The organism is Paenibacillus glacialis (assembly GCF_001637205.1).
GTDB lineage: Bacteria > Bacillota > Bacilli > Paenibacillales > Paenibacillaceae > Paenibacillus_AQ > Paenibacillus_AQ glacialis.
Genome location: NZ_LVJH01000025.1, coordinates 1 through 115,343, shown reverse-complemented (window position 1 = coordinate 115,343; position 115,343 = coordinate 1). Strand labels below are relative to the sequence as shown.

Annotated in this window: 102 protein-coding genes and 7 pseudogenes (1 of these 109 running past the window's edge); 62 read left to right on the top strand and 47 right to left on the bottom strand. The window is 41.0% G+C overall.

What is annotated here, in order from left to right:
* On the top strand, positions 1–175 hold the 3' portion of the coding sequence (locus tag PGLA_RS14435; RefSeq protein WP_026010820.1) for a cupin domain-containing protein. 191 nt of this gene lie to the left of the window's left edge; only the last 175 of its 366 coding nucleotides appear in the window; its start codon lies off the left edge, out of view; the stop codon is at positions 173–175.
* Between the two features lie 188 nt (positions 176–363).
* On the opposite strand, the pseudogene PGLA_RS14430 reads toward PGLA_RS14435, so the two are convergent.
* Together PGLA_RS14430 and PGLA_RS14425 are read right to left on the bottom strand one after the other, a co-directional pair.
* Positions 364–981 (bottom strand): annotated as a pseudogene (locus PGLA_RS14430) (RNA-guided endonuclease TnpB family protein); the annotation flags it as partial.
* Between the two features lie 465 nt (positions 982–1,446).
* On the bottom strand, positions 1,447–2,283 hold the full coding sequence (locus tag PGLA_RS14425; RefSeq protein WP_068533873.1) for a hypothetical protein: 837 nt from the start codon (positions 2,281–2,283) through the stop codon (positions 1,447–1,449).
* 571 nt (positions 2,284–2,854) lie between these two features.
* Between PGLA_RS14425 and PGLA_RS29750 the strand changes: the two genes are divergently transcribed.
* The 6 genes from PGLA_RS29750 (at position 2,855) to PGLA_RS14395 (ending at position 9,954) form a co-directional block, all read left to right on the top strand.
* Positions 2,855–3,064, top strand: a complete 210-nt coding sequence (locus PGLA_RS29750; RefSeq protein ID WP_245699910.1) for a 23S rRNA (pseudouridine(1915)-N(3))-methyltransferase RlmH — start codon at positions 2,855–2,857, stop codon at positions 3,062–3,064.
* A gap of 257 nt (positions 3,065–3,321) precedes the next feature.
* Positions 3,322–4,659, top strand: a complete 1,338-nt coding sequence (locus PGLA_RS14415; RefSeq protein WP_068533871.1) for a hypothetical protein — start codon at positions 3,322–3,324, stop codon at positions 4,657–4,659.
* Complete coding sequence (locus PGLA_RS14410) at positions 4,652–6,676, top strand: McrB family protein (protein ID WP_068533869.1); 2,025 nt, start codon at positions 4,652–4,654, stop codon at positions 6,674–6,676. The genes PGLA_RS14415 and PGLA_RS14410 overlap by 8 nt, the downstream gene beginning before the upstream one ends.
* On the top strand, positions 6,660–8,510 hold the full coding sequence (locus PGLA_RS14405; RefSeq protein ID WP_068533867.1) for a DUF2357 domain-containing protein: 1,851 nt from the start codon (positions 6,660–6,662) through the stop codon (positions 8,508–8,510). Before PGLA_RS14410 ends, PGLA_RS14405 begins: the two co-directional genes overlap by 17 nt.
* A 335-nt stretch (positions 8,511–8,845) precedes the next feature.
* Positions 8,846–9,397 (top strand): hypothetical protein, encoded by a 552-nt coding sequence (locus PGLA_RS14400; RefSeq protein WP_068533865.1) that lies wholly within the window; start codon positions 8,846–8,848, stop codon positions 9,395–9,397.
* Between the two features lie 5 nt (positions 9,398–9,402).
* Entirely contained in the window at positions 9,403–9,954 is a 552-nt protein-coding gene (locus PGLA_RS14395) for a hypothetical protein (protein WP_068533863.1), read from the top strand.
* Between the two features lie 923 nt (positions 9,955–10,877).
* Here the strand turns inward: PGLA_RS14395 and PGLA_RS14385 are convergent.
* Both PGLA_RS14385 and PGLA_RS14380 read right to left on the bottom strand, forming a co-directional pair.
* Positions 10,878–11,099 (bottom strand): hypothetical protein, encoded by a 222-nt coding sequence (locus tag PGLA_RS14385; protein ID WP_068533859.1) that lies wholly within the window; start codon positions 11,097–11,099, stop codon positions 10,878–10,880.
* A gap of 75 nt (positions 11,100–11,174) precedes the next feature.
* Positions 11,175–12,125 carry a DsbA family protein gene (locus PGLA_RS14380; RefSeq protein ID WP_084411098.1) on the bottom strand — a complete coding sequence of 317 codons (951 nt, stop codon included), beginning with the start codon at positions 12,123–12,125 and terminating at the stop codon, positions 11,175–11,177.
* A 136-nt stretch (positions 12,126–12,261) separates the two neighbouring features.
* Between PGLA_RS14380 and PGLA_RS14375 the strand changes: the two genes are divergently transcribed.
* From PGLA_RS14375 to PGLA_RS14310, 14 genes and pseudogenes are all read left to right on the top strand, one after another.
* Positions 12,262–12,822: a TetR/AcrR family transcriptional regulator gene (locus PGLA_RS14375; protein WP_068533857.1), complete on the top strand. Its 561-nt coding sequence runs from the start codon at positions 12,262–12,264 to the stop codon at positions 12,820–12,822.
* A gap of 66 nt (positions 12,823–12,888) precedes the next feature.
* Positions 12,889–13,572 (top strand): response regulator transcription factor, encoded by a 684-nt coding sequence (locus PGLA_RS14370; protein ID WP_068533855.1) that lies wholly within the window; start codon positions 12,889–12,891, stop codon positions 13,570–13,572.
* A complete protein-coding gene (locus PGLA_RS14365; RefSeq protein WP_068533853.1) occupies positions 13,573–14,574 on the top strand; it encodes a sensor histidine kinase in 1,002 nt (333 codons plus the stop codon).
* Positions 14,575–14,675: 101 nt separating this feature from the next.
* A pseudogene (locus tag PGLA_RS14360) lies at positions 14,676–15,614 on the top strand (VanZ family protein).
* Between the two features lie 24 nt (positions 15,615–15,638).
* Positions 15,639–16,322, top strand: a complete 684-nt coding sequence (locus PGLA_RS14355) for an ABC transporter ATP-binding protein (protein ID WP_068533851.1) — start codon at positions 15,639–15,641, stop codon at positions 16,320–16,322.
* Positions 16,319–18,910, top strand: a complete 2,592-nt coding sequence (locus tag PGLA_RS14350; protein ID WP_068533849.1) for an ABC transporter permease — start codon at positions 16,319–16,321, stop codon at positions 18,908–18,910. Before PGLA_RS14355 ends, PGLA_RS14350 begins: the two co-directional genes overlap by 4 nt.
* 79 nt (positions 18,911–18,989) lie before the next feature.
* On the top strand, positions 18,990–20,426 hold the full coding sequence (locus PGLA_RS14345) for a VanZ family protein (RefSeq protein WP_068533847.1): 1,437 nt from the start codon (positions 18,990–18,992) through the stop codon (positions 20,424–20,426).
* A 138-nt stretch (positions 20,427–20,564) separates the two neighbouring features.
* Positions 20,565–21,083 (top strand): hypothetical protein, encoded by a 519-nt coding sequence (locus PGLA_RS14340; RefSeq protein ID WP_068533845.1) that lies wholly within the window; start codon positions 20,565–20,567, stop codon positions 21,081–21,083.
* Between the two features lie 265 nt (positions 21,084–21,348).
* Positions 21,349–21,809: pseudogene (locus tag PGLA_RS14335) on the top strand (pyridoxal-phosphate dependent enzyme); the annotation flags it as partial.
* Positions 21,810–22,055: 246 nt separating this feature from the next.
* Positions 22,056–22,562, top strand: a complete 507-nt coding sequence (locus PGLA_RS14330) for a MerR family transcriptional regulator (RefSeq protein WP_068533843.1) — start codon at positions 22,056–22,058, stop codon at positions 22,560–22,562.
* Entirely contained in the window at positions 22,559–23,002 is a 444-nt protein-coding gene (locus PGLA_RS28590; RefSeq protein WP_068533841.1) for an SRPBCC family protein, read from the top strand. The genes PGLA_RS14330 and PGLA_RS28590 overlap by 4 nt, the downstream gene beginning before the upstream one ends.
* A 3-nt stretch (positions 23,003–23,005) precedes the next feature.
* The gene (locus PGLA_RS28585; RefSeq protein ID WP_068533839.1) at positions 23,006–23,446 is read left to right on the top strand and encodes an SRPBCC family protein; all 441 of its coding nucleotides are present in this window, start codon (positions 23,006–23,008) and stop codon (positions 23,444–23,446) included.
* 304 nt (positions 23,447–23,750) lie between these two features.
* A complete protein-coding gene (locus PGLA_RS28580; RefSeq protein WP_068533837.1) occupies positions 23,751–23,981 on the top strand; it encodes a hypothetical protein in 231 nt (76 codons plus the stop codon).
* 31 nt (positions 23,982–24,012) lie between these two features.
* Positions 24,013–24,510 carry a hypothetical protein gene (locus PGLA_RS14310; protein WP_211269550.1) on the top strand — a complete coding sequence of 166 codons (498 nt, stop codon included), beginning with the start codon at positions 24,013–24,015 and terminating at the stop codon, positions 24,508–24,510.
* A gap of 326 nt (positions 24,511–24,836) precedes the next feature.
* On the opposite strand, the gene PGLA_RS14305 is transcribed toward PGLA_RS14310, so the two are convergent.
* From PGLA_RS14305 to PGLA_RS14290, 4 genes are all read right to left on the bottom strand, one after another.
* Entirely contained in the window at positions 24,837–26,801 is a 1,965-nt protein-coding gene (locus PGLA_RS14305; protein WP_068533831.1) for an ABC transporter permease, read from the bottom strand.
* Positions 26,791–27,558 carry an ABC transporter ATP-binding protein gene (locus PGLA_RS14300; protein ID WP_068533829.1) on the bottom strand — a complete coding sequence of 256 codons (768 nt, stop codon included), beginning with the start codon at positions 27,556–27,558 and terminating at the stop codon, positions 26,791–26,793. The genes PGLA_RS14305 and PGLA_RS14300 overlap by 11 nt, the downstream gene beginning before the upstream one ends.
* A gap of 117 nt (positions 27,559–27,675) precedes the next feature.
* The gene (locus PGLA_RS14295; RefSeq protein ID WP_068533827.1) at positions 27,676–28,692 is read right to left on the bottom strand and encodes a sensor histidine kinase; all 1,017 of its coding nucleotides are present in this window, start codon (positions 28,690–28,692) and stop codon (positions 27,676–27,678) included.
* Positions 28,689–29,354, bottom strand: coding sequence for a response regulator transcription factor (locus tag PGLA_RS14290; RefSeq protein ID WP_068533825.1), 666 nt, complete (start codon positions 29,352–29,354; stop codon positions 28,689–28,691). The genes PGLA_RS14295 and PGLA_RS14290 overlap by 4 nt, the downstream gene beginning before the upstream one ends.
* 596 nt (positions 29,355–29,950) lie before the next feature.
* Between PGLA_RS14290 and PGLA_RS14285 the strand changes: the two genes are divergently transcribed.
* The 3 genes from PGLA_RS14285 (at position 29,951) to PGLA_RS28030 (ending at position 33,183) form a co-directional block, all read left to right on the top strand.
* The gene (locus PGLA_RS14285; RefSeq protein ID WP_084411096.1) at positions 29,951–30,838 is read left to right on the top strand and encodes a helix-turn-helix domain-containing protein; all 888 of its coding nucleotides are present in this window, start codon (positions 29,951–29,953) and stop codon (positions 30,836–30,838) included.
* Between the two features lie 157 nt (positions 30,839–30,995).
* Positions 30,996–32,009: a phosphotransferase enzyme family protein gene (locus tag PGLA_RS14280; RefSeq protein WP_245699907.1), complete on the top strand. Its 1,014-nt coding sequence runs from the start codon at positions 30,996–30,998 to the stop codon at positions 32,007–32,009.
* 1,012 nt (positions 32,010–33,021) lie between these two features.
* Positions 33,022–33,183 (top strand): hypothetical protein, encoded by a 162-nt coding sequence (locus PGLA_RS28030; RefSeq protein ID WP_161487907.1) that lies wholly within the window; start codon positions 33,022–33,024, stop codon positions 33,181–33,183.
* A 348-nt stretch (positions 33,184–33,531) separates the two neighbouring features.
* Here PGLA_RS28030 and PGLA_RS14275 read toward each other — a convergent pair whose 3' ends face one another.
* Positions 33,532–33,894: a hypothetical protein gene (locus PGLA_RS14275; protein ID WP_068533819.1), complete on the bottom strand. Its 363-nt coding sequence runs from the start codon at positions 33,892–33,894 to the stop codon at positions 33,532–33,534.
* Between the two features lie 218 nt (positions 33,895–34,112).
* On the opposite strand from PGLA_RS14275, the pseudogene PGLA_RS14270 reads away from it, so the two are divergent.
* Positions 34,113–34,274: pseudogene (locus tag PGLA_RS14270) on the top strand (aspartate 1-decarboxylase); the annotation flags it as partial.
* Between the two features lie 218 nt (positions 34,275–34,492).
* Here PGLA_RS14270 and PGLA_RS14265 read toward each other — a convergent pair.
* Positions 34,493–35,296 carry a hypothetical protein gene (locus tag PGLA_RS14265; protein WP_068533816.1) on the bottom strand — a complete coding sequence of 268 codons (804 nt, stop codon included), beginning with the start codon at positions 35,294–35,296 and terminating at the stop codon, positions 34,493–34,495.
* Positions 35,297–35,531: 235 nt separating this feature from the next.
* Here PGLA_RS14265 and PGLA_RS14260 point away from each other — a divergent pair, with 235 nt between their 5' ends.
* The 3 genes and pseudogenes from PGLA_RS14260 to PGLA_RS29745 form a co-directional block, all read left to right on the top strand.
* Positions 35,532–36,179 (top strand): response regulator transcription factor, encoded by a 648-nt coding sequence (locus tag PGLA_RS14260; protein ID WP_068533815.1) that lies wholly within the window; start codon positions 35,532–35,534, stop codon positions 36,177–36,179.
* Positions 36,180–36,330: 151 nt separating this feature from the next.
* Positions 36,331–37,578 carry a sensor histidine kinase gene (locus PGLA_RS14255; RefSeq protein WP_211269549.1) on the top strand — a complete coding sequence of 416 codons (1,248 nt, stop codon included), beginning with the start codon at positions 36,331–36,333 and terminating at the stop codon, positions 37,576–37,578.
* 251 nt (positions 37,579–37,829) lie between these two features.
* Positions 37,830–37,982, top strand: a pseudogene (locus PGLA_RS29745) (amino acid permease); the annotation flags it as partial.
* A 124-nt stretch (positions 37,983–38,106) separates the two neighbouring features.
* Here the strand turns inward: PGLA_RS29745 and PGLA_RS14250 are convergent.
* Together PGLA_RS14250 and PGLA_RS14245 are read right to left on the bottom strand one after the other, a co-directional pair.
* Positions 38,107–38,979 carry an AraC family transcriptional regulator gene (locus PGLA_RS14250; protein WP_068533811.1) on the bottom strand — a complete coding sequence of 291 codons (873 nt, stop codon included), beginning with the start codon at positions 38,977–38,979 and terminating at the stop codon, positions 38,107–38,109.
* A gap of 286 nt (positions 38,980–39,265) precedes the next feature.
* Positions 39,266–40,090, bottom strand: a complete 825-nt coding sequence (locus PGLA_RS14245; protein WP_068533809.1) for a CPBP family intramembrane glutamic endopeptidase — start codon at positions 40,088–40,090, stop codon at positions 39,266–39,268.
* 125 nt (positions 40,091–40,215) lie between these two features.
* Between PGLA_RS14245 and PGLA_RS14240 the strand changes: the two genes are divergently transcribed.
* The 4 genes from PGLA_RS14240 (at position 40,216) to PGLA_RS14225 (ending at position 45,522) form a co-directional block, all read left to right on the top strand.
* Positions 40,216–42,090, top strand: coding sequence for a helix-turn-helix transcriptional regulator (locus tag PGLA_RS14240; RefSeq protein ID WP_084411092.1), 1,875 nt, complete (start codon positions 40,216–40,218; stop codon positions 42,088–42,090).
* 337 nt (positions 42,091–42,427) lie between these two features.
* Positions 42,428–43,021, top strand: a complete 594-nt coding sequence (locus PGLA_RS14235; protein ID WP_068533807.1) for a YdeI/OmpD-associated family protein — start codon at positions 42,428–42,430, stop codon at positions 43,019–43,021.
* Between the two features lie 519 nt (positions 43,022–43,540).
* Positions 43,541–44,758, top strand: coding sequence for a sensor histidine kinase (locus PGLA_RS14230; RefSeq protein ID WP_068533806.1), 1,218 nt, complete (start codon positions 43,541–43,543; stop codon positions 44,756–44,758).
* 185 nt (positions 44,759–44,943) lie between these two features.
* Positions 44,944–45,522, top strand: coding sequence for a Crp/Fnr family transcriptional regulator (locus PGLA_RS14225; RefSeq protein ID WP_068533805.1), 579 nt, complete (start codon positions 44,944–44,946; stop codon positions 45,520–45,522).
* A gap of 21 nt (positions 45,523–45,543) precedes the next feature.
* On the opposite strand, the gene PGLA_RS14220 is transcribed toward PGLA_RS14225, so the two are convergent.
* On the bottom strand, positions 45,544–46,263 hold the full coding sequence (locus PGLA_RS14220) for a DUF4386 domain-containing protein (RefSeq protein WP_068533803.1): 720 nt from the start codon (positions 46,261–46,263) through the stop codon (positions 45,544–45,546).
* A 93-nt stretch (positions 46,264–46,356) separates the two neighbouring features.
* Between PGLA_RS14220 and PGLA_RS27455 the strand changes: the two genes are divergently transcribed.
* Entirely contained in the window at positions 46,357–46,701 is a 345-nt protein-coding gene (locus PGLA_RS27455) for a hypothetical protein (protein ID WP_068533801.1), read from the top strand.
* Positions 46,702–46,721: 20 nt separating this feature from the next.
* Positions 46,722–47,531 (top strand): SMI1/KNR4 family protein, encoded by an 810-nt coding sequence (locus PGLA_RS14210; RefSeq protein WP_068533799.1) that lies wholly within the window; start codon positions 46,722–46,724, stop codon positions 47,529–47,531.
* A 118-nt stretch (positions 47,532–47,649) separates the two neighbouring features.
* Here the strand turns inward: PGLA_RS14210 and PGLA_RS14205 are convergent, their stop codons facing one another.
* From PGLA_RS14205 to PGLA_RS14185, 5 genes are all read right to left on the bottom strand, one after another.
* Entirely contained in the window at positions 47,650–49,038 is a 1,389-nt protein-coding gene (locus PGLA_RS14205) for an MFS transporter (protein WP_068533797.1), read from the bottom strand.
* A gap of 294 nt (positions 49,039–49,332) precedes the next feature.
* Complete coding sequence (locus PGLA_RS14200) at positions 49,333–50,073, bottom strand: GntR family transcriptional regulator (RefSeq protein WP_068533795.1); 741 nt, start codon at positions 50,071–50,073, stop codon at positions 49,333–49,335.
* 362 nt (positions 50,074–50,435) lie between these two features.
* Complete coding sequence (locus PGLA_RS14195; protein WP_068533794.1) at positions 50,436–50,750, bottom strand: DMT family transporter; 315 nt, start codon at positions 50,748–50,750, stop codon at positions 50,436–50,438.
* 2 nt (positions 50,751–50,752) lie between these two features.
* The gene (locus tag PGLA_RS14190) at positions 50,753–51,091 is read right to left on the bottom strand and encodes a DMT family transporter (protein ID WP_068533792.1); all 339 of its coding nucleotides are present in this window, start codon (positions 51,089–51,091) and stop codon (positions 50,753–50,755) included.
* 270 nt (positions 51,092–51,361) lie between these two features.
* Positions 51,362–52,411: an LLM class oxidoreductase gene (locus tag PGLA_RS14185; RefSeq protein ID WP_245699927.1), complete on the bottom strand. Its 1,050-nt coding sequence runs from the start codon at positions 52,409–52,411 to the stop codon at positions 51,362–51,364.
* 291 nt (positions 52,412–52,702) lie between these two features.
* On the opposite strand from PGLA_RS14185, the gene pdxR reads away from it, so the two are divergent.
* Together pdxR and PGLA_RS14175 are read left to right on the top strand one after the other, a co-directional pair.
* Positions 52,703–54,115 (top strand): MocR-like pyridoxine biosynthesis transcription factor PdxR, encoded by a 1,413-nt coding sequence (gene pdxR / locus PGLA_RS14180; protein WP_068533790.1) that lies wholly within the window; start codon positions 52,703–52,705, stop codon positions 54,113–54,115.
* A 364-nt stretch (positions 54,116–54,479) separates the two neighbouring features.
* A pseudogene (locus PGLA_RS14175) lies at positions 54,480–54,671 on the top strand (DNA alkylation repair protein); the annotation flags it as partial.
* 216 nt (positions 54,672–54,887) lie between these two features.
* On the opposite strand, the gene gnd reads toward PGLA_RS14175, so the two are convergent.
* The 5 genes from gnd to PGLA_RS14150 all read right to left on the bottom strand — a co-directional run bounded on the left by gnd (position 54,888) and on the right by PGLA_RS14150 (position 60,795).
* Positions 54,888–56,291 carry a decarboxylating NADP(+)-dependent phosphogluconate dehydrogenase gene (gene gnd / locus PGLA_RS14170; protein WP_068533786.1) on the bottom strand — a complete coding sequence of 468 codons (1,404 nt, stop codon included), beginning with the start codon at positions 56,289–56,291 and terminating at the stop codon, positions 54,888–54,890.
* Between the two features lie 108 nt (positions 56,292–56,399).
* Complete coding sequence (locus tag PGLA_RS14165; RefSeq protein WP_068533784.1) at positions 56,400–57,746, bottom strand: GntP family permease; 1,347 nt, start codon at positions 57,744–57,746, stop codon at positions 56,400–56,402.
* A 26-nt stretch (positions 57,747–57,772) separates the two neighbouring features.
* On the bottom strand, positions 57,773–59,311 hold the full coding sequence (gene gntK, locus PGLA_RS14160) for a gluconokinase (RefSeq protein WP_068533782.1): 1,539 nt from the start codon (positions 59,309–59,311) through the stop codon (positions 57,773–57,775).
* Positions 59,304–60,035 carry a GntR family transcriptional regulator gene (locus PGLA_RS14155; RefSeq protein ID WP_068533780.1) on the bottom strand — a complete coding sequence of 244 codons (732 nt, stop codon included), beginning with the start codon at positions 60,033–60,035 and terminating at the stop codon, positions 59,304–59,306. Before PGLA_RS14155 ends, gntK begins: the two co-directional genes overlap by 8 nt.
* 289 nt (positions 60,036–60,324) lie before the next feature.
* Positions 60,325–60,795, bottom strand: a complete 471-nt coding sequence (locus PGLA_RS14150) for an ankyrin repeat domain-containing protein (RefSeq protein ID WP_068533777.1) — start codon at positions 60,793–60,795, stop codon at positions 60,325–60,327.
* Positions 60,796–61,474: 679 nt separating this feature from the next.
* Here PGLA_RS14150 and PGLA_RS14140 point away from each other — a divergent pair.
* The gene (locus tag PGLA_RS14140) at positions 61,475–63,226 is read left to right on the top strand and encodes a methyl-accepting chemotaxis protein (RefSeq protein WP_068533773.1); all 1,752 of its coding nucleotides are present in this window, start codon (positions 61,475–61,477) and stop codon (positions 63,224–63,226) included.
* 88 nt (positions 63,227–63,314) lie between these two features.
* Here the strand turns inward: PGLA_RS14140 and PGLA_RS14135 are convergent, their stop codons facing one another.
* Positions 63,315–63,779, bottom strand: coding sequence for a VOC family protein (locus PGLA_RS14135; RefSeq protein WP_068533771.1), 465 nt, complete (start codon positions 63,777–63,779; stop codon positions 63,315–63,317).
* Between the two features lie 159 nt (positions 63,780–63,938).
* Here PGLA_RS14135 and PGLA_RS14130 point away from each other — a divergent pair, with 159 nt between their 5' ends.
* Complete coding sequence (locus tag PGLA_RS14130) at positions 63,939–64,373, top strand: Lrp/AsnC family transcriptional regulator (RefSeq protein ID WP_068533769.1); 435 nt, start codon at positions 63,939–63,941, stop codon at positions 64,371–64,373.
* Positions 64,374–64,609: 236 nt separating this feature from the next.
* On the opposite strand, the gene PGLA_RS14125 is transcribed toward PGLA_RS14130, so the two are convergent.
* Positions 64,610–65,011: a RidA family protein gene (locus PGLA_RS14125; RefSeq protein ID WP_068533767.1), complete on the bottom strand. Its 402-nt coding sequence runs from the start codon at positions 65,009–65,011 to the stop codon at positions 64,610–64,612.
* 320 nt (positions 65,012–65,331) lie between these two features.
* A pseudogene (locus PGLA_RS26845) lies at positions 65,332–65,548 on the bottom strand (GntR family transcriptional regulator); the annotation flags it as partial.
* Positions 65,549–65,766: 218 nt separating this feature from the next.
* Between PGLA_RS26845 and PGLA_RS14120 the strand changes: the two are divergent.
* From PGLA_RS14120 to PGLA_RS14110, 3 genes are all read left to right on the top strand, one after another.
* A complete protein-coding gene (locus PGLA_RS14120) occupies positions 65,767–66,315 on the top strand; it encodes a pyridoxamine 5'-phosphate oxidase family protein (RefSeq protein ID WP_068533765.1) in 549 nt (182 codons plus the stop codon).
* Positions 66,316–66,872: 557 nt separating this feature from the next.
* A complete protein-coding gene (locus tag PGLA_RS14115; RefSeq protein WP_068533761.1) occupies positions 66,873–67,685 on the top strand; it encodes an alpha/beta fold hydrolase in 813 nt (270 codons plus the stop codon).
* A 7-nt stretch (positions 67,686–67,692) separates the two neighbouring features.
* A complete protein-coding gene (locus tag PGLA_RS14110; RefSeq protein WP_068533760.1) occupies positions 67,693–68,193 on the top strand; it encodes a DinB family protein in 501 nt (166 codons plus the stop codon).
* A 208-nt stretch (positions 68,194–68,401) separates the two neighbouring features.
* On the opposite strand, the gene PGLA_RS28025 is transcribed toward PGLA_RS14110, so the two are convergent.
* Positions 68,402–68,695: a hypothetical protein gene (locus PGLA_RS28025; protein WP_068533758.1), complete on the bottom strand. Its 294-nt coding sequence runs from the start codon at positions 68,693–68,695 to the stop codon at positions 68,402–68,404.
* Positions 68,696–68,802: 107 nt separating this feature from the next.
* On the opposite strand from PGLA_RS28025, the gene PGLA_RS14100 reads away from it, so the two are divergent.
* Positions 68,803–69,744 carry a helix-turn-helix transcriptional regulator gene (locus PGLA_RS14100; RefSeq protein WP_068533756.1) on the top strand — a complete coding sequence of 314 codons (942 nt, stop codon included), beginning with the start codon at positions 68,803–68,805 and terminating at the stop codon, positions 69,742–69,744.
* Between the two features lie 13 nt (positions 69,745–69,757).
* Here the strand turns inward: PGLA_RS14100 and PGLA_RS14095 are convergent, their stop codons facing one another.
* The 5 genes from PGLA_RS14095 to PGLA_RS14075 form a co-directional block, all read right to left on the bottom strand.
* Entirely contained in the window at positions 69,758–70,480 is a 723-nt protein-coding gene (locus PGLA_RS14095; protein WP_068533754.1) for a hypothetical protein, read from the bottom strand.
* A gap of 179 nt (positions 70,481–70,659) precedes the next feature.
* Positions 70,660–71,979 (bottom strand): alpha/beta hydrolase family protein, encoded by a 1,320-nt coding sequence (locus PGLA_RS14090; protein WP_068533752.1) that lies wholly within the window; start codon positions 71,977–71,979, stop codon positions 70,660–70,662.
* Positions 71,980–72,176: 197 nt separating this feature from the next.
* Positions 72,177–72,605, bottom strand: a complete 429-nt coding sequence (locus PGLA_RS14085; RefSeq protein ID WP_068533750.1) for a DUF3021 family protein — start codon at positions 72,603–72,605, stop codon at positions 72,177–72,179.
* 14 nt (positions 72,606–72,619) lie between these two features.
* Positions 72,620–73,093: a LytTR family DNA-binding domain-containing protein gene (locus PGLA_RS14080; protein ID WP_211269548.1), complete on the bottom strand. Its 474-nt coding sequence runs from the start codon at positions 73,091–73,093 to the stop codon at positions 72,620–72,622.
* A 74-nt stretch (positions 73,094–73,167) separates the two neighbouring features.
* A complete protein-coding gene (locus PGLA_RS14075) occupies positions 73,168–74,019 on the bottom strand; it encodes a leucine-rich repeat domain-containing protein (RefSeq protein WP_068533748.1) in 852 nt (283 codons plus the stop codon).
* Between the two features lie 310 nt (positions 74,020–74,329).
* Here PGLA_RS14075 and PGLA_RS14070 point away from each other — a divergent pair, with 310 nt between their 5' ends.
* The 8 genes from PGLA_RS14070 (at position 74,330) to PGLA_RS14035 (ending at position 83,817) form a co-directional block, all read left to right on the top strand.
* A complete protein-coding gene (locus PGLA_RS14070) occupies positions 74,330–75,805 on the top strand; it encodes a protein adenylyltransferase SelO (RefSeq protein WP_068533745.1) in 1,476 nt (491 codons plus the stop codon).
* 176 nt (positions 75,806–75,981) lie between these two features.
* Positions 75,982–76,695 carry a response regulator transcription factor gene (locus tag PGLA_RS14065; protein WP_068533743.1) on the top strand — a complete coding sequence of 238 codons (714 nt, stop codon included), beginning with the start codon at positions 75,982–75,984 and terminating at the stop codon, positions 76,693–76,695.
* Positions 76,692–77,705: a sensor histidine kinase gene (locus tag PGLA_RS14060; RefSeq protein WP_068533741.1), complete on the top strand. Its 1,014-nt coding sequence runs from the start codon at positions 76,692–76,694 to the stop codon at positions 77,703–77,705. The genes PGLA_RS14065 and PGLA_RS14060 overlap by 4 nt, the downstream gene beginning before the upstream one ends.
* Before the next feature lie 93 nt (positions 77,706–77,798).
* Positions 77,799–78,569, top strand: coding sequence for an ABC transporter ATP-binding protein (locus PGLA_RS14055; RefSeq protein WP_161487906.1), 771 nt, complete (start codon positions 77,799–77,801; stop codon positions 78,567–78,569).
* Positions 78,544–80,409 carry an FtsX-like permease family protein gene (locus PGLA_RS14050; RefSeq protein WP_068533739.1) on the top strand — a complete coding sequence of 622 codons (1,866 nt, stop codon included), beginning with the start codon at positions 78,544–78,546 and terminating at the stop codon, positions 80,407–80,409. Before PGLA_RS14055 ends, PGLA_RS14050 begins: the two co-directional genes overlap by 26 nt.
* Before the next feature lie 398 nt (positions 80,410–80,807).
* Complete coding sequence (locus PGLA_RS14045) at positions 80,808–81,263, top strand: MarR family winged helix-turn-helix transcriptional regulator (protein WP_068533737.1); 456 nt, start codon at positions 80,808–80,810, stop codon at positions 81,261–81,263.
* A gap of 56 nt (positions 81,264–81,319) precedes the next feature.
* Positions 81,320–82,729, top strand: a complete 1,410-nt coding sequence (locus PGLA_RS14040) for an MFS transporter (RefSeq protein WP_068533735.1) — start codon at positions 81,320–81,322, stop codon at positions 82,727–82,729.
* Complete coding sequence (locus PGLA_RS14035) at positions 82,726–83,817, top strand: saccharopine dehydrogenase family protein (RefSeq protein ID WP_068533733.1); 1,092 nt, start codon at positions 82,726–82,728, stop codon at positions 83,815–83,817. Before PGLA_RS14040 ends, PGLA_RS14035 begins: the two co-directional genes overlap by 4 nt.
* A 236-nt stretch (positions 83,818–84,053) precedes the next feature.
* On the opposite strand, the gene PGLA_RS14030 is transcribed toward PGLA_RS14035, so the two are convergent.
* The gene (locus PGLA_RS14030; RefSeq protein WP_068533731.1) at positions 84,054–84,833 is read right to left on the bottom strand and encodes a sporulation protein; all 780 of its coding nucleotides are present in this window, start codon (positions 84,831–84,833) and stop codon (positions 84,054–84,056) included.
* Between the two features lie 365 nt (positions 84,834–85,198).
* Between PGLA_RS14030 and PGLA_RS14025 the strand changes: the two genes are divergently transcribed.
* The gene (locus PGLA_RS14025; RefSeq protein ID WP_068533729.1) at positions 85,199–87,985 is read left to right on the top strand and encodes a glycoside hydrolase family 3 C-terminal domain-containing protein; all 2,787 of its coding nucleotides are present in this window, start codon (positions 85,199–85,201) and stop codon (positions 87,983–87,985) included.
* A gap of 47 nt (positions 87,986–88,032) precedes the next feature.
* Here PGLA_RS14025 and PGLA_RS14020 read toward each other — a convergent pair whose 3' ends face one another.
* Both PGLA_RS14020 and PGLA_RS14015 read right to left on the bottom strand, forming a co-directional pair.
* Entirely contained in the window at positions 88,033–88,740 is a 708-nt protein-coding gene (locus PGLA_RS14020) for a YhfC family glutamic-type intramembrane protease (protein WP_068533727.1), read from the bottom strand.
* 98 nt (positions 88,741–88,838) lie between these two features.
* Positions 88,839–89,648, bottom strand: a complete 810-nt coding sequence (locus PGLA_RS14015; protein ID WP_068533725.1) for a MerR family transcriptional regulator — start codon at positions 89,646–89,648, stop codon at positions 88,839–88,841.
* 115 nt (positions 89,649–89,763) lie between these two features.
* Here PGLA_RS14015 and PGLA_RS14010 point away from each other — a divergent pair, with 115 nt between their 5' ends.
* The gene (locus tag PGLA_RS14010) at positions 89,764–91,092 is read left to right on the top strand and encodes an MATE family efflux transporter (protein WP_068533724.1); all 1,329 of its coding nucleotides are present in this window, start codon (positions 89,764–89,766) and stop codon (positions 91,090–91,092) included.
* A gap of 181 nt (positions 91,093–91,273) precedes the next feature.
* Here PGLA_RS14010 and PGLA_RS14005 read toward each other — a convergent pair whose 3' ends face one another.
* From PGLA_RS14005 to PGLA_RS13985, 5 genes are all read right to left on the bottom strand, one after another.
* Positions 91,274–91,984: a Dph6-related ATP pyrophosphatase gene (locus PGLA_RS14005; RefSeq protein WP_068533722.1), complete on the bottom strand. Its 711-nt coding sequence runs from the start codon at positions 91,982–91,984 to the stop codon at positions 91,274–91,276.
* Positions 91,985–92,033: 49 nt separating this feature from the next.
* Positions 92,034–92,936 carry a sensor histidine kinase gene (locus PGLA_RS14000; RefSeq protein WP_245699905.1) on the bottom strand — a complete coding sequence of 301 codons (903 nt, stop codon included), beginning with the start codon at positions 92,934–92,936 and terminating at the stop codon, positions 92,034–92,036.
* 17 nt (positions 92,937–92,953) lie between these two features.
* Positions 92,954–93,742, bottom strand: coding sequence for a hypothetical protein (locus tag PGLA_RS13995; RefSeq protein WP_068533720.1), 789 nt, complete (start codon positions 93,740–93,742; stop codon positions 92,954–92,956).
* Positions 93,735–94,658 (bottom strand): ABC transporter ATP-binding protein, encoded by a 924-nt coding sequence (locus tag PGLA_RS13990; protein ID WP_068533719.1) that lies wholly within the window; start codon positions 94,656–94,658, stop codon positions 93,735–93,737. Before PGLA_RS13990 ends, PGLA_RS13995 begins: the two co-directional genes overlap by 8 nt.
* Before the next feature lie 93 nt (positions 94,659–94,751).
* On the bottom strand, positions 94,752–95,432 hold the full coding sequence (locus PGLA_RS13985; protein WP_068533717.1) for a response regulator transcription factor: 681 nt from the start codon (positions 95,430–95,432) through the stop codon (positions 94,752–94,754).
* A gap of 202 nt (positions 95,433–95,634) precedes the next feature.
* On the opposite strand from PGLA_RS13985, the gene PGLA_RS13980 reads away from it, so the two are divergent.
* On the top strand, positions 95,635–96,126 hold the full coding sequence (locus tag PGLA_RS13980) for a CAP domain-containing protein (RefSeq protein ID WP_068533715.1): 492 nt from the start codon (positions 95,635–95,637) through the stop codon (positions 96,124–96,126).
* A 77-nt stretch (positions 96,127–96,203) separates the two neighbouring features.
* Here the strand turns inward: PGLA_RS13980 and PGLA_RS13975 are convergent, their stop codons facing one another.
* The 5 genes from PGLA_RS13975 to PGLA_RS13955 all read right to left on the bottom strand — a co-directional run bounded on the left by PGLA_RS13975 (position 96,204) and on the right by PGLA_RS13955 (position 104,072).
* Positions 96,204–97,778 carry an L-lactate permease gene (locus PGLA_RS13975; RefSeq protein WP_068533713.1) on the bottom strand — a complete coding sequence of 525 codons (1,575 nt, stop codon included), beginning with the start codon at positions 97,776–97,778 and terminating at the stop codon, positions 96,204–96,206.
* Positions 97,759–98,733: an L-lactate dehydrogenase gene (locus PGLA_RS13970; protein WP_068533711.1), complete on the bottom strand. Its 975-nt coding sequence runs from the start codon at positions 98,731–98,733 to the stop codon at positions 97,759–97,761. The genes PGLA_RS13975 and PGLA_RS13970 overlap by 20 nt, the downstream gene beginning before the upstream one ends.
* A 224-nt stretch (positions 98,734–98,957) precedes the next feature.
* Positions 98,958–99,866: a Gfo/Idh/MocA family protein gene (locus PGLA_RS13965; protein ID WP_068533709.1), complete on the bottom strand. Its 909-nt coding sequence runs from the start codon at positions 99,864–99,866 to the stop codon at positions 98,958–98,960.
* A gap of 63 nt (positions 99,867–99,929) precedes the next feature.
* Complete coding sequence (locus tag PGLA_RS13960; protein WP_145939560.1) at positions 99,930–103,094, bottom strand: hybrid sensor histidine kinase/response regulator; 3,165 nt, start codon at positions 103,092–103,094, stop codon at positions 99,930–99,932.
* 63 nt (positions 103,095–103,157) lie between these two features.
* On the bottom strand, positions 103,158–104,072 hold the full coding sequence (locus PGLA_RS13955) for a phosphatidate cytidylyltransferase (RefSeq protein ID WP_068533705.1): 915 nt from the start codon (positions 104,070–104,072) through the stop codon (positions 103,158–103,160).
* A gap of 97 nt (positions 104,073–104,169) precedes the next feature.
* Between PGLA_RS13955 and PGLA_RS13950 the strand changes: the two genes are divergently transcribed.
* On the top strand, positions 104,170–104,724 hold the full coding sequence (locus tag PGLA_RS13950) for a hypothetical protein (protein WP_068533703.1): 555 nt from the start codon (positions 104,170–104,172) through the stop codon (positions 104,722–104,724).
* A gap of 104 nt (positions 104,725–104,828) precedes the next feature.
* On the opposite strand, the gene PGLA_RS13945 is transcribed toward PGLA_RS13950, so the two are convergent.
* Entirely contained in the window at positions 104,829–106,541 is a 1,713-nt protein-coding gene (locus PGLA_RS13945; RefSeq protein ID WP_068534000.1) for an ABC transporter ATP-binding protein, read from the bottom strand.
* Positions 106,542–107,175: 634 nt separating this feature from the next.
* Positions 107,176–107,529: a hypothetical protein gene (locus PGLA_RS13940; RefSeq protein WP_068533701.1), complete on the bottom strand. Its 354-nt coding sequence runs from the start codon at positions 107,527–107,529 to the stop codon at positions 107,176–107,178.
* A gap of 484 nt (positions 107,530–108,013) precedes the next feature.
* Between PGLA_RS13940 and PGLA_RS13935 the strand changes: the two genes are divergently transcribed.
* The 8 genes from PGLA_RS13935 to PGLA_RS13900 all read left to right on the top strand — a co-directional run.
* Positions 108,014–108,880: a carbohydrate ABC transporter permease gene (locus tag PGLA_RS13935; RefSeq protein WP_068533699.1), complete on the top strand. Its 867-nt coding sequence runs from the start codon at positions 108,014–108,016 to the stop codon at positions 108,878–108,880.
* A gap of 16 nt (positions 108,881–108,896) precedes the next feature.
* Positions 108,897–109,772: a carbohydrate ABC transporter permease gene (locus tag PGLA_RS13930; RefSeq protein WP_068533697.1), complete on the top strand. Its 876-nt coding sequence runs from the start codon at positions 108,897–108,899 to the stop codon at positions 109,770–109,772.
* Positions 109,773–109,905: 133 nt separating this feature from the next.
* Positions 109,906–111,066, top strand: a complete 1,161-nt coding sequence (locus PGLA_RS13925) for an efflux RND transporter periplasmic adaptor subunit (protein WP_068533695.1) — start codon at positions 109,906–109,908, stop codon at positions 111,064–111,066.
* 42 nt (positions 111,067–111,108) lie between these two features.
* Positions 111,109–112,419: an ABC transporter substrate-binding protein gene (locus PGLA_RS13920; protein ID WP_068533693.1), complete on the top strand. Its 1,311-nt coding sequence runs from the start codon at positions 111,109–111,111 to the stop codon at positions 112,417–112,419.
* A gap of 142 nt (positions 112,420–112,561) precedes the next feature.
* The gene (locus PGLA_RS13915; RefSeq protein WP_068533691.1) at positions 112,562–113,257 is read left to right on the top strand and encodes a response regulator transcription factor; all 696 of its coding nucleotides are present in this window, start codon (positions 112,562–112,564) and stop codon (positions 113,255–113,257) included.
* The gene (locus tag PGLA_RS13910) at positions 113,250–114,356 is read left to right on the top strand and encodes a sensor histidine kinase (RefSeq protein ID WP_068533689.1); all 1,107 of its coding nucleotides are present in this window, start codon (positions 113,250–113,252) and stop codon (positions 114,354–114,356) included. Before PGLA_RS13915 ends, PGLA_RS13910 begins: the two co-directional genes overlap by 8 nt.
* Before the next feature lie 149 nt (positions 114,357–114,505).
* Positions 114,506–115,036, top strand: a complete 531-nt coding sequence (locus PGLA_RS13905; RefSeq protein WP_084411086.1) for a VanZ family protein — start codon at positions 114,506–114,508, stop codon at positions 115,034–115,036.
* Between the two features lie 98 nt (positions 115,037–115,134).
* Positions 115,135–115,343, top strand: a 209-nt coding sequence (locus PGLA_RS13900) for a hypothetical protein (RefSeq protein WP_145939554.1), incomplete at its 3' end; no start/stop codon positions are given.

Genomic DNA, 115,343 nt, shown 5'->3' with positions numbered 1-115,343 from the left:
TCGTGATGGTCAGGTTAAAATCTCCAAGGGTGAGATGATTGTTCTCCCGAAGGGGATCGAGATGAAGCCTTCCGCCGAAAAGGAATGCCATATCATGTTGGTGGAGCCTAGAAGCATAGTAAACAATGACGGTACTGAGTCCGAATTAACTGCAGCCAATGATACTTGGATCTAGTGTTTGTTACTAGTACGAACTCAATGTATGAGAAAATGGTTCACTTGACATTCCCACGGCTAAAGCCGCAAGGTCACTAACGTGACTGGGATTCTTGAGTAGTTAACGTCCTCAATCCATTTCTGCTTTGGACAACTCTCAAGATTAGGGCGTGTCATCGCCCCTCCTAAGACAGTGTATGTTGCATCTTAGGCTGACAGACTGTTACCATCTGCCACAGGTGTGTAGCGAATGTTCATCGCTCCCACAATATCACGATGTTTCTCGAATCCACATTGGCACTTGTATGTTCTATCGTGCGCCTTGTTCTTTTCTGAACATTTCGGGCATGATTGACTCGTATAGGCAGGATTAACATACTCTACTTTGATCCCAACTATGTTCGCTTTGTACTCGATGAAAGTAGATAGACGATAGAAAGACCATTTATGTAGATTCTTTTCGTTTTTACAACTTGTTCTTGTCGTCTGCCTGATATTCGTTAGTTGCTCTAAGCGAATGACAGAAATCTGATTCTCAACTGCAAAACTGACGATTTTACGACTAACCTTGTGGTCTTTGTCTTTCATCCATCTTTGTTCTTTATCATCTAATTTACGAAACTTCCGTTTCATGTATTTATTTTCTCGTCCATTCCCAAAAAAGCGAACCTTATCATCGTCTGTGATGGCTACCGCAGGAACTTTTAGCCCTAAGTCAACGCCTAAAATCCTTTTATCTGTTTTGTCAGTTGTTGGAATCGTGACAGAAAATTGGGCTATCCACTTACCTGAATGTTTTGTGATACGTAGTGTACGGAGTCTGTGCTAGCTCGACCTCACTATCCATGACCGCTTCGGCCACCCTGTACGGCCGCAAGAATGGTTCCTTGTGCCAATTCATGTGATTGATGAAGCGGTAAAACGTATTCGGGATGGCTCGATTACCAATGTGGTTTACGATCCTAAGACGGCCAGATTGGTCGATCTTGCTCAGTAGAAATGCCGTTTTTAACCCTTGTCTCTACAATGAAGGACACCCAATCAGGGTGTCCTTCATTTCGCTCTATAGATGTTACGGTGAACCTTATCATAAGTAACGGCATATTTTTTTTGAAAAACCTCGTGGAAGCTCTGGAAAAGCGCCTTGATTACCCTAGGTTTGGTAACCTAAACTGAGTCTGAAGGACAGCGAAAACGGGTCTTTGCTTGTTTTTTGAGGCTACAGAACCTGTAGCTATAGCTGGCGGTTTTTAAAATTATAAGAATTAATATGCTGCTTGTGGAGCATCATTATCTTTTTTGCAAAAAGATCCACCATTGCTGGTCAAAGCCGGGAATGAAAATCTCTTCGCAACCCTGAATCCCGGTCAGCCAGCGTCTGGTCAGGGGGATGATATTCTCAAACAAATCTGCCGGGTAGCCCCAGTCAAGGTCCAGCTGGAACATATAATGATTCAAAGCGATAATGCCATCTGTCCGCAGAGATTTCAATAAAGTGTGGATCAAGGTGATAAAAGGCTGCATGACATGAACATCGAGTGTATCTGAGGCAACCTCCTGCTGAAGAAGTTTGATCATGTCCGGCAAAGTTTCCATCCAATCCGTATGGATGGTGTCGATTCCAGCCTGTCCGCATAAAATCGCCTGGATGATATCATTGACCGCATGCTGAAAAACGATAAGATCCACTGACCCGGGAGCCAGATGCTTTTCGAGATAAGCTGCATCATCCTCTATGATTTTCATATGCAGGGGAAGGCACAGCGTTTTCTGTAGCAAACTGCTGGTGAGGCTTTTATTCATATTGGCCGTTATGTATGTACTGTTCGGATGGGTTCGTGCCATGACCTGGGGAACCATATCTGCATCGCCGGAAGCCACCTCTAATAATGTCAGGTCATCTCCCAACTGCAGTGCTTCAAAAACCTCAGCCCAACGCGCTCTGAAGTAGACTTCATTTACAACGGTAAAGTGGGCAATCGGACTTTCCAGCAACAGCTTAAGCTGGTGTTCAACCTCGTTTTGTGGGAGGGAGCGATATTGCTTCAGTTCTGGCTCGCTCAAAAAACGTTGTGCATGCTCATTTATTAATGGGTAGCATTTGTCTACGTCGTCTAACGGAATCATATTAAACTTCCCCTTTCTGGTAAAACCATATTTGCTACTAGTATAGATATTAATAGATTTGTAACAATATGCATTATTAAAGGTTTAGTGTACAAAAAACGGTTAAGGAAGAGTATCAAGTGGAATGATCAATCACGAATTCTTACAGCACTATGGGGTAATTCCACTACGTATACATTGAAGGCGGATTATTCGGCAATAAGGCTTACTGGGAGCCTGCTCTGCAAGCAGCTATAATCAATCTGCCAAATAAGAAAAGCAAGGCCGAGTCAAGCAAAGACTTGGTTGCAGCGGTTCAAGTTGCTAATATATGTAGAGCTTGTGCTGGAGCTGCAGGAGTTGATGGCAAAGGAAGGACTTCAAGTGGATGAACAGGGTATATAAGTAGGTTCGACGCAATAATGTAAACTTAACATGGATAAGTGTATAGTTCAATTACTTCCTACCTCAAATTCCAGATTATAGAGGTAGTAGATGAAAAAGCACCCGACTCTCTGAGCGAAGCAGAGGTGGTGCAGGCCAAGGGCGCGAGGGCGCGCGTATCCTCGCGCATGTGAAGAGAGCGAGGCGCATGTCATTGCGATCGCGATTTGACGGCAAGCTCTGGAGCTCGGAAGAGCTTGCCGCAGAGTTGGACCGGCTCGGCCCCTACGGGACGAGCCATGTCGCCTTCCTCATCGGAGGGAGCCACGGGCTCTCCGATGAGGTCATGCTCCTGGTCCTCACCGAGCAGATTTATCGCGTGGTGAAGATAAATCGGGGTGAACCGTATCATAAGTAGGGCGAATAGGTATAAATATGTCTGATGTACCTTTTTATGTTTTAAATGGATCGTAGAATAATGAAGGTGGGGGTAGGAATGATCTTGACCCTGATCAAATTGGTACCTATCAATGCGTCAATCACATCTGGGGTATTAATTCTTATAGTTAATATTACCCATAAAAGAGGTATAATAATATAAAGGGAGTGGTTAATTTGAGTGGGTATTATTGACAGAAGATAAAATACTAAATGAAATTAAGAGGAGGGTATTCGTTGTCAGAAGCAATAGATTTCTATGTCAGTCTCTTGGATGATAAAAGTGCGAATGAAATCCTTAATAAATTTAAGGAGACAGTTCCGGGGTTTCTAAAGCAGCCTCCATTAAAGTTGAAAAAGAATTATATTAACCAGATATTTAGACGTCAAACACCTAAAATGAGAAGGAAGAAAGCTGATCCATTTTTTCAACACTTTCATAGTGGTCACGATCTTAATGATTTATCGGAAGCGACATCAAAGGAAGAGTTTTTAGCACGTATATCTTCTAAAGACATAGCGGATCATTTGAAGGTTGCTTTGGCTATTAAATATGATATTAAACTTGTTGAAGAGATATTGCCCGAGTTGCAAAGGAAATTAGAAAACAGTGAAAAATTATTTGATTATACCTTAGAGATTAAGACAGATGAGCAAGCACTCAAGTTATTAAGCCAAAACCTCTATCTTAATGATCATCAAAAAGAATCCTATTTTAAGTCAGCTTTATTATTACTATCGAGTGAACAAACTAAACAATTTAAGGTAGAACTGAATAAAGTGAAAGAAATGTCCCTCAAGGAATTCTACGCTTACTATCAGAATGTCCAGGACCACGGTTTATTATCATTTGCTTATGCAATTCAACATGACAGTTTGGAATATAGTATTCGTTATGGTTTAGTCTCAAATTTCTTATATGATATAGCTAGAAAGGGAAAAGAAGCGGTTGACGAATTAGAACAATCACAGATTCACAAGACTAAGCTTCAGGAGGAGGAAAATTCATTAAACGAACTGAAGGAGAAACTTAAAGTAGCAGAAGAAAGTAAAAAAGATATTGTTGTTGCGAAAAAGTCAGTTAATAACCTTCAGAAAGAACTTGAAAAAGTGAAGGTTAGGCTTGCTGATAAGGAACTAGAAATTGTGCAGTTAGATGACATTAATATGTCTAAAATGGAAGAACAAAAAGAGCTTTATCAGTCTATGATTCAAGAAAAGGATCAAGAAAATCTTAATCTTCGTCGTCAATTAGAGAGTTGGAAGGTAGATGTAACAGAAAGAATAAATGGATTTTGTATACTTTATGAGTCATCAGATGTATCACTAGCGAGATGTTTATTTCCAGAAGTGATCTTTGTTACCTTTAAGGATTGGGAAAAACAAAAAGATTCTCTTATTAAGAATGGTCTCACTCAAGTATATATTCAACAAAACGGAATATCCTCCAAAAAGCTGTTTTCTTTACAGAAGTCGATGAATGGAATGCACTATTCCACTTTTGTTATACATGATCATAAATCTTTAATCGAACTATTATCCATTTGGAAGCGAGGGGAAGAATCGAATGTTTAGACTTGATCCGGAAGAGAAAAAGCGGTATGCAGATATATCCCAATGTCTAATGCTCGGTACGTTGACAAGTAAAGACAACTTGAATGGTCCCACAGATGAACCAGTCATGCCACGAGGACATTCCAACAATCCGCAGTTTTTTATTAAACCAGTATCTCCAGAACCAGTCCCATTACTCGAGTTAAATGATATGTTACTTGAACGTAGCTTAAGTCCACTGTATATTGGTTTAACTGATAATAACCTTAGGTTTCCACGCAACTTCTATCCAGCAGGATATACCTATACGCATGACCTTGACAAACGTATTGAGTCTTTAAGAAATAGATTAGAAAACAAACTAATTGTATTCCGCCCCCAGGTTAATTATATGACAGCCGCGGATGGGTACTCAGAGAAAATATTCAAGAATTTGGAGATAAAAAATATAGATGATGGATATAAAGAGGAGGCCGAATATGTATCTGTTCCAAAACTGACGATGGGTATTAGCTCATGGGAATCATCTCTTCAGTCCGGTAAGGCTCTTCGCTTTCAGGATTATTATTATCATGCGGAAGGACCAAAGTATGTAATATGTGGAGAGTACCTATATAAGCTGGACGGTGAATGGAAGGACTCAGTTGATCAAGGATGGGCTTACGAATCATCACTTGAGACCGTAGAAAGAGTTAAAATTGATCCGGATGCAATCTCGGATTTCCAAATTTATGGTAGCGATAATTTAATTTTCCTTGATAGAAAGTATTTATATGAAACAACCTCTGCGTTTATACAGGTTGGAAATTCGGAAAAAGAACGGTTAGAAGTAATACAAGATATCACAACTGGTACTTCTTCTAAACAGAATAATGAGGATGAGGTTGATCAAGATGAAATTAATTATGATGATTTAGAAAGCCAGTTCCTGGAGCACTTAAAGACACTTGGGGAGTCAAAAGGACTATTCTATGATATGAACGACCTTGTAAATTTCCACGTGAGTGTGAAGACTAATCCTATAACCGTCCTTGCTGGCATGTCGGGTACAGGGAAATCTCAACTAGCTTTACTATATGCAGAGGCCATGGGACTTAAACAAGAGAAAAATACACTTCTTGTATTACCTATTAGTCCAAGTTATACAGAACCAAGTGACTTACTGGGATATCTTAATGCTTCTACAGGTCTTTACGTACCTTCAGATACAGGATTTGTAGAGTTTTTAAAACATGCTAAAGATCGCCCTGAACAAATGCACATAGTTGCTTTTGACGAGATGAATCTGAGTCAGGTGGAATACTGGTTTGCACCATTTATTAGTATCTTAGAGTTACCAGAAAATCAGGAACGGAAATTGAGACTATACAATAAGGAGACTGCAACCTGTCACAATCGATCTAACTACCCTGATTCGATTGAAATAGGAGATAACATAGTATTTATTGGAACGGCAAATATAGATGAAACAACGAAGAACTTTTCAGACCGTTTTTTAGATCGTGCTAATATTGTAACACTGCGTAAATTATCATTTAGCTCTCTATTGGCGCGTGAAATTGTCGAACCTACTAAGCCTCTTATTTCATTTGGTTCAAAAGATGTTTTTACAAAATGGAGTAGTAAAGATCTTGCGATAAGCGCATTTAGCTTAGAAGAGTTAAAGTTCTTCGACGAACTTCATGACATAATACAACAGTATGATTATCAAAAGGGAGTATCTCACCGTGTTATTCGAAAAATCGGGGAGTACTTAAACTCTATACCACTAAATCAACAAGGTAAACCATACCTTGATCGTAGAATGGTAATTGATCTCCAATTTAAACAACGTATTCTTACTAAAATCCGTGGTTCTTCAGAACAATTTCAGAAGTTAGTTGGGGTTGCGAATGAAAATCACGGTGGCGTGCAACAAAGTGAGATGTTTGATCTTTTCACCAGTGATAGAGCAAGGGGAATAAGCGATTTTGAGTTTACACTTGTTGAAATACATCGTAAAGCGCGGGAGATGGCAATCCATGATTATGCATCCTAAAGTGTTCATTGGTAAACGCTTTAATCATGAGAACTGGAGAGACGCTGAACTTACATTAATTAAATACGAAGCGGGTAGTTTATTACCATCTGTAGAAATTAATGAATACCAAGCAATCCGGGTTCGGTTTGAATCTAATAGTATTTTCGATCGACTATATGTCGATCGATTTGATTGCGACGATATTTTGATTCTTGAACCGGGAAGTGAAGAAGAGCTCGTTCAAATCCGTGATATTGATCATATGCCTGCTCCTGGTCATTACATGGTTCGGCTTGAAACACAGCAAGGAATTTATCACGGAATGTATACGATTAGGGGTAGTAACTTCGATGAAGATCGTTTATTTTTTCTTAGAAATTATTTAGAACAAAAAGTTTCAGGGCTATCGTATGATCTTGTAACAAGGCGCTTTGGTGCATACATAGACGAAGGTCAATCTTCCGTTCATATACTCAACGTATATCGGCATATACAAGCAAATTATCCGAAATTAAAGCACGCCCTTGAATCAATAATAGAATTACCTTCTGAACATATCATGCAGCAGTATAACATTCGATCAGTGTCCAAGAAACCAGATATAAAAAGCCAGCGTTGGCTTGCCATGAAGGGTGGTCGGAATAACACAAATCTAGACCGTCCCGAAAACTTTTATGAAAGACATGCCGTATTAACAAACGATGTTCCTGAGAACCAATGGTTTAAATGGTTCCTTGTATTTCTAAAACGCAACGTAAAGGGTCTTGAGAACGGATTTAGAAAACGTTATGAGTTGCAAATAAATAAGGTCGATCACTCAAAAAGTCGTCTTCTACAAGTAAACGATAGTTTATATCGATATGATCAAACTACGATGAAATACGGGAATGAGAAGGTGGTGAGACAACTTAGGTATGAAAGGGACGGTATTACAAGAACGTTACAACAACAGGAAGATGAAGCTGCTAAAATCCTAAATGAGCTTCGAAAAATTCTGAAAATGGTCAGTATGTTCTCAAGGTACTTAGAAGATAGTTGGTTAAAAGATATAAAATATATACCAGTATTTAAAAGGCCTCCAACATTCGTGCTACGAGATCAACGTTATTCAGTGCTGTATCGATTATACAGGGAAGTCCATGTTCAGATGAAACGCAACTCCTCAAATCGGCAGAGCACGTATCCATATAATCGCTCATCAAAATTGATGGAGGTTTATTGCACGTGCTTAATAATTGATGTGTTCAATGATTTGGATTTCAAATGGGATACAGGATGGCTTGCTGATCACTCTCAGGAGCGATTTATTGGTGAATTGCTAACGGGGGAGAAGATGACCTTTGTTAAAGATGGCTACCGGGTGGACCTTGTATATGATCAGGAGTTACCAAGACGTCTGAATGAGGAGGAATATGGGTTTATAGCGAATATCCATAATAGACCTGACATTCGGTTGGATATATATGATACTAAGGGTAAGCTTATTAAGGCCTTGGTTATCGAAGTTAAATATCGTAAATACAGATATTTGTGGAATACACAGTTTAATCGGGAGACAGATGATTTTATTCAGATAAGTGATTACAACAGAATACTATATCGTTGTCCCATTGATAGGAATCGTACTAGTAAAATTGATAAGGTTATTGCTCTATATCCCAAACAAACAAACGGGGTTGCTTTTGAACATAAGCATGATGGAAGTGTAACCTTTATTCAGATTGAACCCGTTGATCCTACAACGAAAGAAGTACCTTTTGGATATGAATATCTAAAGGATGAGATTACTCAATTTATAAATCAAAACATGCTCATGCACAAAAATGAAGAGGCAGGGTCAATTTCACTGTAAGCCTCAAGCTTAAAGGGTACCCAGTAGAGTATCATGAAGGGTTCCCTCTTGAGGTAAAACGGTATAATGGTCAACATAATTGGCATTTTATTTCTGTCTAAATATTTAAAGTTTTATATCCAAACATATCGAGTTAACAGTATAATAAGAAATGGTACTTTGGAAAAAAATTCATATTATAGATAAACTATTGATCAGCTAAATATGATGAGATTACAACTACTAATGTCATATTAAATTGTATATCAGTTTATAGATTTTATTTTGACTCATTATACGGAAGTTGCGATATACCTTTTCCGCGAAAAGTATCAATTAATCTTTAGGGTAAGTGGGTGACGAAAATAGAGAGACAACCATCAATTGATGTGAATGAAATTATTACAGAAAGAATACAACATATTCTTGAAGTTGCTGAAGAGTTCAATTTGCAAGAGATAGTGAGAAAGAATTTAATCGTTAATAGATCTGAAGATTCTAGTGAAATATCTTATACTTTAGATGTATCAAAAGTAAATTTTGAACAATACCCAGGGTTTCAAATGAAGTTACGTGAAGCTGCATATGCTAAAGTTGAAGATCTCTCTATAACAAAATTACGAAGCTATTCATATCATGGATTCCACTTAGAAGATCCTAAGAAGGATTTTATAAGATTTGATTACGAACCTTTTAAAGAAAGATATGCGCATGTGCATATAAATGCTTATAAGCAAAGATGGGGCGATCATTTAGTATTTCCTGATGATACTAATCTAGATATCTCAAAAATCAGTTGTCCAATAGCTGTGAAAATTTTTAATCGCTATGCAAAAGATGAAGGAGATTTTCCTACTAACCAGGAAACGAATCAACCATATGTAGAGATAATTGGAAAGGGAAGGTAAAAATTATGAGTAACATAAAGCCTTTTTATATTGATAATGTAAAATACTGTGTTGATAATGGAATCAATAAGTTAATTATATTTATTAAAAATGAGAAATCTATTTTAGATGTGAAATCGTATTTAGAAGAGAATGAAATTGAAATAGATTTAATTGCGGTTACATTTCCTGCTAATGAGAAAATGTATAAATTAGACGAGGATGATGAGTTGAGTGAATTCGTTCCTGAGGCGGCTGATGGAAATAAAATCAGAAATATATTAAATGAAAACAACATCCCTCTAATATCCAGTGCATTACCATTTGAAGGCATTGTGATTCCTGGAGATAATTTCAATCCCTATAAAATTATAGAGCAAACTTTGAATATGGTAAATTCAGGACTTCCTAGTCTCGTGCAAACATTATTAATTGCAACTGACAATGGTCTTGTAATGCCTAGAGAACGACTTTTGGTTATGAATTCTATATTAGCAATTGATGCATTTGGTACAAATACAAGATTGTTGTTTCATCCGCAAGAAGGGATGAAAATTAATAAAATTATTCATGAATAAAAATAAGCAAGGAAGCCAACTGGACTCCTTGCTTTTCTTATCAGCGTATTCCTTTGTAGAGTTTTCCTTTGAAGTCTGATTAATGAAAGGTTTATTATTTAATGAGCTTTCGCATGAAGAAATCTTATTCAAATCTTCCATTGATCCATTGAAGCTAATGAATGTATCAAGTGTATTAATCCATTTTTCACGAACTTCTTCTGGTATAGTAATGGCTGATGTTTTATCTACAATAAAATTTGAAGTATTGATGTTATGCTCTCTTTCTAATTGAAGCAATTCTTCACGTGCATCAGCAGGTTGAACTTTGAAATTCTCGGCAGGCAAAATTTTCTTTAACTGATTTAACATGTCTTCGATGTTCAATTTAAACACCTCTTTTTATTAATTTTTTTATTAGTATACCCACACTTTAAATTAATAATACATCAAGTAGTGTAGAACTTAAAGAAATATCTTTAAATAGACCGTTATTATACAAATTTGACATTACTTTTCGTTTATTAGAGTGACAAAGTGATCTTCTTTCACAATCCAACTCCCTTCTTATTAACCAAATTATCCGCCAGCTAACCATGTTTTGAATACCTTTTGGTGAAAACGTATGAAATTAAGTTAAATCGAAGTGCGTTGAAGGTGTTGATATTATTATATGCAGCCATTCAAAATATATGAAATAAAAAACGTGAAAAATACTAACACCTCATTGAAATCAGATCACGGAGATCGTATGGGTACTATTAGACTTTTTACTGGTGATCGAGTAATTTATTAAATTTGCTCCGTAAACAAGGGAATGTATCATAAATGATTTCGCTCTATAGATGTTACGGTGAACCGTATCACAAGTAACGGCGAAAAGTTTTGGACTTGACCGCTCACGGGGCGCAGAAAGTTGGGTTACTTGTGCAAGAAGCTTAAAGTCAAATAGCAACTTTGAGTTTATGATTCAGTTTAGGGACTTTTCCGTCGAAAGGAAAAGCCCCTTTTTGAACTATTTGTGGAAGGGTATTGTTAAAAATGGTTTTTGGAAATTTCATCAAAAATAAGAAGGGTGTAGCAAGATTTTTCATTTCTCGAGGGAAGGCATTCAGACTGTCCATCTTGCCTTTCGATTCCGCATTATGGAAGTTAGGCTGAACCATTAAGAGATCCCCCAAACCTATTATGGACCGCGGGGAGGGGTTGCCCTTATCGAGGTTTCAAGACTTTCTCTATAATTATTTCGTGGTTGTAAAATAGGACTCCCCTAGAAGTTCCTTCACTTGATAGCTGCTTGGTGAAAGTTCTTTTTCAACAAAAGCGTTGATTTCCGACTTTTCAATATCATACATAACTTCAATTTCTTTAGAAAATAATAGCTTTTCTTTTTCAAGCAAGTTAGAAAGGGATGGTTGTTGTTTTGGTTGTATTTCTTCCGTATTTAGCATTTGCTGCAGGCCCTCAACATAGGACTCCAACGGACGACTACCTACGATTTTCAATCCTTTATTCTCCTCGTTGATCATAATGATCGTCGGGAAACCTCTAACGCCAAGACTTCTAGCGAGACTAAAATCTTCATTCAATAATTGTTGGCCGGTTTGTTGTTCGGCATCTTGAATAATAGCTTCTCCATCAAGTCCAAGCTGATTTACGATGTCTATCATGATGGATTCATCCGCAATATTTCGATTAAATGCGAACAGAGCTTCTCGTGATCGTCTTAAGTAATCATAGGCTAATGCATCGTTATAATTTTTTTGAATCACTTTAAATACACGAGAAGGCGGGAAGGAGGATTGAACCGGATTGTCGAGCATCAGTGAACCGTCAATCGGCATGCGCGAATATTCTCCAACCTCTCTCCAGTGGCCGAAGACGTCAGCAGGTCCTGATATTCCGTTACGTGGATCGACAGGCTCATCGCTCCATTTTTCCAGCAATCCACCCATAACCGTATGAAAGTTGAAATAATGCCCATGCTGCTCTTTAAAACGACGAAGAACAGGTTCAAGCGCCCAGCATGGAGAGCAAATTGGATCGGTTACATAATAAACTTCAATGGATTTTTGGGGTTGATTAAAATCGATCATCTCCATTTCTTCCTCCCCAGCTACGCCACATACACCTGTTTCTAAATCACAAATCATATGATTATCGTTCGCCATTCGTTTATCCTCGTTTACCATGATTGTTGCCTCCTTGCAGTGGTTGTTTTTCCATCATTCTAGCCATAATCAATCGATCGGAACACCAATAGATCATTCCATTTGTCGTTTATGCAACACCTTGATACAATTGTTTAAAAAGTTGGAGGGGCATGATATGACGCAATCAAAGAGAGATCCCCGAGTTTTACGAACTCGTAAGTTAATCATGGACTCTTTTATTGAACTTTCAGGTAAAAAAGAATTCAAGGATATTACTGTTAAGGACATTACAACAGAGGCTAAGATTAATCGCGCAACGTTCTATTATCATTTTGAAGATATATATGACTTGCTCGACAAAGTTTTATCGGAAGTGTTATTGATTAATTTGAACGCCATCGATTTCGAGAAAAGCGAACTAAATGAAGCATCGATTATTGATATCTTCGTGGCCATAACGGATTTTCAAAGAGCATTATCCAGTCGGTGTCATAGAGGATACGATGAGACCATAGCCCGCATTATTAGGGAGCAACTTGAAATCATTTTCTATGGAATGTTGCGCAAACAACATACAACGAAAGAGGATGAATCTTTAAAAATTACAGCTGTCATTTTAAGTTGGGGCGTTTATGGCGCTTCTGTGGAGTGGAGGAGAAATCGTAAGGAATTACCGCCGGAAGAATTTATCAAGTCGGCCATTCCTTTTCTGATGTCTGGGATTGAACACGTGTGAGGCTGCTATAATGTCGAAACTAAGATGGAGAATAAAAATTAATCCAATCGTAAGGATGATCTGCATATGAAAATTTTATTAGTCGAGGATGATAAGACGATCGCATCGGGTCTGGAGTATTCGTTGCAGCAGGATGGTTATCCAACCGTTCTCTGCCATGATGTCGCCTCAGTCAAAAGAGTGCTCGCAGATGACATCGATCAATTCGCTTTATGCTTGTTCGATTTACAGCTTCCGGACGGGAGCGGCTATGAATTGTGCAAGATGGTGAAGGGGCGGCGAGACATTCCGGTCATCTTCTTAACGGTGATCGACGATGAGGTCAATGTCGTGATGGGGCTCGACATGGGAGCCGATGATTACATTACCAAACCTTTTCGGGTTCGTGAGCTGCTCTCCCGAATCAAGTCCGTGTTACGGAGATACCAGAAGCCATCCCAAACGAAAACGACCATAGACATCGACAATGTCCGAATCCATACGCTGGAAGGCAAAGTGCATAAAAACGGCGCCGAAATTCCGCTCACCGCCTTAGAGTATCGCTTATTGCTGATCTTCGGTAGCCACATTGGACAGGTTCTCACAAGGAATCAGCTTCTAGAGCAAATCTGGGACGTGGCTGGCGATTTCGTGAACGACAATACGTTAACGGTCTATATCAAAAGGCTGAGGGAAAAGCTGGAGGATGATCCAGGGCATCCGACATTGATCAAAACGGTACGCGGCTTAGGCTATAAGGTCGGTGATTAGATGCTGCGTAATCGAGAAATTCGAATGTTATTGATCACGATGGGCTCGATCAGCTTAACGGCATTCATTGTCGCTGCTTTCATTTCGACTGTCGCCGCGGCGCTCGTGTTCATTCTATCCATGCTGCTCATTGGCACAAGTTTGTTCTTCACCAGATGGAGATACCGCGAAATCGAAAAGTTGTCCGTCTATTTGCGGAAAATTAGCAACGGCGATGATTCCCTCGACGTTCGCGATAATCAAGAAGGCGAGCTTAGTATTCTAAAGAATGATATTTACAAAGTGACGCTCATGCTATCGGAGCACCGGTCGCTATTACAGCGGGACAAAATTCAACTGACGGATGCCATCTCCGATATTTCACATCAGCTCAAAACGCCGCTTACCTCCATGACGGTGATGGCGGATTTGTTAAGCGCCCCTGACCTGCCTCCGGCCAAAAGATCGGAGTTCACCCATCATATCCGCGTCCAGCTTGATCGCATCGATTGGCTGGTTTCTTCCTTACTCAAGCTATCGAAAATTGACGCGAAGACCATCCCATTCAAAAAAAATCGAATACTCGTGACAAAACTGATCCAAAAGGCATTAGAACCGGTTATGATTCCGATGGACATTAAGGGACAAACGGTCTCCATCGCGGGCGAAGACGACGTCTCTTTTGTCGGCGATTTCAATTGGACGGCCGAAGCGGTCATCAATATATTGAAGAACGGTGTAGAGCACACGCATGAGGGCGGAACAATCGCCATCACATTTTCCGAAAACGCGTTATTTACGGAAATCGTCATTGCTGACAATGGAAAAGGCATTCCGAAAGAAGATTTGCCTTATATTTTTAAGCGTTTTTACAAAGGAAAGAACGCCGGCGAAGGGAGCATCGGCATAGGGCTTGCGATGGCTCACAGCATCATTGCCAGCCAGAACGGAGTGATCGATGTGACAAGCGACAGCGAGAAGGGTACGCAGTTTCGGATTAAGTTTTATAAGCAAGTGATTTAGCGGCACTCCGTAAGTGACTAAATTGTCACCTCCATTGTCACTTGAAAGTCACTTTAGACAGATAAAATGATATTCATCAGCTGAACTATGGAGGTATGACAATGCATTTGAAGCAACAGCGTAAGATTATTTTTGCCATGACCATATCCTATACCCTTTTGATTCTTTATTTTATGTTTCTCGCTTTCGGCAGAGTAGGTACTGTAGAGCACATAACCGAATACACCTTTATTTTTTTACCGGACGGTTTTTTTAGGCTGCCAAGCCTATCGGATCTTCTGCATCCTACGCTGATGGATTTTGTGGGTTTTGGGAACATCGCAGCCTTCATCCCTTTTGGCATATTGATTCCGTTGTTATATCGGACCAATTTTATTCGATTCATGATGTTGTTCATCCTGTCCATTCTCATGCTGGAGACCATTCAGGCACTGACGTTCCTCGGCAGCTTCGACATGAACGACGTCATACAGAACGCATCGGGCGCAGCCATCGGATTCGGGGCGTACAAACTTGGCTTTCGTACGAAGAACATCTGGAGAAGTATTGCTGCTACGGGCATTTCTGCTGTTGTCCTTATGCTCGGGGTCTGGGGGATCTTCGGGATCGTTGACCAAGCGTTCACCAAAGAAATGGGCCCCTTTGTGGCGATAAATGAACTGAAAGATAGCACCGGAAACCCATCAACGGGAACCAAACGGTACAGTCTCAAGATTGGCGGTCAAAACGTAGAACCCAGATATAATGCGTATAACGTCGAAGGCAAAAAAAAAGAAACGTACACATATACGTTGGGCAATAGGGAGGAGATATATCTCTCCTTGAATTATGGAATTCCCGATCAGAAGGATTTCTAGGGCAGCATCAGGGTTACCGTCGATGGACATGAGTTCCTGTCCGTATCTGCAGAGAATCAACGCCATGAGCCGGATTTGTCTTTAATTTTTCTCCCACAGGCAAATGAGCTTACGATAACCATTGAGGGAAATGAAACCCTATGGGATGTTGGATTTCGAGAGATGGTCTATAAATGGAATTGAGCATCAAGGAAAGGAGGTATGGCCATGGATATTTTAAAAATCGAGCATCTGTCTAAAATATACGGCAAAGGCGAATCGGCAGTGAAGGCGCTCGACGATGTTTCTTTCTCGGTTCAAAAAGGCGAATTCGTCGCGATTATCGGCCCATCCGGATCGGGGAAATCGACGCTTCTCCATATGCTGGGCGGCGTGGATCGACCGACTGGCGGCAAAGTGTATGTTGAGGATACGGACATGTATGCCTTGAACGAAACGCAGCTGGCCATCTTTCGGCGCAGGCAAATCGGCTTGATCTACCAGTTCTTCAATCTGATTCCCGTCCTGACGGTAGAGGAGAATATGACGCTGCCGCTCTTGCTGGATAACCAAAAGGTAGATCAAAAGCAGTTGGATAGTCTTGTAAATACGCTGAATTTGCAGCATCGATTAAACCACTTGCCGAATCAGTTATCCGGCGGACAGCAGCAACGGGTCTCGATCGGCAGAGCACTCATCGGCAATCCTGCGATCATGCTGGCCGACGAGCCGACCGGGAATCTGGACAGCAAGAATAGCAGCGAGATCGTCGACTTATTAAAAATGTTGAATAAAACCTATCATCAGACGCTGATCGTTATTACGCATGACGAACGAATCGCCTTGCAAGCCGACAGGATCATTTCGATTGAGGACGGGAGGATTGCCAAAGACGAGGTGATCCGACGATGAACATTGTCAATACACTAACCATCCGGCATCTGAAGCAAAACAAAAGACGAACGCTCGTAACCATCATCGGCGTCATCATTTCGGTTGCCATGGTGACCGCTGTCGCTACGCTTGTTTTTTCCTTTTCGGATTTAATGATCAGGCAAGCCATTGCGGATACAGGGGAGTGGCATGTCCAATATCAAGATGTAACCAAAGAACAGCTCGCGGCGATACACGACGATGATTCAGCCAAAACCGTTGCGATCACAAGAGATCTTGGCTATGCCCCATTAGAAGGGGGACAGAATCCCAATAAGCCGTACTTGTTAATCAGGGAATATGATGCACAAGGTTTCGCGCAATTTCCAATTGAATTAAGCAAGGGGCGTCTTCCGCAAACGGACAAGGAAGTCGTTATGTCCGAAGCCGTTGCAACGAACGCCAAAGTGAAGTATGAAATCGGCGATCGTCTAACCCTTCGTGTCGGCGAACGATTCGAGCAAGGGGTCGATCATCCCCTGGATCAGACCGAACCGCTGCGTAGGGAAGACGGTACATTGACCGAAACGTTGCAGCATATCAAGACAAGGGATTATACGGTGGTGGGCTTCATCAAGCGTCCCGTATGGGAAACAGCTTGGGCCCCGGGCTATACGATCATTAGCTATATCGATGAAAACATCATCGGTGCAAACGATCGAGTCAATGCGGCGGTGGTCTTCCAGAAAGTCAATCCGTCCTTGTTCGCTCATGCGGAAAATTTGGCTAAGAGGAACCATATCGAGACGGTCCAATATAATAACGATTTGCTTCATTATTACGGCTTGTCCAAAAGCAAAGCCTCGTACAGCATGATGTACTCATTATCGGTGATCCTGATGGCGGTCATTATGATCGGCTCGGTTTCGCTCATCTATAATGCTTTTGCGATATCCGTCTCGGAACGTTCCCGCCATTTAGGGATGCTCGCGAGCGTGGGGGCTACGAAAAGGCAGAAGAGAAATTCAGTGCTTTTTGAAGGAGTCGTCATTGGCTTGATCGGCATTCCCATTGGCATCCTATGCGGTCTTGCCGGGATTGGGATCACCTTTTGGTTCATGAACGCCATGATTCAAGGGGCATTATGGACCAATGAACAGCTGATGCTCATCGTCACGCCGTTATCGCTCTTGATTGCCTGTGTTGTCTCGATGTTGACGATTTTCATTTCGACGTATCTCCCGGCGATCAGAGCATCCAAGGTATCCGCCATGGACGCGATTCGCCAAACAACCGACTTAAAGCTTACGGTCAAAGCTGTAAAAACGTCGAAGTTCATTCGCAAGCTCTTCGGCATCGAAGCGGAAATCGGGCTGAAAAATTTAAAAAGGAACAAACGGAGATATCATGCCATCGTATTTTCACTCGTCATCAGCATCGTTTTGTTTTTAACGGTATCGTTTTTTACGGCCGGCATGAAACAATCCCTGGAATTGTCGCGGGAAGGCGTCAATTACGATATTGAAGTATCATATGGCAATGGAAAAAGAATAGACGACCGGTTGATGCAATCGATTGTATCCCTGGATGGCGTAACGGAATACAACGTGATTCACGAGTTGTATAAGAACGCTTGGGTCGATGAAGCGTTCATCGCCGATGAATTGCAAGAGAAGGTTAAGAAGGATAAGAGTTTACTGCAAGACGGAAAATATCGTTACGATATTAAGATCCATGCATTGAACGATTCGAGTCTGCAAGTCTATGCCAAAGCGATCGGCGCAGATTACGAACGGCTGATGGATCCGGATCATCCCGCCGCGATCGTGATGGATACGATTCATTACAAAGATATGGCCACAGGAAAATATGTTCAGACGAAGGCCATATATGCGAATGTCGGTCAAAGTATCGCGCTAACCAATATCTATAAAGAAAATGGGGTGGAGGAGAAGGTAAGCAAAGTGACCGTTGCCGCGTTGACGGATCGAGCTCCCATGGGGATGAATACGACTGGCGTGGGCGGGTTAAATATCATCGTATCTGAACGCGCCATGAATCGACTGGCAGACGCCGAGGACTTAGCTAACGCTCAGACATTCCTCCATCTGAAAAGTACGGAGCCGCTGCGAACGCAGCAGGAAATTGAAGAGATGCATGAGACCAACCTGAATGTCTACAATGTCTATCAATCCAGAAAAAGCGAAGAACAACAAATTCTATTGATGTCCGTCTTCTCTTATGGATTTATCGTATTGATTTCGGCGATTTCCATTGCGAATATTTTTAATACAATCTCGACGGGCTTATCCCTTCGCAAACGAGAATTCGCGATGCTGAAATCCGTCGGCATGACGCCAAAAGGCTTTACGAAAATGATGAACTATGAAAGTATTTTTTATGGGGTCAAGTCGCTGCTGTTCGGGCTTCCCGCCAGTTTCGTCGTGATGTATCTGATCTATAGAGCATTTTCGAACAAGTTCAGCTATGGGTTCACCGTTCCATGGATGAGCATTCTGTCTGTCATTGTCGCTGTATTTGTCATAGTCGGTTCCGCCATGTTATATTGCGGCGCGAAAGTAAAAAAGGAAAACATTATTGATGCGTTAAAGCAAGAGAATATATAAAGGTAATCGGCCCCAACTTGAGGATGCAAGGAATGACAGTGTCAACCATCATTAGAATAAAATCATAGGGGGCTTCGTCTTGGGAATCGATGGAATTTATAATAACCTACGTTCTTTAATGCTGCCGGTCATCGTGACGATCGGGATAGAATTCGTTCTGATTGGGCTATATTATTTCCTTTATGATAGAAATCGACAATCAGAGGGAAAGCCACGGATTCAGATGAAAAAGCTTTTTCTTGGCGCGCTGTTCATCGGATATGTTGTTTTTGTGCTCGAGCTAACCATGTTCGGCCGTGGCAACTCACATTTCTTGCAGATGAATCTCCATCCATTCAGCAGTTATATTGAAGCATGGAATAAGTATTCCTTACGTGATCTTCAGAACTGTATTTTTAATATCATCATGTTTATCCCGATGGGAATATTGCTACCTTTAATCAGTCGAAAATTTAAAATATTCAAGTGGAATCTTCTTGTCGTTGTAGGTTCTACGCTATTTATTGAAACCTACCAGACGCTTACAGGCGCAGGACTGTTTGAGCTTGATGATCTCATTAACAACACGCTTGGTGGTATTTTGGGATACCAGTTATACAGACTGGTAGCTTCCATTGTTCATAACAAAAAAGTCAGAATGAAAAGTCTTCTGGGAAACCTGGCGATACCTCTACTAATGGGTTTGTTATTTGTTGGTATGAATATTGTGTATTCCCAGCAGGAGTTCGGCAATCTGGCCATAAACTGGTTTACCAAATGGAATATGACAGATGTTCATTTGACAACATCCTTGCAGCTAAGCTCAGCACCTACAGCCGCCCCCGTATACAAGAGAATCATTAATCGGGATGGAGCCCAAGCCCTGCTGCAGCAGAAATTAGGATTATCTGAGTTGAAAGTTAAGGATGATCACGGTGATCGTGAGGTTCTATTAAAAGACAAATCGGGAACACAATATACATTTTATCAGTCCAAAGAAGGAAACTGGTCGTTAACCGATAATCATTATACACCAGAGCGAACTTCATTCGTCGACCCAGAACGGATGCTCCTACAGGCTACAACCATTATGGCCGATCTTGGCTTAATCCCTCAAGACGCTGATATTACAGCATTGGAGGGCGGAGAATTTCAATGGTCCCACCCGGATAAATCGGAGCTACACGAAAATTATTGGACTGGCGAACTGTTACTCGGTCTTAAACAAGATGGCAGTATATATTCGATAAATCATTCGCTCCAAGAGAATCAATTTTTAAAGGAAGTGGATATACTCTCTCCTGCAGAGGTATATGAGCGTATAAAGAATGGTGAATTTCCTCAAATAAAAAGAAATGCAATATTAACGCAAGATCAACTAGTTATTAAAAAAGGTGATCAACTTGATATAACAGGAATTGAACTTTCGTTTATGTATGACACGAAGAACTTCTATCAGCCTGTATACCAAGTACACGGTGTATTTAATGGGGATTCGAATTGGTTCACATTAATTCAGGCAAGAAGGATGCATTAAAGCAAGAGCATATATCGTTGGACGAAATAAAGGCAACGGCACATCAAAGAGAGCATGTGCGCATGTTGCATTCACACAAGCAGACGGCCCGCCCCTGGCGTACAATGAACCACAACCAGGTGAGCGAGGTGAACTTCCATAGCACAATCCAAAAAGGTAATTGCAAGAGCCAAACGGCTGCAAGGTCGGCCGGTATGTATCACCCTGCACAGTGGAAAGACCTATGTCGGCTATATTACTGGCATCAACAGCACCGGCTTGACGTTGGCTAGCGCTGGATCTCAGCCGCGCATTTCATCGGGGAAGCAAGGTCCCCGGTCTAAGCGGCACAGAGCCGGCTCCCATGCCTCGGGCAACCGTTCCGGCAGCCGGCGAAGCGACTCGCTTAAGCCTTCTAGCCGTTCCCGCTCGCGCAAGCCGGATGCCCAGGTATCTTCTTTTCTGCCGATGATGGGCTCATTGTTCGGGGCGTTCGGCGGCGGTGGGCTTGGCGGCGCATTGGGCGGCGGTTTACGGCTGTTCGGCATGATTCAGCGGTTTGTCCCAGTCGTGAAGATGGGATACGGTATGGTCAAGTCTATACGCCCGTTTTTCGGCTCCGTTCAAGGCTTAATGAAGCCATCTGTAGCTGCTGAGGCAGCAAATGAATCATCGTAATTGCAAGAGAAGGCGTACTTGCTGTGCTACAAGCTTCCCAACTGTATGCTAAGACTCGACTTCTGTTAGGTTATCGGTTATAAATGGCCATCCTTTGCTGGATGGTTTTTTTTATTATATTGTTTTCTTTCATTTTGAATGGCTTATACTCATCAGAAGCTAGATTTCATGGTGATATAGTATGCAAAGATTACCAAATCATAGTTATGGAGGCGCATACTTATGGACCAACGATTGCAGCAAGAGGGGTATTTCGGAGAGTTCGGGGGCAGTCAGTAATGCGATTGGTGCATTCGCACACTACATCGACGAGCCGAGCGTCCGCTTGATTGGCGTCGAACCCGACAAAGCGCCAAGCTTAACCCAGGGTGTCCCCAGCATCATTCACGGTTTCAAGTGCTTAGTGTACTGCTGGGCGAGGAAGGCCAGCCGCAAAAAACCTATTCGATCGCTGCGGGGCTCGACTATCCGGGTATCGGACTGGAGCATAGCCACCTGAAGGTGACAGGACGGGCCGAATATGCGACCGTCACCAATGAGGAAGTGCTGGAAGCCTTCCAGGAGCTGTCCCGCACGGAGGGAATCATCCCTGCCCTAGAGAGAGCGCACGCGGTTGCATACGCCAAGAAGCTAGCACCGACGATGAGTCGGGATCAAATTCTCATCATTAACCTATCTGGCCGAGGGGACAAGGATGTTGAACAAGTGTTTCAAATGCTCAAATAATATTCGCAGGTGCTTTGGCCGTCAGGAAGTATACGCATGAGAATTCCAAACGTATATTTCTTATAATATGGCATTAACGAGCGCCGCAGCGGAGTTTTCGCCGTTAGACACAATAGCCTGTATTCAAAATCAGTGGCACAAAAAAATTCCGGTAGAGCGTCACAATTTCGCTTGCACCTTACGTAACGTAATGTTTTACAATAGAGCTACCGGTACATAGCTAGCGCCAAAGAGTGGAGATGGTTAATGAAGAGACATTGGAAGGTCGGGGACCTCGCCAAGCTGACGGGGCTTACCGTACGAACCCTACGCTTTTATGATCAAATCGGTATGTTATCTCCATCCGGCCAGACGGAATCGGGCCACAGGCTATATAGCGAATCGAACTTGTCACGCTTGCACCAGATTTTATCGCTCAAGGAGCTGGGCTTATCTCTCGAGGAGGTTAAGTCGGCCTTAACTGGCGGGCAAATCAGTCCGGTTGAGATCGTGGGCCTGCAGATAAACCAAATCCAAGAGCAGATTAAAATGCAGCAGAAACTATTGGAGCAGCTTAGACATGTATCTAAGCTTATGCAGGGCAAGGGGGAATTAACGGTTGAAGATTTCACGAGCCTTCTGCAAGCGATGAAGATGGGATTTGAGAAACCGGTCATAGAGCGGCAAACGAGTTGGGAGCGACATTTGGATCTGTTGGGAGACTTTCTTGCCGAGGAGAACGGAATTTCGAAACATGAGGAGGAAAATAAATGATCGAACGATTCGTCAAACACGCGACTTTCGTCGTCGAGCGGACTTATGCTGCTTCGCCGGAGCGGGTTTACCAAGCATGGGCCGACCCGCTTGCCAAGGCCAAGTGGTTCTCGAAGCCAGACATCTTCGATTTCCAGGTTGGCGGACGCGAGTACAGCAGCGGTGGGCCACCGGAAGGGCAAATTTTCACCTTCGACGCGAGCTATCAGGAGCTTGTCCCAGAGCAACGCATTGTCTATACGTACACGCTGGATTCGGACGGCATACGCATCTCCGTCTCGATCACAACGGTCGAGCTTATTAAGGTGGAGGGCGGCACGAAGCTGATTTTCACGGAGCAAGGTTCTTTCTTTGACGGGCACGATACACCGGAAGTACGGGAACACGGTACAAGCGTCATGTTGGACGCACTTGGCAAGGTATTAGTAGGGGAGGTATGAAACATGACAATAGGTGAAAATGAACTTATGGCTACGCGCGAGTACGATGTACCGCGGGAGCTTGTATTTCGGGCATGGACAACCCCCGATTTGTTAGCCCAATGGTGGGGACCCCAAGGCTTCACGAATACGTTTCATGAGTGCGATATGAGGCCGGGAGGAACGTGGAAGTTCACCATGCACGGACCGGATTGCGTGGATTATCCTAACCATAACGTCTTTGTTGAGTTCGTGCCGCCGGAGCGGGTCGTGATTGATCATCTTAACGTTCACGAATTTCGGGTAACAGCTACTTTCGAGGACTTCGAAGGGCGCACCAGGGTCACCTTCCGTCAGCTTTTCAAGAAAAAAGAGGAGTTTGAACAGGCTAAGCCGATCTGCATAGAAGCTAATGAACAGCAGCTTGACCGACTTGGCAAGGTGCTGGCGGAATTGGCTTACTAGCTTTGCAAAATGATATTTGAAATGTCACTTATGTGATGACTCTAAAATTGTCGTCGTTCACGTTCCCTGTTGGGAGTCGGACGACGATTTTTATTTTGGTAGCGGGAGGACGGTGGTGGAGATCAGACAGCCTATCAAGGCGGACTTTTCGCTGATCGCTCCGTTAAGCTGAACCGTATCACAAATAGGACGAAATTCGGAGAGGTAAAGGAATTCTCTTATATCAAATAATCAGAATGAATTGTCCTCATAATTCTAAAAGGTGCTAGTTCGAAGAAAAGCCATTAAAATAGGAGTTGACCCAATGAGCGTATTTTCTTCAGCATGGGTAGATGGAAGAATAGAAGATATCAATAGTTTGGTTTATGAGAATATTGATAGAAGGTTTATGTTTATTTTGGATACGAATTTTGCTATCATGGCTAGATATTATATTACAGATAGGGATTATTTTAATAAACATTACAGTATTCAAAAAGCAAACTGTGATAACTTATATAACTATTTTAAAAGCGTACCTTCTAAAGCACTTTGATGACCGGGATAACAAAATTAAAATAAAAGATATGTTTAACTTTATGGTAGATGAAATAAATGCTATCTCACCTACGAGCACAACATTTGTTATCCATTATCTAGGTAAAGAACCGAGTGTATTAAAAAAAACAAGTCCGTCGCGAGGCTTTGAAGAAATATTAAATAAAGTATATGCAGCTTCAATTGACATGATTTTACCAACACAAGCTTCTCAATTATCAGAGGTATCTGGCTATATAGATACTCCAATATTTGTTACTTTCGATAAAGGTATCAAATTATTATTTGATTCTTTACTTGTTATGGGAGAACATCAATTAGAAAATGGGGTATACATTCCGGCATACTCGACTAAGATTTTTTATAGTTCAGGGTGGAAAGACGCAGATATCTATGAGTTATGCCGGTATGCGCAACTAGTACAAAAAGGTAAACGAAAAAAAGGAACGAATATTCAATATGAATTACAGAGACTTAACGGTTTAGCTTTAAAACTAGAACAAGAATTGATGATGAAAATGAAGTGAGTTTCTAATTGCTTTTCTGTATTTATTCATTACGGGTACTTAGTTTGAAGATTATCGTCCTCATATCATGGGATAAAATGGTGTCGTAGGTACTGCAAGCTCTGACATGCTGGAAACGGTTGTTCATGTGGACAAAGAGAATAATTACAAATAAAAGCATTCTACTTGATGCACTTATTGCATCATTACTTTCTTTAAAACGTACCGAATATACTTCTTCCAAAAATTTTCGATGTACTTGTTGAATTTTGTATTTGAAAATGGAGCTTGTCCCCTAGGTAGACAAATCTACTTTGGGGAAAGCTCCATTCTTTTGGCTAAAGGTCTTAGCGAGCGGTGATATTTCTCTTGAATCCGATATAGGTAGCAATGAAGAAGCACAAGTATAGGATCAAGAAGGAACCGATTCCAATCAGCATATTATAGAAGATGATGTTCTTCGTGGATATGAGGGCCGAGAAGAATTGATTCATAATAAACGACATGGCCACTGTAATGATAATCGGTACGATAACTGGAAAGACAAAGTAGAGTGCAAGCTGCTTAAGTGCTAGCCGATCAATCTCACTATTTTCTACACCAAGCTTTCGCAAGAGATCGAATCTGAATTTATGCTCGGCAGAATCGGTAAGCTGATGCATGGAAAGCACAGTCGCCACGATTAGGAAAAAGACGAAGCTAATGTACATTGCGCCAAAGGAGAAGGTTGTTTGGGCAACCATGTTATTAGTTTGAGTCCAGCTCTTAGCCATGATGCGAGGACTGCCATCCGGGGTTTCCCATTCCAGCCCCTGAGTTGGTAGCCAGTTGGTACCAATAAAGTTCTTCAGCTCAGGTAGAAGACTCGCAGGAGCTGGTGTTTCATTCGTGGCAATCAGGATCGATCTAACAGGCGTTAGACTTGCATCAGCCAAAGAATCAGGTACGACATATGTAAACTGGTTTAACGAATTCGTCTGATATTGTTCGATCGGTTCGGAGAACATGAGCTTGGCATCACTCGTTAAGGTAGTTTCACCAATTTGAATCGCCAGTTGATTGTTCATTTTTTCCTGAATATCTTCACGAACCGTCCAAGATTCTACATGAATGATAAATTGTCCATTAGATAATTTCTTCTGATCGAGACCAAGCTGCTCTCTTAGTCGGTTATAAACACTTAGCTTGAGGAAGGAAGCTTCTTCATAGCCAGCTTGCTTATAGGCATATAGCTTGTATTCGACAGCATCCTTTACAGGGGCTTTAGCATCAATAAAATCAATGACTTTGCTAAAGCTTTCTACGTCTGGACTCTTGATCGTAACCATGACATCAAAGGGTGTATCTGAATTGACAGATAATTTGAAGACTTGGCCGAAGGATAACCCCATTGTAAGCAAGCAAAGGGATAGGGTTAGCACAACGGCAAGAACTGCCATCACGCGGCTGTTCGTTTGAATTTTGGATGTGATCTGCCGCAGAAGAAACAGGTTCGTATGGTGGTAGCGAAAATGTTTCATCTTACTTTGTAGCAAGGTGATAAAGGATGCCAGGCATTTATAGATGCCATATACGCCAATCACGACAGCAAGCAAGCAGCCAAAGAGAGTTAGCCGATCAGCGTTGGTTGACATTTTTTCTATGAAAAGTGTCCGAATGCCATAGATTCCTCCACCACATAGACCACTGTAGATTAAGAAGTAAATGGTATATAACAAGGGGTGTTTAATCGTTATATCCTCATTATATTTGCTGCCATAGATCAGGTCGTAAATTTTGAGCTTGGCAATCAAGCGCCCACCACCCCATAACGCGATCACATACATCATGACAAAATAGATTGAGGTAAGGAGGATTGCATCTAGCGAGAAGACGACTTGAATTCGATATACTTGATCGAAGATATTCATAATAACAACGGAAAATAGCTGAAAAAGTACCATGCCAAGCACGATTCCAGCGGCAAAAGATAAGATGCCAATGCAGATGTTCTCAATCAGGAACATGCGTGAAACCTTTTTTCTCTCCATGCCAAGTAAGAGATACGTGCCGAATTCCCGTTTGCGTTTCTTGATAATGAATTTCGTGGAATAGTTCACCATGAAAGCTAATACGATCACGAGTATGACTGAAAGGATAATTAACGAGTAGGATAGTGCCGTCATATTTGCCGCCAGTGAAATCAGCTCTTCAGAGAAAACGATCGAGTTAAAAGCGAACATCAGGCTAATTGCCAGCATAATGGTAATAAAATAAATGGCATAATCCGAAGCAGAGCGTCTCATATTTCGAAGCGATAGCTTAAAATACATCGGACAAGTCACCTCCGAGCAAAGCCATTACATCCAGAATTTCGTTGAAGAATTGCTTCCGCGATTTCGCCCCCTTAATCAGTTCGTTAAAGATCGTACCGTCTTTAAGAAACAAAATTCGATTGCAATAGCTGGCTGCAAACGCATCATGTGTTACCATCAGGATGGTGGCTCCGAGCTTGGTGTTCAAATCCGAAATGGTCTCCAGCAGCATTTGAGCAGATTTGGAATCAAGCGCTCCAGTCGGCTCGTCTGCGAGGATCAGCTGCGGTTTGGTGACGATTGCTCGCGCGCAGGCGCAGCGCTGCTTTTGTCCGCCCGATACTTCATATGGAAACTTCGAGAGAATCTCGTTAATTCCTAATTGAAGCGCAATCATTTGTACTTTTTCATCAATGGCATCAGGATTCACCTTATTAATCGTCAAAGCCAGAGCGATATTTTCATGCAGGGTCAGTGTATCCAGTAGGTTAAAGTCTTGAAAAATAAAACCCAGATTCTGCCGTCTAAACTTGGCGATATCTCGTTCTGTAATCTCCGTAATGTCCGTATCTTTCAAGAAAATATGCCCCGCACTAACCTGATCAATTGTTGAAATCACATTGAGCAGCGTTGTTTTTCCAGATCCTGAAGCGCCCATTACACCGATGAATTCACTTGTCGCCACTTGAAAGCTGATATTATCGATCGCTTTGGTTATTTGCTTCTTGCTGCCGTAATATTTCTCGATATTGCATATGTTTAATAATGTTGTCATGTCGATCACCTCGCTATCATTATCCTGCGAATTGAGGCCTACTTGTATGAACATAGCTTAAGATAATCTTTCACTTTTGTTAGATAAGAAGAAACGGTTTCACCAAGGAGGTTATCCCTACATCAGATACAAAGTTCCGATCGGAAAGAAAATTGTTAACGCCGTATATTCATTTGGTGCAGAACTTATCGTGATCTCCAGACCTAGCTTATCGCACAGCCGTCGGCAGAGATAAAGCCCGATTCCCGTAGATTGCTGAGTTTGTCTGCCGTTAGACCCCGTAAATCCTTTGTCAAAAACACGTGGTAATTCATTCTCCGCAATGCCAAGCCCATTATCTCGAATGACGAGACCAATTCCATTCTTAACTTCTTCAGTAGAAAAGCTGATCATAGAGGGTTCTTGTCCTTGCTTGCGATACTTCACCGCATTGATGAGTAGTTGGTTAATCATGAATTCAATCCATTTGCTGTCAGAGTATACTGTGCGATCAAGCTCTTCCGTATGTATCTGAATGCTATTTTGGATCAGCAACTGCTTGTTCTTCATAATGGCGGCATGAACACAATCGGATAGCGAGATTTCTTTGATCAAATAATCCTTCTCCACCTGCTCGCTTCGAGCATAGTAAAGCGCTTGTTCCACATATTGATCGGTTCGCTCTAGCTCCATGAGAACTTTGCGCGTCACATCTGACTTCTGGTTTTCGCAAATGAGCTTGATTGCTGCAATAGGTGTTTTGATCTCATGCACCCATTGTTCGATGTATTCCTTGTATTCTTTGCGTTCGTTCTTAACCTTTGTGACCTGTTCAATCATCGATTTGTTAGCGGATTTAATCAATTTATAATATTCGAGATCTTCAAGGCGAAAAGGCTTGTCCATTACCTCTGCCAATAGATAGCGCTGTTCAAGCGAGTCGGACAGCTCTTGCAGCTGCTTCAAATACTTGCGTCTACTTACGTAATGAACTGTTAAGTACGTGGTTAAAATCACAAACCAAATCAAGAGCATAAGACCAATAACACTGTTAGGATTGTCGACCGATTTCAAAAAAATGACGGCAAACAGCATGCATACGACATGTAGTACGAGGAGCAATGCTCGATCCTTAATATAGGTGCTTGGTGTCATATCAGATATCCCTGTCCGCGTTTGGTTTTGACGAAATCCTCCAGCCCCAGTGGTTGAAGCTTGTTACGGATTCGATTGATATTTACGCTTAGGGAGTTGTCATCTACAAACAATTCGTTATCCCAGAGGTATTCCACCAAATCAAGCCGTGATACGATTCGTTCCTTGTGCAGAAAGAGGTAATGCATAATTTTCAATTCATTCTTGGTCAGTTCCACAATCTGGCCCTCCACCTCAAGTCTACTGGTCGCTAAATCAAGCGTGATAGGGCCATGCTTCAGATGATCTTGGGAACTGTTGTTATAAGTGCGCTTAAGTAACGCAGATATGCGAGCAACTAGGATCGAGGTATTGTAAGGCTTGCTTATATAATCATCAGCGCCAAGCGTCATGCACATGAGCTCATCCATGTCTGTGTCCCGACTAGTAACAAAAATAATGGGTACTCGTGAAAATGTACGAATCTCCGTACACAGCTGAAATCCATCCCGATGGGGTAGTTGAATATCAAGCAGAATTAGATGAGGGTTCGTTGCTCGTATGTCTGAAATGATCGTATCGAATAGCTTGGGAGCGTAGCCGTCAAAGCCATTCTTGTGTAACAAGACAATGATCTCATTTCGAATCTCATTGCTGTCTTCTATAACCATAATCTTATACATATCGATTCTTCGCACCCTCCATATTGGTTCTTACTAATATGAATAGCATAAAAAGATAGTGCAGTGCAATAAAGTTGCCGAATCTTGTGAAACCTTTTGTAAAAAAGCAAATACTTTGTATGGCCCTCTTGTAAAATTTCGCCGTTAGAGTGGTAAGGTGAACCGTATCATAAGTGACGGCGAAAAATTGGGGTGTAAGAGGGCCTGAGGCCTGTAAGATCGATGACTTATAAGAAATTCTAGCCCTTAAAGTGACTTAGGGGCTTTTTTATATATGCAAGAAACGACAATGTTTTCCATCTTGTGGTATGATTTTACTAGTAGCAATTATGTGATCCATTAAGAATTGATAAAAGACATTATGTATAGGACGTTAGTCGAAATGGGTACAGAAGACGAACGTTCGGGGGCGAGGAAACACGATATGTTTTCAATAAACATAGGCGGGATGCTTTTATAGCTATTGAACGCGAATTAAAGTAACCAAAGCCCAATTCGGCCGTAAATCTCCATTATGCTTTAATTGTGTAACCCACAGAATTTGCTATTATGCTTATTATAAGGAACAAAAATATCCTAGGAGGGAGACATAGGTTATAGAACCATACAAGCTGCTATCTGTATTACTATCACGAATAGAAGAAAATGTTTCTGGTACGAGGGAGACAGAATATCTGGCCGATCTCCCGGTCTCCATTGTTCATTTGCGTCGACTCTTCAAGTTCGCTTTCGGCGTGCCGCTACAAAGCTATATCCGCTCTCGAAAGCTGGCCATCAGCTTGGAGAATTTGATGCAAACCGAGAAGCGGATTCTCGATATTGCAATCGAATGCGGTTATGAACATGAGCAAACCTACATACGCGCGTTTAAGCGCGAGTATGGGCTTACGCCTGGCGAATGCAGAGAATCCGGCAGAAACATTCACGTAACAACTCCTCTTCATCTGTTTCCAAACAACAATGTTTGCGGAAATTTGGTGTACGGGCCGAATATGGTCATGATTCCATCCTTTCATTTGATCGGGTGTATCCATCGAATTGAGATCGCTGAAGCACCGACAGAAGCGCCCGAAGCTGCCAAACAGTTTTGGTGGAACAAGCGGCATAAAGTGCTTCATCCAGTAGAACCAAATATCTATTACGGTCTAACGAGGACACCTGATCCATCGCTTAGTTGGACGTACTATCTACCGTCTATGCGAGTACAGAATATGAAAGATATTCCTGACGGCTTTACAGGCGACACCGTCCCTGCTTCCTTGTGTGTCGGCTTTCGCTATATTGGGAACCATCATTACGAGGAGATTAGCGAACTACGCGCAGAAGCGCTGTATACTGCCATCGATAGGCTTGCCAAGGAGCACAACGGGAGATATGAGCTTCTGGATAGCGAATTCTTCTTCGAAAAAATCGACATAGATGCATACGATGGCCAATATTGTCAAATGGAGTGGTTTGCGCCCATCAGAGTGAAGTACACTTAAAATGATCAAAAAAGTCCATTGAGCGTGCCGCTATTGTGGTATGTTCTTTTTGTATCGTAATCATAAATAGAGGTTTGTACGAAAAGGAGAGATAGTTATAATTTATAACGAAGTTGTTTCAATCGGAGATACCTATTTACTTACAGTAGTATCAGAGTTGTTCGGATTAGAAGGCTATGAAATCCAGCTGATTCCGGCACATGATGGAGGGCGGAATGTCGTATATACTTGTGAGAAAGAGGGCGTCGACGCAAAAATACTCAGAATCGCTTTCTTACCTGACAGGAGCCGGGAAGATTTTCTGGGTGAAGTGGAATATATTCGGTACCTATTTGAGCATGGAGGCAGTGTCTCAAATGTAATCAGTTCCCGGAATGAGAATCTGCTGGAGGAGATCACCCACAATAACCACACCTTTTTTGTCTGCCTATTTGAAAAGGCCAAGGGCAAAATGCTTGTAGAAAATAATTATCGGTACCGTGAAGGCGCTCCGATTTCCGAATATTATTATAATTGCGGTAAAGTCCTGGGAAAACTGCACCAAATATCGAAAGGATATACACCTGTCCATCGCCGGTATAGTTTTTTTGACAAATTCAATGCTGAATATATCGATAAATTGATACCCACCTCCTTATCCCTGCTGAAGGAGAAGTTGGTAGAGCTCCTTAAAACCTTGGAAGGATTGGACAGAAGCCAAGAGTCTTTTGGTATGATTCATTTTGATTACAACGATGGGAATTATTCGATAGATTTTGATACCGGGCAAATAACCGTATATGATTTCGATAATTCATGTTTCGGTTGGTATATGTATGACCTGGCAGGTCTCTGGACACACGGAGTAGGCTGGATACAATTCGAACCAGACGCCAGCAAACGTAGAAAGTTTATGGATGAGTATTTTGGAACAGTCCTCGCGGGATACAGATCCGAGACCGAGATCGACGATTCGATGTTGGATAAGTTGCCCTTATTTATTAAGGTATGCATCATGGAGAATATTGTGGATGCATTCGAAGTGATGCAGAACACCGGTGAGGAACCGGAGTGTGACGAGGAACTGTCGTATCTCATAAAATGTTTGGAAGACGATATTCCATACCAGGGATTTTTCCATGAAATTTACTCTTGTGAAGAACCCTTTCAGTATGAGGAACGAAATATTTAGTCTTTTTCGAGCAGTTATGGTCAAAACTCAAGTCCTATCTGCACACCGTTAAGGCTAGTTCGATCATCGCTTTTCGCCTCGCTATCCCTGATACGTTCAAGCCCGTTACGCCACATGACGTCCTTGCCTGGTTTCCCTCTACTTCAAATTAATGTAAATTGTTGAAAATTATATAAGGTCGGGGCGGGGAAAATACGAGTATATCAAGCGTATCCTGTAGATTAGCAGTAGAATTTACTAGCCCTTGAAGCACCTGTGAGTTCGCCTCGCAAGGGCTTTTTTTCATGCGATTGTATGCCAATAACACCGCAGCCGAATTAGGTTTGAGCATACCACGAACGTAATTTGCTTCCAAATAGCGCATAATATTACCCATGGATGTTTGGTAACCACATGCGGAATGAATAATTGATCATAATCCTCGGATTGAAATTTGTTTGATTTAATGAGCTAAGAAGTCAGCAATTATGCGCCGCGGCAGATTTTTCGCCTATAGACCCGTTAAGCTGAGCCTTATCATAAGTAAGGCGGTATTTTGTATTGTTGCAATTATACACGAGGTTGTTTTTTAGATAACCATATTCAAGCTTGAGTTGGGCTTTTCTGAACAGGAGGAAAGTCCTTTCTGCCGTTTGGTCAGTGGAAGTGAGTGTAGGCTAAGGCTATGCATTTTGTACGAGGCTAGAACCAGAGCTGTTTTGACCAGATGTCCTCTGCTTTTACTTTCTCTAGCTCTTCGGGATCTGAAGGAAAGCCGTTACTTCTCCATTATTTCAGCTCGATAGAACGTCCCTGCCATAGGAAAATCCTTCAGTATCACAATAAACAAACGATTGACCATCCATGGATTTAAATGGCGTTAGTGTCAAACTTTTAAACCACTTATATTGGATTAGCCCCTTGCATGACAGGGCTCTTGTCCGACATCTTCGAATATATCAAATCCGAAAGGAACGACGGAACCGATTCGATTATCCGTTCATTTGTCTGAAAAAGCCCAGTTTACGCTTCTGTGGCCGAGTTTGCCGAAATCATGAAACATCGTGAAGGCGGAGAAGGGGATCGCTTGGAGGAAGTGCTTCATCTGGCTCGAGAAACAGCCGCAAGCGAACGACAGGATGATTTCGTCTACCTGATGGAAAGAGCGTTAGAAATCAATGAGGAGATCCGTTAAATAAACTTATTCATCCAACCCAAGTAGCCTCAAGCGGACACATCGCTTGGGGCTTTTAAAATCGAAACGATTGTCAACGGGAAATGAAAGTGGACCGAGCTCAGGACATCATTCTTTAATGCTTACTTTTGGCGTCACGGCTTAACCCTATGAAGGACACTTTCAGCAGTTCTTGCGGAATAAACAGAACGGTTTTTGCGCCAAAATAAGCGCCGATCAAGCGATACGGGGAATAAAATTTGAATTTAATTCCAGAACGGTTTGAACGATTTACAAGAAAGATTCGCCAGACGGGGAAATATAACAAACCCTACGGTTCCGATCGTTTGGAACCGCTGGGTTTGCTCATTAAATGCGCTGGAGATAACTTATATCAACAAAGGCATAGGAAACGCCATTGAAAGTGACATCAATTTTGTAGTAGCCGGATGGAAGAGAACCGATATCGATCTGATGATGGCTGTACGAACTAGCCGGTACAGTAAACGTGTGTGAGGACCTGTACTGATATGCGCCATTCGAAGAGTACTTGAAATAGACGGTTACGACTGCATTTTCTGTAATAGGGTGACCTTCAATACCTAGATTAAGTCTGTAATTTCCAGCGTCGCCCGGATTAATCATACCGGACATCGTTTCGGTATATGCAGCGGACGCTGTCGCAGAAAATGAAAAAAATGCCAATAACACGAGCAAAATCGCTTTTTTCATCCAATTCACCCCCTCTCGATTCGATCCGTATCTTTCTACTCTAGTTTAGATGAGGGTGGGATATCGTGGAAGTGCCTAAAAGCCTAAGCGAGCTGTTTCCTAATGGCGAAAGAGAACGAATCGTGTAAGACAAACAAAAAGAGGAACATCGTAAGGACTCCCGTTATATTGCCGGCCTAGCCGAGACAACCACAACTAAACGAAAAAGAGAGATTTTGATGTTCAGAGAAATGCACAAGTCAAAAATCCATCGTGCATTTGTAACGGGAGCGAATTTGAATTATGTCGACAGAATTACGATCGACCAGAACATCTTCAAATCTTCCGATAATTTTGAAAAACGAAAAGGCCAGGACGTTAACATCAACAATGGCGCCAGATAGAGGCAGCCCTGTTTTACGATTTTATTTGTTTTTAGGGAAAGAGCCATTGGATTTTTCGCCGATAGACTTGTTACAATGAACCTTATCATAAATAAGTACTAGAAAATAGAAAAGCTGTATACCTAAAAGGTATACAGCTTTTCTGGCGTAACATCCATATCTACAGGGGCTCCATATCAAGAAAAATATTCATGAATTCATAGTTGCAAAATTATTCATTTTCCGTATATTCCTAAAGGGTAATAGTCTTTCAGTTGAGTAAGATCTTGAGAGAGTGAAAAACTATGGATTTTATTAGAAGCTGTTGTGACATAAAAGGTATGTGAAAACACTGCGTATGCATCAGCAGACATATACTGATATTTTATGGATTTAATAGGTTCAGCTATATAGCCTGATTTCGTGATAAGATTCTGGACTTTTGCAAGATCGGGGTTAAATTGTTTACTACCAGTATCGAGTCCTTCTTTACTCAGTTTAGTGGTTGAAGGTGCATCAACATCAAACTCGTTGTCTATATTAGGACCACCAATATATAAGATGCGAATTAGTTTCCCTGTACTTCCATCTATCTCAACATGAAAATGATAGGAGGGTGTAATATTTACACTAACCTGCCAGTAAGAATAAGGTCTAAGAGCTTGAGAGCTATGGAAATACAACATTTGAAGCGTTTGATTATCTAGTTTTTCCCCAGAAAATTTAAATATTTCTTGGGCAGCTATTTCAGCAGCTTCTTGTAAAGATAAATCTTTAGAACTAGGTGTTTTACTTTGAGTACTAGGAGAATAGATAGCCTTATAATTAGCTTTTACATAGCCAGCAGGAATTTGTCTATCCACTAAGTAGGAAAGTTCAGAGACATTGTAAGTAGTAGGAACTTTGGTAACCGTTTTTAGTTCGCTAGCTACGATGACTTGTGTGAACATCAGGGAAGCGACACCTATAAAAGTAATAACTTTAACACCTTTGAAACCGTTTTTTGCAAGACTTCTTGGAAGTAATGATTTTCGAGACATTTTATTGTCCTCCTTGTAATTTTTTATTTACTAACAATATAAAAATAACAAGAGAATATATAGGTAGTATTATTAAGTTGTTATAGAGTTGTAAAAATAATGAATGATACTAATATTTAGATTTTTATGTGAGATAATAAGGTGAAATTTTTATACATTTTGAAATAGATTAGTATATCTAAGACCAGATTTCAAGTGTAAAAGGATATTAGTTATTTAATATGGGGTGAAAAGCATGGCAGATATTCTAGTAGTAGAAGATGAAGAGGCAATTAATGAATTAATAAGGAGAAACTTAAAGTTAGTAGGGCATACCTGCTTTTTGGCTATGGATGGTGAGACAGCCGTAGAAATGATAAACAATAAAAGTTTTGATCTGATTGTATTAGACATTATGTTACCTGAAATGGATGGATTTGAGGTATTGGAACAAGTAAAAGGTACACCTACTATTCTGTTAACGGCTAAACGAAGCGTAGAGGATCGGGTAAAGGGGCTTGTCATGGGGGCAGATGATTATCTGACGAAACCCTTTGAAATGTTAGAACTTATTGCAAGAGTAGAAGCGATATTAAGACGAACCAAGAAGGATGAAGATACATTTGTAATAGATAATGTTAGGGTTGAATTTCACAGTAGAAGGCTTTTGTTGGAGGAGAACGTAGTTGAATATACACCTAAGGAATTTGAGCTTTTAGAGGTACTCATAAGAAATAGAAACATTGCTTTATCAAGAGAGAAGCTTCTAGAGTTAGTATGGGGATTTGAATACATAGGAGAATCAAGAACGGTAGATGTTCATATTCAGAAGCTTAGAAAAAAGTTGGGGTTGGAGAAAAGAATTGTAACCGTGTATAAACTAGGCTATCGGTTAGAGGTATAGTATGAAAAATAAAACCTATATATGGACGTTGGTATTATTTCTATTGTTTATTAATGTTGGAATTATGTTATTTAGTATTAGTAATACAAAACATAACCTTTCAGGCATTAAGGGGAGCTATCTAAGAGAGCATTATTTTTTAGTAAATAGTATGACTAAAGATATCATGGCTATGAACAATAGAGGGTATGAAATAGATGATGCTATTGCTCGTTCTTATGATTCGTATAAAATGCATTATGAAGTTCAAAAAATTTATTTACAGATTTATAAAGATAAAGTGAGTATACATTCCAGTTTACCTATAGAAGCAACTTTAAGTGATAAAGAAATGAATGTAGAAAAAGATATAACTGAGATACATGTTGCGACACTAAATGGAAGAAAATATATACAAATATCTGGGAATTTACCAGAGCAGTATAGCCAATATGCATTAGTCTATTATGCAGATATAACAGATATAGTAAATGAGTGGGAAAAGAGGAATAACTCTTTATTTATTGCAAGTATAATATTTTCAGGAGTTTTAAGTATATGCTTATTTATTTTATTAGAGTATCTTTTTGAACCACTAGAAAGAATTTCAAGTATTTCAAATCAGATTGCCAATGGTGAATACAAAGAAAAGCTAGAGATTAGGGGTGGCGAAGAAATCGCAGAGGTTGTACAAAGTTTTAATACGATGGCGGATAAAATTCAATATCAGATGGAAGAGCTTGAGAACCATGCGAGAGAAAAGCAGAGATTAATAGATGATTTGGCACATGAATTAAGAACGCCATTAACTGCAATCTATGGATATGCTGAATATATGCAGAAGACACATTTAAGTGAGGAAGATAAGTATGCTGCAACCAATTATATTTTATCAGAGAGTACAAGGTTAAAAAATATTTCGGAAAGTTTATTGGAACTGGTAATAATACGAGAAGAAAAAGAAATAGAAATGATATCAATGGATATAGAACAGTTGTTTAAAAAAGTTCATCAAACCGAAAATATTAAGCTCAAAGAAAAAGGAATAGAATTAGTATATTATAATGAGTTGAAAGAAATAAAAGGAAATAAAGATTTAATAGAAAGTATGGTTGTGAACTTAGTAGACAATGCAATAAAGGCATGTAGCACAAAAGGTAAAATTACGATGAGGGCTTATTTTGAAAATGAGAAAAAAATTATTGAAGTAGAAGATAACGGAAAGGGAATGACAGAGAAGCAGCTCCTTCAGGTGACAGAAGCATTTTATAGAGTAGATACGGCAAGAAGTAGAAAAGAAGGGGGAAATGGATTGGGACTCGCATTATGTGAGCAGATTGCTAAGAAGCATCATGCAGAGTTATCTTTTTCTTCAAAACCTAATGAGAAAACAATTGTAAAGGTAATTTTTCAAGAATGATAATTTAAAAGATGCTAAGAACCTTACTTTGGGAAGAGGTTGCACTTGCCTTAAATCATACTTTAAGATGAAATAAGTTATAGATATCGAAAGCAGGGATACTTAGATTGGCGGAATATGAAAGGAAGCTACTTCTTGTCGGATGGGGCGTCTTTTCATTTTTTGTTTCAAAACTTAATTTAAAACCTTTGCGCCATGATGAATGAATCACCCATAGCCAAAGGAGGAGAAAACGTTCAAAACCTCTGTAACTCATTCTAGAGCAGGCTTTTGGAATCGTGACAACGATAAGTGCCATTTGTTTTATATGGGTGTGGAGCGTTGTTCTCGTATGCCATATTAAGTATAAGAAAACCCGGCCGGACTTACAGGCTAATCCAAATATGACTCGAAGTTTTTGGCCCCGTTGAACGGCTATGACTTGTTGAGATTCACGACAATGTTGTCTAGCATGTCCCAAAATCTAAATGAACCGGATTTCATGAAAAGAGCAACACGTAGTGGTAGTCACTAGTGTTGCTCTTTGTTCTAAGATGCGGACTTTTTAACGACAGGGATCCAAACTTCCATTTCATACATGTTGTTGCCTCGCTCGTAAGTCATTTCAAACTCGGGACCATTTGCGGATTCGTAATTAGAGCTCGGAAACCATTCCCCCCATATACGCTTCCACAAATCATGAATACCACTCTGTCCATCGGGGTAGAGGCCGGTTGAGAATGTTGCGTAGGTTTGAGGGGGTATTTGAAGCTTTTCAAATCCTTCCAGCAAGCCACTTTGGGGTAAAAAATAACCGATCATGTAAGAACTTTTCTCGCCTTGTTTGTTATATAATACCCCATGAATTTGGCCGTTTCCCCCCAATTCCGCTGCAGCACGAATTCGATCGACGGTTCCATTGGAAATGCACTTGGTCCAAAAAGCAGGTATTTCAATGAATGGACTCTCGCCATCAGCATTGACCACAGTGGACACGCCGAACATTTCAAAAGCTTGTTTTTCCTCGATTTTATAGTTCATTTCCACATCTCCTCGAATCGAAATATGAAAGGATAACCTAGGATAAGCCTTAAGTGATACGCCTTTGTCGCGCGCTGACATTGGCATCACACCATGCATTTTTTTGAACGCTCTGGAGAATGCTTCGGGCGATTCGTAACCATACTTTAAAGCGATGTCGATAATCTTTACTCCGCTTTGTTGTAGTTCAAATGCTGCAAGGGTCATCCTCCTACGCCGAATGTACTCTGAAAGTGGCACATCGGTAATGAACGAAAACATCCGCTGAAAATGGTAAGTTGAGCAACAGGCAATTCTAGCCACTTGATTGAAATCAATAACTTCAGACAGATGTGTTTCTACATATTCCATTGCGTTGTTCATGCGATCCAGCCAATCCATACAGCCCCTCCTTTCAAGTTTGATTATATGGGATGGTGAGAAATGAAACCTTGCAATCCATGCACCGAAATATCATGTTCGATATTACTTCAACTAAATCCTCTATATAAATCCATATTTACTGTGGACTACCTTGTTACAACTTGCCGTTACAGACAGCGCGGTGAACCGTATCATAAGTAGGGCGGATTATCTTATTGGACTAACCAGTGTGGAGATTAGGTGATGAGACCGATGACTGTTGTAGAATTGGCTAAATCCAACCTTGAATATGGAAATTGAGGATTCAAGATGATATCTTTTTTTCTTGGTTCCTCTTCATAGCTTTAAATACCCACAATGATAAAATGGCATAAAATAGGATAACCACAATGCTGATGTCGCCTGAGATGTATTCGGTTATAGAGGACTTCGATTGACTGAGTGCAGCGAATACCGCCCAAAAGACATTATGGCTGGTATGGAGAATGGAAGAGGGCCATACACTTTCACTTTTGACTCTGACATAGCCAATGACCGGCGCGAGGGACATAGTGGATATCAGCATTAAGGACAGATTAATCCATACATTTCCTTCATTATGATAGCTAGTAGTAAAGATAATCATAGGAAAATGCCAGATGCCATGGATAAACCCCGTCATAAGCGAACCCCGTATAAACCCGAAGGAAGTATGTAGTTGCGGAAATAAATATCCTCGCCATCCCAATTCCTCTCCTAGGGAGTTCGTCAGCACATTAGAGATAAATATAGCAATAATAGCAATCGGAAAAGCCGCCCAGCTAAAACCGAGAATGGTGTCGGGCATTACTAGAACAGAAAGTCCGCTAATCCATACAATTCCATAACTTAAAGCAATGGGTATAATAGGTACAAATATAGCAAAAAGCCATTTGTGCATGCCTAGTTTATTTATGCCAAGTTTTTGCCATCCTGTTTTGTTATAGCCATCTCTAGTTACGATGAACATCATAAGTAAAGTTGCAAGGGTCGGGATTAACATATACACAAAGGTACTTATATTTGGGATAAGACTGAATCCTAATCCTAAGAGTAGTACCAGTCCAATAAATACGAATGATTGTTGTTTTGAAGTTAGTTGTTTAATCATGTTCGATCTCCTTATTTGTTCAAATTTTTGTGATAAAATGGAGTGAAAGTTATTAAGAGGCTCATAACTTAATTGTAGAATAGTAGAGAAATGACGGTAGTGACATTCATCTTGTTTTAGATCATATGTTTGTCATAAAGAATGTCATAAGAAGTGGGGACTATATGGGGGCTAGGCGTTGGAAGTGGATTGATTGGTCATTGTTTTCTTTACATTTATTTTGGTATTTATCTATTTCAGTTTATTTGTTAGCGAATTCAAGTCGTATCATTGACGGATTTAATGGAATACATTTCTTAATATTCACCCTATCCTATGTGGTACCTCAATTTTTTTGGAGACCTAACTATAAAAATGTAGTTGGTTTTACATTGGCAGAGTTACTATTTGGTGGTTTTGTTACGGGGCTTCTCTATTACTGGACCGATCATTATATAGATAATATGTCCGTTCCCATGATTCTATTAGGCTATCTGGCCACGAGGAAAGTTGCTTATTGGTCGGCCCCAATTGCTATCCTTGGATTTCCGCTTCTTGGGGTTATGTTTGGACATCAGACATGGGTATTGACGATGGATACCGTAGTGAATCATCTTCTTTTGTATGGAATTGGAGTTGGGTACAACGTATTTATTATGAATAATCGAACAATGAAGGCTCTTCTCGATAAGAATAAGAAACAATATCAACTCATACAGCAGTACGTGACTCAGGTTGAGGCCCTTACTTTGAAAGAGGAAAGAAATCGGTTAGCAGGTGAACTTCATGATACAGTAGGATACGCTTTTACTTCATTAATCATGGGTCTTGAAGCTTCTAAAGCACTGATGGAGATGGATCCTAATAAAGCTGGGGAGAAGATGGAGGGAATACTACAGCAGGCGAGAGTAAGTGTAGATCATATCCGACAACAGATACATCAGATAAAACCGACTGAAGAGAATACAATGCTTTCTATGCATTTTATTGATGAGATCAGGGGATTTAGTGATTATTCGGACATTCAAATCTCCTTCAAGCTTATTGGACAGGAAATTCAGGTTCCTTTAGCTATTCAGCATGTTCTGACTAGATGCCTGCAAGAGACTTTAACCAATGCAGTCAGACACGGACAAGCTAAGGTGATTATAGTCACGTTAACATATGAAGCAGGCCAGTTGATTCTCACTGTAAGGGATGATGGATGCGGGAATCATGATCTGACATTTGGCTTTGGACTTAGTACGATGCAGCAAAGGTTAACCACCGTAATGGGGGGGCTGCAAATCAACTCAGGTATGAATGCGGGTACAGAGATTATTTGTACAGTTCCTATAAAAGGACAACTTGGAAACAATGAAATTCGTCTTGTGATCATTGATGATCAGGATTTGATAAGAGAAAGCTTACAAATTGTGTTTATGAGAGAATCGGATCTTGAAGTAGTTGGTTTGGGACAGAACGGGCGGGAAGCCATAGAACTATGCCAACAGCTGAATCCCAATATCATCCTACTAGATGTACAAATGCTAGAAATGAACGGCGTTGAAGCCACGAGAATTATCAAACAACAGTGGCCACACATCAAAATCATTATTTTAACGACATTTGAAGAAATGGGTTCTGCAAAGGAAGCAATTTCCTTAGGTGCTGAGGGTTATTTGTTAAAAACGATTCATCCCCGTGATTTATTATCTGCTATTCGTCTCGTGTATCGGGGTGGCACACTTATGTCCACAGAGGTTGCTAGGCAATTAATCAATTTGATCAACCATTCCAATGATGTTCCGAGTGAGAATATAAGATTAACAAAAACACATGAATATGATTTAACGGAAAGGGAGCTGCAAGTTCTGAAATATTTGTCCGATGGGGATAAGTATCGAGATATTGCTCAGAAGTTGTTTCTTTCGGAAGGAACAGTCCGAAATTACGTTTCTAGTCTCTACTCCAAATTAGAGGTTAATAATCGTACCCAGGCCATGAAAAAAGCTCAGATGCATGGACTTGTAAGAGAATAGATGATGCCACGGGGCCATAGGGCAAAACTAACCTTATTAATAAACTAAGAGCACATTTCTGTGGTGTTCTTTAATTCGCCGATAGCCCCGTTAAGGTGAACCGTATCATAAGTAGGGCGAAATTTGAGTCATAACGATGAAGAGTGGAATGTCATTGAGCCGTTTTTGCCCCCTACCCGAAAATCACAAGGCAAAATGTAACCAGGAAATTAAAGCGTGACAATCTAACTGAAAGTAATTTACAGCAAATGGAAAAGGCTTTATGACGTTTCGTTTATAAAATGAACTGCTTATTTTGAAAGTACAATATTATGATGATGCAGAGAGGTGTCCCAAGATGACAAATAGAATACTGAATCCTAAGGTTGATGAGTATTTAAATAAATCGAAAAAGTGGAAAGAAGAATATGAAAAGTTGAGAACTATCGTTCTTGACTGTGAGCTGACCGAAGAATTTAAGTGGATGCATCCTTGCTACACATTTGAGAAAAAAAACATCGTTTTAATCCATGGATTTAAAGAATATTGTGCGCTTCTGTTTCACAAATGTGCCTTGTTACAGGACGCGCATGGGATTCTAATCCAACAAACAGAGAATGTACAGGCGGCGCGCCAGATTCGGTTCACCAATGTTCAAGAAATAGTTGAAATGGAAACCATCTTGAAAGCCTATATTTATGAAGCCATTGAAGTTGAAAAATCCGGTTTGGAAGTGGATTTTAAAAAGACCACAGAATACACAATTCCTGAAGAATTTCAAAATAAATTAGATGAAATCCCTGGCTTGAAGACTGCTTTTGAAGCTTTGACGCCCGGACGGCAAAGAGCATACATTTATTATTTTTCTCAACCCAAACAATCCAAAACTCGAGTGTCAAGGGTTGAAAAATGTATGCAGCAAATTCTCAATGGAAAGGGATTAAATGATTAAAACCAAGAAAGAGCCCGACTTATTCTAAGCTGTACCCTATCGAGTAGACACTTTAAAAAAGGCTCTCGATAGGGTTCTTTCTTTTTATACGAATAGAAAGTAGGGATTTGTACGGTTTTACCTGTCACGTGTACCAGCGGGAAAATTAGTTGAAAGCAAATCTTGAAGCTTGCGTATTCTACCCTATATTTAAAATCATTTTCAAACAAGAGCCTGCAAAACAGGCCTAGGTGGTGCCTTGAAATTTCGCTTAATAGATGTTACGGGATGCGTAACATAAGTATGGCAAAAAGGTGGATTTTTTTTGTTTATTACCATTTTAAGAAAGTCGCTGATATAATTATTATATTGACTATTAATTTATAATACAGTTATCAGATTTTCATATTATGCGGTTAGTCAAATAAGATAGTTTCAATTATAAGTAGAACAGGGCATCCGAGTGGGTGCCCTTAAATTACGCCCCTAGAAGGGGTTTTATTCCGAAAATGGTAAAATTAATTTAGAAGTGGTGAATTCATGAAAGAATTTTACAGTCAGGTGAATCGAAAAACATATCATATTGTAATGTTAATGATCATCGTTCTTATGGTATCTGGATTAATACTATCTACAACAGAGTTGAATGGGGTTTATTTTGGATATATTATACATTTTATTTGTGTAACAATTCTATCTGTTTGTTTATGGATCTATCCTAAGTATGAGACACATTTTTTTAGAAAGATCATCATTCTATTTGAATTTGCTTATTTCTATACTCTTTTCTTTTTATATCCTGAAACTTGGACCACATATATTTTCATTTGTCTTATTCCTACACTTTCTATTCTATTTTTTGATTTAAAAGTATTTTATTTTTCCTTCATTACAAATGGAATATTAATAATAATTACATTTTGCTATATTGTCTTGATTGATAAAGGTGATAAATATTCATATTTACATCATGACATCCTAGGCAATCTTATCAATATAATAGCTATTCAAATGTTATTATTTCTTATTTTTCATTTATCATTTAGCCGGATGAAAAAGCAGCAACTTTATTATGAACAATTACAGCAATCTGAGCGTTTAAAGATGATAGGACATTTAACAGCTGCTGTTGCGCATGAAATTAGAAATCCAGTAACAGTTGTTAGAGGTTTTTTGCAATTTTTCAATGAAGATCCTTCATTTGGTGATCCTATAAAAAGAAAGTTCAAATTAATGATTGATGAATTAAACACAGTAGAACAGATTACCTCCCAATTTCTAACACTTTCAAAACCAAATAAAGATGAAAGACCAGAAAAAGTGGATGTGAAGGAGGTTCTTCAGAGTGTTACGGGCTTGCTCAATTCCTATGCAATGCTGACTGATAATCAAATTGATATACATATAGAGGAAGATTGCATTATTTCTATTAATAAAGTTGAGTTTAAGCAATTACTCATGAATATAATAAAAAATGCATTAGAAGCTTCGGATGTTGGTAAATCCGTCTCAGTCATAGCAAGTAGAAATAATAATTATATCGAGATAAAAATCATAGATGAAGGAAGTGGAATGTCAGAAGCTGAGGTTAAGTCACTAGGCACTCCTTTTTATTCATTAAAAAGTAATGGAACAGGTATAGGGTTAATGATTTGTTTTAATATTGTAGAAAAATATGATGGGAAAATTTATTATAAAAGTTCTAAAGGTAATGGAACTACAGTTAATATTCGCTTTTCAGCTACGAATGACCAGTAATATTCCAAGATGAAAGAGTACAAAGCCCCTCCCACTGTAGACTGTAAAACTTAAGATCGCCCGTCTGATCCCGCTAGGTCATCATGAAACTCATGAAGCAGCAAGGAGTTTAAGCTGAACCGTATTACAAATAGTGGTAAATTAGAGGGTAGATGACTTTATCTACGAAGTGAAAGGAAGATGAAATGAAAGAAATATTGTTCAAATACATGACTAAATTTACATCCCTTAACGAAGAAGAACAACAGGCGATCGTTGATGATATCCTTATTGAGGAAAATAAAAAAGGAACAGTTCTCCTTAGACAAGGAGATGTTCCTACGAAATGTTATTTCGTGTTGAAGGGATGCGTAAGGCAGTATTCGATCAATGAAGCGGGAAAAGAGGTCACAACGAATTTCTACACAGAAGAGCAAGCCGTTACGATCTTCAATCAACATAAACAAGATAAGTCATCCCCGTACGCTTTAGCTTGTCTGGAAGACTGTATCGTGGTTGTTGGTGATCTTGATGCCGAACAGGACATGTTCAGCAAATACTTGCAATTGGAATCCATGACACGCAAGATGGTCGAGGAGAACTTTGGTCAAGTACAAGATGAATATGCTGCCTTTATTGCTTCTACACCTGAGGAACGCTTCAATTCGCTATTACTGAACCGACCTCATTTAATCGATCGCGTGCCCCAATATCAATTGGCAAGTTATCTCGGGATTACCCCCGAGTCATTAAGCAGAATCAAGAAGCGAGTCCATCATCCATAAAGACAATCATGAAGGCTGATGTTAGGCCGGTATAGGTTTTTTCCCGCCTTTGAACAACAGCCATAACCCAAAGCCCAATTCTCCCACAATCATTGGCACCGTAAATACATATTTAAGTATAGTAGTGATGCCATCGTATTGTGGAAGAAACGTGTTACATAGGTGAATGAGCATATAGCCTACACCAGCAATCAACAATAGGATACTAATGATTTTCGGTATACCGCCTGATGTGATAGCCACATAGCCCACAATCAATAAATGCCCTCCGAAAATAATTAAACCAATCGACCAAATCAATTCGAATGCATTTAAAAATAGCATCATAAGGGCTTGAAGTTGTTCGGTTGTAAATAATCCTAAATCGTCTGTACTACTCGAGAGCAGCCGCCCGAATATTAAATTCAATATGGCTATGCCCAATACAGCCCCATAGGTAAGACGGAACCACGCACCGAGCAATGAAAGGCTTGTATTCACTGGCTTCAGGAAAATATAGAAAGCCCAGGCGACCACGATGTCACAGATCAGGATGATGACCCAACCAAAGATTTCAGCATTGAAAAGCATGCTGGATGACCTGATGTTATGAAATGTGGCGTTGGCATCTCCTGGTATCACAAGGCTAGCATGGACAAATCCATAAGAGAAAAATGCAGCAAGTGTCATGATGATCAGCGATATGCCCGCAATGAACGCAGATTGTCGCTGATCCGTTTGTTGTATTTTGGTGGTAGCCATCAAATAACCCCCTAGAGTTCTGTAATGAATTCATTGTAATCGAAGGGTTATGACGGTTTCATTGACTTAAATCAAGAGAAGGGAGGATTATTCATGTATATTGTATCTCAGCCAAAGCCGCTGTCCGATGACCGAAGCCAAGCGCTTGCGAAGGAAGACGCCGCTTTTTTTCCACCGGGTTACCTCCAGTTTTTGGGGCAATTCGGGGAAGGGACGTACAGAGGGTGGATGAATGTCCAATTACCGGATATGGAGGTGCTTAAGCCTTTTGCCGAGTATGATTTATGGGAGCATGATGAAGACAGCCCGATTACAGCGCAACAGATCGGACAGTGCGTCGCGATAGGCACAACGGTGGACGGTGACTTTCTGGTGTTGCATAGAGAGACGGCGCAATTGCTCTGGCTACCTCGGCTCTTGTCGAAAGGGTGCATATGATTTACAAGAAGGAGATAACTTTGGAGAATCATGATAAGAAATTGGATGCGGTTATCGAGAAGATGCAAGCAGCTTTGGAGGGGATGTGGGAACAAGATCCCGAATTTTATGCCAAGTACCCCATGCATTTTTTCACTGAAGCAGAAGAGCAAGCTATACGTATCGTATCTGACAAATGGCGTCTGCCCGATGAATATTTGTACTTCTTGAAGCATTATGTTCCTGAATCGGTTACATGGAGCACAGACGAATATATCAATCTTAATATTTACGGTGCTAAAGACTTGCCGCAAGGTCAATGGGGTTATGACTATAATCCCGTTACGAATGAAGCCATTTCGGATTGGCCGAGCAACTATCTGGTTATTGCTACGGATGAAGGCGACCCTTATTGTATCGATCTATCCAGAGGGGACACCGCCACTTATACGGCGGAGCACGGAACGGGCACATGGGATTTTTCCATTGCTTATGACCATCTTGCCCAGTTCCTACATAGCGTCTTATTGCCGCACAGTTCTGAGGTGTGGGAGACAGACGAAGAAGCACAGTATCGTTACTACAACGTACTTATTACAGGTGAAGGCAGCAATAAGATAAAAACACTGTTGTTCGTCAAAAAAACGTTTTCCTGTGATTATTCGCAAGCGAAAGCCTATGTCGAGGAGGCGCCTTTGCTCGTGTATAAGGGGATTGATCTGGGGGCCGCGAAAATCGAGGCAGAGCTGAAGAGCATCGGTGCGGATTATGAAATGCGTCAAATCAGTTTGAATGAATTTCTATCAATGGTGTCCGGCGAACAAGACGCAAATGCGGGAGAGGTACGATGACGTTAGTCTCTTCTTTATATTATATTCCTCCTAGAGTGGTTGGTTGTAGGGATTTTAATTTAAAAAAGAACCCTAAACTTTTGGTCTTAGGGTTCGAATTATGAACTAAAAACGTAATCTATTTAGTTGCTTTTCGTCCTACGAATACCCAGTACAGAGATAAACTGAAAAGGGTAACGAGTACGAGAATGAATAGGATATTACTATATATGGAAGCATCGGAATTGCTTGTAATCCCTAGGAAGCTTTTTCGCATAGCGGAATGGTCCATCATGGCTGCTGTATAGGCAATTCCGATTGACATCGCGACATTCAGTGTTAAATTAAAAAATCCGACGGCTGTTCCTGCTTTTTCTTTTTCAATCGTACGAATGCAAGAATCAAGGATTGGTGCATACATGAATGCAAATGAGCTAGAGAATAACACCATGGAGATCACGAATACAACAACAGAAGATTGTATAAAGAATACGCCTAATAGTAAGCTGACCACAATACAAGACATCGCGATTGTAATACATTGCTTGCTTCCCAGAAACTTCGCAATTTTTCCGGAAAGAGCCCCGACGACCGTAGCTGCTATAAAGCCTGGAATCATTAATAGTGAAATGGTATCGAGCTTCAAACCATACATCTTTTCAAGTAAGAATGGAAATAAGAAAATATACGCTAACTGTACAGAGTAAATAACAAAAGCAACGCCAAGCAATGAGATAAACTGTTTATTTTTAAAGAATGATATGCCAATAAATGCTTTTGAGTTTTTACTAATATAAACAAGGAATAATGTAACTGCAACAACAAACAAGATCAGGTAAAGCCAATTGAAATCAGTAATATACAGGAGCAGGGCTGCCGAAATGGTTCCCACTAGGAATAATCCTAATACATCGACATGACGTTTTTTCGTTTCTTCCTTAGGAAGATATTTTAAAATAAAAGGAAGGGTGAAAAGGGTTACTAAAGAAATTAAAAATAGAGATGTCCAATGGAAATACGTAGAAACGTAAGCTCCAGTTAATGTACCTATAAGCTGTGAAAGAGCAAAACTGCTTGTACTTAATCCTAAAAATTTCTTTTGTTCATTTGCAGGCAAATGTTTGGTTACAAATATAACATATAGTGTTTCAGCTGATGCTAAACCTGCCGTTTGGATCATTCGTGAGATAACAACGAGTAAAAACGAATGTTGGAAAATATATCCCATGACTGAACCGACACATATTAAAATGATACCAGCGATAAAAAGCTTTCTAATACTAATGGAATCCGCCAAAGCTGCGTACACCACAGCCCCAATTCCAACCACAAGGCCAGCTAGGGTTGCTTGCCAGCTAACGGTTGTCGCCGAAATGTGGAAATCCTTTGCCATATCAACAGAAATAATCTTAAACGAATTGTCAATGATCAAACATAATAGAAATAATAGCAAGGTAATAGGTACTGCTTTCTTAATATTATATTCCTGAGTTTTCTTCATGCACACATCTGCAGTTCTGGTTGACATAGCTATATTCTTCTCCTTTGATGTTTCCTTCTAATGATGTTTAACAAGGTAGCGCTTCCATGAATAACCCAAAAATAATTACTCTTTGATTGCGATTTCATAGTCATGCATGATAAATCTTTGAATCATACAACATTATATAGTTGTCTAACAACTTGTACATTCTTTAACAATGAGAATATTACCACACCTTTATCTCACTGACAACCTTTCAGAATTTGTATTTTTTATTACAAAAAAGCGATGTATTCATAAGAAATACATCGCCTCCAAATTAATGAATTGTTTATTCGGTTATTTAGATGTTTTAATTCTAATTTGACTAAATTCTATGGGTATATAGTATTTATTATAAACAACAGGGTATTTATCGCTGATATATACACTTTCTAGTATCAAATCACATTCCTCTCCGTGGGAAAGTTGGTATTTCAATGACGGAGTATTGACGGAATCAGAACGTTTAATTTCAATGGTAGAAGAATTAGCTAGGTCATACACCTTTTCTTCCAACATTTCTAATATTTGCTTATCGTTTTGTAAGTTAAGATTTAATTTGGAGACGGCTTCTATTGGCATCATCGTAAAAGCAAAAGCTACAATCTTATCGTTACTCTTATACCAGCGTTCCAATGCAACAACTGCACTCATTTCTTGATTTAGTACTTGCATGGCATAGTCCGTTAATAGGTCAATTCGGAAATTAAGTTCGATATCATCTATGTTCCCCGTATGGCATTTATATAAGGGGTTCCCCAACTTCTCCAAGCCATCCATACTTTCATTATGATGAAATTTTGTAATGAAATTTCCTTTTCCATGGATATTTTTAACCAACCCATCCTCCTGCAAAAGTGCCAAAGCATGTCTCAATGTCATTCTGCTTACACCAAATTTTTTGGCCAATTCGGGTTCTGTTGGAAGTTGGCTGTCGGGAGGGAATGCTCCATCCATGATTAATTTATACAATTGATCATACACAATAACGAATAGTGGTTTTTTTTGTTTATTGAGTTCATGAAGTTTATTGATCATTTTCTTATACCCCTATAGTTTTTTATTCATGAGTTATAAATTCCATTTCTTTCGTTCTTCTCGTTCTTCTTTTCTTGAATCTATTGTAACTTACTTTTCTACGGAAATGTAGATGCTAGACAATTACGTCGAATAGATCCCTTTTTTGTATTTTCTCAATTAGCCAACTATCAAACTGTACAGAACATGAAAAAGATCATCTTCCATCTCGAAAGAAGGGCTTAAAGGTCTATTCCTCCGGGTCCTAACCTTCCTAACCCCAAAAAACAAAAGGGAAAACCCACGTTTCGAAAAAAAACGTGGGTTTCTCTACAATCTGAGAAGAAGGATATCATCCTTCTTCCATTTATATCGCGCCCGCTTTAGGCTATCATTTTCAAGCCTACAGCTGCGGTCAATACCATCGCTATAAACATAATACGGTTCCAGTCTTTGGACTCCCCGTAGAAGAGCATACCAACGAGCGCTCCCCCTACTGTACCTATTCCTGTCCAAACTGCGTAGGCAGTCCCCATTGGCAGAGTCAGCATAGCTTGACTTAAGAGTAGAAAACTCATTATAAACCCTATGGCAAATACGATATACGCCTTTGCATTCTTATTCTTAATGATGAGGTTCATACCTGTAACCCCAACAACCTCCGACAAGCCCGCTGTTAAAAGGAAAAACCAGCCCATTGTTATGCAACTCCCTTTTCATGAGACTCTTTAGTGACAAATTTAAGTCCTAGCACACCTGTTAATAATAAAAGAACTAGACCGATTTTCAGTGCTTGAAAAGTCTCTCCAAATATAAACATCTCTACCAAAACGGTTCCTGTTGTTCCGAGGCCCGTAAAGACCGCATAGACCGTTCCCACCGGTAATTTAAGGCATGCCAGAACGGCAAATAGAAAGGATAAACCGATGCCTACGATAGTACCTATCCATAGAAGCAACGAATCAGAATGTTTCAAACCGATCACCCATAATACTTCAATTATTGCTCCAATAAACACTAAAGCCCAGCTGCGTCTCATCTTAAACTCCCCTTACTCTATTTTTATTCCACACTAATATACAAATCATGAGGCACTAATCCTTTTCTGCGAACGTTCAGTACCTCCATACAGCATCTCAACAAAGTGATCATCAAGGGATGCTGTAAAAACGGCTGCTGCATGTTCTCCTGCAAGTTAGAGGTAGGTTAAATGACGTACTCCTACGCTCATAATAAGCCTGTAATTATTCCAGGTAAGGATTAAGTCGCTCCTTATCTCTAGTGAGAATTGCATGGAGAAATTTCTTGTCTACCATCTGGAGAACAGAGGATTTGGTCCAGTATGTGTAGGAAAGAGCGGCAGCACTTCCTCCCCCAACTCTTGAATCACTTCCGCAGGGGGCCTGTTCCCAAATTGGATCCCAAGCGCCGCATGATTGACGCCAGCCGCTTGCCACTCCTCCAAAAGCTGGATCAGACCTGCTCGTCCAGTACGCAAAACATACCCACCGCGGAGCGGTGTTCTAGGATAATTGACATCTTCCACAAGATCAATCCACTCGTTGGTCATATGTGGCTTGAACACCCCACCGGGTATTTTTTTACGCCAAGCACTTATCTTTTGCGCTAGCTTTCGAGGACCGGAGCCGTCTGCAGTCGACTCGGGATAAGTGAGCCAACCGTCACTATGCTTCGCAATCCAGTCGAGGGTTTGCCGGCTTGATCCTGTCACAACGAGCGGGATATCTCCTGTTGTCGGCTTGGGTAGCAACTCTAGCCCTTCAAGATTTCCAAGAGAGGATTGAATGGATGGAGAGCGATGTCGAATCAGGTTGCGAAAGAATTCAATCGTTTCCCGGAAGCGTACATCACGATGCTCAGTATCGATTCCATAAGCCGGGAATTCTACGGGCCGATCACCTGAGGCGATGCCCATGACAAGGCGCCCGCCAGAAAGTACGTCAATCGATGACGCCGATTTCGCCAAATCAATGGGATGGCGAAGCGTGAAAATTGCACTGCCCGTTACTAAGGATACGTTTTTGGTCCTTGCAGCAAGATAGGCCAAGTAGGTGAATGGGTCGAAGAGTTGTCCAGCATCCCCAAAGTCGGGGTCAAACAGTGGCACATCTCGCACCCAAACAGCAGAGAAGTTCAGTTGATCGATCATCTCCACGATGTCAGCCTGTCCATGTAGGTCATCCATATGACCTACATAGAATTTTAGCGGTAAGAATATACCGATCGTCAATTTATCGGGGGCAAACATACGACGGAAACCGGGATGTTCAATGAACTTTTCCTTTGTTGAAGTTGGCATCTCTGGTTTCTCAAGCCGTTCATTGTGTCTTAGATTCATGTCCAATTTATTCAGCTCCTAAATAATATGTAATCCATTCTTCTGACGTTGCGAATCGATATTCTGCTGTCCCGCATTTCATACTACATAGTCAGCAATATTGTTCCTCCTTATGCGCACATATCCAGACGAAACGATTTTCATCTTCTCCTTACCTTTACTTTAAGAGAGAAAATTCATATTCAAGCATTTCTATGGAAGTGATATAATTGTAATCGCCAATTGACCCCGATGGTAGAGACAACTCTTGATAATATTATGGGGTCAGATTTGACAATGAGGAGGGCTATCATGATTGATATGACGCTGGTACTGGAGAAAAAGTCTGAAGAATCGTTATATTCCCAGCTGTATCAACATATCAAAAAAGATATTATTCGAGGCAAGCTGGCCGCTAAGACACGATTGCCTTCCATTCGTACGCTTTCATCCCATCTCCATATTAGCCGTAATACGATAGAATTAGCCTATCAACAGTTGATCGCCGAAGGCTATGTTGAAAGCAGGCCGAGGAGCGGAGTATTTGTCATTGAATTGGAACTGGAAAAACTGCCTGCGCCGTTTTCAGGAAGTAGAAAGCCCTTTGAAATAAGCAAGCAGAACAGTACTATGGTTCAATATGATTTTCTATATGGCGATGTGGATGTCGAACACTTTCCGCTTACTACCTGGCGTAAGTTATCCAATCAATGCTTACAACCGAAACAAGCGGCGTTGTTCTCTTATGGTGATCCTCAGGGAGAATATGAGCTACGTATTGAAATTGCTAAGTATTTGTACGATTCGAGAGGGGTAAACTGTTCGCCTAATCAAATTATAATTGGAGCAGGCATTCAATATCTGCTTGGTGTGCTATCCGGGTTAGTGGGTGCAAGAGGCAATAGCATTGGAATGGAGGAACCAGGCTATGATGGGGCTAGGACTATTTTCCAACATCATGGATTCAGCGTAATCCCCATTCAGCTGGATAAGGATGGGCTTAACATTCACAAGTTATATGAGAGTAAGTCTAGAATTGTCTATATTACCCCCTCTCACCAGTTCCCATACGGGATGGTCATGCCGTTCGCCAAGAGAATGCAATTGTTGAAGTGGGCAGAAGAGCAAGACGCCATTATTATCGAAGATGATTATGACAGCGAGTTCCGGTATGTCGGCAAACCAATCCCTTCTTTGCAGAGTTTGGATACCCATCATCGTACCGTCTATCTAGGAACTTTCTCCAAATGTCTCCTTCCCTCTCTACGCATTGCCTATATGGTGTTACCTCCAGCTTTGCTGGAGCTTTATAATAAGCAAAACTATCGATTATATGATCAAACGGTGTCCCAGATTCATCAAAATACACTGGAGTTGTTTATGAGAAATGGGCACTGGGAAGCCCACATTCGTAAGATGCGCAATGTATATCATAAAAAGCAATCCGTGCTGATTGGGACAATCCGGGAGTTGATGGGTGAGCAAACTACCGTGATCGGCCAGGATGCTGGACTTCATATTTTATTGCGTGTACTTAACGGCATGAATGAGGCTGAACTAATTCAGGCTGCAGCGCAAGAAGGAGTTAAGGTTTACGCCGTATCCCCCTTTTGGGCGCTGTCATCCCAAGCTGAAACTTCGATGGTTCAAATCGGTTTTGGCGGGTTGAGCATTGAGGATATCGTAAAAGGGGTCCATGCCCTGCACCGCGCTTGGGGTAATTAGTATTTTGAACTGCACCCCAATGGTTAGACACAGCTTTAGGGGCAATCTATACCTATTAAGGCAAGGGAATGATTACCACTGTCTGCTTGATCAAACTAAGCTTCGGAAGAGAAGCTCCAGATCCTTTCCCTTATGTCTGGATGTCGCTGTTGTTAGCAATATCGGTTTCCACGTTCTTATCGAGCATCAGCTTTAACGTGCGAGCTATCATCAATGCTTCCTCGGATCATATAAGATAAAGTCAAGCGGTCTTAGTCCTGATTTCATTGGATTAAGGCCGTTTTATGATATATTCAAGTGAAGAGGGTTTTCCCTAAGGACAAACCTTCAAAAAGGAGTGCGAATAATGAATCTAGAATCGGTCATGCTGTCCGATTATGTGGTTGCAGTAACCTTGGCGGAAACAGATATTGCACAAGAAGTCGCGAAGGAAGTAGGTCCGGTAGAAGTCAATCGGGGTACTGCAAAAAGCAAGATCTTGAACGCTTCCATTAATATAAATAAGGCAGTAGAAAAAGGGGAAATCGGCTTCAAACTCAAATATGTAAGGTGTTAGGAATTACTCTCATATTTAAGAAGAACACCTTTAGAGGAATACGGTGAACCGTACCCTAAATAGGTGCTGTTTTTGTATTGTCTTTTTAGGAGCGTGGAAAATGTATTCAAAAGGAAAGCCCAAATAGAGGGAAAGGATCACTTCATTTGGGCTCTGGAGATTTACGGGACATTACGCAAAATTAAGAAATTACGAAACCTCTACTAACACTATCGATCACTGCCAGTTTGTGTGAAAGAATCCTGCTAAATCAGTTCGTTCATAAGTATGGGCTCCAAAATAATCCCGCTGTGCTTGCAAAAGGTTAGCATTTGAAATGTCTGTCCGGTAACTATCGTAATAAGTAAGTGAAGCACTTAAACATGGAAACGAAATACCAGAATTAATACCCTCACAGGCAACTTTTCGCAATCCTATTTGATATTCTTTAACCTTTTCAGCAAAATACGGGGCGATTAATAGATTAGCGAGATTCGGCTGTGCTTGATAGGTTTCGCTTATGACGTTTAAAAATTCTGCACGAATGATACATCCACCACGGAAAATAAGGGCAATATCCTTTAAAGGTAGATCCCATCCGTAAAGTTCAGAGGTCATTTTATATTGTGTAAATCCTTGCGCGTAGGCACAAATTTTGCCCATGTATAATGCTTGTCTAATGTACTCAATCCACAAATCTTTATCTAAACTCCGCTGATCCATCTCTGGGCCGGATAGGATATTTTCTGCATAAACCCGTTCCTCTTTTAAAGAGGAGATGTAACGGGCAAACAATGACTCTGTAATAATGGATGATGGGATCCCGGTATCTATTGCTTGAATGCTCGTCCATTTACCTGTGCCTTTTTGCCCTGTTTTATCAAGAATTACATCGATCAGCGGTAAGCCTGTTATTTCATCCTTTTTCCGTAAAATCTCTGCGGTGATTTGGATTAAATAACTGTTCAATTCACCTTGATTCCATGTTTCAAAGATGTCAGCAATTTCGTTAACAGATAAGCCTAACCTTTTTCTTAAAAATGTATAGGCTTCAGCAATTAATTGCATATCAGCATACTCGATTCCGTTATGGACCATTTTCACAAAGTGACCGGATCCTTTTGAACCAATATAAACACAGCAAGGGTCTTTGTCCACTTGGGCTGCTATTTTTGTTAGAATAGGTGCTACTTTAGCATATACGTCTTTATCTCCACCAGGCATGATCGAAGGTCCGTTTAAAGCCCCAACTTCGCCCCCGGAAATACCAATTCCCAAATAACCGATTCCTTTAGACTTCAATTCATCATATCTACGTTCAGTATCTTCGTAATGGGAGTTACCACCGTCCATGATCACATCGCCTGCTTCAAGAAAAGGTACTAATGCACTGATCACCGAATCGATCGGTTTGCCCGCTGTGACCATAAGGAAGATTTTTCTTGGAGTTTCTAAGGAGTGAACAAAGTCTTGAATTTTGTAGTAGGGATAAATTAATTGACCTTCCGTTTTGCCAACAAGATTATCGGTTAAGTCCCTCGTATAATTATAGACAGCCACTTGCTCACCTTTACTAGCCATGTTTAAAGCGATATTACTGCCCATTACCCCTAACCCAATGACACCAATTGTATTGAACATTTCTTCTTGCTCCTTTTATTAAGATTAATAGACAGTAAAACCCTCACTTATTGACTCAGAAGATTCTAAGAGAATAAGTGGGGGAATCTACTGCCCGCAAATATTGATTTATACGAATAAACTTAGTAATAGAACAAATCCTAATCCAGCTACAGAAACGATTGTCTCAAGCAATGTCCATGTTGCAAATGTTTCTTTCATGGTTAGACCAAAATACTCTTTAAACATCCAGAAACCAGCATCGTTAACATGGGAAGCTATTAAACTACCCGCTCCCGTTGCAAGCACGACTAAAGCAAGATTAACGTCAGATTGTCCTAACATTGGAATAACTAAACCAGCAGTTGTTAAAGCTGCAACAGTAGCAGAACCTAAGGAAATACGTAAGATTGCAGCGATGATCCAGGCAAGCAAGATGGGTGATAATGAAGTTCCTTGGAATAGTTCGGCTACATAGTCACCCACGCCACCATTAATCAATACTTGTTTGAAGGCTCCGCCGCCCCCAATGATTAAGAGCATCATCCCAATATGAGTAATAGCGGTTGTACAAGATTGCATGACAGTTTTGATTGGAATTTTTCTTGCTAACCCCATGGTATAGACAGCAACCAGTAAGGAAATCAACATGGAAGTTGATGCATCGCCAATAAAACGGATAACTGCTAATAGACTATTATCTTCAAATCCCATCGTTTTTTGAAGCAAAGTAATAATAGTAGCAATAGACATTAATATAACAGGCAGCATTGCAGTGAATACACTGATACCAAATCCAGGTGTGTCTTCCAACTTAAATTCTTTTTGTTCGCCTAAAGAAGCAATATTACCCGTTTTCGTAAATGATGCAGGTACGAGTTTTTTTGCAAGCTTAGTAAATATAGGTCCAGCTAAAATAACTGTTGGAATTGCAATAATGAAACCGTAAAGTAAAACCTCACCAATGTCCGCGCCATATTCACCTGCAATAACTGTAGGTCCTGGGTGAGGAGGTAAGAAACCGTGTGTTACGGATAAAGCTGCAGCCATTGGAATACCGAGATAAAGAATAGAAACCTTTAATTGTTTTGAAATGGCGAATACAATTGGAATTAATAATACTAAACCTACTTCGAAGAATAACGCCACACCGATAATGAAAGAAGCAGCTACGACCGCCCATTGAATATTTTTTTCACCAAACTTGTTAACGAGGGTCATGGCAATTCTTTGAGCGCCACCTGAATCAGCGATCAACTTCCCTAACATCGCTCCAAGACCAAAGATTAACGCTAAGTGACCAAGTGTTCCGCCTAATCCGGCTTCAATGGTTTTGACAATTTCATTCAATGGCATTCCAAGTGCTAAAGCGACACCGAACGATACAATGATTAATGAGATAAAGGTATTTAATTTGAAGCCCATTATTAAAACTAATAATGCTAAAATCCCAATGGCTACAATAACTAATGGCATTGTAATTCCCCCTGATATATATCTTGTTAGTGTTTGATTAAGCTTCTTTGATAGTTGGCAATCCGTGTATAATCTTCTTCTAAGACTCTAGATATGTTAATGAAGATCGGAAGTAAGTGCCTATATTCTTTCGTTGCTTCTTTGTTTGGTGTGTGTTTGTAGGTACTGCCAACCATTTCAGAAACGACTTCAAATGATTCGATCTTTCCGGTGGCATATAAGCCTAAAATACAAGCACCTAGACAAGAACTTTCGTAGCTTTCTGGAATAATTACTTCAGAATCGAATATATCGGACATCATTTGCCGCCAAACATCTGATCTTGCGAAGCCGCCGGTAGCTTGAATTCGGGTCACAGGACTGTCCATGCATTCGATTAATGCTAAGAATACGGTGTATAAATTGTAAATGACCCCTTCTAGGGCTGCGCGAATCATATGTTCCTTCTTATGTGACATTGTTAAACCGAAGAATGAGCCACGTACGTCTGGGTTCCATAATGGCGCACGTTCACCAGCAAGGTATGGATGGAATAACAATCCCTCAGATCCTGGTCTTACACGTTCAGCAATCTTAGTTAATACATCATAGGGATCAATTCCTAGTCTTTTTGCTGTTTCTACTTCTGATGAGGCAAGCTCATCTCGGATCCAGCGAAAGACCATTCCGCCATTGTTTACTGGCCCGCCAATGACCCAGTGATTTTCTGTTAAGGCATAACAAAATATTCTACCCTTGTCGTCAGTTTGCGGCTTGTCAATAATGGTTCGAATGGCACCACTGGTCCCAATTGTGACGGCAATTTCTCCTTTCCGTATTGCATTTACGCCTAGATTAGAAAGGACACCGTCGCTTGCACCAATGACAAACTGTGTTTGTGGATCGATACCCATCTGTTTTGCCAAATCTGAATCACAATTGTTAAATATCTTGGTTGTTGGTACGAGCTCAGATAATTGAGCAGGTGTTATACCAGCAATTTGTAATGCTTCTTCATCCCAATCTAGTGTATTGAGATTCATCATGCCCATGGCTGATGCCAGGGAATGATCGACAACATATTGATTAAAGAACTTTTTGAAAATATATTCTTTAATTCCGATATATTTTTTAACCTTGACAGCGATTTCAGGAAGGTCATTCACAATCCAAGTTATTTTTGTTAATGGTGACATGGGGTGAATCGGTGTTCCCGTGCGTTTATAGACTTTATGGCCATTCAACTCATCTTTTATTTTATGTGCCCATGCTTCACTTCGATTATCTGCCCAAGTGATACAAGGGGTCAGTGGCTGGTCATTGTCATCCATAGCAATGACACTATGCATAGCACTGCTAAATGAAACAAACGATATTCTTTTGTGTGAATGATGTTTCGTTATATTCGAAATGGCTTGTAGGACTGCCTGGAAAATCTCTTCAGGGTCTTGTTCAGCTGTCGAGATATCCGGTGTATAAAGCGGGTACCCCATATTTTCTTGTTGGATGACTTCACCTTTTTCACTAAATAGAACTGCTTTTGTACTTGTGGTTCCGATATCTATACCTAACATATAGTTAGTCATTTTGCTGCACTACTCCTTTCGAGAGCATTTGTTGTGATATCCATAGGTCTTCTACTTTACCTTGAACATCATCAAAATTTTCATGTAAGGACTTACTCATGAGGTCTCTATCTTTTGTTCGGATCGCTTCAATGTAAAGCTCATGATTGTTTATAATGCGTGTAAAGTCTTCAACCTTTTCTTTGATACGCACACGCATCGACAATAGTATGAAGCTTTCCATAACGGGTTTTAAATTATTCCAGATCATCAGAATGTATGAATGATTAACTGCACGAATAATCGTTTCATGGAACAAGACATCTTGATATGAAAATTCATCAGCATCACTATATTTGATTGCGACTTTCATCATTTCTAGTATTTTACTAAGTTCCTTTATTAATTCATTAGTATCTATCCTTACAAGCCGTTCAAATACAAACGATTCTATGAGTAAACGGACATCATAAATTTCTTCTATTTCTTTTTCTGATAAACCAATAACAACTGCACCCATTCTTTCTAATCGGATCATATTTTCGGATGCCAGTATTTTTAACGCTTCACGTATGGGTGAGCGACTTACAGCGAAATCTATAGCTAATTTATTTTCTGACAATATGGTACCGCTTTCAATCTGGCCAGAAATAATACGCATTCTAAGCTCGTATGTTACCCGATCACCAGCAGAGGCTTTAGAAAGCCATTTGGAGGGATATAGGAATTCATTTAATTCGGTCATAAACTCACCTTCTCAATCTAGTATACTTGTATACAAGTATTATAACTAATATTTTTAATTTTGCAAGCGCTTTAGTTCAATCTATATAGTTGCACTTAAAATGCAAAGATAATGGGAATAAAGAACATCTGTGTGATAGTGTGAGTGTGGATTTTTTACTTGTTTGATTATTTCAGGAACAAAACAGAGTCAAGCCATTTGTTAAGATGGCTTGACTCTGTTTTGGTTTTTACGAACAAGTCAAAACAACCGACTTTGGAAAGAGTGTTCGCTTTTTAGGTCTATTATTTTAGCTGAGCAGTTCGATCATCTCTTCTTCTTCCCTGGCCCTTGCAATATCCAGCGGGGTTTGTCCGTCGTTATCCTTAATGCTTTTGTCCGCCCCCTTGGCAAGAAGCACTCCAACTATGTCCAAACGTTCTTCACCGTCTGCGACTTGCGTATGTAAAGGCGTGCTTCCGTCCGAACACTTTTTGTTGATTTCGGCTCCGTGATTCAGCAAGCATGTGACCACATCGGGATACAGAGCAATATGAAGTGGGGTAATCCCTTCATCATTTAGAGCATTCACATCCGCACCCTGATCTAGCAGATACTCAACCATCTTTGTATTTTCCGTCATAACTGCACCATGAAGCACGCTAAATTCATAATCATCTTTTCCAGTAATTAGCGTGGGATCTGCTTGTAGGATCTTTTTAACTTTTTTGAATTCATCCCCTTCAACTGCTTCATATAAATCGTCGAATGTATAGGCCATTGCTCGTTCATCCCTCTCTTGAGTAGTCTCTAATATTTAATATTATAATTCTATTCAGTAAAGTGTGAAACAGAGCTTTGATAAGATCGATCGAGAATGCCCCCAAAGAGCAAGAAAGATGTCGGTAAGCGTGAGGCCACTGAAAACGTCCACTTTTAAAAAACAAAATAGCTAAAGAAAAAAACGAGCCTTTAGAATCGCTTCTAAGGCTCGTTTTTCATGTAGGACAGTGGTTAGAAGAGGGAAACTTGAAGAATTCAATGTAAAATAGTGGGATTAATGAACTCTATCTATCGTTACACTTGATTTGTTTTACTCTCGCATATATGAGGATAATTGTGGTAAGGTAGGCAAATCTATTATACTAATGTCTTGTCACATAAAGCTGAAATGTACAGTATCGATACTGTATAAGTAGATGCTAACCTATGATGAAGGCACAATCTGATTTGCAGCTACAATATTTTTAGGCGATACATGGGTAACCATCACCGAATGTTATGGTTGATGGAACACGTGCAGTAGGTACTAAAGTCTCCATTGCAGTCGCTGAAAAGGTTCGCAAAGAGGGTCAAGTGGCCATCGAAGGAGTGATAATTCTAGTTATTGCTCTCGGGCTGTCCTCATACAGGCCAAAGACCGAAATAATAATGTTACATAAAGAGAGGCGCAGAGGCTTATGATTCTAAAAAAAAATGTGAAATCAAAAAGTTTGATCCTAACGAGTAATCTGTTGTTGGCAATCGTATTTATCGGTATCATCAGCTTAAATGTTGTATTCTCCTACCAAGGGCAAAAAAAGACATACGAAGAGCAATTCCTTGGGTACGGTACAGTTTTAGAGAGGCAAATAGAAACAAATCTTAGCCTCATTCAAGAGGCCAGCCAAATTGTCGTTAACCAACAGTCTCCAACCGCGGATGCTTTCGCTCTTTTGAGAAACCAGCTTTTTGCCATGACGGATAGTGATGTGAATATTCCCAGCGTTTATCTCATGTTACCCGATAAAGTCGAACGAGACGGCAAAAAATTCCTCGTTAATCTGCAAACTGAAATTGACATAGAAACGACGCTGCCGGGTACGGAATATGAAATGAACGCCACATTCGAGACTGCTCTTGACCGGGCTATTAAAGACGATTTCACGATAACTCCCTCCTACACGGACGTCGAAGGTACTTGGGTGACATATGTATCATCGATTAAGGACGATAAAGGGAAAGTCATCGCAATCTTAGGCATCGATTTTGATTACGCAGTAGTCCAGAAAAGCTTGTCGAGCATGCTCTGGAGCAACATCATACGCGGGGGAATATTTTCTGTTATTGCCATCGTGATCATTGCGTTTATGGTGCGGATCGCACTTCGCCCACTTCATCGTCTTGCGGAGGTGTCGAATCTGGCCGCGCAAGGCGATTTGACCGTAACCTTGCCAGTAACAAACATGAACGAAATCGGTCAGGCAGCATCGGCATTCAATATCATGATGGTCAGCTTGCGCGAGCTGACAAACAGCATACAGCATTCGTCGCTTGAAGTGTCCGAATCGGCGACAAATTTGCAGAGAAGCGCGGAACAGACAGCACATGCGACCAACGAAATATCCCAAGCGATTGAACAAATAGCATTTGATTCCGATACGCAACTCCAAAGCACGAAGGAATGTCAAAAGGCGATGACGGAGATGGCCATCGGTATCCAACGAATTGCCGAGTCATCCACCGTCGTTTCGGAGCTTGCGGTAGATACGACAAAGCGGGCTGAATCCGGCGACACTATCGTTATGAGTGCTGTTGATCAGATGCAAACGATTGAAGTAAATCTATCTTCGACGGTAGCAACAATGAAGGAGCTTGAGGAACTGAGTGGCCGAATCGGAGATATTCTTTCGCTGATCACGGATGTCTCCAGCCAGACGAATCTGCTGGCGCTTAATGCCTCAATTGAAGCTGCGCGAGCCGGGGAGCATGGTAAGGGCTTCGCGGTTGTCGCACATGAGATTCGCAAACTGGCTGAACGGTCCATGTCATCCTCTGGGCAGATCGGAGATATTCTGGAAGGAATTAGAGTCAGAACGGGCCGAGTAGTCAAATCGCTAGAGCATTCTGCGGATGAAGCACACATTGGGACGAAGATTACGACCGAGGCCAGTGATAGCTTCCGCGCAATTGTTCAGGCCATTCGCCAAGTATCCGATCAGGTGCAGGAAGTATCGGCCGCTTCCGAACAAATGTCGGCAGGCAGCGAGCAAATCGCCGCTTCACTTGATGAGCTTGAGCGTATCTCTTCCTCGTCCTCGCTTCACTCGCAGCGCGTCGCTGCTTCCTCTGAGGAGCAGCTTGCCTCGATGGAGGAGGTAGCGAGTTCATCTGAGCAGATGCTTGAATTGGCCGGCAATCTGAACAATGGAATCAGCCGATTTCGCGTGTAAATAAGGGTAATACAGCAATAGAAACTTAGCTTTTATAGCGTTTAAGGAGAACCGTATCATAAGTAGAGGAAATTTTTCTCTGAAAAGCTTAATTCACATCGGTTTTGGTGGACATATCAAAATCAACATCTTCAATAAATTCGATAATTTCCCCATTTGGACTGTGAATGATAGCGTTCTTTATTTGAAGAGGCGGTTCTCCAAGAGAAAGGTAATCCGGTTCTATAAAAGCCTTTGCTCCATGAGCAAGGGCTTTTTGATACATTTCATCTACATTATCCACATAGAAGGCGAAATGTAATAAGGCTCCATGAGCTATATCTTCTTCAGATAATGCTTTCTTCCCTTGAGCGGGGATGACTGCATCGTTATCAAAGATCTCAATGCAGGTTCTTTGGTCAGATGAAATCAGCATGGAAGCTTCTTTGATTTGAAAGGATGGTAGACTCCAATGATGGCCTAACTTGAATCCTAAAACTTCAATATAGAATGTAATCGTTGCTTTATAATCTCTGGCTTGGATCGCTACATGTGAAAGGCCTTTTACGCTCATCTATAATCGCTCCCCTTATATAATATATATTTATTATAGTTACATTAAAACGCGAGATACATATATAAGATAAGTGTTTTATAGTAATATGGTTATTGAATATAAGGTATTTTAGTTAGATAGGTTTATTTTATTGAATTGGGTTAGGGGGCTCTTGATATGGAACATCCTATGGATGACATTGATAAAAAGATCATGGCATTACTTCAGTACAATGCACGAATGTCCATTTCTCAAATCAGTAAAGAGGTTTCGATGTCGCAACCATCCGTTAAAGAAAGAATTATTAAGTTGGAAGAAAAAAACATCATTTCTGGGTATAACACCGTTTTTAATTTACGGGATCTGAATCGAGGGACGACCACTTTTATTTTATTAAAAACAGAACATTGCCAAGACCTCACTGATTTTTGTGAAAATGCTATAGAAGTAACTGATTTATTTCGCATTAGTGGAGAATATAATTATCTCATTAAGGTACAAACCGCATCTATTGAGGAACTTGCTGAATTTCAAGATACCCTAATAAAGTTCGGACCTTCAAAGTCTCATATCAGTTTGAAAAATATATTGGAAAACAGGGTTTTGCTCTAAATGGATGCAAAGCTATTCTTATAAAAATCGCTGATCAAAACTTGCCGTTATGCCTACTTAGAGACTACTGCAAAAATATTATCAGATTAAGATAATAATAGAAAAAACGAGCCTTTAGAATCGCTTCTAAGGCTCGTTTTGCGTAGAGGGAATCATAGTTGATCCCTAAATTTTATAGTTTTTCCAAAAACACTACTTTTACAGGGCTTTTTACTGAGCCGCTCTTTTTTAAGGTTTTAGCCTGCAGCCCAAACATCTAATTCGATTTTTAATTCAGGTAAACCTAATCCTTTAATATAAGCAATCGTCATTGAAGGAGGTGTGGTACCGAATACTTTATTCCAAATTTCATAGAAATGATCCCAATCAATTTCTTCTGTTGCCCAAATATTGATTTTAATGACATGATCAGGAGTCAACTTTTGAGAAGAAAGGATATCAACAACATTGCTCATTGTATTTGTTACTTGTTGATTAAAATCTGTGGGGATATTATTGTTTTGATCAATACCAATTTGACCGGAAAATACATATATTTCAGCATTTCTACTTATTTTCGTTACATGACTATAGTTACCAACAGGTTTCGCAATATTTTCTGGATTATATCTTGTAATTACATTATTATTTGAGTTCATTATTTGTGAATTCTCCTTTTAAATAGAAAATACATAACTATGGATATGTTATATATTTCCACTGTTTTTTAGTTTCTCTTAATTTTTGACAGACCTTTCCTATCAATAATCAATTCTAGAAAAAAACAGCAGTAGAATACCCAATACCAAAAGACAAATATTTAATCGACTTCTTTTTCACCAGGTATTCCTCCTTAATATTTAAAAGTAAAATAACTTACATCAGTATAATAACATTAACCCAAGAAAAATAATATTAGAACGACTTCGAACTAAGTGTCGGTTATTTTTTATATGTCAATTCTCTTGCACGAAGACAGTCCTCCTCGGCGAGATGTGACCGTATAGCCTCGACTTAGCAATTCCTCATAGACGAATCTGTATAGTTGAGCGAGAGACACCTACCATGTGAGCAAGTTCGCGGGAAGGAATCAGCAATTTTCCTGGCGTCCAGATTCCGCTTGTAATATTATGAATCGCTTGATCAAGCAATTGCTGCCAGATCGGTCTCTTATCATTACGAATGACTTTCATCATCGTACACACCTCCAAATAGAAGCTCCAACCCTAAAATATTGATTATGGATTGTTTATAAATGTGATGTTTGGATGTTTTAACGCAATCCACTCATTGATATACTACCGTAATAACGCTGGTATTTGCAATCTGGTCGTTGCCGCACTCTAGAAGACTATCGGAGTTAGGACAATTGGAGTGGGATGAATATCTTATGAGTGAAAGGAGAGATTTCGAAATGGATTCGGTTCGTTACAAGATTAGGGAATGCCAGGATCATGAGAAAATTGAAAGTTTCCTTCATCAAGCGAGAATTGGGTATCTTGGGTTGGTTGATGGGATTCTCCCTTATGTTGTACCGCTTAATTATGTATGGATTGAGGGGAAGCTCTATTTTCACGGGGCTGGAGATGGAAGACGTAATCAGGTCATGAGTGAAAATCCAGAGGTATGTTTTACGGTATGTGAAGAATACGGAACCATCACGAATCCGGTACCTGCCAAAACGGATACGGCTTATATGAGCGTAATGATATTTGGACAAGCAGAGCCGATCACAGATTTGGACGAAGCAACTCATATCCTTCAGGAAATGATCAATAAATATGTACCCGGGTATTATAACCGCCCCTTGCCCAAGCAGCATGTGGACAAGTATAGGTCGGCTGTATTCGGTGGACCGGTTCAAGTATGCCGGGTAATTCCCCACCATGTGACGGCAAAAGAAAGTCCTATTGAAGCAGAAAAAATGTATAGAACGGACATGAATGTCGGACGAGAGAAATAATGACAAGATACCGTTACGACTTGCATTACGCCGATACCGCTTTTCGGCAGCACACGCGGTCTCTGCTTACCTAGCCATGCCGAAAGAGCATCCAAAATGTGAAGACTGTGCTCCATTTCGGATGATATGGCGGTCATAGGGGTATAGGTGGGAACTATTTGATAATTTCTTATTCCATTAAAATTTAGAGTGAATGCCCTATGACTATGTAATGTAGTTTTAGGGCATTTTTTCGGTATTAATTGTAGTTTGGTTTCGGTATTGTTGTTCTGGCTTTGTCTATATATTCGTTTGTGGTGTCCGGCCATTTAATGCCTTTCAATGAAGTAATTATTCAAGATGGAATAAACGGCATTCTCCATTTTATCTGCTTTGATGCCACTAGCGCGTCAAGCGAAATGAGCTCACCGAAAAGGGCGAGCAGAAGCGTCCAATGACACTAAAGGATGTGTCAAAAAATAAAAAGCATAACTATGACAATCCTTGTCACTATTAGCGATTATGATTGAGCCAGGTACGTTAATCTTAAATCCTATTTTATAATGGAGGGAAAACAGATGTTGAATTCTCACAATGGAATTGCAGCAACGAGAAAATATTTTAAATCAGGAGACCTTCAGCTTTCCTACCTTGACTTTGGTGGAGAAAGCGATCAAGTACTTGTTATGCTTCATGGGTCCATGGCTAATGCAAGAACATTTTCAGATTTAGCAGCTAAATTTAATGACTGGCGGGTGATTTGTTTAGATCAACGCGGTCATGGTTGGAGTGAGCATTCTCATGAAAAGGAATACTCAAGAGATTATTATGTAATGGATATTCTAAACCTAATTCAAACAGAACTTGGTGGACAACCTGTAACGATATTGGGGCATTCATTAGGCGGACTAAACGCTTATCAGTTCGCGGCTCGTTATCCTGAATTAGTCAAGGTTGTTATTGTTGAGGATATCGGTGCGGAAATTATTGACGACGTTTCCTTTGTCGACAAACTTCCGTTTCGATCAGCTTCATTAAAAGAACTGAGAGATTCTCTGAAAAGTGCAGGTATTCGTGCGATAGATTATTTTTCAGAAAGCGTGTTTGAGGATGAAAAAGGCTGGGGGTTTTGCACCGATATGGAAGGGTTGAAAGTAACTGCTTCGCATGTAGATGGAGATTGGTGGGAAGATTGGTTATCTTCCAAATGTCCTATTTTGCTGATTCATGGAAGAAAAAGTATCTTTCTTGACTTAGCCCAGGCGGAACGGATGGAAGCAAGAAGGCCAAACACAAAACTTGTCGTTTTCGAAGAATGCGGACACGGCATCCACTCCGATGATTTAAACGGTTTTTATCAAGTAGTGAACGAGTTTCTCAAGAAGGGATGAACGAATTATGTATATAACGATTTCGGATTTTATCACAGAATGGAAGAATGAAGCTGTATTAACTCAAAAAGTTTTAGACAGTTTAACAGATGAATCATTACAGCAGCAAGTATATCCCGAAGGTCGCACTTTAGGAAGAATTGCGTGGCATTTTGTAACGAATATCCCTGATTACTTGACTGAATTTGGACTTGTGATCGATCAGGTACAACATTCAGATGAAGTACCATCTGCAAAAAAAATCGCTGAGACCTTTAAAAATATAAGCTCTGATGTAGTTAAAGCTGTTGAACAACAATGGACGGATGATGCTTTAAAACAAATACAAAATTCCTTCGGCCGACAGGAATCGAATGCTACCATCTTTATGGGATTGATGAACCACATTGCTCATCATAGAGGACAGGTTACCGTTCTTATGCGTCAAGCGGGGTTGCGTATACCTGCGGTATATGATCCTTCGAAGGAAATTTGGATGCAAATGGGAGTAGAAAAGCCACCACTGTGAAAGTGAAACCACTGAAAAAGTCTCTTTGCCAAAAAAGGTATAACCACTTAAGAAAAATGAGGAGGTTATACCTTTTTTCTGTCTTCTGGATAAACAACGCCATAGAAACCTCTATGCACTTCTATGCGAACGCTAAAAGTGGGTTGAGGATTTGCGTCGAACTTTCTGTGGAAGCCGATGAGTGCCTAGGGTCGGGTTTTCTCCATAATCAACAGTGATCTTTAGTGAGATAGGAAAGCGTATGAGGAATATTTCTCATGGAAAGGGAAAAGCGGTCTATCAAGAGATCGTTGAGGCAGAGAAGATCGTTTAGAAGAGCACGAAGGTAAAACGAAATTTGTAAAGCATGCAGAGTATGATTCAGCTGAAGCGCTTCAGGAGGTCTTGGATATGGGGATAGAGCGAGGATATACGGAAATACTTGATTGTCTTGATGAGCATTTGCAAGCGATCCAATAAACAACTCCTGCATGAAGCAATGGAGCGCGCTATATTTACGCATCGTCGATCACTCCTAATAATTTAGTGTTGCTTTCTAGTTCATCATAAGAAATAATTGTGACAATAATTGTCATGAACTCATATATTTAAAAAAGAGGGATGGTCGGGATGTCCAAATCGAAACGGCTTATGGAGTTAATGATGACGGTTAACCGTAAACGGCGGTTCAAGGTTCAGGAGCTTGCAGACCAATTCGGCGTCTCAAAGCGCACGATTTTGAGGGATTTGCAGGAATTGAGCGAGCTGGGGGTGCCGCTCTACTCAGAAGTAGGGCCGCATGGGGGCTATCAGGTGATAAGGGAGAGGGTGCTGCCTCCGATCGCATTCACGGAGGGTGAGGCCGTGGCAATGTTTTTTGCGGTTCATGCCTTGCGCCATTATTCCTCGCTGCCATTCGAAGCAGAATCCGCTTCTGCGCTAAGCAAGTTCTATCTCCATATGCCCGGGGACGTTCGCGACCGGATCGATAGCATGAAGGATCGGGTCGACTTCATTACGCCGACCAGGCGGGGCGATGCTCCCTGCTTATCCATTCTTCTTGATGCCGCGATTCATCGAAAGGTGCTTGTCATTAAGTACAAGTCTAAGGATGAAGGAACGAGCAATCGGCAGATCCAGCCTGTAGGTATCTATGCGAACAATGGTTTCTGGTATTGTACAGGTTACTGCTTCCTGCGCCATGGTTTCCGCGTATTCCGGTGCGACCGTATTAGTGAGGCTGTATATGACGTGACCGGTATGGAGCCGCTCGATCTGGGCGACATCCGCCTTAGCCGGCGGGAAGCAGCCAAGCCGAGGGAGCCCATTCACCTTTGCGCAGAGTTGAGTCGAGCCGGTGTCCAACGGTGTGAAGCCGAACTGTGGCTTGGTCCAATGCTGGTCGTCTATGAAGACGGAAGCGGCCTGATCGATACGGATGTGTCCCGTGGTGACATTCCTTTTCTTACTGAGTTTTTCATTGCCCTTGGGAATGAGGCCATTCTGCAGGAGCCAGCGGAATTGAGGGATTCAATCCGAAGCAGGCTTACTGAGTTGTTGGCTTATTACTAATGAATATAAGGTGTTATTTGGTATCTAATTTAACCATAGATCGTAGAACTTTTACTAATTGCTCTGGTGTAGTTCGCCCAGTCACGATATACCATGTTGCCCCATTGTCATAAGACCAAGCAGCATCTGATTGAACACCGGCATCTGTATCAAACGCTGTAAATTGTCCTTTTATTGCATCTTGAACAGGATTTTCGCCCTTTGGTATCGTAGCCATAACCTGCTTCATAATATTAATCGCATTGTTTGTATTCTTTGCCCATACGAGGTATTCCCACCCGTTACTCTTCCAAATAAATGATGTTTTATCAGTAAAATAATCTACATCATGTCCATTAAAGGTAGTTGTGCCTTCTGGTTTATGGAACATTTCGAATGTTGCGAAGGGTTGTTTTCGATAGTCAGGAAGTGTGCCAGCTGACATGGTCATTACGTCGAAAGGAAACCTGTTATTATTACCTTTCCGGGCTCTTTGACGTGAAATTTGAAGTAAATAGTGATCTTTACACACTTCAAGTTTGCTTAACGTCAAACGACCAAGTGTCCGATGGAATTCAGATGTAGCTATATACGACGGAACATAAACAGGGATATTCACGTGTTGTAGTTGTTCAACGTATTGTTTATCCCACGTGAATGGTTCCACTTCTACAGCTCCATCTTCATCTGGATAAGCATAAGCAACAGGGGCCAAATAGATGAGTACAGTAACTAACAGTAATATGATTCTTCGCATAAATCACCTCAACACCTACTTTTTACGGTTTGGTTGAATTATATGCATAATTTACTGATATTCTAGTTAGCCTAACCACTCATAATTGACATACAGCGTCGAATTTCCTATCGAAATCTGAACCTTTTCACACAAATGTCCATGGTTTATTTCATCTAGGTCATAAAGTATTGTTTATGTTATATATTCGATGATCCATACGTTCCTTCGGACGTGAAACTACCGATGCCCTTTAATGCATAATCAAAGAACTCAAGGATAATTTTATTTTGGGTTTCAATACAGTAATAGGTATCAATGTCTGCTTTCCCTTCTTGAAGTATATTTGCAAGTACAGGAGAGAACAGTGGTAAATCTGTTAGGCTTAAATGCTTGGCACCTTGAAAATGAACGTCATATGACTCAATGGCGTTTTTTTCAATGGCTTTGTTTGCCGCATAAGTGGAAATGGTATCTAGCTGCCGCCAAACATCGTCTGAATAGATATTCAGAAGTGGAGTGGTGTAGGCTTCGCCACTGGGAACAAAAGCATCGATTTCTTTATTGTACCTAAGCTCACTAAACAACGGAGCATCAATATTTACAACGGCACTTACATCATCACGCTCTCGACCTAGCCACACACTTGCTGCACCGCCCATGGAGTGGCCAAACACACCTATTTTATCCGTATTGATTAGCTGATACATGGTGTTACTGTTACTTTCAGATTGTGTAAGTATCGTATCTATTACAAAATTCATATCGTCTGTTCGAAGCTTCATCCATTCTTGTCTTAACCCGTAGGTTTCCTCCGCCGTATAAATGCCCTCTTTATTAGTATTGCTGAATTCTCGGAAATATTCTGTACTGACCATAACATCCTTCCCATCATCTGAAACGGTATAAAAGGAATGATAGGGATGATCGATGGAAGCGACCACGTAACCGTGGCTTGCAAGCTCCGTATAAGTAGAGCTGTTACTTGAGGCAATACCGTATGCCCCGTGTGAGAATACCAATAGGGGATAGGTTCCATCAGCATTGTCCGGATACGAAAATTCTACGTTAACAAATCTGTTGTTACCGGTGTCGGTAAATTGTTCAATACGGTTCTCGTCTGTGAATGTATAAGTTGCTGTTGCGACTTCATATTCGCCCGTAACTTTTGGCATTGTGTACTGCGGAAAAATAAGTACAGGTGAAAGTACAAATACCAGTATAAATGTCATCATGATTGCTTGTTTGATCATGCGAGATGTTTTGTATTCTTTCGCATTTACTTTGTTACGGATAAGTGAGACGGATGCGATTATCGCTAGGATGAGGAGCAGTATTGCAAGCAAGAACCAACGGAAACTCCACACGATAACCGATGAAAGTGTAAGGATTACAAATGCTATAAATATAGCAATCCTTGCCCAATTCCTGACTTTGTTATGGTTGTTCTTAGTAACAATGCAGTATGTTGCAAAAGAAATCTCGATAATCAAAGCGATGAATAATATTAATGTTCCCATAGTAGTTACACCATTCCCTTTCTGACGATTAACTTTTATGATCTTTTATAATTTCATCATAAAAAAAGGCATAGAGGATGTATATAGAAAAACAATAAGCTGTATCTACAGGCAAATAAGTTGCAAAAAAAGAACGATAAGCTATAAAAGTTTACCGCTAAATAATCTTTTGCAGACGATTGTTACTTCGTGATTACTCAAATATCCTTATTAAATTCTTTCAGTTTTTCGTTGATCTGATGGGCTTCTTTTTTATCATTTTGCCATGATAGTAGACGTACAATGACATAGATTACGGCGATTTCCAATGCAAAAATGATTACACTTAATGCTGTAGTCACAATACCAACTACACTGCCAAGTGAAATTAATATAATCTCCAACGCAAAAAAATGAATGATAATCCTTACACGCATGTTTTTCTCACTTATATCATTTGGAGAATATAATATAAATCCTGTTAAAGCACCCACAAGTGAAAATACCATTAGGATATAGATTGACTTCAAATCAAAAGCGAGATCGGGATAAAAGATTTGTCGTAAAAAAGTAATAATAATGATGATGGATGCAAAGATGATTAAGAAATCTTTAATCATACTTTTTACAAATTCAGATAACCTCATATTGTTCCCTCCTTTTACAATCCAAGCATTTGTTTAAGCACAGGTACATACTGCCTTGATATAACAATACGCTCTCCGTTATCCAGCACGGCTTCGAATCTGCCACTTATTGAAGGATGAATAAATGAAATTTTAGCTATGTTCAGAACAGTTGATTTGGATGATCGAAAATATTTCATTTCTTTGCATAATTCCTCTAACTCATAAAGCTTCTGTTTGACCTCATATACACTATCCTTGCAGTAAATAAAAACTTTTCCGTCAACAGCCTCAAAATAATAGATATCGCTAAGTTGTATACGGTGAACAATGTCATGATGATATCCGAGCATAATGAGGGGGTCTGACTTCAGCTTGTTTACGATTTCGTGTATGTTGTCATCCACCTCATGGCACCTGATTAGAATTTCTTCTTCTTGTTCTTTACTTATTTCTTCTATCGAAACTTTGATATTCTCACCCACTTTATCAAATAATCGGTATTTCATTTCGTATGAAGTGCAGTTTTGATCGCATTATCCGAGGGTTAGCTAGGGTATGTTAAATCACATTGGTGTCGAGTTTATTTATAAACAATACATCCCTTTTTCTCTAATAACTCTAACGTTTTCGTTATTTTCAAGTTGTGATTCCATCTCAGATCAAGTTTCTCCAAACGTTCAAGGTTTAGAATGGAATTTGGGATTTCTTGTATATCATTATCTCTCAAATCCAGCTCGACAAGGTTATCTAATCCACCTATTTCTTCAGGAAGTTCATTTATTTTGTTTTTTCTAAGGTTTATCCGTCTTAACTTTTTCAGTTTACCGATGGATGTAGGAAGCCCTGTTAATTTATTATCACTTAAATCGAGTATTCGTAGTTCTTCTAGAGCTCCCAAGTTTTCTGGCAAGCGAATTAATTGGTTACCATAGAGATGAATTTCTCTTAAACCTATTATATGTGTTATCGAATCAGGCAGGTTCTCAAGTTGATTATTATATAATCGTAATTCAATAAGACTTTTCATATCATCTATATTGGAAGGCAATTTTTTTAATTTATTATCTGTTGCGTTTAAATATTTAAGTTGTTGAAGAGCGCACAGCTGCTCCGGAAGATGTTCAAACTGGTTATTACTCAGATATAGAAACGAATCCAATCCGTGTAGCTTTCCAATCCCCTCAGGCAAAATCTTTAGTTTATTATGACCTAAATCTAGCATTCTTAAATGGATTAAACGTTCGATCGCCTCAGATATGATCTCAATATCATTGCCTGCATAATTTAATACTTCTAATTCGTCATGAAAGAAGAGCCTTTCTGGAATTTCCTTAATACGGTTGTTATACATACTTAACTCTATGAGGTTTTTGGTCTCAAATACGACCTCTGGTGTTTCTGTTAATCCTTTTCCGTCAAAATTATATCTCATGAAATTCCGCTCCTTTTGAAATTCAGTATTCTCCGCAGAGTAAATCTAAAGTGCTACGTTAAAATATAGCAGGATGATGATATATTATCTGTATGTTGGCATACGGTAGATCTTTTTGGAAGAGCTGAATCCACTCTAATTAGAGTGTGAAATTTATGTGTTTCATATTAAGAGTATAATAAATGGGAAGAAGTATACCCTATTAAGGGCTTCTATATGTAGATATGGGATTACTTAAATACAGTGAAAATATGATCTCTATTTGATGTATACATAGTATTCAAAAAAATAACGAAGAGAAGGTTATGTGATGACAAAGAGGGATGAAAGATTAGAAGCAGGTTGGAACTTTGATAATAGTTATGCTCGTCTACCACAATTATTTTCTAGTCGTGTTAACCCGACGCCTGTAAGATCGCCACAGCTCGTTATTCTCAATGAGAAGTTGGCAACATCTTTGGCGTTAAGCATCGAGGCATTGCAAAGTGAAGAAGGCGTAGCTGTGTTCGCGGGAAATAAAATTCCTGAGAATGCTTCACCTCTTGCTCAGGCGTACGCAGGGCATCAATTTGGGAATTTCACGATGTTAGGGGATGGGCGTGCTGTTCTACTTGGTGAGCATATCACGCCTCAAGGTGAGCGCTTGGACATACAACTCAAGGGAGCGGGTCGAACGCCATACTCTCGCGGAGGTGATGGCCGAGCGTCACTTGGACCAATGCTACGCGAATACATCATTAGTGAAGCGATGCATGCGCTTGGTATTCCTACGACTCGTAGCCTAGCAGTGGTGACAACGGGTGAATCTGTCATCCGTGAGAATGACTTGCCAGGGGCTATTCTTACTCGTATAGCCGCGAGCCATTTGCGCGTAGGTACGTTTGAATATGTCTCACAATGGGGAACTGTTGAGGATATTCGGGTTCTTGCGGAATATACATTACAACGACATTTTCCAGATGTGGAAGAGGGGCAGGACCGTTATCTTCATTTACTTCAGGAAGTCATTAAGCGTCAGGCGATGCTGATTGCCAAATGGCAACTGGTGGGATTTATTCATGGGGTTATGAATACCGATAATATGGCTATTGGTGGAGAGACGATTGATTATGGTCCTTGCGCATTTATGGATATCTATGATCCTGCACAGGTGTTTAGTTCCATTGATAGACAAGGTCGCTATGCCTATGGCAATCAGCCGAATATTGGTGGTTGGAATCTTACACGATTTGCGGAAGCTATTGTGCCATTACTTCATGAGGATCAATCTGAAGCGGTCGAACTGGCTCAGGGTGCGTTAGAAGAATATGCTACGTTGTATTATGATACTTGGATTGCGGGCATGAGAGCGAAGCTTGGAATATTTAACGAAGAGGAAGAGGATGAGTCCCTTATCAAAGAACTCCTGAGTCTGATGCATAAGTATCATGTGGACTATACGAATACCTTCCTTGCCTTAACATTTAATACGGTGGAGGATACGGTTCTGTCTGGCACCCCTGAGTTTACGGAGTGGCATACGTTGTGGCAGGCGAGACTAGAGCGGCAAGAGGAATCGAAAGACGCATCACATGAGTTGATGCGAAACAGCAACCCTGCGATTATTCCTCGAAATCATCGGGTAGAAGAAGCGCTAGAAGTGGCAGTGGAAGACGGAGATTACAGTGTGATGGAGCAGCTACTTGGGGTTCTTTCGAATCCCTATGCACACACACCAGAACAGGCTGTTTACGCTACGCCACCTGTAGAATCAGCTCTTCCTTACCGAACTTTTTGTGGGACGTGATATAGAGATATAGGTAGTAGTTAATGTTCTGGGCGGTAAAATACCCTACTCTTCACCATAGCAGAGAATGAACGGCAGAGATGTCGTTTTTTTTCTATTATAACAGTTATAATGGTAGTGAATAACCTGCAATTTGTATGGATTTATAATGACCTAAGTGTGTAGAGGGAGGATTTATGTACCGGATTCTCATTGTAGAAGATGATCAGCGAATTGCCGAACTTTTATCTAGTCATTTGGATAAATACGGATATGAACCCATTGTGACACATCAGTTTGATGCCATAGATCAAGCCTTTGAACAAATCATGCCTCACCTTGTCTTGCTGGATGTGAACCTACCTAAATTTGACGGATACTATTGGTGCAAACAAATACGAAAAATTTCATCTTGTCCCATTATTTTTATTTCTGCTCGAACAGGAGAATTGGATCAGGTGATGGCAATGGAGTATGGTGGAGATGACTTTGTAACCAAACCTTTTTACTATGATGTCATCGTTGCCAAAGTGAAAAGTCAAATCCGCCGTTCGTATGGGGAATTATCAATCGCAGCTACGGATACGGAACGAGAAGTTCATTTTTATGGCATGACATTTTTTCCAGAACGTCCAGAACTACATTACGGACAGCAGAGAATATCGCTTATGAAAAAAGAAGGTGATCTTCTTGACCTGCTCATTAACAAGTATCCACGTACGGTAAAGCGGGAGAAAATATTTGAACAGATGTGGGACGAAAAAGAATTCATCAACGAGAATACGTTGAATGTCAATGTAGCTCGGTTACGCAAGAAGTTCACAGAACTCGGGATAGAGAATGCCATCGAAACCGTCAAGGGCTTAGGCTACCGTCTGAACGTATCTTGGAACGAGGTGGACAAAGAATGAAATTATTCGTTAAGGAGAATACATCCTTTATCGTACTTCATATCATGCAGTTTATATTTTTATATTCAACTTTTCGTTGGTTGGATGTAGAGATGGTTGAAGGCAATATAGTCTATCTCTTTCTAGTGAGTCTATTCATGCTAATCATCTATCTTACATATCGTTATATAGTTGGGCGCAGTTGCTATAAATGGTTAAGCAATATTTCCGACTGGAAGGATGTAAAGGCTTTCTTGCAAATGGACGTTATTTCACCGTTGCTTCGCACTTTCAAGGAAGGGCTCACCCGACAATATCAGTTATTGCAGAGCGAAAAAGAAAGATCCATACAGGAAAAACAGGAGCAGATTGATTTTATGAACCGTTTTGTCCATTTGCTCAAAACACCGCTTTCCGCTTTGCACCTGATTGTTCAGGATCGTGAGGACTCGGATGGGTCGGAGGAAATGCAAGTTGAAATCGTCCGTATGGAGTACCAGTTGAATATGATTCTGACACTGTCAAGAATGTCCTCTTTCCGACAGGATTTCTATATTCAAACTGTATCCATAGAGCCATTGGTGTATGAAGTCATTAACGACTTAAAGAGCCACTTTATTCACCATCATTTATTCCCCTCAGCCGATGTGCATGGGGATGCCACCGTACTTTCGGATCGCAAATGGTTGAAGTTTGTACTGACGCAGTTGCTTACCAATGCCATCCGTTATTCTGATGGTGGAAACCGACATATAAGGATATTTGCGGGTCGACAGGGAGATTATATTACATTGACCGTGAAAGATGAAGGCGTAGGCATCTCCCCTCAAGACCTTCCTAGAGTATTTGATTTGTATTTTACGGGTGCCAACGGACGCAAATTTGGTGAATCCACGGGCATCGGTTTATATCTCGTTCGGAAAATTTGTGATGAGCTCTGTCACAGGGTTTCGATCCAGTCATCTTTAGGAGTGGGAACGGAGGTCAAAATTTGTTTTTCAGCATCCTATCATCCTGAGTTGACAAAGTGACAGATATGTAATGTTGATGTTATTTAGAACGATAGCGACATCCCTTCCTTTCTTATACCCTAAGAGTAAGGAAAGAAAGGAGCGAAAACACGCATGAATATGCTGGAAATCAGTAAGGTATCAAAAATATATGATGGGAAAGTTTCTTATCAGGCGTTGAGACATGTCGATTTTATCCTACCGAAAGGTCAATTTGTTGGGGTTATGGGTCCATCGGGGAGTGGAAAGACAACGCTGTTGAATGTCATCTCGACAATTGACCATCCGACCTCCGGTGAGGTTGTCATCAATGGAAAAGAACCACATCAACTGCCATCGGAGCAATTGGCCGTGTTTCGACGCCGCGAACTCGGATTTGTGTTTCAGGACTTCAATTTATTGCATACGCTGACGGTACGGGAAAATATTTTCCTTCCATTAGCTCTGGACGGAGTAGCTGTAAAGAAAATGAAGGGACGTTTAAATTCCATTGCTCCTATTCTAGGTATTACTGACATTCTCGATAAGCGTACCTATGAAATATCTGGAGGGCAAGCCCAACGCGCAGCCATTGCAAGAGCCATCATTCATGAACCTGCACTACTACTTGCGGACGAACCAACTGGAAACTTGGACACCAAATCATCTCGTGATGTAATGGAGTTATTTCGCAATATTAATCGTGAAATTGGAGCAACGATGTTAATGGTTACCCACGACCCAACAGCTGCAAGTTATTGCGACCGAATTATTTTCATTCGAGATGGTTCTATATATAACGAGATTTATCGTGGGGAACATCAGAACGACTTCTATGGCAACATTATGGATGTGTTGTCCTTTATGGGAGGCGATTCTCGTGACGTTTCTACAATTCGCAATTAAAAACGTGCAACGAAATTATAAAGCATACTTGGCTTATTTTCTCAGCAGCACCTTTTCCATATTGGTCTTTTTCCTATTTGCTGTGAACCTATTTCATCCTATGATCGGAGAGAATATCACATCTGGACCCGTTCATTCTGTTCTGGTTACAGGGGAAGTTGCGATATCCATATTTTCTTTGCTGTTTATCCTTTACTCAGTGGGAACTTTTTTGAAGATGCGATCAGGAGAATTTGGTTTGCTGACGATATTAGGTGCTTCACGTAAGCAATTGAATCGACTGATTTCATTGGAGAATATCATCATTGGACTTGCAGCAATGGTGACGGGAATCACCACTGGAATTTTTTTATCGAAATATTTTTTAATGTTTGCTTCGATGATTCTGGAAGTTCCAGAACTCGAATTTTACATGCCAGTGAAAGCCATTATTTTTACAATTACCTGCTTTCTAAGCATATTCGTCTTGATTTCTAAGCTCGCTCCGTTTGCAGTGAGATCCAAGGAGATCATTGAACTGCTTCAAGGGAATCGAAAACCGAAAGAACCACCTAAAGCATCAATATGGCTCTCAATAGCAGGATTAATATTGATGGCGGCAGGTTATATAATTGTAGTATTAGAAATGGATATCCCTTTTGGCTATGGCGTAATCGCCATACTGGTTTCAGCAGGAACCTACCTGTTCTATTCGCAGTTTAGTGTGTTTACCTTAATGCGATTGACATCCCTTCCAACATTGTTTTTCAGAAAAACGAACTTGCTTTGGATTTCAGACTTGGTTTATCGTATGAAAGATAACGCTCGATTATTGTTTATTATCACGATTACCTGCGCGTTATCATTCACGACAATGGCAGCTTTTTTTTCCATTTATCAGACGATAGACGAGGAATTCGCGAAGAGCTACCCGATACCGTTCAATTATTCCTCCTATTCCTCAGACGTTCAGCGTGAGAATAATCTTTCTCTCATTTCTTCTGAATTAGATAAAGAAGGGCTGTCGTATAGGACAGTCTCAGTACCGTTTCTGGAGTTCGACAGCAAGACCGCAGCACTATCCACTCAAGGTTACAATCGTCTTGCAGAATTGTTGAACCGAGAACCATTGCAGTTAAAATCTGGAGAAGCCATTGAAGTTAACAGATGGACGAACAAAGCTAATACCCGCATAACAATCCAGGAGAATGAAACAGTACACTTGGGAAGCGATACATTTCGGCTTACCGGTGCCGTCCAAGACAACATATTTCCAGAGGGTTCGTTTGGAAATTTGTATGTATTGAATGATTCGGATTTCGAGAAACAGGATTCTGTATTAAACAAAGGGGTATATTATGGTTATTCAGTTCCGGATTGGACGGAGGCATCGACAGCAGCTGAAAAAATTAGTGCCCAAATTGGAACCGATTTAACAGCGTTTAAGTATCGTTCATCACCGGACGAGTATCAGACGGAGCAATTAACTTACAAATTAATTCTCTTTGTGGGGTCGTTTATCAGCATCGTGTTTTTTATAGCAGCTGGAAGCTTTATTTACTTCCGCTTTTATACGGATGTTCAGGAGGAAAAAGGGAAGTACCGTAACCTGCGGAAAATAGGTATGACTATCCGCGAGGTGAAGAAGATTATCACGGTACAGCTCTCGATCCTTTTCTTTATCCCGATCTTGCTCGCAACACTACATTCAGTATTTGCACTGCAAATGCTACAAAGACTAATATCTGTTTCCATAGGCAGTTACGCATTGATTATTTTGATTTTCTTTTTAGTAGCGTGGTCCATATACTTCCTGCTACTTCGTTCTCGCTATTTGAGAAGTCTATTGGAAGAGACTTAATCAGGTTTAAATTGCTTTCTATTTGGGGTGGTGTCAATTAAATGGAACATACGTTCCGGACTATGTGCATACCTCAAGTAAACGGATGAGGCTGTGATAAATCACTTCTATCCGAAGGAATGCAGGATGATTCTTGTCATCAACCGTATTACAAATAGGGCGAAGTTCTCAAACTACGAAGAAGACTCTTAAAAAGATTTATTGGAGTCTTCTTCGTAGTTTAGATTTCTTCACGGTAGCCAAATTCATTCAATGTTAAATCTATTAAAGCAGAGTAAGTAGAATATAATCCTAATCGGCTTAACTAAGCACTGATTTCGAGGTTGAGCTAAAAACATCATCATTTGATTATTGTATGTCTTTTTGACAACAATAAGTTTAGATGCTAAACTATAATTATGGATAAAAACAATAGATTACAATCTAACCCTATGAATAAAGGAAGCCATAGTCTTGGCCGATTGTTTCTGCAACTCAGACGGCTCGAACGCCAGCCTCAAAACTTTGGAAATGCTGGATCTATAACGCCAAGTGAAATTCATACGATCGAGGGGATTGGTTACGAGGGAGCCATTCTTATGAATGAGCTTGCCACCCACCTAGGTGTTACGAAAGGCGCGGTCTCGCAGCTTATCGTACGTTTGGAGGCGAAACAATTGGTGATGCGTTCGTCATATCCACATGATTCGAGAGCTATTTTGATTTCGCTTACCGAAAAGGGGAAGGAGGCTTATAAGGCTCACGAAGAGATGCATATCCAATTTTACGATCAGCTTCGTTCTGAGTTAAGCCAAGAGGAAATTGAAATATTCGAGAAATGCATTGAAAAATTAAATGGTTTTCTACAAAAATAAAATTTTTTTGCCATTTAGTTTAGTAACTATACTATATATGAAAGCTAGTGATTATCATGAATTTATCCGCACCACCCGCGCAAGCTCTCACAGGTGTACATCGTGTTTTGATGATGACCGCCATATGCATGGGCGTATTTATCTCTCATTTTACAGCAGGTATCGTGAATGTTTCACTGCCCCTGTTCACGAGAATATTTCAAACGGAGCTGGAAAGGGTTCAATGGATTACCACCGGATATTTACTCGTCATCGCCTCCTTGCTCCCGGTAATGGGGAAATTAGGAGATCGCTACGGTCATCGGTTTGTTCACAATCTTGGATATGTGTTTTTCACCATCAGTTCCGTTCTGGTCGTATTTTCGTCCAATGTATCCGTGCTGCTTATTCTTAGAATGGTTCAGGCTATAGGTGCTGCGATGTTTCAAGCCACGAATATTGCACTGATCACGATTCATTTACCGAAAGAAAAAAGAGGGCGTGCACTCGGGATCATGAGTACCACTGTTGCCCTTGGCGCGATGACCGGGCCAATCGCTGGCGGCTTTATTGCGGAGTGGCTGAGTTGGCAATGGTTGTTTTTGATTCATGTTCCTGTTGCCCTTGTTGCCACATTATTGGCTTGGCGCTATATTCCTGACCGCGGGCAGGAAAGAAAATTGGAAGCTTTCGATAGTATTGGAATGATCTTGTTTATATTCGTGATCGGCTCTGTCATATTCGGAATATCGAATGGAAATGTATGGGGATGGCTGTCTGCTGAAACCTTATCTCTGTTCGTTGCTGCTGTCATCGCTTTCCTTATGTTCTTGCTGAGGCAATCACGTCAAAGAGCTTCTTTTTTACCGATTGTGGTGCTCCGCATCCCGGCGATATCCTACGGATTGATCATTAGCTGTGTTTCTTTTATGCTGGCAAATACTGTCCTGGTCACCATGCCCTTTTACTTATCTCGAATTGCTGGCTTCTCTTCACTAACCGTAGGAACGATTATGATCGCCTATCCCATACTTTTAGCCTTTTCAGGTCCCATTGCGGGTCATTTGTCCGATCATTACGGTTCTAGCTCCTTTATGCTCATGGGGTTATGCGGTATGGGAATCGGACTCGCAGCGCTCGCTTTGTTCCTCCATCAATTACCGACGGTTGGGATTGTCGCTGTACTGGCGTTAATCGGATTGGGGATGGGGCTTATTGCGTCCCCGAATAACAGCTTTATTATGCGCTATGTTCCGATGGAAAATGTCGGCTCGATAGGAGGAATGATCGCGTTAACGCGCAATGCGGGCATGGTTCTGGGAGCGGCGCTGGGACTTGGAGCTATTAATGGAGATATCGTAGAGGAGTCTGCACCTTTGCTAGGTGCTTTAAAGTCCGTGTTTGGATTAGGAGTTATGATCTGCATGGCCAGCATTGTGATGGTGGGTTATAGCGTTCTCTTAAATAAAAGGAGGAAACAAATATGAAGGAATACATTGTTGTCATTGGCGGATACGGCCATGTGGGGCAAACGATATGCAGGGAACTGGGTGAATTATATCCAGGTAAGGTCTATGCAGCGGGAAGAAGCCTTGAGCGCGCGGAGCAATTCACCCGTACAACCGATGGGAGGGTCAGGCCTCTACAAATTGATATGAAGGAAGGGTTTGATCCGAACTTTACGAACCGCGTCAAGCTTGTCATCATGTGTTTGGATCAAACGGATATCACTTTTGTCCGGTACTGCTTCAAAAATAGAATTCATTATGTGGACGTTTCCGCGAACCACTCCTTTCTGACTCAGGTGGAAGGATTGCAGTCGGAAGCTAGAGCGAACGGCACAACGGCAGTACTGAGTATTGGGCTTGCACCGGGGCTGACGAACTTGATGTCTCTTCACGCCAAAAATTTGATGGATCAAGTGGATAACATAGACATCTCCATTATGCTTGGAATGGGAGATCAGCATGGGAAGGCCGCAATTGAATGGACTGTCGACAACCTCGGCATGAATTTTGATGTAGTGAAGGAAGGCAGGAAAGTTACGGTTGCAAGTTTCACGGAAGCCATAAAAACGGACTTTGGAGCCCGGTTGGGGCGTAGAAAAGCATACCGGTTCAATTTTTCGGATCAACACGTGCTGCCGCGTACGCTCGGTGTACCGTCCGTTTCCACGCGTCTTTGTTTCGATTCATCTGCAGTTACGGGATTGTTAGCATGGTTGAGAATGACGGGAATGTTCCGCTTATTGAAGTTAAATCCAATTCGCTATGCTACCGTTCAATTATTCGGAAAGATGCGATTTGGAAAGGATTTATATGCTGTAAAAATCGACGCACGGGGGAAAAAAGATCAAAAGGACGTATGGGTCGAGTACTTTCTACAAGGTAGAAATGAAGCTCAAATTACGGCAAAGGTAGCCGCTTCTGTGGCTGATATTGTCTATCGCTCTGAGTTACAGCATGGCGTATATCATATTGAACAGTTGTTTGAATTGGACAGAATTCTGCATCCTATTATTCAGGAGGTCACTTTCGAAACCCGATTCAATGGTGAGGTACATTCTCCTTATTGAAGGATGGATAAATGGAATTTTAGGGAAGTTATCGCCCGTCGAACGTAATGCTGTTGTCGGCCGTTGCCATGAACGATGCCGGCTACCTGTTGAGTCAGCTCGTCCTTACCGAACGTTTTGTGGAAATGATATAGAAAGAATAGGATAAATACCGGAAATAGTAGAAGCCTTTCCACATCGGGAAAGGCTTCTATACGTATATTGCTAATATATTGTTGATGCGCGTGTGCTATCGTTTATACGTACCGACGAATCGTTTCGGCTAATTGATCTGCAACGTAGCTAGCTCCGGAAGCAAGTTGATTGCGGTCGAACCGCATCTTTACAAAGCTCTCATCCGTGTCCAACGCTTCGGCGAACAAGCCAGCTAACCCACGGGCTTTACGATCGATCTGCAGCAGCAAGTCAACGCCGTTCTCATCCGGGAAAAAAATGATTTCCAATTCGTCCAGTTGGCCCCGGAACTGCGAGGCGGGGACGAATTCGAATTCTTGAACGAAAGGTAAACCGTTATTTCTGCTATAATGCGGTGCATATTGGCAGGTCACCTCACGAATCCGGAATCCCAGCTGATTAACCGCCTCTAGAATAACCGCGGAATATGGGTGCGGGTTTACTTGAAGCTGATCCCGATCCTTTGGATCAACCGCTTCTTTAATATCAAGTCCGGTATGAATCCAAACGGGCGTTCTGCCCATCGTCACCGGCGTAATCGCCGGAAGCTGGAACGAGACGGGGAACTCATAGACTTGCTCCGATTCTACTGTAAACTTACTGGCCAACAGGAACTTGGCTACGGTTGCTTCCACGTTCACCTTCGTATCGTTCTGCTCCTTCAAGTAACGCGTCATGACAAATGCGTAGACGTCATCGACCTGCTGATCCACTCGACCGCCTTGAATTCGGACGACACCGCTGATCGTATCGCCCGCGTTCACCTCTTCTTGATGGAGCATGAGATCTACTTGAGCCGCGCCGATCCCGGCGCTCGCGAGCATTCTTTTAAACATTGACATTGTTGTAAATCCCCTCCTTTTCCGTTGCATATTCAATGTTACGATGGAAAAAGCAAGAGGTTTCATACATTAGCGCTGAAACGGATAAAGCGAATCTCATATCCATTGGTTAATAGTCTACCTCTTAAAGCTAGACAAATAAGTGTGTAGTTATTCTATCTGTGTACTATCTGTGTACTATTAAAGTTGTAGATTCTACTTATTTAGAAATAGTGCTTGTAAATTAATAGTATAGCTCTTATTCTTTAAAGGACTTTATAGGAAACATGCATGGGTTCTAGAAAAACCAGAAACTTCGCAAGGAGCGAAGTTTCTTTCCATAGAACCAGCAATATGTATGAAAATGACAATTGGGAGGAATTAAATTGAGTACACAGAGTCTGGGAGTTCCATTAGAAGGTTTTGCTGAATTTAGCCGAACGGTAGCCGCAGAAGGTGCAGTGTTGTTAAAGAATGAAGGACAGGTACTTCCACTTCGAGATAGTGAGAGCGTTTCTGTATTTGGCAGAACCCAAGTTAATTACTATCGCAGCGGTACAGGTTCGGGCGGTAGTGTTCATGTTGCTTATACGACCAATTTGTTGGACGGTCTTCGTAGTAAAAAGAATCTTATAGTCAACGAAGAACTTGCGGCAGTCTATGAAAAGTGGATTGAGCAAAATCCATTTGATGATGGCGGAAAAGTATGGGCGGCAGAACCGTGGAATCAGAAGGAAATGCCTTTAACCGATGAATTGGTATCAAAGGCTAGAAGCCAATCGGGTAAGGCGGTTGTGGTGATTGGACGTACAGCAGGAGAAGACCAGGATAATGCCGATGAGCCGGGAAGCTACCAATTAACGGCGGAAGAAAAAGCAATGTTGAAGCAGGTGACTACATATTTTGAACAAACGGTCGTTGTGCTGAATGTATCGAATATTATTGATATGAGCTGGATAAATGATGAAAGTTATGTTCATCCAATTCCTTGTGTTATCTACTCTTGGCAGGGTGGTATGGAAGGTGGCAATGCGATTGCCGATGTGCTGGCCGGAGACGTGACACCGAGCGGTAAATTAACGGATACGATCGCTTATTCCATCGAGGATTATCCATCAACTCAAAATTATGGCAATGAATTTAAAAATGTTTATCAGGAAGATATCTATTTGGGTTATCGTTATTTCGAAACGTTTCGACCAGAAAAAGTCCAGTTTGAATTCGGTTATGGGTTGTCTTATACCTCATTTAATATCGAGCCTGAGGAAGCCAAGCTGACCACCAAAGAAGAAGAGAAATACGTTGAAATCGACGTAGTTGTAACTAATACGGGAACGACTTTTGCTGGGAAAGAGGTCGTGCAAGTTTACTACGAAGCACCGCAAGGAAAGCTGGGTCAGCCAGCTAAAGCTCTCGCGGCATTCGGGAAGACAAAAGTCCTTCAAGCGGGTGAGTCACAGCGTCTTACCGTGAGCTTCTCTGTTCATTCTATGGCTTCCTATGATGACGCAGGTGTGACAGGGCATCCTTCCGCTTATGTGCTGGAAGCGGGGACGTACCGCTTTTATGTGGGAACGAGTGTCAAACATGTGAAGGAAATTGGCATTGAAGGCCAATGCGGTTACGTTGTAGAAACTCTTCAAGTCGTGGAACAACTACAAGAGGCGCTAGCGCCGACGGAAAGCTTTACGAGAATGAAACCGGGTGCTCGTAAGGAAGACGGGTCGTATGAACTGACCTTCGCAGAGGTACCGAAACGCAAGATTTCCATGGCGGAGCGTATTGAAAGAAATCTGCCGCAAACCCTGGAGCAAACCGGCAATCAGGGCTACAAATTAAGGGACGTGTATGATGGAAAAGTCAGCATGGAAGCCTTTGTCGCTCAGCTTAGCGATCAGGATCTGGCTGCGATAGTTAGAGGAGAAGGCATGAGCAGTCCGTTAGTTACACCGGGTACGGCTTCGGCTTTCGGAGGGGTAAGCGATCAGTTGTTCAATTACGGAATCCCAGTTGCTTGTACGGCAGATGGACCGTCTGGAATTCGTATGGACAGCGGGCAGAAGGCAACTCAGGTTGCCATTGGAACCTTGCTTGCGGCAACTTGGAATGCGGAACTGGTCGAAGAACTTTATGTGATGGAAGGCCAAGAATTATTAAGCAACAACGTGGATGCTTTACTTGGACCCGGCTTGAATATTCGTCGCAGTCCACTTAATGGACGTAACTTTGAGTATTTTTCAGAAGATCCTCTGATTACTGGGGTATTTGCTGCAGCATGCACTCGAGGGATCATGAAGGGCGGATCTAACGCTACACTGAAGCATTTCTTATGCAACAATCAGGAGAAGGATCGCAGTAAGGTAGATGCCGTCGTCTCCGAACGTGCTCTTCGGGAGATTTATCTGAAAGGATTCGAAATCGCGGTGAAGCAGGGCGGAGCGAATTCGATTATGACTTCCTATAATCCTGTTAACGGACATTGGGCGGCTTCTAATTATGATTTGAATACCACTATTCTTCGCGGGGAATGGAATTTCAAAGGTATCGTGATGACGGATTGGTGGGCCATCATGAATGATGTTGTCCATGGAGGACCTGCGGATCATAAATTTATGAACATGATGGTTCGTGCCCAAAACGATCTCTATATGGTTGTTCCTAACTATGGGGCGGAAATCAATGGAAGGGATGACAATACTATCGATTCCTTGGAAAATGGTTCGCTAACCCGAGGAGAACTGCAGCGCTCGGCTATGAACATTTGTGAGTTCATCATGCACGCACCGGTGTTCTCGAGAAAACATGAGATTGTAGAAACGGTCGCTACATTCAAGGCAAATCCATCACTTTCACCGGAGCAAGCGCAATCACTATCTCACAGTGCACAGGTTAAACCTGACGCTGCCGGATCGACCTTTATTAAAGTGGATCAGGCTGGTCAATACCGGATCATCGTCAACATCATGTCACCAGAACCGGAACTGGCGCAAACAGCTTGTAATGTAACACTGAACGATCAATTGATGACGACCATTCAAACGAATGGAACGGAAGGCAAATGGATCAGACAGAAGCTTGTGAAAATCGAAATGGAAGCAGGCCTTTTTGAATTGAAGCTGGATTTCATCAAACCAGGATTGCAAATCGACTGGATCGAATTTAAACAAGTGTGAATGTAGCAACAAGGGCACCCAAAAGGGTGCCCTTGTTGTTTCGTCTTTTATTGAAAAACAAGTATTCCAACACCAAGCGTAATTATACCGATTACACCGATGAGTAATTCTGTTTGAACCATGGATTTTTTCGATAATTTGATTGCTGATAAGTTCACGAAGCTATGTAAAGGAATTAATAGAACAACCAACCAAGGGTACTTCGCTACCAGCAATGTACATCCGATATGAAACGCACTTGCAAAAATTCGTTCAATTATGCCCCACACTGGGTGTGCATTCATATTCCCTTGCATCTGGATCATTTCTTTAGCTTGGATCGCTTTATCATCGGTACGTTTAGCAAGTGAGACCATGACGATCAAGTTGATAATCACGAAGAGGACTTCAATAGCTGCCCAACCTTGACCGATAGAGAGTGACCAAGAAAACGTCATACTGGTTAATAACAACACCGCAATTCGAACGCATTCCTCGAATACACCCGAAGAGGCTACGATAATCGTGGTCGCCTTCTCCTTCGGCATTTTCATGACAATCGCGCTCAGAGGCCCTCTTAGAAAGAACGCGATTACCCATCCAAGTACACCTAATCCGAACGCTTTCCACTCCATTGCTGTACCGCTATAGTGGAAAATCAACCAGAACATTATGGGAACTACGATATACAACGGTAGAAAGAACTTCGCTTTGTTCACTGCTGTTTCATACTGCTGTTGAGCTTCGTTTTCGTTGTTAGCATTAATGGATGTCATCAACCTTCACTCCTCATAGTAACTACTTTTGATATTAACTACGTTTTGGCTCAGGAATGTAGATGGGGCATAGTACTTGCAGGGGAGTCCGCCAAGGATCAATTACATTCCAACAACGCTTGAATTTCATAGACCCATTGAAACATGCCTGTAAAAATAATCGACTGTATGATAAAGGGGATTTCTATACCATATTCATTTCTAGCATGTTTAATCATATTTTCTATAGCCACGTTTCTTTGCTCTTCTGAGCAAAAACCATAGAGATATTCTCCTTTTGGTAATATCGAAATACCGTCTGCCAGTGCGGGGTATTTCTCACAAACTGAAAAAAATGCAGATTGGCTTCCAGTTGGCTCGAAAGTAGTTATGATATTTGCGGATTGATCAAAAACAAACTGATTTCTCATGCTGTCTCCGATCTGATGATAGACAATTTCCTGCATTTGATTGAAGTTTTCAATGCTCGGTTGTTGAAGAGAGTGAATTTTTACAATTACTCTTTGTTCTATTTGTTTGCTAGAAAAGCTGTTGTCGGACAGTTGTTCAGGGGATAAAAGCTTCTGACTTTCATACTGTTCCCTTAAAGATAAGAGTTGTAATTTTGTTTTATGTAATTGTTTTATTTCTTCGTCAATTTTATCCTCCGTTAATTTGAGGAAATCAATAATATATTCGAAGCTGTCATTCGTAAAGACATCTTTAATAATATTAAGCGGCATATTCTTTTGTTTACAGAAGTTTATTACGTTCAGATAGACTAATTCTTTATCCGAGTAATAGCGATAACCAGAGTGACTATCAACTTTTGCCGGTTTCAACAAGCTGATTCTGTCATAATGCCGTAAGGTTTCAATGGTCGTGCTAGCGAGTTTTGCCGTTTCGCCGATGGAATAATATGTTTTCATTTGTTAACTCTCCTATTGACTCTTGTGTTACACAAGAGATTATCCTTTTCATTGTAATGAATTGTGGACGTTACTACAAATGACTTAAATGAACGAGAGAAATGGAGAATTTAACATGAAAACAGCAGAACTTGATTTACTACACGATAAAATGTCTACACTTTTTCGTGGCTACGCTATCCCCGGCATTGTAGCTTCACTTTCCATGTGTTTATATGGAATTATTAACGGACTGATTTTGGGACGTTTTGTTGGTCCTAACGCTCTTGCAGCAGTCAATATGGCTTCCCCTATCTTCAATATTATTTCCTGTATTGGAATTTTAATTGCGATTGGTGGGAATACACTGACCGCTATCAGTTTAGGAGAAGGTAATAAGGAAAAAGCAAACCACTATTTCAACAATGCCTTTTACTGCCTTCTTGCTATTGCAGTTGTAATTTTCGTAAGTGTTGTGTTTTTTCCCGAATTACTTGCCAGAATGGTTGGAGCGAATACCGTTATTTTTCCTATGGTTGTAGATTATATACAAACTTTTGGCATTTTCGTTATACCCGTCATTTTTAATATCTTTCTCGGTATTTCTTTGCAATCCATTGGACAACCCCAACTATATATGGTCGGTAATATGCTGATGGTAGTTATCAATATCATATTAGATTTGATTTTTGTTTATGTTTTTAAAATGGGGATTTTCGGTGCTGCATTGGCATCGGGTATCAGCGCAACAATCGTCTTTATCTTGTTCATCACCAAATTTGTTCGCAAGGACAGCCCTTTGAGAATTGGAAAATGTAAAGCGGATTTCAAAGCCATTGGTCTGATGGCCTATAACGGCTCCTCTGAGGCAATTACGCAGTTCAGTGTAGGATTTTCTTTCATGATCTTTAACTGGATTCTGATCTCGAAATTTGGTGAGATTGGCGTGTCAGCTTTCGCAGTTGTCCAGTATATTTCCCTTATAGTCACTGCAGTCATTATGGGAATATCGAGGGGAATAGGAGCAATTACAAGCGTGAATTACGGAGCGAAACAATACAGTCGTATCAAAGAGCTAATAGCATTTGCAATCAAAGTAGTTACATCTGTTGGCGTTGTTAGCACCGCTATGTTACTTATTTTTAAATCCCCTCTGATTGCAGTGTTTGTAAAAGATAATCTGGACGTTATTCTCACATCACAAGAAATCATCACTTTTTACAGTTTCAACTTTATTTTTGTAGGTGTGAACATTGTAATAAACGTATTTTACACGGCAATCAACAATCCGAGAACATCCGCAATTTTAGCGATTTTACGGTATGTATTGTTGATCGGTGGTTTCTTTGTCCTTCCGCTTATGATGGGAAATATCGGTCTCTGGCTTTCCTTTGTAGTAGCAGAAATAATGTGTATGGTAGTTAGCTTTATTTATTATAAAAAGACAACTTTAAAATGGAGGTAACACGTATTGGGCACTTATTATGTATAGTAAAAAATAAAGAAAAGAAACAGCTCCTTAAGATCAAAGTCTAAGGAGCTGTTTTTAAGTGTGCTTATAGATTTCCCATGTTCATCATCGACCGTCTTTGTGTCAGGTTCTAAATTGGGGATTCAATTGAGTGTTGTCTAGTGAGGAACCTTACTCATAAGGTGCCCATATCTGCTGTCTGATCTAGTTCCAATGGCAAAAAAGCATAATCGCCATCCGTTAATATCGTACATTTACGAACAGGAATAGGATGTTCGAAAAGGGGTCCATCTATGACTGTGGTATGGAACTCACCGCCTTCTCCACATGGGTCAATACCACGAGCTTCAAGCTCTTGTACATATTCATGAGTTAACGTTCGCCCTAAATCATCTTCTCGCATGCCTAAGGATAAGTTTACGGTTACAATGATCGTGATAAATCCAAGATTGATAAACTCCTCGACTACTTCTTTATGATCCATTTCCCATAGAGGCATCCCAAGCTTTAATCCAGCGTTCTTCGTAACCTTATCATGCCAACAACCATGAGCGGGCATGTCCAGATCTCCAGTTACTAACAATTCTGCGCCTTGATTCTTAGCCTGTTCCAAGAGTCGTGTAAACACTTCTTCATAATCTGTCCAACTTGCAGCCGCAGTATATACAGGTAGACCAATAGAGTGAGCTTGGGCGCGTATGAGCTCTGGAGGCATTCCGTGGGAGCGAGAACGTTTCCCTTCTTCCTCCATCATCACGATCAGTCCAACTGCCGTTCCTACTTTCATTGCTTTATATAGAGCTAAGACACTATCCTTTCCTCCACTAAACGAAGCTATAAATTTCTGCCCTAGAGCGCCATTCTTCCAATCCATTTTTTCTACCATTGCGATTCGTTCCCCTTTATTGTTATGACTGTTGTTCGATACCTGGTGATTAATCTTCATCGTGTAGCGGAATTTCAACAGTAATCTCGATCACACCGTCTTGCAACAATGCGCTTGAGCTACCACCTATCTGTTCTACTAATAGCTTAACAATAGATAACCCAAGTCCCGTAGATTTGTTCCTTGCCTTATCAGCGGTATAGAATCGTTCAAAAATTCGCTTAGCATCCATTGCAGAAGCATTCTTCACAGGATTTCTAAACGAAATCACTGCGGTTTGCTCGGTCGACAGTCTCACATGTATATCACCAGCGGAATGTATAATACAATTGCGTATCAGATTTCGAATAATCCTCGTCGTCACTTCCTGATCGGCAAGGACAAATACTGGTGACGTTACTTCCTCCCAATATACTATCAGATTGCTCGCTTCAAAGCTGTTAATGGATTCAGCAAGGCATTCGGCCACAAGGTTTGTTAAGTTAACACGTTCAAGGTTAAGCTTCGGCTCTGCATTTACAAGATAAGAATACTCGAAAAAGTGGTCAATTAGGACGCCTAATTCATCTGCATTCTTTTGTGCAACTTGAAGTTTGTGTTTCTGATCTTCTGTAAGCGGACCTTTCTCCAAAAGCTGTTGATAGCCCTTGATCGCTGTAAGAGGGGTCCTTAAATCATGAGAAATATTTGCAATCAGTTCTTTGAAACGCTTTTCCTCACGAATACTTTTAAGACGGAGGGTTTCCTCCGCCTTTAGGCATTTGTTAATATGGATCGCCAAAGTATTAAGTTCCCTACTCAGCAGATCCAAGCTAATAGGTTGGCGTGTATGTTCAGTCAGTCGTTTGTTCAACTGTCGATTGATGTTGCGCAATTGCCGCTGGAGAAAGGCGATATACATGGCGAGCCCAATCAAAAGAATGACCATAATACCAACGACAATTGCCAACACGTTCACCAACCTCTCAGCTACTTAATTTCCGACTTTCTAAATGCGCTGTATGTGACAGCGATCATTACAATCATAAATAGGATACTAACAGTGATTGCTGTGACCATGTCTCCCGTTCCCGTATCCAATGTCACAAAAGCGTAGTTACCTCCATATGGCGTCCATGAGACAATACGACCAAACACTGGATAACTATCGCTTAATCGCGTTAACTGTGCAGTAAGAATTGAAAACCCGTAATAAATTGCTACTACGAGGACAGGCTTCTTAAGCACAAAGGCAAGGGGTACACAGACACTCAGTTGTGCCACGTATAGGATAATTAAAGTTACCAACGCGGATAATAGTGTCCATATATCTATTGTAGAACCATCCGATGACGTTAGTAGGTGCAGGAAGCCCACGGCTACGGATCCCATACTGAACTCGGAACCTGTGCTAAGAGCAACACCCGTTATGATGACATAGGGAAGCAGGATTAATGTTATAGCACAGCCCAGCACGATTGCTTTACTAACGATGACAGCCGCTCTGCTACAGCCATTTGCAATTGCATCGTGGATTGTTTTGTTATCGAAATCACCGCAGATAAAAATGCCTGCGATAACAGCGCCAAGTATGCTTATCATGTTTACATCAGAGAACATAAAACCGATTCCAGTCATGTTGGCTTCAATCTTACCTTGTGGTATCAAATATGCCATCACCGCCATGACGACCGCACTTACAGTTGTAAGTGCAAATAAAATCTTAATGGCCATTGATTTGCTCAACTTAAATAAATCCGCCTGAATCAAATTAAACATTTTGATCACCACCTATGATAGAAATAAAGTAGTTTTCAAGCGTTTCTCCCTCGTTTGAGAGGTTTGTAACGACAATCCCATTTTCATAGAGGACTCTGGATACGCGTTCTTTTTGATCCAAATAATCATACAGCTTAACCGTTTTATCGGGCATTACCTTGTAATTGGTAGTATCAAATTCCATTTCTAGAACGCTCACCAGTTTCTCTGGCTCATTGCAACGGATAAGGATATGTTGTTTACAGCATTCATCAAGCTGTTCAAGCGTAAGAGCTTGTTTGAGCTCACCTTTATGGACGATAATATAATCCGTCGCGGTCTGATATAGCTCCGGCAAATTATGACTTGAAATTAATATGGTCATTTGCCGTTCTTCGCATAATTTTTTCAGCAGATTGCGGATTTCTACCACACCCAAAGGGTCAAGCCCGTTGATGGGTTCGTCTAAGATCAATAGTTCAGGGCTACTGAGTAAGGCGATAGCGATACCTAGACGCTGCTTCATACCAAGCGAAAAATTTTTTACCTTCTTTTTGCCAGTATCAGCAAGACCGACCAGCTTTAACAATTCGTCTTCAACTTCCTTGTTGGGAATACCTCGCATTATTCTATGAAGTTTGAGGTTTTCCTTTGCCGTCATGCTTAGGGTCAGACTGGGATACTCAATCATACTTCCAAGCCTTTTTCGCTCAGTCTGTAAATTGGATTCACCCTTATGACCAAAAAGCTCAATACTGCCACTTGTGGGGAAACTAAGCCCAGTAACTAACCGCATTAACGTCGTTTTTCCAGCGCCATTTTGTCCGATTAAGCCGTATATTCTACCAGCTTCTAAAGTCAACGACACATTATGCAAAACATTGACACCATGATAGATTTTCGTCAGGTTATTCGTTTTCAAAACGTGTTCAATCATTGTTGTTCACCTGTCCCTTCTATCATCAAGTGTAATGTTCAAAGGTTTAGAAAAGGTTAAGAGCTACAAGGAAAGTGTTAGGAAAGAGATAATTTATTCTTTGTATAGACGATAGCCTAAGCCCCATACCGTTTCAATATAATACTCGCTGGGATTACCTTTTTTGAGCTTATTGCGCAGGTTGCTGACGTGAGTTTTGATGGCGTTGTCGTCACCGAGATATTCATCCTGCCATATGGATTCATATAAATTTGCTTTTGTAAAAACCTTGCCTCTGTGTTTAAGGAGCAGTTCTAATATCATGTATTCTTTTGCGGTTAGTTCAATTTCAATATCATTTACAGAAACACGCTTTGTACGATCATCAAGCACCATATCTTTATAAGGAAATACATTATTCTCCTGTGTTTGCTGATGAGTACGTCGCAAATTGGATTCGACCCGCGCAACGACTTCACCTAAATCAAAAGGCTTAGTCATATAGTCATCTGCACCCAACTTCAAAAGGTCTATTTTTGTACCTACCATATCTTTTGCAGAAATGATGATTACGGGGCAATTAGAAAAACTCCGCATTTCTTTCAGTATTTCATCTCCACTTTTGTAGGGGAGCATAATATCAAGCAAAATCAAGTCATATGGATTGTCCTTAATTTCCTGTAGTCCATCCATGCCGGTATAGGATGATTTCACTTTATAACCTGCATCAGTCAATGCCTCCGCCAGCATTAGATTAACATCTTCCTGATCTTCAATAATCAGAATAGTAGCCACGACAACCACCTAATCCCTTTCTGTTTTCAGTACCGAATACCGTGAAATTCGACAAAAATAGCGTTCATTCCTTTATTTAAAGTATAAGAAAGTGTAACACTAGCATATTTTAATTAAATAGTAGAATCATAGACTAGGATACAAGCGATATTACTTCCTCAACAATATATTGTGAGTAAATACATTGTTGGAGGTTGATTATATGAGAAAAAGAATATCATCAAGACGGAGAGTTAAACGTAATCCTAGTAAAATAACTAAAAGAGTAAGAAAGACTAGGATTCGTACAAGACAAGCGAATGCGTATGAATTGCAGGTATTTAGATTGGTGAACGAAGAAAGAACAAGTCGGGGAATAGCTGCGCTAACTCTTAATTCGACGCTAACAGATCTCGCCAGTTTGAAATCCAGAGATATGAGGGATAACAATTATTTTGGTCATACATCTCCAACCTATGGTACCCCGGGGGAAATGTTAAATCGTTTTGGCGTTACATGGCGTGCTTATGGAGAGAATATTGCAGCAGGTCAAACAACACCAGAAGAAGTGATGCGAGTGTGGATGAATAGTCCAGGTCATAGAGCTAATATTTTGGATCCGAGATTTACAGATATTGGGGTTGGATATGTGACTGGAACAGCAACGAGTCGATATCAGACATATTGGACACAACTGTTTATTCAGAAACCTTAAATGGGAAGTTGCTAGTGAGGATGTATTCACGATCCAAAAACCACTCCGTTCAATGGGGTGGTTTTGTATTTATGTCATTAGAATAGTAGTGACAATATAAATGTCCAAATACAAACGAAGACAAGTAATCCAACGCTGTATTTTAAAGTCATTTTCGTTAATGCAGATTCTTTACCTGTGGCAGACACGGCAGCTGTTGCGATGGCAATGGATTGTGGGGAAATTAATTTTGCCATGACTCCCCCAGCGGTGTTAGCAGTAACTAATAAGGTTGGATTAATACCAATAATATTAGCCGCCGTAGCTTGAATGGGTGCGAACAATGTATTGTTATTTACGACGGATCCGGTCATAAATACCCCAATCCATCCCAATATAGGTGATAAAAGAGGAAGGATACTTCCCGTTGCAGCTACAGCTTCACCTAATGCGTTAGTTAAGCCGGCATAAGTCATTAATTTAGCTATACCAAGAATGGCACATATCATAACGATTGGAATCCAAAATTCTAAAATCGTTCTTTTTAAGAGCTCTAAACCTTTTGTAACACCTATGGATTTGGTTGTTATGATGGTTGTTAAGGCTGCCAATAATATGGCTGTACCCGTTGCACTTACTAAATCAATGCTTGAGCTTAACGTGGATCCTGGTATGCCAAGTGTTAATTTGGTAGTCGTAAAAGCCCCACCCGCTGCAAATAAATTTTTAAATACGGGTAGACTCCAAATTAGAACAAATAAACTTAATAAATAAAAGGGAGACCAAGCTTTGATCACATCAACGGCGGTATGTTTCTCAACTTCAACGTTATGGTCGTTGAGCGTGAAGATATGCTTAGGCTTCCATTTTCTTAAGAATAAAGCCAAGATCCCCATAGCTAATAAAGAAGGAATAATGTCAGCTAATTCTGGACCCAAGAATAACGTAATAACAGCTTGAGTTACGGTGTAGGTAGTAGATACAACCAAAATTGCGGGCAACACTTCTTTGACCCCTTTGAATCCATTCATAACGAAAATCAGTAGGAATGGAATCGTGAAATTAATAATGGGTAACGTTAGTGCGCTCATCATAGAAACATCCATGGAAGTGACATTTCCCTCCAAATTCAATGTGCTTGTGATTGCAACTGGAATTCCAACCGCTCCGAACGCTCCTGAAGCACCATTGGCGATAAGACATAACATAGCAGCTTGTAATGGTTTGAATCCTAATGCAACTAATAGAACAGAACAAATTGCAATGGGAACACCGAATCCGGCAGCACCCTCAAGAAAAGCATTAAAACAAAATCCTATGAGCAAAAGTTGAATTCGCTGGTCTTGTGAAATGCCAGAAATACTTGCGCGTAATACGTTAAATTTACCTGACTCCACAGAGATTTTATATAACCAAACAGCCATGACGATAATATAACCAATGGGCCATATCCCTTGAATGATGCCTTGAATGATACTTCCAATGGATTCACCAATAGGTAATTTAAATATAAGCATTGAAATGAAAAAGGTAGCGACCAAGTTTAACAAGGCCGCATAGATACCTTTCATTTTAAATACAGTCAAACATAAAAGAAATAATACGATGGGAATAGCTGCAACCAAAGAAGAGATAATCAGATTGTTAAATGGATCAAAGGTTGTTACTAACATGGTTGTTAACCCCTTTGTATGAGTTCCAGTATGGAGATTGAATTTCTTTCAGTGTTTTTACGGAATTAGCCAACTTCGCTTGTTCATCTTCATCTAATGGAAGCTCAACGATGTCTTTTCTGCCTGAGCGATTGATAACCGTAGGAACACCAACATAAATATCGGTGTGACCATATTCCCCATCTAAAAGTGAACCAACGGGCAGTACAACTTCTTCATCTTGTAAGATTGCTTTCGTTATTCTAGCCAGTCCCATTGCGATCCCGTAATATGTAGCACCTTTGGACTCAATAATGGCATAGGCCGCATCGCGAACTTGTACAAAAATTTCTTCTTTTCTTTCGTCCGTCAACAGTGGTGCAATAAGCTTTCCAGAGATATTTGCGGAACTCCACACAGCAAGTTCTGAATCGCCATGCTCGCCTATGATGTAGGCATGAACACTGTTTGGCGATATATCATATTCTTCACTTAATAAATAGCGGAATCTGGCAGAGTCTAAGATGGTGCCTGAACCAATCACTCTTTCTTTAGGCAGACCAGAGAATTTCCAAGTTGCATATGCTAAAATGTCTACGGGATTCGTAGCTACTAGAAATATGCCGTTAAATCCAGTATCCATAACGCTTTTAACGATTGCTTCAAAGATGTTAAGGTTCTTGTTTACAAGGTCAAGTCGTGTTTCACCAGGTTTTTGCGCAACACCAGCACAAATGACAACGATTGCCGCGTCTTTACAATCTTGATAAGTACCTGAACTGATCTTTAGTGATGTTGGTGAATAAACAACCCCATGATTTAAGTCCATGACGTCGCCCACTGTTTTTTCTATATTTAAATCGATAAGGACTAATTCATTACATATCCCTTGATTCATTAAAGCGAATGCGTAGCTAGAGCCCACTGCCCCTGTTCCAATTAAAACGACTTTATCTCCGTGTGTTAAATTGCTCATAAATACCTCCAAGTAACTTTTGTATGAATCGTTCTTAATCATCCATGCCATGTAATCTTGCCTGCTTACGGTTGTATTATGCACCACTTGATTAGTAATATGCCGGAGATGTGTTGAAAGAGAAATAGTAACAAGCCATGGAACAGGACATTTGAAAATAAGAAAGACGACACCTACTTAATAGGTGTCGTCTTTCTTTATTCGATAGGAAATAGGGTTCTCTTTTAAACATCAGAATCAATATACTTAACTATTCTTTCGCAAATTTCATGAGTGAGTAGTGAATCATCAATAGACGGATCGGGTATGGCGTTATTTTGAACGCAATCAATGAAATGATCTACGATTTGGTAGAATCCGCGTTTATACAGCGTTGGATCCCAATCATCGAATTTCGTTATACTGATTTCTTTATTATGAAAGTGAGTTGTCTCAACAAGACTGTCTACTACATATTTATGATTTCCAGTTGTATACTCGATGATTTCCTCTGTAACACCGCTATTTTTATTCATAATCCCTATAGCAGTACACCCTTCTCCAATGAGCATGATGACTACATGATCAAGAATCTCTCCTTTTCTAAGGTACTCTACCTTTACATCCTTGACCTTGGTATCCATTAAAAACCGAAGCGTATCTACAACATGTATAAAATCCTGTACAATAAATCTTCTTAAATAATCCGGAGCTGAAAATCTGTTTTTTTGTATGATAATTAAGTTAGCTTTTCCATGTTCCTTAAGCTCTTTCACTCTGGGTGTAAATCTTCTGTTAAAACCGACCATGGCTATCTTTCCGTTCTCTTTAGCGAGTCTCACAATTGTTTGCGTTTCATGAAGATTCATAGATATGGGCTTGTCTATGTAGGTGTGTATACCACTTCTAAGTAATTTTTCAGCTATTTCAAAATGCGCCTCTGTAGCAGTACACACAAATGCTGCATCGATATTCTTTGTTATCAGTTCATCTACGGTCTGAACCTTTTCCTGAATTCCATACTTTTTTGATAAGCTATTTAGAGTGTCTGCATTTCTTGTACAAAGTACCAGTTCTATACCTTCCTTTTCAGAAAGAACAGGTAAGTAGGCTTTTTGGGAGATATCACCCAATCCAATGACTCCAATTTTCATTATAATCCACCCCCACTACTATTTCTGAAGCAAAAAATTTGGACAGAAAGACGATTAAGCAAGTTATTCCCGTTGCTGGGAATCTGTTTTCTCTACGATGGTAACGGTATTAGACTCTGCTTGGTCAGAAATGACAAATGAAACCGTTGTTCCTTCATTGGGCTTACTGACAATAGACAAGCCTTGACCGTATAATTGTGTCAATCGTCGATTCGTATTGGAAAGCCCAATACCACCTTTTCCCTTCAATGTTGGACTCAACAGTTGAATAACCTGTTCTTGTTCCATGCCTTTGCCATCATCTTTTACTTCAATAAGCGTGAAGCTGTCTTGGCAAGAAATCCGAATATGAACCGTGCCGCCTTTGTTCTGACTAAGGAGGCCGTGCTTAACAGCATTCTCAATCAGCGGCTGTATGGAAAGCGGAGGAAGAAGCAAGTTGATGTTGGGTTCAACTTCCCATACGATAGATAGCCTGTCCCCGAACCGGACTTTTTCAATATACAAATAGGATTCAGCAAGTTCCAGTTCATGGGCAAGCTCGATCAGTTCTCCCGTATTGAGGAAATCGAAGCTGATCCGTAAAAAGGATGCAAAGGCATCGCCCAGATTCCGCATCTTGACCGTGTCTATATCACTAAGTGCCATAATTGAATTAAGCGTGTTGAATAGAAAATGAGGATGAATTTGTGCCTGAAGGTAGGCGGCTTCTATTCGTAAACGTTCATTTATGGATTGTTTCAGCGTGGTTAATGCCCTGATTCGGTATTGGAGTTCCAGCGCATCCACAGGCTTCGTCACATAGTCGTTGGCTCCTGATAAGAATCCGGTGTAGATATCAGCCGGTTGACTACGTGCGGTCAGCAGCAGAACCGGAAGCTCTGATACGGAGTAATGTTCCCTTACTCTCTGCGTTAACTCATATCCAGACATGTGCGGCATCATGACATCGGCAATCAGGAGATCCCACTGCCTCGTGCCCAGCAATTCCAACACCTCGCGAGCTGAATGAGCTGTTGTGATGTGATACGGCTCCGACGAAAGGATTCCAACAAGCACATTCAGGTTGACTGGGTCGTCATCAACAGCAAGAATATGAATATTTCCGGCATTTAAAAGCGGCGGGATAAGTCCGTGGGTTGTTAATTCGCCAGTTGCGGTGTCCGGAAGAATGAATCCAACGGGGAGATCTTCAGTTTCGTCCGTTATCTGATGGAGTTGAAGTGAGCTTTGCATCGACGAGAGATTCGACCCGTTAGCTAACGGCAGATCAAAACTAAAGACGGAGCCCTTACCTAGTTCGGAGCGAACGGTCAATGCACCACCGTGCAATTCTACCAACTGCTTACATATGCTTAAACCGAGTCCGATTCCTCTCCCGTCGCTTATTCCATAAGACCCTTGTTCATAGGGAAGAAACACACGTGCCTGCGTCTTCGCATTCATGCCGATCCCCGTGTCGGAGATATGGATAACGGCATTTCCATCTCGCGTCTCGACGGAAATCGAGATGGTTCCTTCCTCTGTGTATTTGAGGGCATTATGCAATAGGTTATACAAAATTTGCACGAGTCTTTTCTCATCGGCCATTACCGGCGGCATCGATTCTGCGATATCTATATTTAGATGGATAGGCTTACCTTCAATCATAAATTTGAGCATGCTGATTACGCCTGGAATGATCGATTGAATCTGTAAAGGCTCTTGCTGCAGTATGATGCGGTGTTCCTTGAGACGCGCGACATCAAGAAGATCGCCAAGCATATGAGACATGCGGCGACTGACCGTTATAAGCAGTTCTATATCTTTAAGGCTGCTCTCATTCAACGTCTCTTTCTCTTTCGTCACAACGGTCTGGGCAATATTGATAATGCCATGCAGAGGCGTTCTCAGTTCATGAGAAGTATTGGCGAGGAATTGGTCTTTCAGCTTGTCGGATTTTTTTAACTGCTCGTTTAGCTTGGTGTTTTCTTTAGAATTTCGGAAGTATTTTTTAAACCAGTAGGTAGAAAAACCAATAATGGCTGCAATGATATCTATTGGATAGTAAACGGCAGTGTGAGAATTCCATAAGCTCCAGACAAGACTAGACATAACGCCTGCTGCGGATAGTAGCAAGAAGACGCCGTCATTGTCGGCTTGCTTCCTGAAGATCATTGTTCCTATTATATAAACCAACCAGACAAAGGGTAATAAATAGAAAAAGGTAAATATCCCTAGTGCAACCGTTCCATTCACCCATATAGCGCTCGCAGTCAGCAGAAATCCTGAATAAGAAATGAGCACCGCGGTGAATGCTCGCAACCATACGCTCTTAGGAGGAGCCGAAGAGAATCTTCTGAAAAGAAGAAGAATAAAAAAGGAATGCCAAAGGAGGCAGAGCAGCCTGATCTTCAGCGCCCATGTATAGTTGAGCGGCAACCATAGCAAGAGCAGGTTATCATGACCGGCCATAATCGAAATTCCGGCAGTTAGTGTTAACATACAGACATGGAACAAAGTCCGTTCATGAGGATTAAACCAGTAGAGAATACAAGCATACAAGGTGTGGAGCAGCAAAACAATAAAAGTAGCCAGTTGAAACCCGATGGAATACCAACGTACGTAGTCGATCGCTGCTTGAGAACCAAAGCGAATGGAGCGAAGGATACCACCGTTATAAGGATCGTCGAAGTTAGCTACTCGAATAAGTAACTCAATTTCTTGCGCACCTTCTACAAAGTAGGAGGCTGTATAAGAGATATTCTTGGCTCTATACTCCATAGCATTTGTGGCAGGTTTGCCGATATCTCCCTCAGTCAGTCCATTTGTTTCCACGGAAGAAGAGGCCTGTATCCCATTCAACCACAATGAAACAGGCCGCTTCAGCGGATCGACTAGAATTCGTAACCGATATGTTCCGTACCCAATCGAGGAATCCCCTTCTTTCGTTAGCACGCTACCCCAGTCTCCAGGAACCTGAATATAACCGGATTGATTCTCCGCTAACTGCACATCCTGATGAGACAATAATTGACCAGGGTAGAACTGCCATCCGCCGTTTAACGGGAGTGTAGGAGAATTATTTAAGTCCAAGCCGCGTATATCGAGTACACCATTGACAGCACGAGGGGGTTCCGAAGTATTAAAAATTTCGGACCAAACCCATCGCAGACCGAGGAGAATGCTAAGGAATAATAGAATGATAGTTATATATTTTAAGGCGGTTTTATTTTTTATTCGGTTCATCATAATATAAAGAAATTCGACATATATTGCGCAATTCCCTCTTTTACTTTAGCCCTTGTGCTGCTACATAAAATCAAAAAAATAACGGATCAAGTGGAAAAAGACTGGCGAGGTGTAGGTTAAGCTATCGACCCGGCTTAAGTAGCTTTTTTTCAGAGCATCGAATTTATCGTCATCGCCTATTAACAAATCTCGCTTTAAGACGGAGACGGTTAAGCTGCCGAAGAATCCACTCAAGCTGATAAGCATGCCGGAAACGAGCCCGAATGTCGGGTTAAGTGGTGTCAGGTAGGGGGAGATCAGATATGACACGCCTGTTGTTACGACAAACGCGCATGCGAATCCTTCCCATGTCAAATTCGGATTGGCCGTTGGGACTATTTTTCGCTTACCGATGTATATCGATGCCAGATGGTGTACAACATCATTAAGCTGCGTCAATACCACTAAAAACAGTACAAGCCCTGCTCCATACTGCGGGGTAGCAAATTGAAAGTAAGCCAAGTGACTAAGCCCGAAAACCATCAGCATAAGTCCCCATTGGGTCGAGCTAACGCTGCGCAAAAAACCAACTGTTCCTTTGTTGATCAATCGCGGGAGCGGCAGGAACAAGAATACATAGAGCGGAATAAAGACAATAAACATGCCGTACCATTCGATATAAATCCAATAGAACTGTACAGGTATTGCAAGGTACGCCCACAGAAAGAGCCTGCGGTCGGCTTTTCTTGTTTTGATCATAGAGAAATATTCTTTCAGCGCGAAAAAGGTAAGTGCCATGAGGGACAGCAGTGAAACGACCGGGTTGAACAGGGTGGCCAGGAAAAAAATAAAGAACATGCCCCACCAGGTCTTGATGCGGACGCCAATGGTCGCATAATCTTTCTCAGGCTGTATTTTGTTTATTACCACATACATCAAATGGATGGTCAATAAAGCGGTAAAAATAAGAATTAACGTAAATAGTGAACTGTTCAGTGCGGGTCACCAACTTATCATGAGATAGGATTCCATAAAAGGATTCATATGTTATTATGAAGGAAACGCTCACACTTGATAAGGGGAAATTTTTTAAATGGAAGCTGATCGCTCAGTCTTTATTTTACTTACGAATACCGGAACCCTTTTTACGAGAGTCATTCAAACCTACACAAAAGCGCCGTACAATCACGCCTCGATCTCCTTTAATCGCGAACTTTCGGAGTTATATAGCTTTGGAAGGAAGCACCCGAACAATCCTCTGAATGGCGGATTCGTGAAGGAGGATATTAAGACGGGCACGTACAGCAAGTATCCAAATACGACGTGCGTGATCTATGAGATTCAAGTATCCGAACGTGAAGTCGAGAAGATGAAGCGGGTCTTGCAAGTCTTTATCCAAAAGAACCAAAAGTATCTTTATAACATTCTGGGCGTCATTGGCGTCGCAATGAAAGAACCAGTGGAATTCAGCAATTCCTACTTTTGTTCGCAATTCGTCGCGGAAATTCTCGAGCGCTCAGGCATTAAAATATGGAATAAGCTTCCAGCACTTGTGACTCCGGATGATTTCCGGAACAGTGACCGGCTGCATTTGATCTATGAAGGGAAATTAAGCGACTACGAGCAATTGAAGCAACCTCCGTGTTGACTGCTTTGGCTTTCGAGAGTTTTTATAACAAGGAACGAGCGCAAGCAACTAACCTAAAAAACGGACGCCGAAGGAATATCGGTATCCGTTTTTTAGGTTAGGTTCTAGCTTGGCTGCAGCTGGTACAGTCGGCTGTAGATTCCATCGGTTGCAACGAGTTCATCATGCTTGCCCTGTTCGGCTATGCCATGCTCATTCACGACGACGATGCGATCCGCATGACGGATAGTCGACAAGCGATGGGCAATAACCAATGTCGTGCGGCCGACAGAAAGTTCGGCAAGTGATTGCTGGATAGCCGACTCTGTCTCGGTATCGAGTGCAGAGGTTGCCTCATCTAGGATAAGGATAGGTGGATTCTTCAGAAACATACGAGCAATCGATAAGCGTTGCTTCTGACCGCCGGACAGCTTAACCCCGCGTTCGCCTATGACCGTATCCATACCATCTGGTTGATTACGTATAAGTTCCTCTAGTGATGCTCTTCGAGCCGCTTCCCATATCTTCTCTTCTGTTGCATGCAGATCACCGTACGCAATATTTTCTCGAATCGTACCGGAGAACAGAAATACATCCTGTTGAACAATGCCGATATGCTTACGCAGTGATTCCAGCTTAAACTTGCGGATGTCAATGCCGTCAATCGTAATTTCACCCTCGTCTACATCATAGAATCGTGGCAGCAGGCTGCAGATTGTTGTCTTTCCTGCACCCGATGGACCAACAAATGCAATGGTCTCTCCGGCCTGAATCGTCAGATCAATTTGACTCAAGATGGGTCTACCGATTTCATAGCCGAAGGTGATATGGTCGAAATGAATATTGCCTTTCACACTGTCTACTGTAATCGCATCAGGACTGTCAGCGATATCGGGTTCTGTATCGATAACTTCAAGATAACGTTTAAACCCGGCAATTCCTTTAGGGTAACTCTCGATCACGGCATTAATCTTCTCAATTGGACGGAAGAAGATATTAGATAACAGGATGAAGGCCATGAATTCGCCTAGATCAAGCCTACCCTCGATGAAGAACCATGCCCCACAGACCATAACGAATATCGTAATAAGGCGCATCATCATGTAACTGATGGACATACTTTTAGCCATCGTTTTATAAGCTAACAGCTTCGTTGTACGATAGTTCTGATTATCAACTGCGAATAGTTTCTCTTCGTGGCGTTCGTTAGCAAATGATTGTACTACGCGAATTCCGCCTACATTATCCTCAATGCGAGCATTAAAGTTGCCCACTTCTCCGAACAGATTTCTGTACGTTGAAGTCATTTTTCTACCGAAGAAGATAACGAGCCAGGCCATGATTGGAACGATGATAAAGGTAATTAGAGCAAGCTCCAGATTGATGTAGGCCATCAATGAGAACGAACCGATCAACGTCATCACCGCAATGAATACATCCTCAGGACCGTGATGGGCTAACTCGCCAATATCATTTAGATCGTTCGTGATCCTTCCCATCAGATGGCCCGTCTTATGATTGTCAAAGAATCGGAAGGAGAGCTTCTGTATATGTCCAAACATCTTGCGGCGCATATCTGTCTCAATATTGATACCCAGCATATGCCCCCAATACGTGACAACATAGTTCAGAATGGTATTAAGCGCATAGATGGCGAGCAGGGCCAGACAAGCCCACACGATAAGCGACCAGTTACCGCTAGGTAGTAAGTCATCAATGAAGCTACTTACCGCAAGCGGAAATGCTAGTTCTAGCAGCCCCGCAACAACGGCACAAGTGAAATCCAATATAAAGAGACCTTTATAAGGACGATAATAGGCGAAAAAACGTCGAATCAACGGCAATCAAATCACTTCCTTCTGTTGTTAGTTGTATGTATGAAACTCTATCTATCCTATCTGTTTTGTAGAGAAATGAAAACAGCTAATTCTCCATATTTTAGAACAGTGATTATATCATTACGGTTGTTAATTAACTATCCTTGCCATAGAAATAGACTTAGTTACTGCCTAATCTCGTTGTTCAAATGTTCGGGAAGCTGAGATTGGAAAAGTGGTCGGACTAAACTGTGATAACTTGTCTGATTTAAGGGCTTTTCTATACTCACTTGGCAACATGCCATAGATGCATTTAAAGGAAAAAGCAAAGAAGGAATGGGCTTGTCTATATTTATGTTTATTCCACTCTTAAGTAACTTTTCAGCTATTTCAAAATGCGCTTCTGTACACTAGTATTTTTGAAGCTAATTGCTCCTGTGTCCAACGTTTTGACTTTCTAAGCTTACGTATCCTTGCCTTCACTTTAATAACTATAGCAGAAATTAATATTATAAAAGTGATAGTTGAGACGAAGTATGTTTGTGTGGTTTGAAATCAAAAGCAACCGAATAAGCCGTATGGCAGTATCCGGTTGCTTGGATTCACCTAAACTGAATATGTTCGCAAACGTCGCTTACTCGAATCTCCTTTCAAATCAATTACTGAACCAAATTGAAGGTCCCATCCATGCGCTTGGAACGAAGGCAAAGTATTTATACGTTCCAGCAGGCTGATTGCCAAGGTACCAGGTGCCCTGATGAGTATCGTGGCCTGGTCTGCCGCCTTCTTCATTGAATGAATTAATAAGGACATCGCCATTCGCCGTTTCTTTATAAATATAAACAGACAAGAACCCGCTGACATGTGAATCATAGGCATAATAATTGACTTGGAGATTGCCACCTGAGTGTGTATAAGTTCCTGTTGATTCCCGTTGATCGGCGAACGCTGTTGAGGCAAAAGTGAATAGCATCACGAAAACTAGCAAACCTAATTTGAATTTTCTCATTACAAAATTCCTCCTTAGAATGGGGTTATTGAACAGCAAAAAATGAACGTTAGCATACCTTCTCTGAACAAATGTGGGTAACCACGCATAATAAAGAATTGTGTTTTGAATAGGCGGATGGGTTGGTGATAATAAAGAAGTGATTAACCATTTACCACCTCCTTAAAACGTTTATATCGGTCTGAATCGAATAGAGTGAATGTATATGATATATTATGATTCATATTTTCCATAATTACAAATTAATGTTAATATTCATGATTGAGCAAAAGAATCTAGTACAGATCCAAGCAGGAAATTTAAGGAAAATTTAATAATTACCCTACTTCTTTTTAAACAGTTTTCCCTATTCTAAATGAATGAAGGAGAAAACTGAGGATGAAGAAGTAGGTTTTTTTGCTTGTTATACTTTTGCTTCTGGGTTTACAAAGAAATGGGTTTAGACCCTTAAGTAGTAGTTATTGAAAGGATGATGAAGACAACGATGAAGAAATGGATCCGGAAGGATACATCAGCGGCATTGATGTTTCTCGCGCCGAGTGGTGTCGGATTTGCGCTGTTCTATCTTATTCCGTTCGCCATGGGAGTGTTCTACTCTTTTATGGACAGTACAGTAGACGGCCAATTTGTGGGATTGGATAATTATCGCGAGCTGCTTGCGAGCAATTCCTTCAGACAGGCAGCATCCAATACGTTTTATTTTAGCGCGGTTAGTGTTCCGCTTATGCTTGTGCTGTCGCTAGGTTTGGCGATGCTGTTGAATAAAAATATATATTTTCGAAAATGGCTGCGGACTGCATTTGTGTTACCACTTGTCGTTCCAGTCGCATCGATTATTCTGATCTGGCAGATGCTATTCGATTGGAACGGTTCCCTGAACGCTTGGTTGAGCTACTTTGGATCCGAACGTGTGGATTGGATGAAGACCGATGCAGCCCGAAATGTAGTCATTATCGTGTATTTATGGAAGAACATCGGCTATAACGTCATATTATTCTTGGCGGGACTGCAACAAATCCCGAAGGATTATTACGAAACCGCCCAAATTGAAGGGGCAGGGCGTTTGCGGCAGTTTAGAAGTATTACACTTGTCTATCTAGCATCCACGATGTTCTTTGTAGTGATCATGTCGATCATTAACTCATTTAAAGTATTTCGGGAAACGTATTTGATCGCAGGCGATTATCCGCATGACAGTATATACATGATGCAGCACTATATGAACAATATGTTCATGTCGTTGGACATTCAGAAGCTGACTGCGGCGGCGACCTTGATGTTCGGTTGTATTTTTCTGATCGTCATGGGATTGTTTGCGATTGAACGCCGGCATCGGCAGTTCATGGAATAGGGGGTAGAGAAGGGTTGTGCCAGTTGCTAAAATATTGAAAAAAATTGCGTTAACGGTCGTCATGGGCGCTATTGCGGTCATGTTATTATTTCCGATTGTAATCACTTTCACAAATTCGCTCATGACAGAACTGGAAATTGGCATCAATTATGGGCCCATAGGGCAGATAGACAAGGCGGATGCAGGGAGAGCAAACCCTTTTGTGAATTTAAAATTGCTGCCGGATAAAGTGTCCTTGAAGCAGTATGACAAGATTTTGGTGGGTAGCCCAAAATATCTGATGATGTTCTGGAATTCGGTATTCATGGTGGTGCCGATCATCGCAGGGCAGACCCTCGTAGCAGCACTGGCTGCATACGCGTTCTCCAAGCTGCAATTTCGCGGCCGGGATACCTTGTTTCTCGTCTATGTCTTGACGATGCTCATGCCATTCCAAGTGACGCTAGTGCCGAATTACATTATGGCGGATAAGCTTGGGCTGCTGAATAGTCCGAATGCGATTATATTACCTGGGATTTTCGCAGCTTTTGGTGTATTTATGCTCAGGCAGTTCATGCTGGCTATTCCATATGCCTACATCGAAGCGGCCAAGATTGATGGAGCCGGACATTTGCGGATATTCTACACCATTATTATCCCGATGATCAAGCCGGGTCTGGCTTCACTCGTTATTTTATTGTTTGTCGACTATTGGAACATGGTGGAGCAGCCGCTTATTTTTCTGGACGATCCGTTCAAGCAGCCGCTATCGGTTTATTTATCCATGATCATTAAAGAGAAGGGGATTGCTTTCGCTGCATCGATGCTCTACATGTCTCCGATGGTGCTGTTGTTTCTGTATGCAGAGTCGTATTTCATTGAAGGCATTCAATTGTCTGGCATCAAGGGGTAACTTTTGGCGAAGTAAACTTTCCTATGGAAAGTTCGGATAACGCTTACGAAGTAAACTTTCCTATGGAAAGTTCGGATAACGCTTACGAAGTAAACTTTCCTACGGAAAGTTCTTAGGAGGAGAAGAACGGGATATGGAGTTAGCAAAAGAGCCGGCTGATCGTAGGCGCAAACGAAACATTCAGATCATGTTCATTATTTTTATAGGATTGTTAATCTTCTTTACGTTGTTCAGCAACACGCTACAGTCGCTGACCTTGCCGAAAGTGAGAACGGAAAAGCCGGCTGCTGGAAGTCTTGTATTTACGATCGAAGGTAGCGGAATACTGCAACCGCTCGCCGAAGCTAAACTATCGAATGCTGCCGGCTGGAAGGTCCAGAAGATTCTCGTGAAAGAGGGAGATCGTGTGAAGAAGGGGCAGAAGTTAATCATCTATGACAGCAAATCTGCCGAACGAGAATTGGAAGATGAAATAACCAATTTAGAAAAACAACAAATCGAGCAGCAGAATATTCAAGATCAGTTCATTCAGTCGAGCATGGAAGGGGACGAACTCAAGATTCGGAATGCAAGACGTACGATCGAGACAGGTAAACTTAATCTACATACGCAGGAACGTAAAATTAACGAGATGAGAGATAAACTGACAAGCCAACAAGATATTACCGCTCCTTTCGATGGTATTATAGCGAAATTGAATGCCGTTGAAGGGTTAACATCAGCGGGAGAACCGGATGTTCTTGTCTCGAACAGCAGCCTAGGTTATCGATTCGACATATCTGCTGATTCAAAGGTGTTGTCCAGCTTAGGGATTTCGATCGGAGAGAAGATTGAGGTCGAGGTAAATACTGTCCAAGAACAACAGGCCCGTATGATCGAAGGCACGATTGAGGAAGTGGCGAATGAACAACCGCGTATCGAGAGCTCATCTAGTGAAGAGGGGGGCCAGACCATAACGATCCCTCAGAAGGTTCTTCGCATAAAGGTCGTTAACTCTGAACTGAAAGGGGGTGAGCAGGCAAAGATCAAACTTGAGAAAGGTTCACGGCAAGAGGGATTGCTCATTTCCAATAAGGCTATTCATGAGGACCGTGGCGGCATGTTTGTTTATAAAATCGAAGAGCAGAGAGGGGCATTAGGCAATGTCTTTGTTGCCCGTAAAGTCCTCATTCATACAAGTGAAACGAATGACAAAGAAACGATGATCCAATCGGATAGCCTCTATGAGGAAGAACTGATTATTCTGGAAAGCAGTGAGCCTTTACAAGACGGAAATCGTATTCGAATGGAATAGTTAAGCATGTATGCGATAAAAATTATAGGAGGAATTTATACGATGAAAAAGTGGCTAGGGATGATATGTGTTGGTATTTTAATGACAACGACGGCATGCGGTTCTGGAGGTAGCAAGGAATTGGCAAGTAAGGAGAAACCGGTAATCAAAGAGGGGAAAACAATCGTTACTTTGTCTATACAACAACCGAGCCAATTTCTTCAGACAGCAGAGAAAAAGTTTGAAGAAAAGTATCCGGACATTGATCTTCAAATTCAGACTACAGAGGATTATGAAACATACACAAAAACGACGAATACAGCGCTGCTATCAGGAAAGGGTCCGGATATCTTCGAAATAACCGGCCGCATGCCTATCGATGATTTCGTGAGCAAAAAGCTTCTCCTGGACATGGATGATTCCATGGAACAAGACAAAACGTTGAATAAAAGCGATTTGAAAATGAACGTATTGGAACTATTGAAGGTGAATGGCGGTATGTATGCCATGCCTCTCGGATTCGGGATGAGTTTATTCGTAGGAGACGGGAACGTGATTAAGAACTCCACTGTGAAGATTGACGACAAGAGCTGGAACTGGAATACCTTTGAGGAGATCTCGAAGCAGCTCATTCAACAGGCAGAGAAGGGTGGCAAGAAACAGTTTTATGGCTTGGCGTATTACCCGGCGGATAGCCATCTCACGGGCATGGTCGCGGACAATTACGCGGAGTTCGTCGACCTTACGGCGAAAAAGGCAAAGTTCGACTCCCCCGAATTCGTGGAACTGATGCAGAATATCAAAAAAATGTTTGATGAAAAAGTCATGACTGAGGAGCTAGCGAAAACGGACAATCAGTTGTTTTCTCACGTCAATGTAACGTCGGTAGACTTTATCGGCGGCTTATATTCACACTTTGAAAATCCGGTACTGCTGCAACAGCCGCATATAGGGAAATCAGAAGGAACGCGGATCTTTCCTTTATCCCAAATTGCGATACGGGCCAATTCCCCGGTGAAGGACGAAGCGTGGAAGTTCATTTCCTTCCTATTATCTGACGAGGCACAATCGCTGCAAGAGAGAGAAGGTTTCTCCCTGCTAGCATCTGTGGACGATAAAAAACTGAACGAGATTCAGGAACAAGTTAAAAGCGGAACATACAAGTTCTTGGACGGCAAAAAGGCCCAGGTATCGGATGAAGAATTTACGCAGTTCAAACATTTAGTTCATGGCACGTATCGATCCGAGGACGCGGATGCTAAGGTACTTCGCATGATATCCGAAGATTCCGTATTCTTCTTCAGTGGACAAAAGTCCGCAGAGGAAGTTGCCAAGCTGATCCAGAACAAGGTGACAATCTATTTAAACGAATAGGAAACATTGGAACTAAAAGCAGCCCACCTGTGGCTGCTTTTTTAAAGCTATATAGATTGAACTAAAGTTTGCGCTCACAAGTTCAATCATTTCTAAAGAGAAAATACATATTGTTAATCATCTTATTAGGAGTGGAATAGGAATGAGGCATATCACGATTTTGATAGCAGATGATGAGGTGGAGATCGCTGATCTGGTTGCCTTGCACTTACAAAAAGAGGGATATCATATTGTCAAAGCATCCGATGGGAAAGCAGCTATTCATGCTATTCAATCGCAATCGATAGATTTGGCCATTTTGGATATTATGATGCCTGAGCTGGATGGTTACGAGGTCACCCGTCAAATTCGGGAAAAGAATCATCTGCCGATCATTTTTTTAAGTGCCAAGACCTCGGATCTTGATAAGATCACAGGACTGGTGATGGGGGCAGACGACTATATGACTAAACCGTTCAATCCTATGGAATTGGTGGCTCGTGTGAATTCTCAACTGCGTCGTTTCAAGGTGTTCAATCAACCTGCAGCAGTGAATACAGGGGTATTGGAAGCCGGTGGATTAACGATTTCCCCTGATCAGCATACCGTTACCTTATATGGCGAGGTTATCGAGTTAACGCCGAAGGAATTTGATATCCTACATCTGTTAGCAAGTCATCCAAAGCAAGTCTTTAGCGTGGAAAGTATATTCCAACAGGTGTGGGGCGAAGCATACTATGAAAGAGGCAATACGGTCATGGTACATATCCGCACCCTGCGGAAGAAGCTTGGAGAAGATATCAGCAACAATAAATTCATCAAAACCATTTGGGGTGTGGGGTATACGATCAATGAATAAGCGAATCCGAAGCTTTCAGACAAAAATGATTCTGCTGCTGGGGTTAAGTATGCTTCTGTCCGGTATTATCACTTATGGGATTTATAGAATCCTTAAATTGTATTATTCCACTGTTCGTACTGTTCACCTAGAAGATCCGATGGACCAGTATCGTCGCTTCATGAATAACATAGGAGATATTTATTTTTTTTTGATTATTTTTATTCCGCTGGCTATATTATTATTCTTTGTGTTCACTAAGCCGTATGTCACCTACTTTAATGAAATTTCCAAGGGGATTCGTCATCTTGCCAATGGTGAATTTAAGAGTCATGTACATATTTCCTCGAATGATGAGTTCAGTATCATTGCGGAGGATATTAATCTGGCGAGTGAAAAACTGCAAGGGGCGGTGGAAAGAGGGAATTTTGTAGAGAACAGTAAGGATCAGTTGGTCGTAAATTTAGCTCATGATTTACGCACGCCACTTACTTCTGTATTGGGTTATTTAGATTTAATTCTTAAGGATGATGATTTGACAGAGGAGCAACACAGACATTTCACATCCATTGCCTTCACCAAATCTCAAGGTCTAGAAAAGCTAATCGATGGATTGTTCGAGATCACTAGAATGAACTATGACAGGCTGCCCGTTGAAAAGAAGCGAATAGACATCAGCGAGCTTCTGATGCAATTGAATGAGGAATTATATCCTGTATTCGAGAAAAACAACCTGATTTCCAGATTGAATATTACACCTAACATTTACATTTCTGGCGATGGAGAACTGTTGGTCCGTGTATTTGAGAATCTATTGACCAATGCCACTCGTTACGGGAAGGATGGATTGTATGTAGATATCAATAGCCATCTTGATTCAGGGCATGTGGTGATTCAGATCATCAACTACGGGGGCCATATCGCTCCAGAGGAATTGCCGCATCTCTTCGATATGTATTATACGAGTGATCGGGCACGAACGCATCAAGAGGGTGGCACAGGTCTGGGACTGTTCATTGCAAAGAATATTGTGGAGCAGCATGATGGAACTATTTCGGTCGAGAGTAATGTGGTGCGAACACTGTTTGAGATTCAACTGCCGCAAGAATCCATAATTTAAGAAAAACTTTATATTTGTCCTGCTTTTTTTTAACTAGTTTTCTCTATTCTTATTATATGAGGTGTTATGGAGGAAATAGTTGATGAAGAAGCGGGGCTTTTTTATTAACTGTGAAAAAGGAATTCATAAAGAACGAAGGAGGTTAACTATTGAAACATACTATATCTAAGATGAAGATGGTTTTGGTAGCGGGGTTTGTTATATATCTGTATGCATTAATCAAACTGATTTTATTTAAGTGGGGTTCTGTTGACGTCCATTTTCTACTTTATGAACTTCAGCACACGTTACACGAACCTAATCGTATTTTCGATCGCCCTGGCAACTATACGCCGTTCAAGGAGATTCTAAAAGGGATTCATAGCTTGTCCATCTCGAATCCATTCGCATCTACGAACCTAATAGGCAATATCCTGGCCTTTATTCCGCTGGGTATCTTCATTCCTAAATTATTCACACGAAGAGGCGCATCATTCGTAAATGTGTTCATTCTCTCTCTTTCTTTGAGCTTATGTTTCGAAGTTACACAGCTACTCTTGTTTATTGGCACATTTGATGTGGATGACCTCATATTGAACGCTTTCGGTGGAATCGTTGGTTGGGTTGCCTTGAGACTGTTCATGATAAGAAACCAACCCCAATCCCATGAAGATTTGGTATTATCCCCTTCAAGTAGATAATCCCGAGTGTGACCAGGAGGGGGATATGGTAAAAAAGGGACAAGTATATCAATCGTATGCGGAAAAATGTAAGGACTTTTATTCAGGGAGGGAAATTCATGCACAAACGAAGAAAGAAGTATGTTGTAGTGCTGCTCAGCACAGTGGTTCTAAGCCAGTCTATTGAGTACGGAGCTTACGCAGCATCGGCAGCTTCACCCGTCGCTAAATCAACAACGGCACCAGTATTCACTCTGGACAAACTTGGGTCTATAGCTTTGAAGAGCAATGTCAGCGTGAAGCTGATGGATATCAACATTCTTGCGCA

Coding starts and splice junctions, on each gene's coding strand:
- PGLA_RS14425 (WP_068533873.1), bottom strand. CDS start 2,283: ATGATTCCGTTAGACGACGTAGACAAATGCTACCCATTAATAAATGAG.
- PGLA_RS29750 (WP_245699910.1), top strand. CDS start 2,855: ATGTCATTGCGATCGCGATTTGACGGCAAGCTCTGGAGCTCGGAAGAG.
- PGLA_RS14410 (WP_068533869.1), top strand. CDS start 4,652: ATGTTTAGACTTGATCCGGAAGAGAAAAAGCGGTATGCAGATATATCC.
- PGLA_RS14405 (WP_068533867.1), top strand. CDS start 6,660: ATGATTATGCATCCTAAAGTGTTCATTGGTAAACGCTTTAATCATGAG.
- PGLA_RS14395 (WP_068533863.1), top strand. CDS start 9,403: ATGAGTAACATAAAGCCTTTTTATATTGATAATGTAAAATACTGTGTT.
- PGLA_RS14385 (WP_068533859.1), bottom strand. CDS start 11,099: ATGGTTCAGCCTAACTTCCATAATGCGGAATCGAAAGGCAAGATGGAC.
- PGLA_RS14380 (WP_084411098.1), bottom strand. CDS start 12,125: ATGGTAAACGAGGATAAACGAATGGCGAACGATAATCATATGATTTGT.
- PGLA_RS14375 (WP_068533857.1), top strand. CDS start 12,262: ATGACGCAATCAAAGAGAGATCCCCGAGTTTTACGAACTCGTAAGTTA.
- PGLA_RS14370 (WP_068533855.1), top strand. CDS start 12,889: ATGAAAATTTTATTAGTCGAGGATGATAAGACGATCGCATCGGGTCTG.
- PGLA_RS14365 (WP_068533853.1), top strand. CDS start 13,573: ATGCTGCGTAATCGAGAAATTCGAATGTTATTGATCACGATGGGCTCG.
- PGLA_RS14355 (WP_068533851.1), top strand. CDS start 15,639: ATGGATATTTTAAAAATCGAGCATCTGTCTAAAATATACGGCAAAGGC.
- PGLA_RS14350 (WP_068533849.1), top strand. CDS start 16,319: ATGAACATTGTCAATACACTAACCATCCGGCATCTGAAGCAAAACAAA.
- PGLA_RS14330 (WP_068533843.1), top strand. CDS start 22,056: ATGAAGAGACATTGGAAGGTCGGGGACCTCGCCAAGCTGACGGGGCTT.
- PGLA_RS28590 (WP_068533841.1), top strand. CDS start 22,559: ATGATCGAACGATTCGTCAAACACGCGACTTTCGTCGTCGAGCGGACT.
- PGLA_RS28585 (WP_068533839.1), top strand. CDS start 23,006: ATGACAATAGGTGAAAATGAACTTATGGCTACGCGCGAGTACGATGTA.
- PGLA_RS28580 (WP_068533837.1), top strand. CDS start 23,751: ATGAGCGTATTTTCTTCAGCATGGGTAGATGGAAGAATAGAAGATATC.
- PGLA_RS14310 (WP_211269550.1), top strand. CDS start 24,013: ATGTTTAACTTTATGGTAGATGAAATAAATGCTATCTCACCTACGAGC.
- PGLA_RS14305 (WP_068533831.1), bottom strand. CDS start 26,801: ATGTATTTTAAGCTATCGCTTCGAAATATGAGACGCTCTGCTTCGGAT.
- PGLA_RS14300 (WP_068533829.1), bottom strand. CDS start 27,558: ATGACAACATTATTAAACATATGCAATATCGAGAAATATTACGGCAGC.
- PGLA_RS14295 (WP_068533827.1), bottom strand. CDS start 28,692: ATGACACCAAGCACCTATATTAAGGATCGAGCATTGCTCCTCGTACTA.
- PGLA_RS14290 (WP_068533825.1), bottom strand. CDS start 29,354: ATGTATAAGATTATGGTTATAGAAGACAGCAATGAGATTCGAAATGAG.
- PGLA_RS14275 (WP_068533819.1), bottom strand. CDS start 33,894: ATGAAAAAAGCGATTTTGCTCGTGTTATTGGCATTTTTTTCATTTTCT.
- PGLA_RS14265 (WP_068533816.1), bottom strand. CDS start 35,296: ATGTCTCGAAAATCATTACTTCCAAGAAGTCTTGCAAAAAACGGTTTC.
- PGLA_RS14260 (WP_068533815.1), top strand. CDS start 35,532: ATGGCAGATATTCTAGTAGTAGAAGATGAAGAGGCAATTAATGAATTA.
- PGLA_RS14255 (WP_211269549.1), top strand. CDS start 36,331: ATGACTAAAGATATCATGGCTATGAACAATAGAGGGTATGAAATAGAT.
- PGLA_RS14250 (WP_068533811.1), bottom strand. CDS start 38,979: ATGGATTGGCTGGATCGCATGAACAACGCAATGGAATATGTAGAAACA.
- PGLA_RS14245 (WP_068533809.1), bottom strand. CDS start 40,090: ATGATTAAACAACTAACTTCAAAACAACAATCATTCGTATTTATTGGA.
- PGLA_RS14240 (WP_084411092.1), top strand. CDS start 40,216: ATGTTTGTCATAAAGAATGTCATAAGAAGTGGGGACTATATGGGGGCT.
- PGLA_RS14235 (WP_068533807.1), top strand. CDS start 42,428: ATGACAAATAGAATACTGAATCCTAAGGTTGATGAGTATTTAAATAAA.
- PGLA_RS14230 (WP_068533806.1), top strand. CDS start 43,541: ATGAAAGAATTTTACAGTCAGGTGAATCGAAAAACATATCATATTGTA.
- PGLA_RS14225 (WP_068533805.1), top strand. CDS start 44,944: ATGAAAGAAATATTGTTCAAATACATGACTAAATTTACATCCCTTAAC.
- PGLA_RS14220 (WP_068533803.1), bottom strand. CDS start 46,263: ATGGCTACCACCAAAATACAACAAACGGATCAGCGACAATCTGCGTTC.
- PGLA_RS27455 (WP_068533801.1), top strand. CDS start 46,357: ATGTATATTGTATCTCAGCCAAAGCCGCTGTCCGATGACCGAAGCCAA.
- PGLA_RS14205 (WP_068533797.1), bottom strand. CDS start 49,038: ATGTCAACCAGAACTGCAGATGTGTGCATGAAGAAAACTCAGGAATAT.
- PGLA_RS14200 (WP_068533795.1), bottom strand. CDS start 50,073: ATGATCAATAAACTTCATGAACTCAATAAACAAAAAAAACCACTATTC.
- PGLA_RS14195 (WP_068533794.1), bottom strand. CDS start 50,750: ATGGGCTGGTTTTTCCTTTTAACAGCGGGCTTGTCGGAGGTTGTTGGG.
- PGLA_RS14190 (WP_068533792.1), bottom strand. CDS start 51,091: ATGAGACGCAGCTGGGCTTTAGTGTTTATTGGAGCAATAATTGAAGTA.
- PGLA_RS14185 (WP_245699927.1), bottom strand. CDS start 52,411: ATGAATCTAAGACACAATGAACGGCTTGAGAAACCAGAGATGCCAACT.
- pdxR (WP_068533790.1), top strand. CDS start 52,703: ATGATTGATATGACGCTGGTACTGGAGAAAAAGTCTGAAGAATCGTTA.
- gnd (WP_068533786.1), bottom strand. CDS start 56,291: ATGTTCAATACAATTGGTGTCATTGGGTTAGGGGTAATGGGCAGTAAT.
- PGLA_RS14165 (WP_068533784.1), bottom strand. CDS start 57,746: ATGCCATTAGTTATTGTAGCCATTGGGATTTTAGCATTATTAGTTTTA.
- gntK (WP_068533782.1), bottom strand. CDS start 59,311: ATGACTAACTATATGTTAGGTATAGATATCGGAACCACAAGTACAAAA.
- PGLA_RS14155 (WP_068533780.1), bottom strand. CDS start 60,035: ATGACCGAATTAAATGAATTCCTATATCCCTCCAAATGGCTTTCTAAA.
- PGLA_RS14150 (WP_068533777.1), bottom strand. CDS start 60,795: ATGGCCTATACATTCGACGATTTATATGAAGCAGTTGAAGGGGATGAA.
- PGLA_RS14140 (WP_068533773.1), top strand. CDS start 61,475: ATGATTCTAAAAAAAAATGTGAAATCAAAAAGTTTGATCCTAACGAGT.
- PGLA_RS14135 (WP_068533771.1), bottom strand. CDS start 63,779: ATGAGCGTAAAAGGCCTTTCACATGTAGCGATCCAAGCCAGAGATTAT.
- PGLA_RS14130 (WP_068533769.1), top strand. CDS start 63,939: ATGGAACATCCTATGGATGACATTGATAAAAAGATCATGGCATTACTT.
- PGLA_RS14125 (WP_068533767.1), bottom strand. CDS start 65,011: ATGAACTCAAATAATAATGTAATTACAAGATATAATCCAGAAAATATT.
- PGLA_RS14120 (WP_068533765.1), top strand. CDS start 65,767: ATGGATTCGGTTCGTTACAAGATTAGGGAATGCCAGGATCATGAGAAA.
- PGLA_RS14115 (WP_068533761.1), top strand. CDS start 66,873: ATGTTGAATTCTCACAATGGAATTGCAGCAACGAGAAAATATTTTAAA.
- PGLA_RS14110 (WP_068533760.1), top strand. CDS start 67,693: ATGTATATAACGATTTCGGATTTTATCACAGAATGGAAGAATGAAGCT.
- PGLA_RS28025 (WP_068533758.1), bottom strand. CDS start 68,695: ATGCGTAAATATAGCGCGCTCCATTGCTTCATGCAGGAGTTGTTTATT.
- PGLA_RS14100 (WP_068533756.1), top strand. CDS start 68,803: ATGTCCAAATCGAAACGGCTTATGGAGTTAATGATGACGGTTAACCGT.
- PGLA_RS14095 (WP_068533754.1), bottom strand. CDS start 70,480: ATGCGAAGAATCATATTACTGTTAGTTACTGTACTCATCTATTTGGCC.
- PGLA_RS14090 (WP_068533752.1), bottom strand. CDS start 71,979: ATGGGAACATTAATATTATTCATCGCTTTGATTATCGAGATTTCTTTT.
- PGLA_RS14085 (WP_068533750.1), bottom strand. CDS start 72,605: ATGAGGTTATCTGAATTTGTAAAAAGTATGATTAAAGATTTCTTAATC.
- PGLA_RS14080 (WP_211269548.1), bottom strand. CDS start 73,093: ATGAAATACCGATTATTTGATAAAGTGGGTGAGAATATCAAAGTTTCG.
- PGLA_RS14075 (WP_068533748.1), bottom strand. CDS start 74,019: ATGAGATATAATTTTGACGGAAAAGGATTAACAGAAACACCAGAGGTC.
- PGLA_RS14070 (WP_068533745.1), top strand. CDS start 74,330: ATGACAAAGAGGGATGAAAGATTAGAAGCAGGTTGGAACTTTGATAAT.
- PGLA_RS14065 (WP_068533743.1), top strand. CDS start 75,982: ATGTACCGGATTCTCATTGTAGAAGATGATCAGCGAATTGCCGAACTT.
- PGLA_RS14060 (WP_068533741.1), top strand. CDS start 76,692: ATGAAATTATTCGTTAAGGAGAATACATCCTTTATCGTACTTCATATC.
- PGLA_RS14055 (WP_161487906.1), top strand. CDS start 77,799: ATGAATATGCTGGAAATCAGTAAGGTATCAAAAATATATGATGGGAAA.
- PGLA_RS14045 (WP_068533737.1), top strand. CDS start 80,808: ATGGATAAAAACAATAGATTACAATCTAACCCTATGAATAAAGGAAGC.
- PGLA_RS14040 (WP_068533735.1), top strand. CDS start 81,320: ATGAATTTATCCGCACCACCCGCGCAAGCTCTCACAGGTGTACATCGT.
- PGLA_RS14035 (WP_068533733.1), top strand. CDS start 82,726: ATGAAGGAATACATTGTTGTCATTGGCGGATACGGCCATGTGGGGCAA.
- PGLA_RS14030 (WP_068533731.1), bottom strand. CDS start 84,833: ATGTCAATGTTTAAAAGAATGCTCGCGAGCGCCGGGATCGGCGCGGCT.
- PGLA_RS14020 (WP_068533727.1), bottom strand. CDS start 88,740: ATGACATCCATTAATGCTAACAACGAAAACGAAGCTCAACAGCAGTAT.
- PGLA_RS14015 (WP_068533725.1), bottom strand. CDS start 89,648: ATGAAAACATATTATTCCATCGGCGAAACGGCAAAACTCGCTAGCACG.
- PGLA_RS14010 (WP_068533724.1), top strand. CDS start 89,764: ATGAAAACAGCAGAACTTGATTTACTACACGATAAAATGTCTACACTT.
- PGLA_RS14005 (WP_068533722.1), bottom strand. CDS start 91,984: ATGGTAGAAAAAATGGATTGGAAGAATGGCGCTCTAGGGCAGAAATTT.
- PGLA_RS13995 (WP_068533720.1), bottom strand. CDS start 93,742: ATGTTTAATTTGATTCAGGCGGATTTATTTAAGTTGAGCAAATCAATG.
- PGLA_RS13990 (WP_068533719.1), bottom strand. CDS start 94,658: ATGATTGAACACGTTTTGAAAACGAATAACCTGACGAAAATCTATCAT.
- PGLA_RS13980 (WP_068533715.1), top strand. CDS start 95,635: ATGAGAAAAAGAATATCATCAAGACGGAGAGTTAAACGTAATCCTAGT.
- PGLA_RS13975 (WP_068533713.1), bottom strand. CDS start 97,778: ATGTTAGTAACAACCTTTGATCCATTTAACAATCTGATTATCTCTTCT.
- PGLA_RS13970 (WP_068533711.1), bottom strand. CDS start 98,733: ATGAGCAATTTAACACACGGAGATAAAGTCGTTTTAATTGGAACAGGG.
- PGLA_RS13965 (WP_068533709.1), bottom strand. CDS start 99,866: ATGAAAATTGGAGTCATTGGATTGGGTGATATCTCCCAAAAAGCCTAC.
- PGLA_RS13960 (WP_145939560.1), bottom strand. CDS start 103,094: ATGAACCGAATAAAAAATAAAACCGCCTTAAAATATATAACTATCATT.
- PGLA_RS13950 (WP_068533703.1), top strand. CDS start 104,170: ATGGAAGCTGATCGCTCAGTCTTTATTTTACTTACGAATACCGGAACC.
- PGLA_RS13940 (WP_068533701.1), bottom strand. CDS start 107,529: ATGAGAAAATTCAAATTAGGTTTGCTAGTTTTCGTGATGCTATTCACT.
- PGLA_RS13935 (WP_068533699.1), top strand. CDS start 108,014: ATGAAGAAATGGATCCGGAAGGATACATCAGCGGCATTGATGTTTCTC.
- PGLA_RS13925 (WP_068533695.1), top strand. CDS start 109,906: ATGGAGTTAGCAAAAGAGCCGGCTGATCGTAGGCGCAAACGAAACATT.
- PGLA_RS13920 (WP_068533693.1), top strand. CDS start 111,109: ATGAAAAAGTGGCTAGGGATGATATGTGTTGGTATTTTAATGACAACG.
- PGLA_RS13915 (WP_068533691.1), top strand. CDS start 112,562: ATGAGGCATATCACGATTTTGATAGCAGATGATGAGGTGGAGATCGCT.
- PGLA_RS13910 (WP_068533689.1), top strand. CDS start 113,250: ATGAATAAGCGAATCCGAAGCTTTCAGACAAAAATGATTCTGCTGCTG.